Source organism: Streptomyces sp. NPDC085460 (genome assembly GCF_044541975.1).
Classification (GTDB): domain Bacteria; phylum Actinomycetota; class Actinomycetes; order Streptomycetales; family Streptomycetaceae; genus Streptomyces.
This window is the reverse complement of the sequence record NZ_JBITTO010000003.1, coordinates 112759-225693: the sequence shown is the minus strand read 5'-3', so window position 1 is coordinate 225693 and position 112935 is coordinate 112759. Positions and strand designations below refer to the sequence as shown.

Sequence of the window (112935 nt, the reverse complement as noted above, 5' to 3'; positions counted from 1 at the left end):
CCAGCGCCTGGAGAAGCTCCGCCGCGACCTCGCCGACCGCGAGGAGGAGCTGCGCGGCCTCACCGCCCGCTGGGAGAAGGAGAAGCAGTCCCTCAACCGGGTCGGCGAGCTGAAGGAGCGGCTCGACGAGACCCGGGGCCGCGCCGAGCGCGCCCAGCGCGACGGCGACTTCGACACCGCCTCCAAGCTGCTCTACGGCGAGATCCCCACCCTGGAGCGCGAGCTCGCCGAGGCCACCGAGGCCGAGCGCGAGGTCCAGAAGGACACCATGGTCAAGGAGGAGGTCGGACCCGACGACATCGCCGACGTCGTCGGCGCCTGGACCGGCATCCCCGCCGGCCGCCTCCTGGAGGGCGAGACGCAGAAGCTGCTCCGCATGGAGGACGAGCTGGGCCGCCGCCTCATCGGCCAGACCGAGGCCGTCCGGGCCGTCTCCGACGCCGTGCGCCGCACCCGCGCCGGGATCGCCGACCCCGACCGGCCCACCGGCTCCTTCCTCTTCCTCGGCCCCACCGGCGTCGGCAAGACCGAGCTGGCGAAGGCCCTCGCCGACTTCCTCTTCGACGACGAGCGGGCCATGGTCCGCATCGACATGTCGGAGTACAGCGAGAAGCACTCGGTGGCCCGCCTGGTCGGCGCGCCCCCCGGCTACGTCGGCTACGAGGAGGGCGGCCAGCTCACCGAGGCCGTCCGCCGCCGCCCGTACAGCGTGGTGCTGCTCGACGAGGTCGAGAAGGCGCACCCCGAGGTCTTCGACATCCTGCTCCAGGTCCTCGACGACGGCCGGCTCACCGACGGCCAGGGCCGGACCGTGGACTTCCGCAACACCATCCTGATCCTCACCTCGAACCTCGGCAGCCAGTACCTCGTCGACCCCCTGACCGGCGACGAGGAGAAGAAGCGGCAGGTCCTGGAGGTCGTCCGGGCCAGTTTCAAGCCGGAATTCCTGAACCGCCTCGACGACCTGGTGGTCTTCTCCGCGCTCGACCGCGCCGAGCTGGGCCGCATCGCGCGGCTCCAGATCGACCGGCTCGCCAAGCGGCTCGCCGACCGCCGGCTCACCCTGGACGTCACTCCGGAGGCCCTGGAGTGGCTGGCCGAGGAGGGCAACGACCCCGCGTACGGCGCCCGTCCGCTGCGCCGCCTCATCCAGACGGCCATCGGCGACCGGCTCGCCAAGGAGATCCTGGCCGGCGAGGTCCGCGACGGAGACACCGTCCGCGTGGACCGGTTCGAGGACGGCCTGATCGTCGGGGCGGCGTCGTAGGCGTGTCAGCCCGCAGCGGATCCCGCCGGTTCCCACCCGGCGGGGCTTGCCACGGACGGGCCGGGATGGGGGAGGATGGCAACATCCGTACGAAGGGAAACACCCGGTGAGCATCGACCCGTCCTCGATTCCGAATTTCGGGGGACAGCCCCAGCCCCAGGCGGGACCGGCGGGCCCCGTCGTCCCCGACCAGGACCTCGTGAAGCAGCTCCTGGAGCAGATGGAGCTGAAGTACGTCGTCGACGACGAGGGTGACCTCGCGGCGCCGTGGGAGGAATTCCGCACGTACTTCATGTTCCGCGGCGAGAACGAGCAGCAGGTGTTCTCGGTGCGCACGTTCTACGACCGTCCGCACTCCGCCGACGACCGGTCCAAGATCCTCGACGCGATCGACGACTGGAACCGCCGCACCCTGTGGCCCAAGGTCTACACCCACCTGCACGAGGAGGAGGACGGCTCCGCCACCCTCCGCCTCATCGGTGAGGCGCAGATGCTGATCGGCACCGGCGTCGCCCTGGAGCACTTCGTGTCCTCCACGGTGAGCTGGGTCCGCGCCTCCATCGAGTTCGACAAGTGGATCGTCGAGCAGTTCGGCCTCGCCTCCCCGGAGGAGAAGGCCGAGGGCGGCGAAGAGGGCTGAGTCCCCGCCGCCGGCCGACCGCACAGGAGCCGGGTCCCCCGAGGGGGCCCGGCTCCCGTGCGTCCCGGACCGGCGTCAGGACGTCAGGCGCCGCAGACGGTCGGTGGCCTCGGTGAGGACGTCGTCCTTCTTGCAGAAGGCGAAGCGGACCTGGGTGCGGCCCGCGTCGGGGTCGTCGTAGAAGACGGAGTTGGGGATCGCGACGACGCCGCAGCGCTCGGGGAGGGCGCGGCAGAAGGCGTAGGCGTCCTTCTCGCCGAAGGGGGTGATGTCGGTCGTGACGAAGTACGTGCCCTGGGGCCGGTAGACCTCGAACCCGGCCGCCCGCAGGCCGTCGCCGAGCAGGTCGCGCTTGCGCCGCAGGTCGTCGCGGAAGCCGTCGAAGTACGAGTCCGGCAGACGCAGGGCCTCGGCGACCGCGTACTGGAAGGGGCCCGCGCTGACGTACGTGAGGTACTGCTTGGCGGTCCGGACGGCGGCGATGAGCGGGCCGTCCGCCATGGCCCAGCCGACCTTCCAGCCGGTGAAGGAGAAGGTCTTGCCGGCGGAGGAGAGGGAGACGGTGCGCTCGCGCATGCCGGGGAACGTCGCGATCGGGACGTGGGTCGCGCCGTCGAAGGTCAGGTGCTCGTACACCTCGTCCGTGACGACGAGCAGGTCGTGCTCGACGGCGAGCGCGGCGATGGCGCTCAGCTCCTCGGTGGTGAGGACCGTCCCCGTCGGGTTGTGCGGGGTGTTGAGGAGCAGGAGGCGGGTCCTCGGGGTGATCTTGGAGCGCAGCTCGTCCAGGTCCGGGCGGAAGGACGGGGCCCGCAGGGTGAGCGGTACCCGCCGCGCGCCGGCCATGGCGATGCAGGCGGCGTAGGAGTCGTAGAAGGGCTCGAAGGCGATGACCTCGTCGCCGGGCTCCAGCAGTGCGAGCATGGTCGCCGCGATGGCCTCCGTCGCGCCCGCGGTGACCAGGACCTCCGTGTCCGGGTCGAGGCTCAGGCCGTAGAAGCGGTCCTGGTGGTCGGCGATCGCCCGGCGCAGCTCGGGGATGCCGGGGCCGGGCGGGTACTGGTTGCCGCGGCCGTCCCGGAGCGCTCGTACGGCGGCCTCGCGTACGGACTCCGGGCCGTCCGTGTCCGGAAAGCCCTGGCCCAGGTTGATCGCTCCCGTCGCCGTGGCCAGTGCCGACATCTCCGCGAAGATCGTCGTCCCGAGCCCGTCCAGCCTGCGGTTCAGCAGCGGCCTGCCGCTCATGTCTCCACCGTCCTCACTCGGATGTCCGCCGGTCCTTCGAGCGCCATCCTGGCGGATGCCCGGTGGGGCGGTCACGCGGCGCACCTGGTGTGCCGGTCGTCCCGGGCCGAAGCTCTGGACTTGCTCAAGTGCGCTTTGGGGGGTGCGCGGGGCGGGGATCCCCGGTGCAGAGGCGGCAGCGAGCCGCCGGACTCGGGGGGAGACGGCGATGGAATTCTTCTTCGTCATGTTCGTGATCGTGCTGTTCCTGGCCCTGGCCAACGTGGGCGGCCGAGGGGGCGGCGGCCGGAAGAAGCGGCGCGGCGGCTGGTCCGACGGCGGGAGCTCCTGCGGCGGGTCGAGCTCGTGCGGCGGGTCGAGCTGCGGCGGCGGTGGTGGCGGCTGTGGTGGGGGTAACTGACGGGGCTGAGGGGGCTGAGGGGGCCGACGGGGCCCGTGGGGCAGGGGCCCGCGCGCGGGGCGGGAGGGGCGTCCTGCGCGCCTCCGTCGCCCGCCCGGCGATCGATCCCGTTTGAACAAGTGAACTGTGGGGTCCCCGAAGGGGATGGAAAACACGGCAAGTTGGGTAATAACGCTGCGAGTCGTCCGGCCCACGTGGTTCTCTCGCTCCTGTCAGAGACAGCCCTCGGACCTGTGTGGACCCCGAGCCGGCGATCCCCCCACTCCCGTTGAAACCCTCTCCGGGGCGCCCCCGGCCCACCCGTCAAACCGTGTTTGCGGAGCCGACCCATGCTCACCACCCTGAAGACCTCCTACACCGACACGCGCGCGGCCGACCTGGCCTGGGCACTGGGCCGCGAACCGCTGCCCGCGCTCGCCGTGCTCGACCTCGAACTCACCGGCGCCAAGCTCCAGTTGCGGCTGCTCGGCGCCTCCCATCAGGTCCTTCTGGAGGAGGAGGGCCGCAGCTGCTCCGAGACCGTCGCCTGCATGCCGGGCAGCAGCACCCCGCTGCCGCTCGGCGTCTCCAAGCGGATCGGCGAATGGGAGTACGAATTCGCGGCCCGCGTCGAGACGCTCACGCAGGGCTCCTTCGCGGGCCGGGCGCAGGAGCTGCTCGCACTGGTCGCCGACCATCCCCACGGTCTCGCCGGGACGTTCCCCGGCTCGCCGCACGCCTTCACCGCGATGCTGGCACAGCGTCACGAGGGCCAGGTGCGCTGGCGGACCTGGCACGCCTACCCGCAGGAGGGGCAGCTCGTGGTCACCCGCACCCGGATCGGCGCTCGTATGCCCGCCACGCTCTGAATACACCCGAGCGGCCGCAGATGCACTCGTGTGGGTGACAAAAGGTGAGAGGGTCGTGACGTAGCGTTACGAGCATGATCGAGCCGACCGTGACCCTGCCACCCACGAGGGTGAGCCGCCGGCCGCCGCCGCGGCCGCGCGCCCCGGTGCGGTGGCCGGTCCTCGTCGTCGTCTTCGTCTGCGCCGCCTGCGGCCTCGTCTACGAGCTGGAACTCGTCGCCCTCGCCTCGTACTTGATCGGCGACTCGGTCACCCAGGCGTCCGTCGTGCTCTCCGTGATGGTCTTCGCGATGGGCCTGGGCTCGCTCCTCGCCAAGCGGCTGCGCTGCCGTGCCGCCGTCGGCTTCGGCCTGGTCGAGGGCGCGCTCGCGCTCATCGGCGGCACCTCGGCGCTGGTGCTGTACGCCTGCTTCGCCTGGCTCGGCGAGTCGCGCTGGGTCCTGGTGGCCTTCTCGCTCGCCATCGGGGTGCTCATCGGCGCCGAGATCCCGCTGCTGATGTCGCTCATCCAGAGAGCGCCGGAACGGTCCGTCGGCACCGGCCGGGCGGGTCGGGCCGGGCGGCCCGCACCGGCCGGCGACCCCGACGACGCGGCCGGCACGGTCGCCGACCTCTTCGCCGCCGACTACGTGGGCGCGCTCGTCGGCGGCCTCGCCTTCCCCTTCCTGCTGCTGCCCTGGCTGGGGCAGCTCACCGGCGCGCTCGTCACCGGCGCGGTCAACGCGGTCGCGGGCGCCGCCCTGGTGCTCTGGTTCTTCCGCCGCGACCTCACGGCCCGTACCCGCGCACTCGTCATCGGCGTCAACCTCGCCGTGCTCGGCGTGCTCGCCACCGCGACCGTCCTCGTCGACGACTTCGAGGAGGCCGCCCGCCGGGCCGTGTACGGGGAGCGGGTGCGGGTCGCCGTCCACACCGACCTCCAGGAGGTGGTGGTCACCGGCGGCCCCGAGGACCCGCCCGACCTGTACCTCGACGGCCGGCTGCGGGTCTCCGGCGCGGACGAGTACCGCTTCCACGAGGCGCTGGTCCACCCCGCGATGAACGGCCCGCACGCCCGCGTCCTCATCGTCGGCGGCGGTGACGGCCTCGCCGCCCGCGAGGTGCTCCGCTACCCCGGCGTCCGCTCCGTCACCGTGGTGGAGCTCGACCCCGGCGTCGTCCGGCTCGCCCGCACCGACCCCGCGCTCGCCGCGCTCAACGGACAGGCGTTCCGCGACCCCCGGGTGCGGGTGGTCCACGCCGACGCGTTCAACTGGCTGCGGGACAGCGCCGGGCGTGTGCAGGAACGGTACGACGGGTCGGACACGGCCGTGCGGGAAGGTTCCGGTGGGTCGGACGCGGCCGTGCGGGGAGGTTCCGGCGGGTCGGACGCGGCCGTGCGGGGAGGTTCCGGCGGGTCGGACGCCGCTGTGCGGGAAGGTTCCGGCGGGTCGGATGCGGCTGTGCGGGGGCGTTCCGGTGGGTCGGACGCCGTCGTGCAGGAACGGTACGACGTGGTGATCTCCGATCTGCCCGACCCCGGGATCACCCGCAGCACCAAGCTCTACGCCCAGGAGTTCTACGGCCTCGCCGCCGGCGTCCTCGACGACGGTGGCCGGCTCGTCGTACACGCCGGCCCCGCCACCGACCGGCCCCGCACCTACTGGACCGCCGACGCCACCCTCCGCGCCGCCGGTTACGCCACCCGGCCGTACAGCGCCGAGGGCGGCACCCCCGGCTTCGCCGCGGGACCCGACCGCGCCGACCGGGCCAGCGGCACCCGCCACGAGCCCGACGACTGGGGCTTCCTGCTCGCCGTCCGCGGCGACCGGCCGCCCGCCCTCGGGCTCGCCGCCGACGCGCCCCCGCTCCGCTCCCTCGCCCCCCGCGACCTGGCCGCCGCCGCCCGCAGGGCCGAGCGGACCCGCATCACCGGACTCCCCCCGTCCACCCTCGTCCACCCCCGGTACATCGACTGAACGGCACCCCGGGCGTGGCTCCCGGGACGAACGGGCGACGCGGGACGCCCCGCTGAGTAGGCTCGGATGCCATGGAGCATGAGGTGTTCGTCCCGGTCCCGGCCGAGGCCCTGCGGGCCACCCTCACCGACCCGGCCCGGGTGGCGCGGTGCGTCCCCGGCTTCCAGAGCGACGCCTCCGAGGAGGCCGCCGGAGCGGGCGAGGACCTCGTCGGCCGGCTCCGGCTCCGGGTCGGCGGCCACACCATCACCTACCGGGGCGGACTGCGGATCGTCGAACGGGACGGCGCCATCACCTACGAGGGCGAGGGCGCCGAGGCCCGCGGCAAGGGCGTCGCCGAGATCTCCCTCACCGTCGTCCTCACCCCGGCGGCCGAAGGCACCGGACTCAGCTTCACCGGCGCGCTCACCGCCACCGGCCGGCTCGCCGAGGAACCCGAGGAGGCCCGGGAGGCCGCCCGCGCCCGCCTCCTCGACGCCTTCGTCGAGGCCGCCGCCGCGCTCGCGGCCGAGACCGCCGCCCAGGCCCCCGAGGGGGACACCGCCTTCGGCACCGGCGCCTTCGACGGCGGCCCCGGCTTCGACGAGGACGTCGTCCCCGCGGACTTCCTCGAACCGGCCCCGGCCGCGCCCGTGGAGATCCCCGCCGCGCCCGCCGCCGAGGCCGCCCACGCCCGCCGGACCATGATCGGCCGGAGCGCCGAGGAAGTGGACCACGCGCCGCCGCGCGGCCGATACGCCCCGGTCCCCGCCCCCGAGCCGAGCGGCGCCGGCGCCACCCTCCGCTGGGTCGCCCCCGCCGCCGCGCTCGCCCTCGCCTCCGCGGTCATCGTCGGCCGCGCGCTGCGCCGCCGCCGCTAGGGCGTGCCTGACCATTCCCGTCGGGTCCGGCCCGCCCGGCCCACCGACGCCGCCGCCGCGAAGAGGGCGTTGAAACGGTCCAATGAACCGGGCCCAGGACTTAGGGTTCGGGGCGTGAGCAACCTGACGCGACTGACGGCGGGCGACGCCGAGCTGACCATCAACCCCGAGCACGGCGGCCGGATCGAGAGCCTGCGCATCGCCGGCACCGAGGTCCTCAAGCAGGGCGAGCGCTACGGCAGCTTCCCGATGGTGCCCTGGTGCGGCCGGACCCGGAACGGCCTCTTCCGCGACGGGGCCACCACCCACCGGCTGCCGATCAACGCGGAGCCGCACGCCATCCACGGCACCGTCCGCGACCAGCCCTGGACGGTGGCCCGCGCCACCGCCGACGAGGCCGTCCTCACCTGCGAACTCGGCGACCCCTGGCCGTACAAGGGCCGGGTCACCCAGGTCCTCGAACTGGCCGAGGACCGGCTGACGCTGCGGTTCGGGGTGGAGGCGTACGACGACTCCTTCCCGGCACAGGCCGGCTGGCACCCCTGGTTCCTGCGGAACCTGGGCCGGGGCGGCGAGGACGTGCGCATCGGCTTCACGCCCGACTGGCAGGAGGAGCGCGGCGACGACCACCTCCCCACCGGCCGCCGCATCGGCCCCACCCCCGGCCCCTGGGACGACTGCTTCGGCATGCCCGCCGGCGTCGACGTCACCCTCACCTGGCCGGGCGAGCTGGAGCTCAGCGTGACCAGCCGCGCCGAGTGGGTGGTGATCTACGACCAGCCCGAGGACGCCGTCTGCGTCGAGCCCCAGTCCGGCCCGCCGAACGGCCTCAACACCCACCCGCGCCTGGTCACCCCCATCGACCCCCTGGAAGTCGAGAGCGTCTGGGCCTGGCAGCGGCCCTGAGCCCGGCGCCCTTAAGCTCGGGGCATGACTGACGTACGCGCTGAACTGCTCCAGCAGATCAAGGACAAGGCCGTGGTGCACGGCAAGGTGACCCTCTCCTCGGGTCTGGAAGCCGACTACTACATCGACCTTCGCCGGATCACGCTGGACGGCGAGGCCGCGCCGCTGGTCGGTCAGGTCATGCTCGACCTGACGAAGGACCTCGACTTCGACTGCGTCGGCGGCCTCACCCTGGGCGCCGACCCGGTCGCCACCTCGATGCTGCACGCCTCCGCCGCGCGCGGGCAGCGCCTCGACGCCTTCGTCGTGCGCAAGGCGCAGAAGGCGCACGGCATGCAGCGCCGCATCGAGGGCACCGACGTGAAGGGCCGCCGCTGCCTGGTGGTCGAGGACACCTCGACCACCGGCGGCTCCCCGCTGACGGCCGTCGAGGCCGTCCGCGAGGCCGGCGGCGAGGTCGTCGCCGTCGCCACGATCGTGGACCGGGGCGCGGCCGGCGCGATCTCCGGCGCGGGGCTCTCGTACCTCACCGGCTACCAGCTCTCGGATCTCGGCCTCGCCTGAGGACCGGGTCTGAGTCCCGGCGTAACCGCCGCGAAGTCGTGACTTAGGTCCCGGCTCCCGGCACATACGGTTCTGACCTGCGCTTTTTCCCAAGGGCGGGGTGTTTCACGTGAAACACCCCGCCCTTCGGCATGCGCCGCCCGTGGGAGGCCGGACGAGAGTCTGGAAAGATGGCACCGACGATGACGTCGCCCCTAGGTCAGGGACATAGCAACGCCCACACCCGCACATCACAAGGAGCGGACGAATGCCCATCGCAACCCCCGAGGTCTACGCCGAGATGCTCGACCGGGCGAAGGCTGGCAAGTTCGCCTACCCGGCCATCAACGTGACCTCGTCCCAGACCCTCCACGCGGCGCTGCGCGGGTTCGCCGAGGCCCAGAGCGACGGCATCATCCAGATCTCGACCGGTGGCGCCGAGTTCCTGGGCGGCCAGTACAGCAAGGACATGGTCACGGGCGCCGTCGCCCTGGCCGAGTTCGCGCACATCGTCGCCGCGAAGTACGACATCACCGTCGCGCTGCACACGGACCACTGCCCGAAGGACAAGCTGGACGGCTACGTCCGCCCGCTGCTCGACGTGTCCGCCGAGCGCGTGGCCCGCGGCGAGAACCCGCTCTTCCAGTCGCACATGTGGGACGGCTCAGCCGAGACCCTCGCCGACAACCTGTCCATCGCGCAGGAGCTGCTCGCGAAGGCCCACGCCGCCAAGATCATCCTTGAGGTCGAGATCACCCCGACCGGCGGCGAGGAGGACGGCGTCAGCCACGAGATCAACGACGAGCTCTACACCACGGTCGACGACGCGATCCGCACCGCCGAGGCCCTGGGCCTGGGCGAGAAGGGCCGCTACCTGCTCGCCGCCTCCTTCGGCAACGTGCACGGCGTCTACAAGCCGGGCAACGTCGTCCTGCGCCCCGAGCTCCTCAAGGACCTCCAGGCCGGTGTCGCCGAGAAGTTCGGCCAGGCGTCCCCGTTCGACTTCGTCTTCCACGGCGGCTCCGGCTCGACCGCCGAGGAGATCGCCACCGCCATCGAGAACGGCGTGGTGAAGATGAACCTCGACACCGACACCCAGTACGCCTTCACCCGCCCGGTCGTGGACCACATGTTCCGCAACTACGACGGCGTCCTGAAGGTCGACGGCGAGGTCGGCACCAAGTCCACCTACGACCCGCGCACCTGGGGCAAGCTCGCCGAGGCGGGCATGGCCAAGCGCGTCACCGAGGCGTGCGAGGCGCTGCGCTCGGCCGGCAAGAAGCTGAAGTAACAGCCGTGACCGAAGGGCCCGGCACCCACGGGGTGCCGGGCCCTTCGCGTACCTGGAGGAGGGATCGATGTACGACTTCGACGAGGCGAGGGACCGGACGGGCACCTGGTCGGTCCAGTGGGACGGGATCGCGGACCGCTTCGGCGTCTCCGGGCTCCTCCCCTTCACCATCTCCGACATGGACTTCGCCTCCCCGCCGGAGGTCCTGGACGCGCTCCGGGACCGCGTCGGCCACGGCGTCTTCGGCTACACCGACTGGCGGCTCGGCGGCACCGACGGCTTCCGGGAGGCGATACGCCACTGGTACGCGACCCGGTACGGCACCGCCGTCGACACCGAGGCGCTGGTGTACGCGCCCTCCGTGCTCAACCAGGTCTCCCAGCTGCTGCGGATGTGGACGCGCCCCGGAGACGGGATCGTCACCCACACCCCCACCTACGACGGCTTCCGCAAGGTCGTCACCGGCCTCGGGCGGGAGCTGCGCGGCGTGCCGGTCGGCGACCCCGCCGCCCTGGAGCGGGAGCTGGCCCGCCCGGACAGCACGATGCTGCTGCTCTGCTCCCCGCACAACCCCACCGGACGGGTGTGGACGGAGGCCGAGCTGACCGAGTTCGGCCGGCTCGCCCGCCGCCACGGGGTGCCCGTCGTCAGCGACGAGATCCACGCCGACCTCACCACCGAAGGGCACCGGCACATCCCCTGGGTCCGGATCGCCGAGGCCGGCGGCGACCGGCGCTGGGCGCTCGTCACCTCCGGCACCAAGGCGTTCAACTTCCCCGCGCTCTCCGGCTCGTACGGCTTCCTCGGCGACCCGGAGGAGCGGGCGGCGTTCGTCCGGCGGATGGAGACCGGCGAGGGCCTCGCCTCCCCGGCCGTCCTCTCGCTCACCGCGCACATCGCCGCCTACCGGCACGGCGCCCCCTGGCTGGACGCGCTGCGCGGCTACGTCGCCGGCACCATGGCGATGATCGGGGAACGGCTCGCCGGCGGCCTGCCCGGCGTCGACTGGCGGCCGCCGCAGGCCGGCTACCTCGCCTGGATCGACCTCCGGCCGCTCGGCATCGACGACGACCGGCTCCAGGAGGAACTGGTCGCCACCGAGAAGGTCGCGATCATGCCCGGCGCCACGTACGGCACCCCCGGCTTCGTCCGCCTCAACGTCGGCTGCCCCCGCGCCAAGGCCGAACAGGGCGTGGACGCCCTGGTCCGGGCCGCCGCCCGGCTCCGCACCCGCTGACCGCCGGGGAGGCGGCGAGCCCGCGTCCGGGGGACCATGCAGGCATGAGTATGGCTGGGCCCGAGGTGCGGATGGCCTCCCGGACCGGGCGGTGGATCGTCCTCACCACCGTGCTCGGCTCCGGGATGGCCCTGCTCGACTCCACCGTCGTCAACGTCGCTCTGCCGCACATCGGCGAGGACCTCGGCGCCGACCTCGCCGTGCTCCAGTGGACCGTCAACGCGTACATGCTGACGCTCGCCGGGCTGATCCTCCTCGGCGGCTCGCTCGGCGACCGCTACGGGCGGCGGCGGGTCTTCGTCGTCGGCGTGGTGTGGTTCGCCCTCGCCTCGCTGCTCTGCGGGCTCGCCCCGAACGCCGGGGTCCTCATCGCCGCCCGCGCCCTCCAGGGCGTCGGCGGCGCGCTGCTCACCCCCGGGTCGCTCGCGCTGATCCAGGCGAGCTTCCACCCGGACGACCGGGCCAGGGCGGTCGGCCTGTGGTCCGGCTTCGGCGGCGTCGGGGCCGCGATCGGGCCGTTCGTCGGCGGCTGGCTCGTCGACGGGCCCGGCTGGCGGTGGGTCTTCCTGCTGAACGTGCCGCTCGCCGCGCTCTGCGTGCCGGTCGCGCTGCGGCACGTGCCCGAATCCCGCGACGAGACCGCGCACGGGCGGTTCGACGTGCTCGGGGCGGTGCTCGGCGCGGCGGCGCTCGCCCTCGTCACCTACGCGCTGATCGACGCCGTGTGGTGGGCCGGGGCGGCGGGCGTGCTCGTCGGTGCCGGGTTCGTGGGGGTGGAGCGGCGGCGGGGCGAGCGGGCGATGGTGCCGCCGTCGATCTTCCGCTCCCGGCTCTTCACCGCCGTCAACCTGGTGACGCTCTGCGTGTACGCGGCCTTCGGCGGCTTCTTCTTCCTCGCCGTGATCCAGCTCCAGGTCGTCTCCGGCTACTCCGCCCTCGCCGCCGGCACCGCCCTGCTGCCCACCACCGTCCTGATGCTGCTGCTCTCCGCGAAGTCCGGCGAGCTGGGGGAGCGGATCGGGCCCCGCGTGCCGCTGACCGTCGGGCCGCTGCTGTGCGCGGCGGGGATGCTGCTGACGCTGCGGGTCGGGGAGGACGCCTCGTACGTCCGTGACGTCCTGCCCGCCATGCTGGTCCTCGGCGTCGGCATGACCGCGCTGGTCGCGCCGCTGACCGCGACCGTCCTGGCCTCCGTCGACGTCTCCCGCGCCGGCCTGGCCAGCGGCATCAACAACGCGGCGGCGCGGGCGGCCGGGCTCGTCGCGGTCGCGGCGCTGCCGCTCCTGACGGGGATGGGGCCGGAGGCGTACCGGTCGGCGGCGGAGTTCGACGCGACGTTCGGGAAGGCGATGCCGATCTGCGCGGGGGTGCTGGTGCTGGGCGCGGCGCTCGCCTGGTTCACGATGCGGACCCCGCAGGCCCCCGCCTGCCACCCCGGCTGCCGTCACCACTGCGCCGTGACCTCCCCATCCCTGGACCCGGGAACGGCCGACGCGGGGTGACCCCGCCACGCGGCGGCGGGGGTGCGGCAGACTGGGGGGATGGTCACTCATGAGAACTTGCTGGGTGGGCCCGCGCCCACGCTGCTGCCCGACGAGCCCGAGCCGCGCGAGCTCCTCGCGCAGGGCACCGCCCCCGCGGACGTCGCCGCGAAGTACCCGACCTCCTCGCTCGCGTGGGCGCAGCTCGCGGACGACGCCTTCGAGGCCGGCCGCGTGGTGGAGTCGTACGCCTACGCCCGTACCGGCTACCACCGCGCGCTCGACGCGCTGCGCCGCAACGGGTGGAAGGGCCACGGCCCGGTGCCGTGGGAGCACGAGCCGAACCGCGGCTTCCTGCGGGCCCTGCACGCGCTGGCGCGGGCCGCGGGGGAGATCGGCGAGCAGGCCGAGTACGAGCGCTGCACGACCTTCCTGCGGGACTCCTCGGAGACCGCCGCCGACACGCTCGGCTGAGTGGGGGACCCCCCGGCCGGTACGATCCCCGGACCGGCCTGAACAGGGGGGAACTGTCATGGGCACACGGGGGGCGTCTCATCAGCGCCGACAGAAGCGACATACCGGGAGGAGCCGCCGCCGCGCGGGGACGCGTGTCACGCGCCGCGGCCGGCTCGTCCTCTCGACCCTGGTCCTGATGGGCGTGTCGCTCGGCGCGGGCGTGGCGCTCGCGCACTTCGGCGGCGAGAGGGACGGCGGGGACACCGCCTCCGCACCGGTCGCCGGGGCGCCGGCGGCGCCCGAGCCGGCGACGGCCGCCCCGACCCCGTCCCGCAAGGCCACTCCGGGCCCGAAGCCCACCGTCAAGCCGAAGCCGAAACCGAAGCCCAAGCCCAAGCCGCGCCCGACCGCGACGAAGAAGAAGGCCGCGACGGTGCCGCAGTCCGGCCCCGGCACCTTCACCACCGCCTCCGCCTCCGGAAGGGTCACCGGCACGAGCGGCCCGCTCCGCCGCTACCGGGTGCAGATCGAGGACGGCGTCGAGCTGTCGGCCCGGGGGACGGCCGAGGAGATCGAGGCGATCCTCGCCCATCCGCGCGGCTGGGCCGCGCACGGCCGGGGCCGCTTCCAGCTGGTCCGCTCGGACGCCGACTTCGTGATCCGGATCGCCACCCCCGACACCGCCGACGAGCTCTGCGCCCGGCAGGGGCTCGACACCCACGGCGAGCTGAACTGCGAGACCACCGACGGCGTCGTGGTGAACCTCAAGCGCTGGATGCTCGGCTCGCCGACCTTCGCGGGGCCCCCGGAGGAGTACCGCCACCTGATCATCAACCACGAGGTCGGGCACGAGATCGGCATCCGGCAGCACATGGACTGCGGCGGCCCCGGCAAGCTCGCGCCCGCGATGATGCAGCAGATCAAGGGCCTCAACGGCTGCCGTTCGAACGCATTTCCGTACGACGAAGACGGGGTCTACATCACCGGTCCGATCGTGTCATGATGCGTCTGGGACGGCGCGCGACGGAGCACGCCTCCTGAGGGGACCGGGGCTCCCGTGGCGCCGCCTTCCGTACGCAGCGGAGGGGCGCACGCGGTGGAGCGGACCGCTACCCGGTAGTTCGTATCGAGGAGACAGAAATGTCGACCTACCAGGGTTCTCCCGATGCCTCCGGAGCCGACGCGGTCACCGACGCGCCGAACCTCGACTTCGCGGGCACCACGCCGTACGAGGACTACGTCCAGGCGGACGTCCTCACCCACCTCCAGCACCTCCGCTCGGACGACCCCGGCGAGATGGTCTTCCTGGTCACCACCCAGGTCATGGAGCTGTGGTTCACCGTCATCGTCCACGAGTGGGAGACCGCGAGCCGCGCCCTGCGCGAGGACCGCATGCCGGTCGCGATCGACGCGCTGAAGCGCTCGGTCCGCGAGCTGGAGGCGCTCAACCACTCCTGGCGGCCGCTCTCCCAGCTCACCCCCGCCCAGTTCAACTCCTACCGGGGCGCGCTCGGCGAGGGCTCCGGCTTCCAGTCGGCGATGTACCGCCGCATGGAGTTCCTGCTCGGCGAGAAGTCGGCGTCCATGCTCGTCCCGCACCGGGGCGCCCCCCGCGTCCACGCCGAGCTGGAGAAGGCACTGCACGAGCCGAGCCTGTACGACGAGGTGCTCGCGCTCCTCGCCCGGCGCGGCCTGCCCGTCCCGCCGTCCGTCCTCGCCCGCGATCTCACGCAGCGGTACGAGCCCTCGGCGCAGGTCGAGGCCGTGTGGGCGGCGCTCTACGCGGAGCCCGAGGCCGAGGCCCACCGCGAGCTGGTCCGGCTCGGCGAGGCGCTCAGCGACGTCGCCGAACTGGTGTGGCGCTGGCGCAACGACCACCTGGTGGCGACCCGCCGCGCGATGGGCTCCAAGACCGGCACCGGCGGCTCCGCGGGCGTGGCCTGGCTGGAGAAGCGCGCCCAGAAGAACGTGTTCCCGGAGCTCTGGACGGCCCGCAGCCATGTCTGACCTTCAGCAGGAGGCCCAGCGCCTCGACGCCGCGTCCGGCCTCCGCGCGGAGGCCCAGCGCCTCGACGCCGCCGACCCGCTCGCCGGCCACCGCGCCAAGTTCGCGCTCGACGACGCCACCGTCTACCTCGACGGCAACTCGCTCGGCGCGCTCCCCGCCCACGTCCCCGCCCGGCTGGCCGACGTCATCGGCCGCGAGTGGGGCGAGCTGCGGATCCGGTCCTGGGACGAGTCGGGCTGGTGGACCGCCCCGGAGCGGATCGGCGACCGGATCGCCCCGCTCGTCGGCGCCGCCCCCGGGCAGATCGTCGTCGGCGACTCGACCAGCGTGAACGTCTTCAAGGCCGTCGTCGCGGCGGCCCGCCTCGCGGAGGAGGGACGCGACGAGATCCTGGTGGACGGGACGACCTTTCCCACGGACGGGTACATCGCCGAGTCCGCCGCGCGGATGACCGGTCACCGGATCGTGCCCCTCGACCCGGCCGACATCCCCGCCGCGGCCGGGCCGCGCACCGCCCTCGCGCTCGTCAATCACGTCGACTACCGGTCCGGCCGCCTCCACGACCTGCCCGGCACCACCGCCGCCCTCCACGCGGCGGGCGCGCTGGCCGTCTGGGACCTGTGCCACAGCGCCGGCGCCCTGCCCGTCGGCCTCGACGCGCACGGCGTGGACCTGGCCCTCGGCTGCACGTACAAGTACCTCAACGGCGGCCCCGGTTCGCCCGCGTACCTGTACGTCGCCGAGCGCCACCAGGGCCGCTTCGACTCGCCGCTGCCCGGCTGGACCTCGCACGCCGACCCCTTCGCCATGACCCCCGGCTACCGGGCCGCCGAAGGCGCCGTCCGGGGCCGCGTCGGCACCCCGGACATCCTGTCCATGCTGGCCCTGGAGGCGGCGCTCGACGTGTGGGACGGGGTCGCGATCGACGCCGTCCGCGCCAAGTCCCTCGCCCTCACGGACTTCTTCCTGGAGTGCGTGCGGGCGTACGTCCCCGAGGGCCGGGTCACCCCGGTCACCCCGGAGGCGCACGGCGAACGCGGCAGCCAGGTCGCGCTGCGCTGCGCGGACGCGCCCGCCGTCATGCCCGAGCTGGTCAAGCGCGGGGTCGTCGGCGACCTGCGCCGCCCGGACATCCTGCGGTTCGGATTCACCCCGCTCTACGTCGGCTTCGCCGACGCCGAGCGCGCGGCCGGGATCCTCGCGGACGTGCTCGCCGGGACACCCGGCCGGCTCTAGGTCCGCCGACTCACCGACGGTGGACGGCCGGTGACCGGTCGTCAGGTCTGATCTTCAGCTGATCCGCGGGGGCCGTGACCCTGATACGGTCCCCGCAGGTCAGGCCGATTCGGCCCCGTCACCGAGAGGGTGGAACCCCCCATGCCGGACCCCGCCGCGCGCGACGCCGCCGAAGAGGCATCGGCCTTCTCGCACCCGGCCGTCCCTCCCGACGCCACCGCCGTGTACGGCGAACACCCCGACCAGATCGTCGACTTCCACGCCCCCCGGGACGGCGGCGACGGGCGCGTCCCGCTCGTCGTCGTCCTGCACGGCGGCGCCTGGCGGGCCCCCTACGACCGGCTCCACATCAGCCCCTTCGCGGACTTCCTGGCCCGCCGCGGCTTCGCCGTCGCCAGCGTCGAGTACCGGCGCGGCCCCGGCCTGCCCCACCAGGGCGGTACGGCACCGGTCGCCGGCCGCTGGCCGGAGACCTTCGACGACGTGGCCGCCGCCCTCGACGCGCTGCCGGAACTCGCCGCCCTCCACCTGCCGCGGGCCGACCCCCGCCGCACCGTCCTCACCGGCCACTCGGCCGGCGGTCAGCTCGCCCTGTGGGCCGCCGCCCGGCACGTCCTGCCGGCCGGCTCCCCCTGGCGGCTGCCCGCCCCGCCCGCCCTGCGCGGGGTCGTCGCCCTCGCCCCGATCGGGCACTTCGAGCGGGCCCGCGAGCTGGACGTGTGCGGCGGCGCGGTGACCCAGCTGCTCGGCGGCGAGGAGGCGTACGGCGAGCGGGCCGCCGCCACCGACCCGGCCCGGCTGCTGCCCACCGGCATCGCCACCGCCCTCGTCCAGGGCCGCGCGGACCTCACCGTCCCCGCCGAGGTCGCCGACGCCTTCGTCGAGGCGGCGGCGAAGGCTGGCGAGACGGTGGGCCTGACGCTCCTGGAGGACGTCGGCCACTTCCCGCTGATCGACCCCGCGGCCGACGCCTGCGCGGTCGTCGCGGAAGAGATCGCCCAGCTCGCGTACTAGGCGGGCCACGGAACGTAGTACTCAAGGGGGACGGCCCGGGATCCGCACCCAGCCGGACGCGGGCCGCCCCCGGGTTTCCGTACCGTGGTCGGCGTGAACCCGACACAGACCCCCGACACGGGCAGCCGCAGCCCCGAGCTCCGCATGACGCTGGACGCGCTCGGAGGTCTGCGCGCGGACCTCACCGGCGACGCCCTCTCCTACCGCCCGCTGCCCCGGCTCGCCCCGGACAGCCCCGTCCTGCGCTTCCTGCCCGGGCGGCTGCGCCCGCACGCCGGGCTGCTGCCGCACGCGGCGATCTGTTTCGTCGCCCTGGTGACCTTCGTCCTCGGCATCGACCGCATCACCGACTCCCTCGGACCGGTCGCCCTCGTCACCTGCCTGGTGCCGACGGCCGCCGTACTCCTCACCCTGAGCCGCCCGGCCACGGCCTTCTGGCTCTCGATAGTCTCCACGCCCTTCATCGCCTACCTCAGCGGGTACGACGGCTGGCCCTGGACGCCCAGCTCCTTCGGCGCACACCTCTCCATCCTGGTGATCGTCGCCCTGCGGACCGGCCCCAGGACCGCCGCGTGGATATGGGTGATCACCGCGGCGTACGCCACCCTCACCTCCTTCTTCCTGAGCGTGGGCTCCTGGTACGGCTTCAACGGCGTCGAGATGGTGTTCTTCTCCGCGTTCTTCCTGCTGGTCATCGCCGTCGTCCAGATTCGCCGCCAGGCGGCCCGCGAGGTCACCGCCCAGCAGACCGTCACCGCCGTCGAGCGCTCCAAGCGGACCCTCCTGGAGGAGCGGACCACCATCGCGCGGGAGCTGCACGACGTCGTCGCGCACCACATGTCGGTGGTCGCCATCCAGGCCGAGGCCGCGCCCTACCGGGTGGAGAACCCGCCGCCGGAGCTGGAGCAGGCGTTCCGGACCATCCGGGAGAACGCCGTCGCCGCCCTCACCGAGCTGCGCCGCATCCTCGGTGTCGTCCGCGCCGAGGACTACGAGGCCCCCGACGCCCCGCAGCCGACCCTCGCCGACCTGCACGGTCTGGTCGCCAACGTCCGGGAGGCCGGGCTCGACGTGTCCATGGCGGTGACCGGCGCGGTCCGCGAGCTGCCGCAGGGCGTGGAGCTGTCCGCGTACCGGATCGTCCAGGAGGCCCTGTCGAACGTGCTCCGGCACGCGCCAGGGGCAGACGCGAAGGTGGAGGTCAGCCATGTGCTCGGCGGCCTCGGACTGCGGATCGCCAACGGCCCGGCGCGCGGGCTCGTGAAGCCCTCTCCCGGCGCCGGCCACGGCATCACCGGCATGCGGGAGCGTGTCACGATGCTCGGCGGGGAGATGACCGACGGGCCGACGGAGGACGGCGGCTACGAGGTCGCGGTCTTCGTCCCCGTGGCGCGCGAAGAGATCGAGCGGGAAGGGGCCGACCAGTGATCAAGGTGCTGATCGTCGACGACCAGATCATGGTCCGCGAGGGCTTCTCCGTGCTGCTCGGCGCGATGCCGGACATCGAGGTCGTCGGCGAGGCCGTCAACGGCCGGGAGGCGATCGCCCAGGTCGCCGCGCTCCGCCCGGACGTCGTCCTCATGGACATCCGGATGCCCGAGCTCAACGGCATCGACGCCACCCGCGAGATCGTCGCCGCCGACGCGGACGCCAAGGTGCTCGTCCTGACCACCTTCGACCTCGACGAGTACGTGTACCAGGCGCTGCGCGCCGGCGCCTCCGGCTTCCTCCTCAAGGACGCCTCGGCCCGGCAGCTCGCGGAGGGCGTCCGGGTCGTCGCGGCGGGGGAGGCGCTGCTCGCGCCGACCGTGACGAAGCGGCTGATCACCGAGTTCGCGCGGTCCGCCGACACGGCGCCGAAGGCGCCCGCCGTCGCCCAGATCGGTGAACTGACCGAGCGCGAGACGGAGGTCCTGGTGCTGATCGCCCAGGGCCTGTCCAACCAGGAGATCGCCGGCCACCTCGTCGTCGCCGAGTCGACGATCAAGACCCACGTCAGCCGGATCCTGGTGAAGCTGGGGCTGCGCGACCGGACGCAGGCGGCGGTCTTCGCGTACGAGGCGCGGCTGGTGCAGGTCGGGCGCTGACCCGGGCCCGGGCGGTAGCGTCCGGGCATGGACACCGCCGCCGTCTTCGACCCCTGGTCCCCGGCGTTCGTCGCCGACCCGTATCCGGCGTACGCGGAGCTGCGCGCCGCCGGCCGGGCCCACTGGTACGGCCCCACCCGGCAGTGGCTGGTCCCGCACCACGAGGACGTGTCGGCGCTCCTGCGGGACCGGCGCCTGGGGCGCACGTACACCCACCGCTTCACCCACGAGGAGTTCGGGCGCGAGGCGCCCGACCCTCGGCACGAGCCCTTCCACACCCTCAACGACCACGGGCTGCTCGACCTGGAGGGCGCCGACCACGGCCGCATCCGGCGGCTGGTGTCGAAGGCGTTCACGCCGAGGACGGTGGAGCGGCTGGCGCCGACGGTACGCGAGCTGGCCGCGCGACTGGTCGGCGAGCTGGTCGCGGCGGGCGGCGGCGACCTCCAGGCGGCGGTCGCCGAACCCCTGCCGGTCGCGGTGATCGCCGCGATGCTGGGCGTGCCGGAGGAGGACGAGGAGCGGGCGATGCTGCGGCCCTGGTCGGCGGCGATCTGCGGGATGTTCGAGCTGAACCCGTCGGAGGAGACGGCCCGGCGGGCGGTCGATGCCTCGCTCGCCTTCTCCGGCTATCTGCGGGAGCTGATCGCGCGCCGCCGGGCGGACCCCGGCGAGGACCTGATCTCGGCGCTCATCGGGGTCGAGGAGCTGACCGAGCAGGAGATGATCTCCACCTGCGTCCTGCTCCTGAACGCGGGGCACGAGGCGACCGTGAACACCACGGTGGGCGGGGTGTGGACGCTGCTGCGCCACGGGGCGTGGCAGTCCCCCGCGCTCGCGCCGGAGAACTTGTCCACAGCTGTGGACGAACTTCTCCGTTACGACACACCGCTCCAGATGTTCGAGCGGTGGGTCCTCGACGACATCGAGCTCGGCGGGACGGTCATCCCCCGGGGCGCGGAGGTCGCGCTCCTCTTCGGCTCCGCCAACCGCGACCCGGCCCGGTTCGGCCCGACCGCCGACACCCTCGACCTCACCCGCGCGGACAACCCCCACGTCACCTTCGGCGCCGGCGTCCACTACTGCCTGGGCGCCCCGCTGGCCCGCCTCGAACTCGCGGCGGTGTTCGGTGAGTTGCTGCGCCGGGCGCCCGGTCTGCGGCTCGTGGCGGAGCCCGTCCGGACGCCCGGTTACGTGATCCGGGGCTTCGAGTCCCTGCTCGTGGAGGTCTGAGCCGCCCGCGTCAGACCCGGAGGTCGCGGCGGCGCAGCGCCGCGAGCCCCGCGCCGGTGAGGGCGGCCGCCAGGGCGGTGAGGGCGAGCGCAGGGCCCCAGGCCATGTCCTGGCCCGGGAGCTTCGCCAGATGGGCGTACGGGGAGAGGTCGAGCACCGCCCGGGGGAGGTCGAGGGCCGGGCCGACCCAGCCGAGCGCCAGGCACAGCCCCGCCGCGCCCCAGCCGGCGGCGGCCGCCCCCGGGACGGCGCCCCACAGCAGGACCGCCACCCCGGCGAGGGTCCAGACGGCGGGGAGCTGGGCGAGCGAGGCGCCGACGACGGCCCAGCCGTCGCGGCCGTGCCCGAGGGCGAGGCCGAGGCCGCTCGCGAGCAGGATCCCGGCGGAGCCCGCGAAGGCCGGCGCCAGATGGCCGGCGGCCCACCGCAGCCGTCCGAGGGAGGCGGCGAGGAGGGGTTCGGCGCGGCCCGAGGTCTCCTCGCCGTGGGCGCGGAGCACCGCGCCCACCGCGTACAGCGCGGCGAGCATCCCGAAGAGGGAGACCATGGTGGCGAGGAACGCGTCGGCGAGCGCCGTCTGGCCGCCCATCCGCTCGAAGATCTCGCGGGCCTTCTCGTTGTCGCCGACCAGCTCCGCCGCCCCCTCGGCCATGGAGCCGAAGACGGCCCCGCCGAGGAGGAAGCCGAGCCCCCAGCCGATCAGCGCGCCGCGCTGGAGCCGCAGGGCGAGCGCGCCGGCGCCGGAGAGCCGGCCGGAGGCGGGGCCGGGGCGGGTGGCGAGGAAGGACGCGCCGACGTCGCGGCGGGCGGCGAGCCCGTACGCGAGGACCGTCTGGACCAGCACGGCGGCGGCGATCAGCAGCAGCACCCACCAGCGTTCGCCGCCGTAGGCGCGGACGTTCGAGGCCCAGCCGACGGGCGAGAGCCAGGTGAGGGCGGAGCCCCCGGAGGCGTCGCCGGAGTCGCCCGCCGCGCGCAGCGCGAACGCGAGGCCGAGGACGCCGCCGGCGATCCCCCGGGCGAGCCGGGCGCTCTCGGTGAGCTGCGCGGCGAGCGCGGCGACGGTCGCGAAGACCATGCCGGTGCCGCCGACGGCGAGGGCGAGCGCGACCGCTCCGGCGAGGCCCTGGCCCGCGAGCCCGGCGACGATCAGGAGGGCGGTGGCGGTGTTGACCGCGAGGGCGGCCAGGAGCGCGGAGGTGAGGGGCGCGCGGCGGCCCACCGCTCCGGCGGAGAGCAGTTCCTGACGGCCCGTCTCCTCCTCCTCGCGGGTGTGCCGGATCACGGTCATGATGCCGGCGACGGCCGCGAGGACGGCGGCGAAGGTGCCGAAGCGCCAGGCGACGAGCCCGCCGAGGGAGTCGGAGAAGACCGGCCCGTAGAGGGAGCGCAGGGAGCTGTTGGCGGTCATGGACGCGGCGAGTTCGGCGCGCGCCTGGGCCGTGCCGTAGAGCCCTTCGAGGGAGCCGGGGCCGGAGGCGACGAGGCCGCCGGTGACCAGGGCCCAGAGGGGGACGGCCAGCCGATCGCGGCGGAGCGCGAGCCGGGTGAGGGTGCCGGTGCCGGCGAGCGCGGTCATGAGGCCACCTCGGTGTCCGCTTCCTGGGCGTAGTGGCGGAGAAAGAGCTCCTCCAGGGTGGGCGGGGTGCTGGTGAGCGAGCGGACGCCGGAGGCGAGGAGGGCGGCGAGGACCGGGTCGAGCTTGTCGGTGTCCACCTGGAGCCGCACGGTGCGGCCCTCGACGCGCAGGTCGTGGACGCCGGCGAGCCGGTCCAGGCCCGCCGGGGCGGCGGCGAGTTCGGCGGTGACGCTGGTGCGGGTCAGGTGGCGCAGCTGGGCGAGCGACCCGGACTCCACGGTGCGGCCCTTGCGGACGATGCTGACCCGGTCGCAGAGGGTCTCGACCTCGCTGAGGATGTGGCTGGACAGCAGGACGGTCCGGCCCCGGTCGCGGGCCTCGCGGACGCACTCCTGGAAGACCTCCTCCATGAGGGGGTCGAGGCCGCTGGTGGGTTCGTCGAGGACGAGGAGTTCGGCGTCGGAGGCGAAGGCGGCGACGAGGGCGACCTTCTGCCGGTTGCCCTTGGAGTAGGTGCGGCCCTTCTTGGTGGGGTCGAGCTCGAAGCGCTCGATCAGGGCGGCGCGGCGGGCCGGGTCGAGGCGGGTGCCGCGCAGCCGCCCGTACAGGTCGATCACCTCGCCGCCGGAGAGGTTGCGCCAGAGGGTGACGTCGCCGGGGACGTACGCGAGCCGCCGGTGGAGGGCGACGGCGTCGGCCCAGGGGTCGCCGCCGAGCAGCCGGACGGTGCCGGAGTCGGCGCGCAGCAGCCCGAGGAGGACGCGGATGGTGGTGGACTTGCCGGCGCCGTTGGGGCCGAGGAAGCCGTGGACCTCGCCGGCGGCGACGGTGAGGTCGAGTCCGTCGAGGGCGTGCGTGCGGCCGAAGGACTTGTGGAGTCCGGCGACGCTGAGCGCGTTCGTCATGCCGTTCGTCATGCTTCGGAACGTACGCTCATTTCACAAATTTGTGAAGTTAAGGAAACGTAAAAAGAGACGGTATAGAGTCGGAGCCATGACCACCACCGAGGACACCGCCGGCGACACCGGCCACGAGGACGCGGTCTCCCGCTTCGTGGAACGCTTCGCCGCCGAGATGACCGAGGCCGGCATGCAGCGGATGGCCTCCCGCGTCTTCGCCGCGCTGCTCGCCTCCGAGACCGCCTCGCTCAGCTCGGCCGACCTCGCCGAACAGCTCAGGATCAGCCCCGCCGCCGTCTCCGGCGCGATCCGCTACCTCACCCAGGTCGGCATGGTCGCCCGCGAGCGCGAACCGGGCACCCGGCGCGAGCGGTACGTGCTCCACAACGAGATCTGGTACGAGACCTTCGCCCGCCGCGACCAGGTCCTCCTCCGCTGGGAGAAGGTCCTGCGCGACGGCTCCGGCACCGTCGGCCCGGACACGGCGGCCGGCGCCCGCATCGCCGAGACCGCCGACTTCTTCGCCTTCCTCCAGGAGGAGATGGTGCTGCTGCTCGACCGCTGGCGGGAGCGGAAGGCGGCACGACCGGCCCAGGAGCCCTCCGCGTCCTGAAGCCCCGCCGGGCCGGCGCGGCGGGCCGGGCGGCGCGGCGGGGCCGGGCGGGCCGGAGCGGTGGAGCGGGTCAGGGCGGCGGTGCGGGTCAGAGCGGCGGCGCGGGGGCCGGTTCGCGCGGCAGCGTCAGGCCCCAGCCGTCCGCCCGGACCGTCCAGGTGCGGCGGCGCACCGGGCCGGCGACCCGGCCGTCCGCGCGGTAGCGGAAGTCGGGGCCCGAGACGGTCAGGACCCCGGCGGCGGCGCGGCGCGGCAGCCCGGCCGCGGCGGCCGGGAGGACGGTGACCTCCGCCGTACCGCCGCCGCCGTCCGCCGGGCGGGCCGTCACCGCCGTCACCGGCGCGTCCACGTCCGCGAGCAGCACCCCGTCCGCCTCCACCCGCAGCCGGTGCACCAGCACCGAGGGCACCGGCGGCGCCGGACGGACCAGAGTGCGGACCAGGGAGCGGCAGGTGCCCCAGACGGACGGGGCGGTCCCGGCGGCGGGGACGGGCACGGCCGGCACCCGCAGATCGCCGAGCACCACCCCGTCGCTGTCGTCCACCAGCAGGTCCAGGCTCCGCACCGCCCCGTCCAGCACCGCCCGGGCCGCCGCCACCGCCGAGCGCGGCACGCCGAAGCCGTACGCGACCTCCAGCGCGTCCGGCGGGCCGATCGGGACCAGGGCGAGCGGCGCCCGGTCCCGGTGCAGCAGGGCCACCGCGCGCAGCAGCGCCCGGTCGTCCCCGAGCACGACGGGACGGCGCGAGCCGCGCCGGGACAGGGCCCGGGAGAATTCCTCGGGGGAGTCCGGCAGGCAGATCTTCGCTTCCGCGCCCGCGGACAGGACATCCTTCGCGATCCGTACGGACTCGCCGTCACTTCGGCGGGCGACCGGGTCGACGATGACCAGCAGCTGGTCGTGATCCGACACCTCGGTCCTTCCTCGGGTAGTCTCTTTGTGCAAGAGCCCCTTGCGCTATTGCGCCAGGGGCTTCGTCTATTCCGGGGCACACCGGTGAGGCGGCGTAGGCCCCCTGACCTTGGAATGCCCCCTCCGGAAGGGGTGTACGCCTGTGCCCGCACTTGTGCTGCTCGGTGCTCAGTGGGGTGACGAGGGCAAGGGAAAGGCCACCGACCTCCTCGGTGGCTCCGTCGACTATGTGGTGCGTTACCAGGGCGGCAACAACGCCGGCCACACGGTCGTCGTCGGCGACCAGAAGTATGCGCTCCACCTCCTCCCCTCCGGAATCCTCTCGCCGGGGTGCACCCCGGTCATCGGCAACGGCGTCGTCGTCGACCCTGCGGTCCTGCTCTCCGAGCTGAGCGGGCTGAACGACCGCGGCGTCGACACGTCGAAGCTGCTGATCAGCGGCAACGCCCACCTGATCACCCCGTACAACGTCACCCTCGACAAGGTGACGGAACGGTTCCTCGGCAAGCGCAAGATCGGCACCACCGGGCGCGGCATCGGCCCCACCTACGCCGACAAGATCAACCGCGTCGGCATCCGGGTCCAGGACCTGTACGACGAGTCGATCCTGGAGCAGAAAGTCGAGGCGGCCCTGGAGCAGAAGAACCAGCTCCTCGCCAAGGTCTTCAACCGCCGCGCGATCGAGTCCGGCCGGATCGTCGAGGAGATGCTCCAGTACGCCGACCAGATCAAGCCGTACGTCGCCGACACCACCCTGATCCTCAACAACGCCATCGACGAGGGCAAGGTCGTCCTCTTCGAGGGCGGCCAGGGCACCCTCCTGGACGTGGACCACGGCACGTACCCCTTCGTCACCTCCTCGAACCCGACCGCCGGCGGTGCCTGCACCGGCGCGGGCGTCGGCCCGACGAAGATCAACCGGGTCATCGGCATCCTCAAGGCGTACACCACCCGCGTCGGCGCCGGCCCGTTCCCGACCGAGCTGTTCGACGAGGACGGCGAGGCGCTGCGCCGCATCGGCGGCGAGCGCGGCGTCACCACCGGCCGTGACCGCCGCTGCGGCTGGTTCGACGCGGTCATCGCCCGCTACGCGACCCGCGTCAACGGCCTGACGGACTTCTTCCTCACCAAGCTGGACGTGCTGACCGGCTGGGAGGAGATCCCGGTCTGCGTCGCGTACGAGATCGACGGCAAGCGCGTCGAGGAGCTCCCCTACTCCCAGAGCGACTTCCACCACGCGAAGCCGATCTACGAGACCCTGCCCGGCTGGTCGGAGGACATCACGAAGGCCAAGACCTTCGCGGACCTCCCGAAGAACGCGCAGAACTACGTGAAGGCGCTGGAGGAGATGTCCGGCGCCCCGATCTCCGCCATCGGCGTCGGCCCCGGCCGCACCGAGACCATCGAGATCAACTCCTTCCTGTAGGCGGTACGCCGGAGGGCCCGCACCCCGGGAAAGGGGTGCGGGCCCTCCGCGCGTCCGCGCCGGTCCGCGTCGGCCGGGCCGTGTCAGTCCGCGCGGTGGTACTCGCCCGGCTCTGTGTCGTACATCGGGTAGACCTGGAGGATCTCCTTGCCCTTGTACGTCGTCAGCGTCAGGTAGCTGCCGGGGTCGTCGCGGACGCACTCCCGGTCGGCGCCGGGTTCCAGGTCCATGGGGCCGAGGACGTACGGCGGCGTGGTGCTCGCCAGGATCGCCGTCCAGGTGCAGTTGACCGCGTCGGCGAGCTGGTTGCCCTCCGCGTCCGTGCGCGGGTAGACGCTCAGCACGCGCAGGACGGCCGCGCCGACCGCGCCCTGGGTGACCGTCACCTCGTCGGTGTAGCGGTCCGCCTCCGGGCCCTCGACCAGCGGCTTCATCTTCCACCGGCCCAGGTACTCCGCGGGCAGGATCTCCGGGCCCGTGCGGGCCTTGCGGAAGGTGGCCTTCGCGGTGCCCGAGCTCCATTCGAGGACCTCGGGGGAGCGCAGGGTGAGCGTCTGGTGCGCGGCGGCCATGCAGCGCCGGGCGGGCACGCTGGTGGTGACGTCGGACTCGCCGAGGACGACCTTGTCCTCGTCGGCGGAGACGAGCCGCGAGCGGCCCATGCACAGCCGGTTGTCGCCGACGTGCGTGTAGACGGCGGTCTTCGTGCCGGGCGCGCCCTGCGCCAGTTCGATCCTGACCGTCTCGCGCGGGTGCTCCTGGGTGCCCCGGAGGACGCCCTCCCACGCGCCGAGGAAGGCGGCCGGCACGGGCCCGGAGGCGCCGGAGGACGAGGACGGGGCAGAGCCGGTGGTGGTGCCCTTGCCGTCGCCGCCGGGAGTGCCGTCCGGGCCGCCGAGCGGCCAGAGGGCGTAGCCGATGCCCGCGGCGGCGGCGACGGCGGCGGCCGTGAGCGCGGCGGTCAGGACCCGGCGCCGGGAGCGGGGCCGGTCCGGTGCGGCGGAGGGGGCGCCGGAGGGGCCGGGCGTCGGATCGCCGGGCGCGGCGCCGCCCGCCGTACGCTCGGGGGCCGCCGCCGTCCCGCCGGAGGCGCCCGTACCCGCTGACGTGCCTGACGTCGTGCCCGCCGCCGTCGCGCCGTGCGCCGCGTGACCGGCGGCCTGCTCCGCCGCGTGCTCCGTCGCGTGTTCCGCCGCGTGTTCCGCCTCCAGCAGGCGGGCCGCGTGCCGGCCGAGGCGGGCCAGGACGCCGGCGGGCAGCCACGGGTCGGCGACCGGCAGCGTCCCGGCGATCTCGGCCGCCGTCGGGCGGGCCGCCGGGTCCTTGGCGAGGCAGGCCCGGATCAGGCCGGTCAGCGCGGGCGCCACATCCGTCAGGTCCGGCTCGTCGTGGGCGATCCGGAACATCAGCGCGTGCACCCCGCTGTCGGAGGTGCCGAAGGGGGAGCGGCCGGTCGCCGCGTAGGCGAGGACGGACCCCAGGCAGAAGACGTCGGACGCCGGCCCGAGCTTCTCGCCGCGCACCTGCTCGGGCGACATGAAGCCGGGGGAGCCGACGACGGCGCCGGTGCTGGTGAGGCCGCCGTCGGTGACGGTGTCCACGGCCCGGGCGATGCCGAAGTCGATGATCCGGGGGCCGTCGACGGTGAGCAGCACGTTGGAGGGCTTGAGGTCGCGGTGGACGAGACCGGCCCGGTGGATGTGGTCGAGGGCCTCGCCGAGCCCGGCGCCGAGGGCGCGGACGGTGGCGGGCGGCAGCGGCCCGTACTCGTCGCCGACGACGGTCCGCAGCGAGGGCCCGGGCACGTACCCGATGGCCACCCACGGGGCGGCGGCGGTGGTGTCGGAGCCGAGGACGGGCGCGGTGCCGGTGCCGCCGACCCGTTCCAGCGCCTCGACCTCGCGGGCGAAGCGGCGCCGGAACTCGTCCTGGGCGGCCAGCTCGGCGTGCACCACCTTCACGGCGACGGTCCGTCCGCCGGCCGAACGCGCGAGGAACACCCGGCCCATGCCGCCGACCCCGAGCCGGCCGACGAGTCGGAACGGGCCGATGGCGACCGGGTCTTCCGCGTTCAATGGCTCCACGTGGCAAGAGGATGCCAGACCGGGCGGAGCGCCCGGGGCACGCTCCGGGTCACGGTCCGGTGTCAGGTCGGGGTCCCGCTCCCAGTCGCGGTCCGGTGTCAGGTCGGGGTGCGCTCCGGGTCAGGCCCGGCTCAGGTCGGGGTCCCGCTCCGGGTATCGGCCCGGCTCAGGTCGGGGTCCCGCTCCGGTGCCGGGTCGGGGTCCCGTTCCGGGGGTGGTCCTCCCGTCAGCCCTCGCCGCAGATCCGCAGCCCCTTCGGGGTCGCGCAGGGCAGATGGCCGCGGGCGCGCACGACGTCCTGGCCGCGCCCGCGCGCGAGGTAGGCGAGGAAGCTCGCGGTGAGGGAGTCGGCGGGCGGATCGCCCCAGGTGTAGGCGTACTCGATCTCCCGGTACGGGTACGGGGACGCGCCGAGCTCCTCCAGGACGGGCGCGCGGCCGTCGAGGTCGACGGGGTGCAGGCCCTTCGCCGCGGCGACGGCGCCGAGTTCGGCGTAGCCGATCGCGCCGGGGAGCCGGGCGACGGTGGCCAGGACCTGGGCGGTGGAGTCGAGTTCGCAGCGGACGACCTCGGCCTCCGGGTCGTCGACGGTGGCGCAGTCGCGGGAGGAGTGCGCGGGCTCGTTGCGGCCGAGGACGCGGCGCTGGAAGACCTCCCGGGTGCCGGAGTTGGCGTCCCGGCTGACGAGGAGGACGGGCAGGTCGGGGAGGTGCGCGGGCAGTCCGGGGCCCTCCAGCTGGTTCCAGCGGGTGACGTCGCCGCGGTAGAGGGCGCGGATCTGCTCCAGGGTGAGGCTCTCGACGGGCACGGCGTCGTGGGCGACGACGGTGAAGAGGGAGACGGCCACCATGTGCTCGCGCAGCCGCGGGTAGCCGGCCGGGCCGTGTCCGTCGGAGAGGGCGAGGACGGCGGGGGAGTCCTCGGCGCCCCCGCGGGCGCCCGCCTCGGCGAGGTCGCGGACGCCGGAGGTGGAGCCGTCGGCGTCGACGGTGACGGTGGCGCCCGCGCAGTCCTTCTCGTACGCCTTCGCGACCTCCCGGACGATGGGGGCGAAGGCGGTGGAGCCGGTGACGGTGAGGCTGCCGCGGGCGCAGCCGATCGGGGGCGGGTTCTGCTCGCGGACGACGAGCGCGGCGAGCGCGACCACGCAGGCGGTGAGGACGACGGTGACGGTGCGGGCGGCGGGGCTGAAGCGGCCGGCCTGGTCGTCGGGGGTGGTGGAGTGGTTGCGGCGGATGGAGCCGCCGACGATGTGCCCGTCCACCTCGATCTTCGCGTCGGTGACGGGGCCGGCGAGCTGGACGAGCAGCTTGAAGTACTGGCCGGTGCCGAGGGCGACCCGGGGGACGAGGACGGCGTTGCCGGCGAGGCCCAGCTCGGGGGCGCGCTTGAGGTCGTCCCGGATGGACTCCCAGCCCTGGGGGACGGTGGCGACGACGCCGCCGACGGGCACGGCGGTCTCGCCCTTGCCGAAGGTGAGGCGGAGGGCGGGCTCGGTGGGGGTGGTGCCGTAGTCGCCGTGGGTGATGTCGAGGTCGCCGTCGTTCTCGATGCGGAGCAGGACGACGGTGGCTCCGGCGGCGGCGTTGCCCAGCACCTCGCCGGCGCGGACGGTCGTCACCCCGCCGTCCTGGTCGGCGTCCTCCTTGTGGAGGGGGGTGTTGAGCTGGACGCGGTAGCCCAGGCGTTTGCGCTGGGGTCTGAGGCGGTCGAGCCAGATGGCGACGACCGAGACGAGGACGCCGGCCAGGGCGGTCGCCACGGCGACCACGTTCTCGGCGGTTATCCACTCCATGGCCGAGACGGTACGGACAGGTGTGCGAATGCGGGGGTGGTGTAGCCGCCCGCCACCTGGAGTTCGCCGTTCGTTCGGCCGGGGCGGGGGAGGGCGGAGGGGCCGGGCGCGGGGCCGGGCGCGGGGGGTCGTCCGGGTGGCCCGGCAGGGGTTGCCCGGGTCACGGGAGCGTGGATGTAATGGCCGTGAGGGGGCCCTTCCGGAGGAGGAACCCCATGCGTGTCGTCGAAGTGACCGCCTACGGCGGACCCGAGGTCCTCAGATCGGCCCGCCGTCCCGAGCCGGACCCCGCGGACGCCCCGGGGCGGGTCCGGGTGCGGCTGAAGGCCGCCGCGGTGAACCAGGCGGACCTCAAGATCCGTTCCGGCCGTTTCGCCGCCGCGCTCGGCGCGCTGGCGCCGCCCTTCGTGCTCGGCTACGACTTCGCCGGGACCCTGGTGGACCCGGCGCCGGGCCTGCCCGAGGGCGCCCGGGTGGCCGGTTTCGTGCCCTGGGTGGCGGAGGGCGTCGGTGTGGGGACGTACGCGGAGACGATCCTGGCGGAGCCGGCGTGGCTGGCGCCGGTCCCGGACGAGGTGGACTTCACGGCGGCGGCCTCGCTCCCGCTCTCGGCGGTGACCGCCGCGCAGGCGCTGGACCTGATGGGGCTGCCGGAGGGCTCGACGCTGCTGGTCACCGGGGCGAGCGGGGTCGTGGGCCGGTTCGCGGTGCAGCTGGCGGCGCGGGCGGGCCACCGGGTGATCGCCCTCGGGGACGCGGACGACCAGCACGAGCTGCGGCTCCTCGGGGCTCACGGCGTGGTGGGGCGCGGGTCGCCGGAGGACGTGATCACCGGGGTGCTGGGCTTCGCGCCGGAGCGGGTGGACGGCGTCTTCGACGCGGCCCTGATCGCCGATCCGCTGCTGCCGGCGCTCAAGGACGGCGGGGTCTTCGTCTCCGCCTCCGCCGAGCGGGTGCCGGTGGCCGAGCGGGACGTCCGGGTCGACGTGGTGGAGGGCCGTCCGGACGCGGCGCTGCTGAAGGAGCTTCTGGAGCTGGTCGGCGCGGGCGGTCTCGCGACCCGGGTGGCCGACGTGATTCCGCTGGAGCAGGCGGCGGAGGCGCACCGGCGCGCGGAGGCGGGGCACCGGCCCGGCCGGATCGTGCTGATGATCTGACGGTCGGGAAGAAGAACGTGCCGACGATCTGACGGTCGGGAAGAAAGGAAAAAAAGCGCTCGGTTTCGGACAACCCTGGGGGGCTTTCGCCGGTCGGAAGGGTGACACCGAAACATCGCAGGGGGGAACCCGATCATGTTCGAACGACGCAGTCCCGGGCTGAGGACGGCGCTCGTCGCCACGGCCGTCGCGGCGGCGACGGTCACCGGCGCCGCCTCCGCCGTCGCCGCTCCGGCCGCAGGTCCCGTGGTGCCGCCCACCTTCAACCTGTACGGGGTCCACCAGCAGACCCACGAGCTGTGGGAGTGGCACCACGACGGGCCCTACCTCATCACCGACGTGCCTCTCATGGACGACCATTCGGACGTCGCCGACATCATCACGGTCGACAACAACAACAACGGTCACGGCGAGGCCACGTGGACCCTCTACAAGAACGGCCGTCTGGACTTCGGTGGTGTCGTCGGCGGCACCTGGCAGTCGACGAAGACCGTCGGCAAGGGCTGGAACATCTACGCCGAGGTCCTGTCGCCCGGCACCCTCGGCGGCGCCAAGGAGGCCGACCTGATCGGCCGTGACACGGCCGGCGTGCTGTGGAGCTACCTGGCCTACCCGGACGGCCGCCTCACCACCCGGACGCGGGTCGGCGGCGGGTGGAACGCGTACGACCAGCTGGCCGGCCAGGGCGACCTGACCGGCGACGGCCGGGCGGACATCGTCGCCCGCGACAAGACCGGCGTCCTGTGGCTCTACAAGGGCACGGGCGACTACAAGGCGCCGTTCGCGGGCCGTACGAAGGTCGGCGGCGGGTGGAACGCGTACGACCGGCTGCTGTCGCTCGGCGACGACGACAAGGACGGCAAGGTGGACCTGCTGGCCCGGAAGACGACGGGCGAGCTGCTCCGGTACCCGGGCACGGGCGACGCGGCGAAGCCGTTTGCGGCCCCGGTGCCGTTCGCGGGGTCGGGCATGAGGGAATTCAACCTCCTCTAGATCCACGGCACTTCGCGCGAGGCGGCCCCGTACCCGGCATTTCGGGTGCGGGGCCTCTCCGTGCCGGGCCGCCGTCTGTCCCGAGTCTTGGTCTAGACCTTGACAGGTACAGACCAGTCCCGCTTCGCTGGCCTTCCCCCCACCGGAAGGACGACAGCGCATGCGACGACTCCTCGCCCTGATCGCCGCCCTCTGTACGGCACTCGGCCTCGCGGTCCTGCTCCCCGCCACCGCGGGCGCGGCGCCCGCCTGTGTCGCCGCCTGGAACTCGGGCCAGGTGTACACGGGCGGCATGACCGCCTCGCACAACGGCCGCAACTGGTACGCGAAGTGGTGGACGCAGAACGAGCGTCCCGGCTCCAGCGACGTCTGGCGCGACGAGGGCGCCTGCGGCACCGGCGGCGGCGGCAACCCGGATCCGTCCGGATTCGTCGTCACCGAGGCCCAGTTCAACCAGATGTTCCCGAACCGGAACCCCTTCTACACGTACGCCGGTCTGGTCGCCGCCACCAAGAAGTACCCGGCCTTCGCGGGCACCGGCAGCGACACCGTGAAGAAGCAGGAGGCCGCGGCCTTCCTCGCCAACGTCGCCCACGAGACCGGCGGCCTGGTCCACATCGTCGAGCAGAACACCGCCAACTACCCCCACTACTGCGACCGCAACCAGCCCTACGGCTGCCCCGCCGGCCAGGCCGCCTACTACGGCCGCGGCCCGATCCAGCTCTCCTGGAACTTCAACTACAAGGCCGCCGGTGACGCCCTCGGCATCGACCTCCTGAACAACCCCTGGCGGGTCGAGCGCGAGCCGGACGTCGCCATGATGACCGGCCTCTGGTACTGGAACACCCAGAACGGCCCCGGCACGATGACCGCCCACAACGCGATGGTCAACGGCGCCGGCTTCGGCCAGACGATCTGGGCCATCAACGGCTCCCTGGAGTGCAACGGCCGCAACCCGGCCCAGGTCCAGAGCCGCGTCACCAAGTACCAGCAGTTCACCCAGATCCTCGGCGTCCCCGCAGGCGCGAACCTGTCCTGCTAGCCGCCCGCCCCGCACGACCCGGCACCACCCCGCACGGCCCGGCATCACCCCGCACGACCCGGCACCACCCCGCACCACCCTCCTCCGCACGCCCCGGCCCTCCCGGCCGGGGCGTGCGCGCGCGTGCCCGTCAGTCCACCCGCTCCTCCGCCCCGACCGCCCCGACCGCCTCGACCGCCTCCAGCGCCGCCGACAGCCGGTCGAGCACCCGGACCGTCTCCTCGAAGGCGTCCTGGCCCCCGAGGGCGGCGGTCAGCCGGGCGGCCAGCTCCGCGTGACCGGGGTCGATACGGGCGATCGCCGCGCGGCCGGCCTCCGTCGGGGCGAGCAGTTTGGCGCGGCGGTGCGCCGGGTTCGGGGCGTAGGCGGCCAGGCCGTCGCGGACCAGGAGGTCGGCGATCCGCTGGACGCTCTGCCGGGTGATGCCCATGACCCGGGCGATCCCCGCCACCGGCAGCGGCTCCGGGAGCACCGCGCCGAGCACCTGCCACCAGGCGGCGGTCAGCCCGGCCGGCTCGGCCAGCTTCTCCGAGACGGCGAGGAGCTGGCCGTTGAGCCGGAAGACGCCCAGCGCGGTCCGGCTCAGCGCGTCCTGCTGGGTCCGGCTCATCCGTTCAGCTCGGCGAAGGCGGCCGGGTCGGAGTGGTGGAAGAGCCGGTACCAGGCGTCCCGCTTGCCCTCCCAGGCGCCGAGGCGGGCGAAGATCTCGCGGGCGAAGGCGACGGGCTCGGTCGGCCCGGCGGTGACCAGGTCGCCGTCGGTGACCGCGTCGGCCTCGACGTACCGCTCGCCGCCCGCGTACCCGGTCGCGGCGAGGTAGAAGGAGGCGGCGCTGGTGTGCGCCCGGTCGTCGAGCAGGCCCTCGCGGGCCAGTCCGGCGGTCGCGCCGCAGATGGCGGCGACCGGCACCCCGGCGTCCAGGAAGGCGCGGGCGGCGGCGGTGAAGGGGGCGAGTTCGTCGCCCTCGTCGTACTTCTCGGCGCCGGGGAGGATCAGCAGCGCGCTGTCCTCGGGGCGCAGTTCGTCCAGCGCGAGGTCGGGCACGATCCGGATCCCGGCGATCGTGGTGACGGGCTTCCCGGCGTCGATGCCGACGGTCCGCACGGTGAAGCCGGCCCGGGCGAGCCACGCGGTGGCGTGCCCCGTCTCCCAGTCGGCGAGCGTGTCGTACACGGCGAGGTGAACGGTCCTGGAGGTCATGACAAGAGACTGTCATGACGACAGCATGCTGTCAATAAGTCATCGCCGGACCGACGACGAAATCCGCAGCCGCCCGCCCGGCAGAGCACAGTGTCGTGTCCGGCGCGTTCTCGGTGGACAAGATGGTGATGGCCGTCCCACCTGCGGTTCCTTACCCTTCGGTGCATGACCCCTCATGTCATCGAACCCGATCCCCAGGCCGGCGCCGCCGTCAAGGCAGCGGACCGCGCGCACGTCTTCCACTCCTGGTCCGCCCAGGGCCTGATCGACCCGCTCGCCGTGGCCGGCGCGGAGGGTTCGTACTTCTGGGACTACGACGGCAACCGCTACCTCGACTTCACCAGCGGCCTCGTCTACACGAACATCGGCTACCAGCACCCCCGGGTGGTCGCCGCCATCCAGGAGCAGGCCGCGAAGCTCACCACCTTCGCGCCCGCCTTCGCCGTCGACGTCCGCTCCGAGGCCGCACGCCTGATCGCCGAGCGCACCCCCGGCGACCTGAACAAGATCTTCTTCACCAACGGCGGCGCCGAGGCCGTCGAGAACGCCGTCCGGATGGCCCGGCTGCACACCGGCCGCCACAAGGTGCTCTCCGCCTTCCGCTCGTACCACGGCGCCACCTCCACCGCGATCAACCTCACCGGCGACCCCCGCCGCTGGGCCTCCGACACGGGCTCCGCCGGCGTCGTGCGCTTCTGGGCGCCGTTCCTCTACCGCTCGCCGTTCTACGCCGAGACCGAGCAGCAGGAGTGCGAGCGCGCCCTCGCGCACCTGGAGGACACCATCGCCTTCGAGGGTCCGGCGACGATCGCCGCGATCATCCTGGAGACCGTCCCCGGCACCGCCGGCATCATGACCCCGCCGCCCGGCTACCTCACCGGCGTCCGCGAGATCTGCGACAAGTACGGCATCGTCTTCGTCCTCGACGAGGTCATGGCCGGCTTCGGCCGCACCGGCACGTGGTTCGCCGCCGAGCACTTCGGCGTCGTCCCCGACCTGATGACCTTCGCCAAGGGCGTCAACTCCGGCTACGTGCCCCTCGGCGGCGTGGCGATCAGCGAGAAGATCGCCGCCACCTTCGAGACCCGCCCCTACCCGGGCGGCCTCACCTACTCCGGCCACCCGCTGGCCTGCGCCGCCGCCGTCGCCACCATCGAGGTGATGGAGGACGAGAAGGTCGTCGAGCACGCCGCCCGCATCGGCGAGACCGTCCTCGGCCCCGGCCTGCGCGAGCTCGCCGAGCGCCACCCGTCCGTCGGCGAGGTCCGCGGCATGGGCGTCTTCTGGGCGCTCGACCTGGTCAAGAACAAGGAGACGCGCGAGCCGCTCGTCCCGTACAACGCGGCCGGCGAGGCCAACGCCCCGATGGCCGCCTTCGGCGCCGCGGCGAAGAAGCACGGCCTGTGGCCGTTCATCAACATGAACCGCACCCACGCCGTCCCCGCCTGCAACGTCTCCGAGGACGAGGTCAAGGAGGGCCTGGCCGCCCTCGACGCGGCCCTCACGGTCGCCGACGAGCACACGGTCTGACGCCGCGGGCATTCGCGCACGGGGCGCGCCGCCGCCGGCCGTCCGGCCGGCGCCGCCCCGTGTGACGGGGGCCTCCTCCCCGGGACCTGGTCTGGACTAGAGTCTTCCGGAACCTCATGGAGGGGGCCCCATCCGCATGCCCGGCACGTCCGCGAACAGCGCCGTCACCCGCAGCACCCTCAGCCGGCAGATCGCGGACGCTCTCCGTGACGAGGTCCTCGCGGGGCGTCTCCAGCCCGGCCAGGAGTTCACCGTCAAGCAGATCGCCGAGCAGTACGGCGTCTCCGCCACCCCGGTCCGCGAGGCCCTCGTCGAACTCTGCGCCGAGGGCCTGCTCGACTCCGACCAGCACCGGGGCTTCCGCGTCCACCGGTTCTCGGTGGACGACTACCGGGAGATGGTCGAGGCCCGGTTGCTCGTCGCCGACGGCATCTTCCGCCGCCACGCCCCGCACGGGCACACCGCGCTCCTGCGGCCGGACCCCGACGTCGGGGTGGTCCTGGTGTCGATCCGCCGGCGGGGCGAGGCCGCCGTCCGCGCCGCCCGCGCCGGCGATCTGGACGTCCTCATCGGCTACGACATCCGCTACTGGCACGAGCTGGGCCGGCTCGTCGCCCGCAACGAGCACATCGCCGGGTTCCTGCACCGCCTCCGCGTCCAGGCTTGGGCCTTCTCCGTCCCCTACCTGCGGGCCGAGCGGGAACTCCACGGCTGGCTCTGGTCCGGCCACGTCGAGCTGATCGACGCCGTCACCCGCGGCGACGCCGAGGCCGCCGTCGGCGTCGTCCGCGCCTACAACGCGCACGCGCTGGAATGGGCCGACCGCCTGGAGACCCGCCTGCGCCGGTCCGGTTGAGGGCCCGCTTCCCGGGGCAGGGCTCCCACGGGTGGGCGTCGTCGGCCCCGCCGACTACCCTGGCCCTCCCCGGAACTGACGGAGAGCGAGCCTCCCTTGGCCTGTGACCTGTGGCTGGTCCCCCTCGTCGACGTGCTGTGCCACAGCCCCGACAACCCCTTCGCCGAAGACCTCGCCGCCTACGACGCCGTACTCAGCGCCTCCGGCCTGCCGACCGTGCCGGTGTACGCGTACATGCCCGGCCTCTCCGGCGACGTCGCCCCGGTCGCCGGCTTCGACTACGAGGCCCTGCACTTCCTGCGCCGCGCCTACCTGCTGGCGATCTGCGGGCTGCCCGTCGAGCCGGTGGGCGAGCTCGGCGGGGACTACGAGCAGCTCCTGGAGATGTTCGAGGCGACCGCCCAGCAGTCCCACCTGGTCTGGCACTACGACCACGCGGGCGCGTACGTGCCGGTCGACTTCCCCGTCCCGCTCTCCAGCGACGAGCTGCTCGCGGGCGGCGGCCCGCTCGGCTCCTCCTACGGGCTGCTGAGGGAGCTGGAGTTCGTCGCCCCCGCCCTCGGCATCGACCCGGCGAACCCGCCGGCCGCCCCCGCACCGCCCGCGCGCCCCACCGAGCTGGAGGAGCCCGCCGCCCCCCTCCCGTACGACGACGGGCCCTTCGCCCGGGAGCGGCACGTCTGGCTGGGGCTGCACGCGGCGGCCACCCGCAGCCTCGCCCAGGGCTCGATGATCATGCTCAGCTGAGCCCCGCGCGCACCGCCCGGGGCTCTCGGCCGAGCCCCGCGCGCACGCCCGGGACCCCGGGGGCCCTCAGCGGGCCTCCGGGGGCCGCTGGCGCGGCATGTTCGGCCGGGTGCCCGGCGGCAGCGGAAAGCGGCCGGACGGGTGCGCCGCCTCCGGCCGGGCCGGTACGACCCCGACCGACTGGAGCGCCAGCGGCGCGGGGCCCGAGCGGAACTCGACCATCCAGTCCGCGGTCTCCGCCCGTACCAGCTCCGTGATGTCCTCCGAGAAGCGCCGCAGCACCCCCAGACAGCGGTCGGCGGCCTCGCTGGCGGTGCCCTCCGTCGGCCCGAGGACCTCCCGCACGCTCTCCGAGGCCCAGTCGAACTGGAGCGCCTGGAGCCGCCGCTGCACGGCCTGGGCGGTCGCCACGTCCCTTATCCAGCCGGACGTCAGCCCGAAGTACCGGTCGCAGGCCAGACAGGCGGCGCCGAGCAGCAGCGACAGGTAGCCCCAGCCCGCCGTGCCCTCGGCGGCCCCGGTCAGGTCGAGCAGCGGCAGCGCGGCCCCGGCGATCACGCCGAGCGCGGTCCCGACCCGCAGCACCCGGGCGCAGCGGCGCTTCCAGACCCGGTCGGAGAGATACCACTCGGCGGTGCGCAGCGCGCCTGCCTCCACCCACCGGTAGAGCTCGTCGAGGCGCTCCGCGGGCTCGCCCCAGTCGCCCAGGGGGAAGGGCTTCCCCGTCAGATCTCTGTGGACGTCTCCCCCGGGCTGCCCCGGCGGCTGCATCTCCGGCTGGTGGCTCACCGGGGGACTCCTCTGCTCAGCCCAGCGTTCGTGGCGCTCGTGTCCTTCTGTGACGTGCGGTGCACGTGGTGCCTGCCCTTCCTACCGCCGAATGGTGGGCGGTGGGCCCGGAATCCCGGGATTTCCGCCCGCAAGAGGGTGTTGATCAGGTAGAGGAGCCCGCAGTTTCTCACTCGAAAGAGTTGTCACGGCAGGGCGGTCCCCGACCACGTAGGCTCGTTCCACCGGCACCAGACGTGACGGACCGAACCATCAACCACGAGGAGTGACCGTGATCCCCGGTGGCGGCCAGCCCAACATGCAGCAGATCCTCCAGCAGGCGCAGAAGATGCAGCAGGACCTCGCCCGCGCCCAGCAGGAGCTCGCCGCGACCGAGGTCGAGGGCCAGGCGGGCGGCGGCCTCGTCAAGGCCACCGTGACCGGCTCCGGCGAGCTGCGCGGCCTGGTCATCGACCCCAAGGCGGTCGACCCCGAGGACACCGAGACCCTGGCGGACCTGGTGATCGCCGCGGTGCAGGCCGCGAACGACAACGCGCAGCAGCTCCAGCAGGCCAAGCTGGGCCCGCTGGCGCAGGGTCTGGGCGGGATGCCGGGCCTGGGCTTCTAGCGGGCACTTCCAGCCACTACCGTAAGAAGCAAGGCAGCACACCCCGGGAAGGGCGTTCCGTTGTACGAAGGCGTGGTCCAGGACCTGATCGACGAGCTGGGCAGGCTGCCCGGCGTCGGTCCCAAGAGCGCGCAGCGGATCGCCTTCCACGTCCTCCAGGCCGAGCCGACGGACGTGCGCCGGCTCGCCCACGCGCTCCTGGAGGTCAAGGAGAAGGTCCGGTTCTGCGAGGTCTGCGGGAACGTGGCGCAGCAGGAGCGGTGCAACATCTGCCGCGACCAGCGCCGGGACCTGACCGTCATCTGCGTGGTCGAGGAGCCGAAGGACGTCGTCGCGATCGAGCGGACCCGCGAGTTCCGGGGGCGGTACCACGTCCTCGGCGGCGCGATCAGCCCGATCGAGGGCGTCGGCCCGGACGACCTGCGGATCCGGGAGCTGCTCGGGCGCCTCGCGGACGGCACGGTCACCGAGCTGATCCTGGCGACCGACCCCAACCTGGAGGGCGAGGCGACGGCCACGTACCTGGCGCGGATGATCAAGCCCATGGGGCTGAAGGTCACCCGGCTCGCCAGCGGGCTCCCGGTCGGCGGCGACCTGGAGTACGCCGACGAGGTGACGCTCGGCCGTGCCTTCGAGGGGCGGAGGCTGCTAGATGTATGACGACCGGGCGCGGGAGGACCGGGCCGGTGCCGGTGAGCTCTCAGGGAGGCTCCTCGATGTCTGACCCCACGCTCCACTCCATCACGCAGAGCCCCGACGACTTCGCGGTCCAGATCGCGGACTCCGTCGAGAGCTTCATCGTCGCCACGACCGAGGTCGCCAAGGGCGACGAGCCGGACAGCGCGGTGCCCTTCCTGCTCCTGGAGATCTCGCAGCTGCTGCTCGCCGGAGGCCGGCTGGGCGCGCACGAGGACATCGTCCCGGACGAGCGGTACGAGACGGACACGGGCCCGGAGCCGGACGTGGACGACCTGCGGGAGCGGTTCGCCGTGATGCTGGACCCGGTGGACGTCTTCTCCGAGGTCTTCGACCCGTACGAGCCCCGCAAGGCGCCGGTGCCGGCCCGGATCTCGGACAACCTCGCCGACATCGTCACGGACCTGCGGCACGGCCTCGCCCACTACCGGGCGGGACGCACCTCCGAGGCCCTGTGGTGGTGGCAGTTCTCGTACTTCTCCAACTGGGGCCCCACCGCCTCGGCCACCCTCCGCGCCCTCCAGTCGCTGGTCGCGCACGTCCGCCTGGACCAGCCGCTGGCGGCCCTGGACGGGCTCGACACCGACGAGGACCTGACCGAGGACGACCTCGCGGAGGAGGCGGGCCGCGTGATGGTCCAGGAGATCGCCGGGCCGCTGGGGATGAAGGGGCTGTAGGCGGCGCGGGGGCGCGCGGAGGGGCCGTGCCGGTCCCGATGTGATCACTCTCTGGGCACCGCGTCTCAGGATGTGATAGCAGGTCGGCGTTTTTCGGCCGCTCGTTAGACTGAGCCGACCGCAGCGAGAGGCTGCGGCACCGACCGAGCGAGGAGCGCACGTGGGCCTTGTCGTGCAGAAGTACGGAGGCTCCTCCGTTGCCGATGCCGAGGGCATCAAGCGCGTCGCCAAGCGGATCGTGGAAGCCAAGAAGAACGGCCACCAGGTGGTCGTCGTGGTCTCCGCGATGGGCGACACGACGGACGAGCTGATCGATCTCGCCGAGCAGGTGTCTCCGATGCCTGCCGGACGTGAGTTCGACATGCTGCTGACCGCCGGAGAGCGGATCTCCATGGCCCTGCTGGCGATGGCGATCAAAAACCTGGGCCACGAGGCCCAGTCGTTCACCGGCAGCCAGGCGGGTGTCATCACCGACTCGGTCCACAACAAAGCGCGCATCATCGATGTCACGCCGGGCCGGATCCGCACCGCCCTCGACGAGGGCAACATCGCCATCGTCGCGGGCTTCCAGGGCGTGTCCCAGGACGAGAAGGACATCACCACGCTGGGCCGCGGCGGCTCGGACACCACGGCCGTGGCGCTCGCCGCCGCGCTCGACGCCGAGGTCTGCGAGATCTACACCGACGTCGACGGCGTCTTCACCGCCGACCCGCGCGTGGTGAAGAAGGCGAAGAAGATCGACTGGATCTCCTTCGAGGACATGCTGGAGCTCGCCGCCTCCGGCTCCAAGGTGCTGCTGCACCGCTGCGTCGAGTACGCACGCCGCTACAACATCCCGATCCACGTCCGCTCGTCCTTCTCCGGACTCCAGGGCACGTGGGTCAGCAACGAACCGACAGGGGACAAGGTGGAGCAGGCCATCATCTCCGGTGTCGCCCACGACACCTCCGAGGCGAAGATCACCGTGGTCGGCGTGCCGGACAAGCCGGGCGAGGCCGCGGCCATCTTCCGGGCCGTCGCGGACGCCGAGATCAACATCGACATGATCGTGCAGAACGTGTCGGCGGCCTCCACCGGTCTCACCGACATCTCCTTCACCCTCCCCAAGGCCGAGGGCCGCAAGGCCATCGACGCCCTGGAGAAGGCGAAGGCCGCGATCGGCTTCGAATCGCTCCGCTACGACGACCAGATCGGCAAGATCTCCCTCGTCGGCGCCGGCATGAAGACCAACCCGGGCGTGACCGCGGACTTCTTCCGCGCCCTGTCCGACGCCGGCGTGAACATCGAGCTCATCTCGACCTCCGAGATCCGCATCTCGGTCGTCACCCGCGCCGACGACGTGAACGAGGCCGTGCGCGCCGTCCACACCGCCTTCGGCCTGGACAGCGACTCGGACGAGGCCGTCGTCTACGGCGGCACCGGGCGCTGACCCCGCCCCCCGCGTCCCACCGACCGCGCCCGGCCGCTCCCCAGCGGCCGGGCGCGGTCGTCGCATCCGATTGCGGTGACTTCGTGGGATCTGTGAACATCCTGTGAGCAATTCGGCCGAGGAACCCCCTTGAACTGCGGTGATGTGGTGTCGGACGATGCTCTTCCCCCTTGCTGCAACTCGTAGTTGGGCGGGTCGCGTCTCCGCGTTCACCCACGAACGTGGCGCGGAGCATGCGCGGAAACGGGGCAAAGGGGGAGAACGGTTACGCATGAGGATGATCAGCTCACCGCTGAGAACAGCGGTGTCCGCGTACAACCATCCCGGGGGAACACGCGTCCAACAGGCGTGGCAGACGTACTCGACATCCCTGCGATCTCCCCGCTCCGGGCGGTTCGCGCGGCCGTGCTCCCCCTGCGGGCGCCCGGCGCCGTCCCCGCGCCCGGACGCGACGTCGCGGCCCGCCCGCTCGGACGTCCGCGCCCTCTCGACGGGGCCGCGGTGACCACCGTCGTGCCCACCGAGTCCCGCGCGAGCGGAGTCAGCGGCATCCCCGCGCCGCGCAAGGCCGCCGATCCCGCCGTCACCGGCACCACCGTCGACCACCTCACCGAGACGTACCGCGCCCACTACCGGTCGCTGCTCGGCCTCGCGGCCCTCCTCCTCGACGACACCGCCTCCTGCGAGGACGTCGTCCAGGAGGCGTTCATCCGCGTCCACTCGGCCCGCCGGCGCGTCCGCGAGCCCGAGAAGACGCTCGCCTACCTGCGCCAGACCGTGGTCAACCTCTCCCGGTCCGCGCTGCGCCGCCGCATCCTCGGCCTCAAGCTGCTCTCCAAGCCGATGCCCGACATGGCCAGCGCGGAGGAGGGGGCGTACGACCAGCTGGAGCGCGACGCCCTCATCACCGCGATGAAGGGCCTCCAGCGCCGCCAGCGCGAGGTCCTCGTCCTGCGCTACTTCGCCGACATGACGGAGGCCCAGGTCGCCGAGACCCTCGGGATCTCGCTCGGCTCGGTGAAGGCGTACGGCTCCCGGGGCATCGCCGCCCTGCGCGTCGTCATGGAGGCCAAGGCATGAGCGCGGAGCGGGACCAGGGCGGACACCGGGACACGCGGGACGAGCGGGATACGCCGGACGCGCGGGACGAGCGGGATGCGCGGGACGAGCGGAGCGCGCCGGACGAGGGGAGCGAGCCGAACGAGCAGGACGGCCGGGACGAGCCGGACGGCCGGGACGAGTCGGACGGTCAGGACGAGTCGAGCGAGCCGGACGGCCGCGGCGAACTGAACGAGCCGGACGGCCTCGGCGAGCCGAACGAGCAGGACGAGCGGAACGGTCGTGGTGAGGGCGAGGAGCGCCACGACCCCCATGAACGCGGCGGACGCGCCCCCGAGCAGGGCCGCGCCGCCCGTGACGACCTGAGTGGACGACTGATGATGGACTTCGAGCCCGCACCCGGCGAGGACGACGGGGCGGACGAGCTCGCGCTGCGGCGGCTGCTCCACGGCGCCGTCTCGGGGCTCGAACCGTCCACCGAGGCCCTCGACCACCTCCGCCGCGCCGTCCCCGCCCGCCGCGCCCGCAAGCGGCAGGCGCTCGTCGGCGCCGCCGCCGCGGCGGTCCTCATCGGCACCGCCGTCCCGGCCCTCGTCCACGTCGCCGGCTCCCCGGGCGTCACCGCCGCCAACCCCGCCCTCGCCGGCCACGGCGAGCAGGCGCAGGGCGGCACCGGCGCCGAGGCCGAGAGCCCGGCCACCACCAAGGCGCCCTCCGTCAAGGTGTCGCCCACCACCGGCCCCACCAAGGGAGCCACCAAGGGCACCGGGCGCCCCGACCCCAAGGGCACCCCGACCGCCTCGGGCTCCGCCGTCGACCCCGGGACCGCGCCCAGCTGCGGCCGCGGCACGCTCCAGTCGGCCGGCGCGTACAACAGCGGCCCCGACGCCACCGGCGTCGTCTACGGCGGCTTCACGATCGTCAACGCCTCCGACGCGCCCTGCGTCGTCGACGGCGACGGCCTGGTCGGCGTCTCGACGACCGGCTCCGCCGACCCGAGCCGGATCGGCGTCGTCCGGCACAGCGACGGCGACCCGGCGACCGGCCTGCCCGCCCCCTCGGCGGAGTCCGCCTCGGTGCTGCTGCGGCCCGGCGACTCGTACCAGGTGAAGTTCGCCTGGGTGCCGAGCGGGAGCTGCCCGACCCAGGGCCCGGTCGTCCCCTCGACGGAGCCCACGCCCACCGAGCCGACGCCGACCCCGACGGAGCCCACGCCCACGCCCACCGAGCCGACGCCGACCGCGACGGAGCCCTCTCCCACGCCCTCCGACGGCGGCGGGGGCACCACCCCGGGCGGCGCCGACGCCGGCGGCGGCACCGGCACCGGCGGCGGTACCGGCTCCGGCGACGGCTCGGGTTCGGGAACGGGGACCGAGTCCGGCGTCGACTCCGGTGTCACCACCCAGCTCGTGCGCGCCGAGCCGCTGCAGGGCGGCGTCGTCGTCAGCCACACCGCGGAGCCCGGCGACCCCACCGTCACCACGGTGCTCTCCGGCGCCTGCGCGGGCACGGTCTACCGGACCGGGCTGCTCAACGGCTGAGGACGGCGAAGGGGCCGGGGAGAGATCCCCGGCCCCTTCGCCGTGTCGTGTTCGTGCTCGGTCTTGTAGGCGCCGCCCGTGGCCGTCTCCGGGCCCGTGGGGCCGTCGGTCAGGGGCCGGACAGGCCCAGCGCCTCGTCCCGGGCCGCCTCCGCCTCGCGGCGCACCAGCCGGAACCACATGAAGACCACGAAGCCGGCGAAGACGAACCACTCCGCCGTGTAGCCGAGGTTCTGGAACGCCTTCGCGTCCAGGCCCGTGCCCGCCGCCGCGGCGGCCGGCACCGGCGTCAGACCTGCAGGCGAGTCGGTGAGCGTGACCCACGCGTCGTACACGTCGTCGGTCACCACGTTCACCAGCGAGGCCGCGCTGATCATGCCCAGCTGCCCCTCGGGCAGCCCGCCGGCCGCCCGCACGCCCTTCGTGCCCTGGTTCTCCGACGCCTGGAGCGCGCCCACGGCCGTGACCTCGCCGGACGGCGGCGCCGGGGCCTCCGCGCCCGCCGGGAGCCAGCCCCGGACGACGGGCAGCGACCGCCCCTCGTCCGTGCGCAGCAGCGTCAGCACGTACGAGCCCCGCTTGCCGTCCAGCTCGCGCTCCGGCACCAGGAACTGCTTCCCGTACCGGCCGGTGGCCTCGGCGACGCGGCCGGAGGTCTCCTTGTCCACCGGCAGCAGCGCCGCCAGCGGCTCGGCCCGCTGGACGCTCGCGTCGGGCTTCCGCTCCGCCTCCTGGTGGGAGTCGACGCGATCCTCGAACTTGCCCAGCTGCCAGGTCCCCATGAACACGCAGACGGGGATGGCCAGCAGGACGAAGACATTGATCCCCCACCAGCGGGGGGTCCTCAGGAACCGGTACACGCCCCCCACGGTACGGGGACGGTCCCGGCGCCCCGCCAGGAGGGCACCCGAACCCCGCCCCGGCAGGAGGGGCACCCGAATCCCGCCCCGGCAGGAGGGGCATCCGAATCCCGGCCTCGCAAGGAGGGCACCCGAATCCGGCGGCGCGCGCTCCTCAGGACTCCGCGTCCGGCCGTCCCAGCCGGATCACCGCGCGGCCGCCCGCCAGATCCACCGTGGTCCGGCGCGGCGGCGCCCCGTCCTCCTGGTCGTCACGGAGCAGCAGGGCGCTCTGCCGCTCCTTCAGCTCGCTCTGCTTGCCCGGCGAGAAGGTGGCGTGCAGCTGCTCGAAACCGGTCGAGGAGACCGTGCCCCGGCGCTTCCCGCGCCCGGTCATGCGCAGGAACTGGTCGGCGAAGGCGACCGCGGTCAGCAGGATGACCAGACCGGGCAGCGTCACGAACACGGCGAACTCCATGCCCCCAGGACACCACGGCGCACGGACGGCCGGAAGGGCCTGACCCGGGAGGAGCGCGGGGCCCGTGTCCCGGGTCAGGGCTCCGGGCGGACGTGGTGCAGCCGGTGCCCGTCCGCGCCGAGCACCTGCGCCCCGATCTTGTACGTGCGCATGCTGACCGCCGTCCCCGTGATCCGCAGCGCAGGGGCGGCCCGGACCAGCCCCGCCGTGATCTCGTGCAGCTCCTCGACCGAGCCCAGCCACATCGCCACCACCAGGTTGTGCGGCCCGGTCACCGAGGTGATCACCTGGGTGCGGCGCACCCGGGTCAGCGCGGCCACCGTCGCCGGCTCGTCCAGCGGCGCCACCTGCGCCGTCACCATCGCCCACACCGGGCGCCCGGAGAAACGGGGCGCCGGCTGGCAGTGGTGGTGGAGCGCGCCGCCCGCCGCCAGGACGTCCAGCCTGCGCCGTACCGTCGACTCGCTGGTGCCGCACTGCCGGGCCAGCTCGGCGGCGGTCCTGCGGGCGTCCCCGGCCAGCTCCGCGACGAGCCGCCGGTCCAGCTCCGTCACCTGGGGTGCCACGCGCGCGCGTGCCGGGTCCCGCCGCTCCAGGGCGGTGACCTCGGTGAGCAGCCGTGCCTGGGCGGGGGTGAGGTGTTCGACGCGGGAGCGGTAGGGGCGGTTGTGCATCCGGGTGACGACCTGGGTGCGGGCCCGGAGCACGCCCGGCAGCCGGCGTACCCGTCCGGTGACGTAGGCGTCGAGGGCCGGCAGGTCCGGCGCGATCAGCAGGAGCACCAGGTCGGCGCCGCCGGTCACCGCGTGCACGCCGAGGGTGCCGGGGTCGCCGGACAGCTCGATCGCCGTCGCCTCGGTGCTGTCGGCGCTGCACTCCAGCTCGACCCAGGCGTACAGGGCGGACTCGGCGCCGCGCCGGGCGATGAGGAGCGAGGTCCAGGCGTAGCCGCCGGCGGTGAGGTGCTCCCAGCGGCGCGCGAGGGTGTCGGGTCCGGTCCCGAGGACGGTGGAGAGCTGGGTCCAGCTGGCCCGCGGGAGTATCTGGAGCGCGTGGATCAGCGACATGTCCGCCTCTCCCAGGACGGATTCCCCGGTACGCATTTCCCTCCTTGGCCGATCCCCGGAAAACCGTGGTCATGGCTCCGGAGGCACCCCAGGATGTGGACCAGGGCATATGCATTCAAGCCGCCGCGACGCAGGATGGCCATGAATTCGGCCAGAAGTCACCGTCGCGACCAGGGCGGCCGGACCATATCCATCGAAACGGGGCGCACGGGATGGAGAGCATGGGGCGGGTGGCGGGAGAGCCGCCGGAGCACGAGGTGTTGTGGGGCGAGCCGGTCGGCGCCGCCCAGCTCGCCGCCGCCGAGGAGGGCTACGCGGGGGCGGGGCCGGCCGAACGGCTGCTCTGGGAGCGGCTGTCGGTCTTCGAGGGCGCCTTCGACCGGCGGGCGGTCGAGGAGGTGTGCGGGTACGGGGCGCTGGCCGCCGTCGACGTCGGCACCGTCCTGGACCGGCTCGCGCCGCGGGCGCTGCTGCCGGTGGACGACCTGTTCGACGGGGAGGACGGCGGGCCGCGCCACTGGATGCCGCACGCGATGCGGGCGGTCGGCGCCCGCAGGCTCACCGCCCGCGGCGACCGTCCGGTCGTGGTCCTGCACCACCGGAGGTGGTGCGTGAAGGTCGCCCGGCGGGCCGCCGAGTGGTGGCAGCGGGGCCGCCAGCTGGACGCCCGCGACCTGGCGCTGCGCGAACTCCCCGACCTGGCCGCCGCGATGGACCCGACGACGGCGGAGCCGGCCCCCGGCGACGACGCGGGCGCGGCCCTGGAGATCGCCGTCTCGCTGTGGTTCCTGTGGGTCGGCTGCGGGCGGGCCGCCGAGGGGCGGACCCGGCTGCGGCACGTCCTCTCGCTGCACCCGGGCCCGCCGTCGGCCCGGGCGCTGTGGCTCGCCGCCTTCCTGGAGCTGGAGTCGGGCCGTGTGGAGGACGCCGACCCACTGCTGGTGATGGCGTGGGCGAGCGCGGTACGGGACGGCGACGAGCGGTGCCTGGGGCTGCTGGCCCATCTGCGCGGCGCGATCGCCCTGTACCAGGGCCGCACCCGGGCGGCGGCGGACGAGTTCCGGGAGGCGCTGGCGCAGATCGGGGACGTGCCCGAGTTTGGCCCGACCCGGGAGGCGTGCTGGGCGTCGCTGGCGCTCTGCTTCAGCCGCACCGACCCGGAGGCCGCGCAGGAGGCCCTGGACCAGCTGGAGCTGGACGGGGCGGGGCGGCGCACCTGGGCGGGCCGGGACCTCTTCGCCGACGCCTGGGCGGACCACGCCCGCGCCGAACTCCTCGCCTGGGACGGGGAGCGGGTCCGGGCCGCCGAGCACGCCCGCCGGGCCCTGCGCGAGCACCTGCGGCTCGGCTCCGCCGTCGGCGCCGCCTGCGCGGCCGAACTCCTCGCCCGGATCCGGCTGCTCGACGGCCGGCCCGACCGCGCCGCCCATCTCCTCGGCGCCGTCGACCTGTTGCGCACCTCCGTGTTCGACACCTCCTACCGGCCGGCCCGGTACTGCTCGGTGGGGCGGGCCCGCAGCGACGCGGCGCTGAACGCGCTGCTCGACGACCCGGAACTGCGGGAGGCGTACGAAGAGGGCGCCCGCAAGGGCCTGTTCGCGCTCTCCCGGGAGCGCTGACTCACCCGGGAGGGGTGGGGACGGTCCGGCCACCGGGGAGTTGTCCACAGCTTCGTCCGGGAGTCTGCTGCGGCGTCCTGCGGATGCCTACGATGACGCCATGATCGCTTTCGCGGTGTCCGCCCTGTTCCTCCTCCTCTTCGGGGTCGGTGTGCTGCGCGACCGCCGCCGCTTCGGGAACGCGGTGTACCTCGGTCTCGCCGTCACCTTCCTCGGCCTCGGCCTGCTCACGGCCGTCGACGACCTGCCGCACGGCCTCACCGAGACCGTCCTCGTCCTCCTGCTGCTCGTCCTCTGCCTGGGCCCGCTGGTCCTCGCCGGGCTGCTCTGCGCCAACGGCGTGAAGATGGTCCGCAAGGAGGGCAGAAGCCCGGCCAACCTGCTGTCGCTCCTCGCCGGCCTCGGCATATTCGGCGTGCTCGGGCTGACGGCGGTCGCGGTCCTCGCCCGCTCCCGCGTCCTCGGCGTCATCGCCGTCACCCTGCTCCTCGTCCTCGGATACGTCTCCTTCCTCTTCCTCTGCTTCGTGGGATACGCGTTCCTGTACGGCCGGATGCGACTGCGCCGGGACGCCGGCTTCGTGGTGGTGCTGGGCTCCGGGCTGATCGGCGGCCGGCGGGTGCCGCCGCTGCTCGCGAGCCGGCTCGACCGGGGGCGGGAGGTGTACGAGCGGCTGGCCGGGCGCGGCGGGCGGGTGCCGCCGCTCCTGGTCACCTCCGGGGGCCAGGGCCCGGACGAGGAGCTGCCGGAGTCCCACGCCATGGCCGCGTACCTGGTGGAGCGGGGCTTCCCGGAGGACCGGATCGTCCGCGAGGACCGCTCCCGCAACACGGAGGAGAACCTGCTGTTCAGCAAGGAGCTGATGGAGGCGGAGCGGCCGGGCGCCGGCTGCGTGATCGTCACCAACAACTTCCACGCCTTCCGGGCCGCGCTGATGGCGAGGAAGGCGGGGGTGGACGGTCAGGTGGTGGGCTCGCCGACCGCCGCGTACTTCTGGCCGAGCGCCACCATCCGCGAGTTCGCGGCGGTCTTCCTGGAGTACCGGGCGGTCAACCTGACGGTCTGCGCCGTGCTGCTCGGCATCGGCTGTCTGGGGCTCGTCGCGGCGGGGTGACGGCGGGTTCCGGAGGGCGGGCCGGGCCCGGTGTCCCTACCCTGGAGGGACGGAGGTGTCCGAGGGCGTCGGTGGCGGCGCCCGGAGCCGCCGCGGAGGTGACCCCATGAGGCGACGCCACCACTTCCACATCGACTACCGGGGCCATTCGGTCTCGGCGACCGTGGAGACCGGGCTGCGGCCCTTGGTCGAGGTCCTGGTCGACGGCAAGGAGACCGGGCACATGGCGGCCCGGGAGGACCGCCCGGTGGCCGTCCCGATCGAGCTGCCGACGGACCCGCCGACACCGGCGACGGTACGCGCCACCGTCGGCCCCGGCGTACCCCGCTGCCTCCTCCTCGCCGAGGGCGACCCCGACCCGCACGTGATGGCGCCCCGGCTGTACTGACGGGGGTCGGGGCGGCCGGTGTCGGGAGGGGCGGTTCGGTGCCGCGGCGGGCCGGGCGATGCCGGGTCGTGCCGGGGCGGGGCGTGCGGGTTGTGCCGCGGGCCGGGCCGGGCTCAGGAGAGCCAGGCCATGCCGATGAAGAGGAAGACGACGAAGGCGAGCACCCCGGCGACGGCGGCCGTCTTGCGGGGCCGGCGACGGGACAGCTCGGCGAGCGCGCCCCCGGTCGACCCGGCGCTCCCGGCCCGCTCGGGCGCCCGCCGCCGGGCCCCGCCCACCGGCGCGGCCCCGGCCGTCGGCGCCGCCATCGGCCCGGAGGAGGGGAGGGGGGAACGAGGGGAGGGGAAGGCGGAGAGGGAGGGAGGGGTGGGGGAGGGGGAGGGGGCGGGGCCCCGGGAGGCGGGCATGGCGGCCTGCGAGGACACCGGCGCGCTGTGCCCCGCCGTGTGGCCGGGCGGAGTGTGGGCGGGCAGGGCGTGGCCGGGCGGAGTGTGGCCGGGCGAGGTGGGGACGGCCCCGGGCATGGCCGCGGCCGCGGGCCGGGGGGCGTACTCCCGCCAGGCGCCGGAGCCGAACCAGTCGGCGATGGCCTGCGCCGGCGGGCGCTGCTCGGGCTGCTTGGCCAGCAGGCTCAGCAGATACGCCTCGAAGGCGGGGGTGAGGACGACCCCGAGCCGGCTCGGCGGGGTCGGCGCGCTGTCGATGTGCTGGTACAGCAGGGCGGTCGCCGTGTCCGCGCGGAAGGGCGGGTGGCCGGTGAGCAGCTGGTAGAGGACGCAGCCCAGCGAGTACACGTCGGAGGCGGGCGACGCGGGCTTGCCGAGCGCCCGCTCCGGGGCCAGGTAGAGGCCGGTGCCGACGATCTGCCCGGTCGTGGTGAGGCCGGCCGAGGGGTCGTCGACGAAGCGGGCGATGCCGAAGTCGGCCAGTTTGACCGTGCCCTCGGCGTCCATGAGGAGGTTGCCGGGCTTGATGTCGCGGTGGACCACGCCCTGCCGGTGGGCGGCGGCGAGACCGGCGGCGGCGTGCGCGGCGACCACGGCGACCCGCTCGGCGGGCAGGACCAGGGGATGGGAGGGGGAGGAAGCGAGGCTGTCGCCCTCGACCAGCTCCATCACCAGGAAGAGCTTGCCGTCCCAGGTGCCGAAGTCGAAGACGCCGACGACGTGCGGGTGGCTCAGCCGGGCCGCGGTCTGCGCCTCCAGGCGGAAGCGGTCGGCCCCCGAGGGGTCGGTGGACTGCGCCAGCATCAGTTTGACGGCGACGGCCCGGCCCAGGACCTCGTCGGTGGCCTGCCACACCTCACCCATGCCGCCACGGCCGATACACCCGTGAAGCCGATATCGGTCCGCGACCAGCACCAGGAGACGCCCTTTCGACAATCGATCACTTGACGGCAGAGGACCAGGGTAGAGCCGTGGCCCGAGCGTCCTCGCCGCGCTCCCCCCGAACCGGAACCACGGCGGAACCACCGCCGTACGCACGGACGTCCGGAAGGGGCCCGGGGGTTCCGCCGGCGGCGGTTCCTGATCGTTCCGCCCCGCGCGGCGGGGCCCGGACCGCCCCCGGCCGCCCCCGTTTCCCGGCCCCGGTTCTCGCGGGGTTCCTTCCGGGTTCCGTCCGGGTTCCCGGAGGGTGAACAATGGGTGCCGTGGGGCCGGCGGGAGCCGGCCGTACGCGAGACCCGACCCCGATCTGGAACGGAGTGGACCGTGGCGCGACCGCGAGTGGGCGTGGCGGTACTGACGATGGGCACCCGCCCCGCCGAGCTGGGCGCGCTGCTCGACTCGGTGGCGAAGCAGGACGAGCCCGCCGCCCGGATCGTCGTGGTCGGCAACGGCACCGGTTCGCTGCCCGCGCTTCCCGACGGCGTCACCGGTGTGGAGCTGCCCGAGAACCGCGGGGTCACCGGCGGCCGGAACGTGGCCATCGACACCCTCCGTTCCTTCGGCGACGTGGACGTCCTGGTGGACCTGGACGACGACGGCCTGCTGATCGACACGGACGTCTTCCGCCGCCTGGCGGACCTGTACGAGGCCGAGCCGAAGCTCGGCGTCGTCTCGTTCCGGATCGCCGACGAGACGGGCGAGACCCAGCGCCGGCACGTCCCCCGGCTCGGTGCGAAGGACCCGATGCGCGGCGGCGAGGTCACCACCTTCCTCGGCGGCGGCCACGGCCTGTCGATGCCGATGCTCGACCGGATCGGCGGCTGGCCCGAGGACTTCTTCTTCGCGCACGAGGAGACGGACCTGGCCTGGCGGGCGCTCGACGCCGGCTGGCGGATCCGGTACGCGCCCGAGCTGCTGCTCCAGCACCCGAAGACCAGCCCGGCGCGGCACGACGTCTACTACCGGATGACCGCCCGCAACCGCGTGTGGCTGGCGAAGCGGAACCTGCCGGCCCCGCTGGTCCCGCTCTACCTGGTGGTCTGGGTCCTGCTCACGGTCGCCCGCACCCGTTCGGTGCGCGGCCTGCGTTCCTGGTTCGCCGGGTTCGCGGAGGGCCTGCGGGCCCCGGCGGGGCCGCGCCGCCCGATGCGCTGGTCGACCGTGCTGCGCATGACGAAACTGGGCCGCCCGCCGATCATCTGACGCCGCCGATCATCTGACGCCGCAGGTCACCTGGCGCCGCCGGACCGCCGGCCGCCGGTCGGCACGTCCTCCGGCGCCGCCGTCAGGAACCCCTCGACCGCGTCCGCCCAGCCCTCCGGGTCCTCCCAGAACGGCAGGTGTCCGGTGGCGAGTTCGACGGTCCTGGCGTCCGGGACGGCGGCGGCGAGCGCGCGTTGCCGGGCGGGGGAGACGAGCGGGTCCTCGGCGGTGACGACGACGAGCGCGGGCACCGCGAGCCGCCCCAGGTCCTCCCGTACGTCGATCCGCCCGGCGAGCTCCAGATGGGCCGGGGTTCCGGCGGGCGGGGCGGGCGCGAGCATCAGCATGGCCCGCAGCCGGGCCGGGGCGGTCCGCTCCAGAAACGTCTCTCCCAGCCCGGTCAGCGCCAGGTGCTCGGCGAGCAGCCGGTGCCGGCCGCTCTCGTACAGTCCCCGCCAGAGCGAGAGGCCCAGCCGCATCCGGTGGTCGGGGTGGGCGAAGGGCGCGGTCAGGACCAGGCCGTCGACCCGCTCCGGGTGCCGGACCGCGAGCCGTACGGCCAGCGGGGCGCCCATCGAGTACCCGCAGACGGTGAGGGTCCCGGCCCCGGCGGCGTCGGCGGCCACGAACCCGTCGACGACCTCGTCGACCCCGAGCCCCTCCCGCTCCGGCAACTCCCCGCGTACGCAAGGGATTCGATCGCCGATCCGCCGCGTGAGCCCGCCGAAGTGGGTCTCGGCGCTTCCCCCGGCTCCATGGATCAGCAGCAGCCCCGCCACCACGCCGAACCCCCCGTTCCTTCACACGACTTGGCCCCGCCCCTGCCTATCACGGCGGGAGCGGGGCCGGGGCCGGACGGCGGCCCGAAGCAGCCACCGGGGCCGGCGACCGGCGGCGACCCGAACAGCCACCGGGGGCCGACGACCGGCGGCGGCCCGAATCAGCCACCGGGGGCCGGCCGGCCTGGCTAGTCGGTGATTTCGACCTTCCCGTGCGTGCCGTTGACCGGCGCGGAGCCCGCCGCCGTGCCGTTCGCGGGCGCGGCGGGAACCACCTTGGCCGTGAAGCCCTGGAGGAGCGCGGAGAGGTCGACTCCCGTGGTGGAGCTGAGGAGTTCCATGCCCTGGGCGACGTTGTCCGCGACCGCGCGGGGCAGCTTGCCGGCGCCGTCGGTGGAGATGACCGTCATCTTGTCGACGGCGGCGAGCGGCTCCGCCGCCTTGGCGACGACCTGCGGCAGGACCTCGACCAGCATCTGGAGGACGGCCGCGTCGCCGTACCGCTCGAACGCGTCGGCCCGCTTGTGCATGGCCTCCGCCTCGGCGGCGCCCTTGGCCGCGATGGCGCCGGCCTCCGCGTCGCCCTCCAGGCGTACGGCCTCCGCGATGGCGGCGCGCCGGGCCCGCTCGGCCTCGCCGCGCTTGGCGCCCTCGATGGCCTCGGCCTCGGCCAGGGCCTGGCGGCGCTGCTTCTCGCCCTCACCGGTGAGCCGGGACCGCTCGGCCTCGGCCTCGGCCGCCGCGATGGCCGCCATCCGCTCGGCCTCCGCCTGCTTCACGCGGGCGGTGCGCTGCGCCTCGGCCTGCTGCTCGGCCTCGTACCGCTTGGCGTCGGCGGGCTTGCGGACCTGGGTGTCGAGCTGACGGTCGGTCAGGGCGGCCTGCCGGGCGGCGACCTTCTCCTGCTCGGTGAGGATGTCCTGCTGGCGGGCGGCCTCGGCGAGCGGGCCGGCGGCGTTGGCCTGGGCGGCGGCCTCGTCGGTCTGCGCCTTGATCTCGGCCTGCTTCAGGTACAGGGTCCGCTGGGCGACCGCGATCTCCTCCTCGGCCTTCAGCCGGGCCTGTTCGGCGGCGCGCCGGGCCTCGGCCTCGGCGATGTCGGCCTCCTGCTTGGCGCGGGCGGCCTCGGGCCGGCCGAGGTCCTCCAGGTAGGAGCCCTCGGTGGTGATGTCCTGGATCTGGAAGGCGTCGAGGACGAGGCCCTGCCCGGAGAGGCTGGCCTCGGCCTCCTCGGCGACCTGCCCGGCGAAGGCGGCGCGGTCGCGGATGATGTCCTCGACGGACATCCGGCCGACGATGGACCGCAGCGCGCCGGACAGCACCTCCTGGGTGAAGCCGACGATGCCGTCCTGCTGCATCAGGAAGCGCTGGGCGGCGGCGCGGATGGAGTCCTCGGTGCCGCCGACCTTGACGATGGCGACGCCTTCGAGGTTGGCCTTCACGCCGCGCAGGGTGACGGCGCCGCGGACGGCGATGGGGATGTGCCGGCTGGAGAGGTCGAGGGTGAACTTCTGCTGCACGAACGGTACGACGAAGACCCCGCCGCCGACCACGACCTTCTGGCCGCTGTTGTCCGTGTAGACGCGGCCGGTCGCCGGATCGGTGGCCTTCTGGCCGCGCCGGCCGGTGATGATGAACGCCTCGCTGGGGCCCGCGACCTTGTAGCGGGTGACGACGGCGAGGGCGAGCAGGACGACGAGGACGACGATGCCCACCACTGCGGTGAGGACAGGGCTCATGACGAAACCCCCTTCGATCGGGTACGGCGGAGAGGACGGCGGGAGAAGCCACCGGGGAAGGGCGGGAGAGAGCGGAGGGACGGCAGGGGGACCCAGGCGCGCCGACGGTCAGCGTTCGACCGGGCGCACATGGACGGAGGTCGCCGAGAGGATCGACTCGACCCACACCTCGGTGCCGCGCGGCACCGGCTCGGACGCCTTCGCCGCGTACTTCACGGGCTGGCCGCCCAGGTACAGCAGCACCTCGCCGTAGCCGTCCGCCGGGACGGCGGTGACCACCGATCCGGAGCTGCCGGCCAGGTCCTCGCCACGCGGCGCGGGCGCGGTCGTGTCGCGGAGCAGTGCCCGGCTGAACCGCCAGGTCACCCACCCCACGCCCACCCCCGCGACCACGCCCGCGCCGGTGGCGATCCCGGCCCCCGTTCCGGTCGTGCCGAGCACGACCGCCCCCGTGAGGCCGAGCGCCGAGAGGAACCCGGCGACCACCGGCAGCGACAGGAGCCCGTCCAGCCCCCCGAGGCCGTCGAAGAGTCCTTCCAGGACCCCGTCGAAGACCAGGCTCAGGACGAGCAGGAGCAGACCGCCGATGCCGAGACCGAGAAACCAGACCATGTCCCCGCTCCTTCGGTCGCCGTGTCCTGCCGCCGTCCAGAGGATCGTTTCACCGCGAGGGCCGCACGCGCATTGCCGGGATCCGGCAATCTTTACGCGTTCTTGATGCCGTAAGGAAACGGACGGCTCACAGCTGCTCGTCCGGCCAGCCGAGCAGCCGGGCGCCGATCGCGGCGGTCTGCAGCGTGTACCGCTGGGTGGGGTCCCCGGGATCGGCGCCGGTGAGCCGGTGGATCCGGTCGAGCCGGTACGTGACGGCCCGCACGCTCAGCGCCAGCCGGCGGGCCGTCTCCGCGGTGACGCACCCGGCGTCGAAGTAGGCGTGCAGGGTGTCGAGCAGCGGGCGCGCGCCGCCCCGGGCGGCGGTGAGCGGCCCGAGCACTGTCCTGACGAGGTCGGCCATGGCCTGCCGGTCCCGCCCGAGGACGGGATAGACCAGCAGGTCGGCGGCGTACAGCACCGGGCCTTCGAGCCCGACGCGGTCGGCGAGGTCGAGGGCGCCGAGCGCCTCCTCGTACGAGTGGACGACCCCGCCGGCGCCCGGGTGCGGTCGCCCGACGGCGACCAGACTGCCCTCGGCCGCGGCGTACGCCTGCTTGGCGAAGTGCGCGAGGACCTCGGGTTCGTCGGCCGGGGCGACGCAGATCAGCCGCCCGTCCTTGGTGGTGAGCAGGATCCGCCGGGTGGGGAAGCGGGCCAGCAGCGAGGACTCGATGCTCCGCGAGACGGGATAGCCGTCCCCGAACGGCTCCGGCGCCTGCGCCACCGCCACCGCGTGCGCGTGCGAGAGCAGCAGCCCGAACCGCTCGGCCCGCTCCGCCAGCCGCCCCAGATCGCTCCGCCCGTACAGCAGGTCGTCGATGAACTCCCGCCGTGCTGCCTCCTCCTGACGAACCGCCAGAGCCTGGGCCCGCTCGTGGCCTTCGGCGAACGCGTCGACGGCCTGCTCGACGGCGCCGAGCAGCAGGTCCGGATCGACCCCGCGCACCTCGCGGGCGGCGGCCAGATGCGCCCGTACGAGCACCCGCAGCCCGATCCCCGCCTCGGCGGCCCGCTCCCCCCGCTCCCGCAGCCCCTCCAGCTCCTCCCGCCTCAGCCGCCGCCCGGTCGCGCAGACCCCGGCCAGGATCCCGGCGTACCCGTCGAGATACGCCCCGTACCCCTCGTACGCGCTCTGCTCCGTCACGGCCCCCCGCCTCCCTCGACTCCTCCTCGCCCCCAAGCCTCCCACCCCGCCCCACCCCCACGGCACACCGGACCGGGCCCCTGGACCGGGGCCCGCCGCGCACCGGATCGGGTCCGGTACGGAACTCGCGGCGGCGTCCGGGGCGTTGAGCCGTTCGGCGGCACCGGTCGCCGGGGCGGACGCAGAGCGTGGGGGACGGGGGCGAGGGCGTGCTGGGACGAAGAGCCGACGAGAACGGGTCCGGGTCGGGTGCGCCGATACGGGTGCTGCTGGCCGAGGACGCCCCCCTGATCCTCCAGGCGCTGACGGCGCTGCTCTCCCAGGAACCCGACATCGACATCGTGGAGGCCGTGGACCACGGCGACCTCATCGTGCCCGCCGCGCTGCGCACCCAGCCGGACGTGGCCGTCCTCGACATCGACCTGCCCGGCACGGACGGGATCACCGCCGCGCTGGACCTCCAGACCAGGCTGCCCGCCTGCCGGACCCTGCTGCTGACCAGCGTGGCGCGGCCGGAGCACGTGCGCCGGGCGCTGGCGGCCAAGGTGTTCGGGTTCATCCGCAAGGACGCGCCGACCTCACGGCTCGCCGAGGACATCCGGCAGGTGGCCCAGGGCCGGCGGGTGCTCGACCCCGAGCTGGCGATCACCGCCGCCTCGGCGGGGGACAACCCGCTGACCCCGCGGGAGGTCGCGGTGCTGCGGCTGACCGCGCGGGGCGAGTCGACCAGGGACGTGGCGGCGCAGCTCTACATCTCGGTCGGGACGGTCCGCAACCACCTGGCGTCCGTGGTGGCCAAGACGCAGGCGCGCAGCCGGGTCGACGCGGTCAGGATCGCGACCGAGGCGGGGTGGCTCTGACCGCTTCGCCGGCCTCCGTCCCGTCGTCGTGGGCAGGGGGCTCGTCCTCGCTCCAGTGGCCCACCAGGTCGCGGTAGAGCGGGGAGCGCTCCAGGACCTCCCGGTGGGTGCCGCTCACCACCCGGCCGCCGTCCATGACCAGGACGCGCCGGGCGCGGAGCGCGGAGCTGATCCGGTGGGCGATCACGACCAGCGTCCCGGGGCGGTGGGTGAACGCCTCCTCGGCCCGCGCCTCGGCCTCCGGGTCGAGGTGGCAGGTTGCCTCGTCGAGCAGGACCAGCGGTGCCGGGGAGAGGAACGCGCGCGCGAGCGCGATCTGCTGTCGTTCGCCGGCGGAGAGGGCGGCGGGATCGAGGTCCGCGCCGATCCCGCCGAGCCGCCCGACCAGCGGTCCCGCCCCGACCGCGTCGACGGCCGCTATCACCTCCCGCGGGGAGGCGTCGGGCCGCAGATAGCGCAGGTTCTCCATGAGCGCGCCCGAGAACACGTACGCCTCCTGCGGGACGAGCACCCGCGCGGCGGCCAGTCCGGCCGGGGAGAGGCCGGCGGGCGCGGCGCCGCCGACGCGGACCCGGCCCGCGTCCGGCGCGAGGACACCGCCGATCAGGGCGGACAGCGTCGACTTCCCGATGCCGCTCGGGCCGACCACGGCGAGATGGTCCCCTTCCTCCAGCACCAGGTCGAGTCCCTGGACGACCGGCTCCGCCCGGGCGCCGTACCGGAAGGACACCCCGCTCAGCTCGACGGCGCGGGCGGCGGCCGTCCCGGGCCCTGGGCACGGCGCGCCCGGCACGGGACCGTCCGGTGTCCCCGCGCTTCGTCCGGCCGCGCCAGGCACGGGACCGTCCTGCGTTCCCGCCCCTCGTCCGGCCGCGCCCGGCAGCGCCTCCGGTGCCTCGGGCGCGGGCGATGTCTCCCGGATGCGGCGCAGGGCGACGGCCAGTCGCAGGCCGCTGCCGCCGAGGCCCTGGACGAGCGAGCGGACGGCGGGCTGGAGGCCGGCGGTCACGTAGGTCGCCGCTCCCAGCACCGCGCCGGTCGTCAGTCCGCCCGCGCGCAGGCCGGGCGCGGCGGCGAGGAGCAGCAGCAGGGGGAGCCAGCCCGCCACGGCGAGGCACAGGACGCGGACCGGCAGGAGGGCGGCGAGGCGGTGGGCGGCGGCCTCCTGGGCGTCGACGTGCGCCATCAGCTCCGCCCGTACGCCGTCCTCCGCGCCGCACGCCACGATGTCCCGGGCGGCCGCGTGGGCGGTGGCCGCCGCCTCCGCGACGCGTTCGTCCGCGACGATGACGTCTCGTTGAGCCGAGGCCATCCGGCGGAGCAGCAGGAGGAACAGCCCGAGCCCGGCCAGGAACGGGGGCACGACGAGGAGCAGGGCCGCCGGTGCGAGGAACACCATGCCGAACAGCGCCCCGCCCACGGTGAGGAGGAATCCGCGCACGACCATCAGCACGCCCGCGTACGCCTCGCGCACCATCTCGACCTGGAGGGTGAGCCGGGCGATCCCCGAGGCGTCGACGGACCGGCCCGACACGGCCCGGTGCAGGGAGCTCTCGGTGACCTGGCGCACCAGGTCGTCCCGGAAGGGTTCGACCGCGTCGGCGAGGAGCGGGTACGCCTGCCGTGTCCCCCACGCGCCGACGAAGACGCCGGCCCCCAGCACGGCGAGCCAGCCCAGGCCGCCCACGGGGTTTCCGGCGGCGAAGCCGTGATCGACCGCCCGCGCCACCAGGTGTCCGGAGAGCAGGGCGGGGACCGCCTCCACCAGGGACCACAGGATCAGCCCGGCCACCAGCCCGGGGCGCGCGGTGAGCGGGGCGACGAGGAGCGGGAGCAGCGCCTCCCGGGGCGTCCCGGGGCGCGCTCCGCGAGGACGCTTCCTCATGACCGCACCTCGCTCGCGGGGGCGCCGAACACCCGCCGGTACTCCGGTTCCGTGCGCCAGAGTTCGCGGTGCGGGCCGACGCGGCGCACCCGGCCGCCGTCGAGCCACGCGACGGTGTCCGCGCGGGCCGCGGTCGTCGCGCGATGGGCGACGACGATCCGGGTACGGTCCTTCAGGCCCTCGGTGATCACCGTCGCGACGCGGTGCTCGGTCACCGTGTCCAGGCTGGAGGTGGCGTCGTCGAGGACGAGCAGTCGCCCGGAGTGCGCGAACGCCCTGGCGAGGCCGAGGCGCTGCACCTCGCCCCCGGACAGGGCGGCGGTCGGCAGCGGGGTCAGGTAGCCGTCGGGGAGGCGGCGGACGAAGCCGTCCGCGTCGGCGGCGCGCGCCGCGAGCACGGTCCCGGTGTCCGGCGCCCCGGGCGCCGCCGCTCCGGTGCCGCGGGCGATCGCGTCGCCCAGTGTCCCGCCGAAGAGCACCGGGCGGGCGAAGGCGTGGCCGACAGCGCCCCGCAGGCCGGGGCGGTCGAGCTGCCGGAGCGGTACGCCGTCGAGGAGGACCGTTCCGGCGTCGGGGTCCGTCAGCCGGCCGGCGACGGCGGCGAGCAGGGTCTTGCCGGAGCCCGACCGGCCCACGACCGCCAGGCACGTCCCTCCGGGAACGGTCAGGTCGACGCCGTCCAGGACCGTCCGGCCCCCGACGGCCACCCGCACGCCCCGCAGCTCCAGCCGCCCGGGACCCGGCTCCGGCGCCCGGTCGCCGTACGCCATCACGGGCTGCTCCAGGAAGCCGCGGACCCGTTCGGCCGCGGCCCGGGCCCGCGCCAGCCTCCCCAGGAGCATGGTCGTCATGCCGAGACCGCTCCCGATGGCCACGTACTGCGCGGCGGCCAGCATCTCGCCGACGGTGATCCGTCCGGCGGCGAGGGCGAAGCCCGCCACCGACAGGACCGCGAGCTCCAGGAGCGGGGTGATCACGGCGGATCGTCCGGCCACCTGCGTCTGGGCCTGCCAGGTGGCGCGGCCCAGCCGGCCGAGCTCGGGCAGGGCGCGCAGCACCCTGCGTACCTCGTGCTCGGCCGTGCCGGCGGCGGCGATGGTACGGCGGCCCGCGAGGGCCTCCAGGAGGCCCGTCGCCAGCCGTCCCTGCGTCTCCAGGTAGCGGCCGGACACGTCGGAGATGCGCCGGGTGAAGGCCCGCAGGAGGAGGACGACGGCGGGGAAGCCGAGGAGGAAGGTGCCGGCGAGCCGGGGGTCGATGAGCCACAGGGCGACGACGCTGCCGACGGCCGGCACGGCCGCCAGCGCGGCCCGTACGAGCACCGCGGCGACACCGCCCGCCTCGCCCGTCGCGCCGACCAGCCGGCTCACCGAGTCCCCTGTGGCCGTACGGGCGTGCCGTCCGGCGGCGGTCCAGGAGAGGAGCGGGGGGAGCATCGAACGGCGCAGCCGGGCCGTGCCGCGCGCGGCGGCGATCCCGCCGGCCCGCTCGAACAGCGCGTCGGCGAGGACCATCGCACCGACGGCGGCGGCGCAGCCGGCCGTCCAGCCGCCGACGCCGCCCTCGGTGAGGGCGGCGTCCAGGGTCTTGCCGAGGAGGGCGGGGAAGAGGATCTGTCCGGCGGTGGAGACAAGTGCCGCGACGAGCAGTACAACAGTCCAGACACCGCCGTCCCGGGTGGTCCGCAGCAGCAGTCGGTTCGTGGTCAAGGCTCTGCTCCGCTCCCTGGACGCGGTCCGGTGGGCAGCCGGACGGAACACGGCCCGGCCGGCGGGTGATTGGGACACCCGCCGACCGGAACCGTTCACGGCCCGCAGGCCGCGCGTGACGTGCTCAGGCCGCTGTGCGGACCTGTGGACGCTCGGATCAGCAGAAGACCCAGCTGGCGTCGGAGCAGTGGGTGCTCGCGCCGCTGCCGAGCAGCTCCGCCTCGGGGGTCTCGACGGGCAGTTCCATCTCCTGGAGGTCGAGCACGGACATGATGTGTCCTTTCGTCGATGGTTCGGATCCTTGGGATTTCACGTGCGGCCGCCGGTTCGGCGGGTCGGTCAGCAGAAGACCCAGCTGGCGTCGGAGCAGTGGTTGCTGTTACCGCTGCCGAGCAGCTCCTCCTCCGCGGACTCGGTCGGGAGTTCCATCTCCTGAAGGTCGAGCAGGGACATCGTGGGATCACCTCCTTCCGGCGCGGACGCGCGTGCCCGCGTCGCGGGCGCCCTCCGTCATCGGCGGGCAGGTCTGTGGGCCTGGTCCGAGGGGCGGACCAGGGGGATCAGAGGAGCGGCAGGCGTACCGGGGCGGTGTGCAGCGCGGCCCCGAGGGCCAGCAGCACGCCGGCGGAGCCCGTGGCGAGGTCCATCGACAGCCTCAGCAACTGTTCGCCGGGGAAGGCGAGATGGCCCTGGTACTCCAGCGCGTGCCAGTTCAGCGCGTCGATGTGCGCGGCCACGAGCGGGTCGTCGGACGGGACGCGTTCCGCCGTGACGGCGGCGACGTGGGCGAGGATGCCGGCCCGGCCGTTGAAGAGCCCGGACTGGACGTAGAAGCGGGAGCCGGAGGAGATCAGCGCGCCGGCCGCCGCCGCCCTGAACCGCTCGTCGTCCCGGTGGGCGAGGTAGCGGTCGAGGACCATGGCCACCCCGGCGCTGCCCTCGGCCAGGTACGGCAGCGAACGCCAGCCCTCGTTGACGTGCAGGGCGCCGTTCTCCCGGACCGTGCAGCGGCGCAGGTCCTGGCGGAGCGCGGTGGCCGCGAGGTCGAGGAAGGCCGTGTCGCCGGTGGCCTCGTAGCAGCGGAGGAACAGCAGGGCCGGGCCCGACGAGCCGTGCAGGAGGCCGGCGCGCGGGTGGGGCCCGCCGCTCACCTCGGGGACGTCCGTCTCGGAGCCGAGCCGTTCCGCCACGACGCCCGCGACGGCGAGGGCGTCCTCCCGGAGGGCCGTGTCATCGGTGGTGCCGGCGAAGTGCAGCAGGTTGAGGCCGACGCCCGCCAGCCCGCTGGAGAGGTCCGTGCCGAGACGCCGCCACTGCTCCGCCCGGCACCGGTCGACGATCTGCCGGGCCGCGTCGTGGTGCCCCAGGTGCCCGAGGGCGAAGGCCACGCCGTGCAGCCCGTCGTAGAAGCCGATCCTGGCCCGCTGCTCCTGGCGCAGCGCCCTTTCGAGGAGCCATTCCTCGTGGGCGGGGTGGCGGCCGGCGCCCGTGACGTCCAGGGCGTACAGCACGCCCGCCGCGCCGTGGGCCAGGTTGATCCCGCCGGTGGTGAACTGCGCGATGTCACCGGGGAACAGCCGGTCGTCCCGGGCCGGGGTGGCGCTCGCGAGGATCCCCTCCGCCAGTGAGGCGCGCACGGCGGGCCAGTTCTCCCGGCCGGTGCGGGGGCGGGTCGGCCGGGTTCCGGCGCTGCCGCCCCCGGCGGGAGCGTCCCCGCCGAGCCGGGTTCCCTCGCCGCGGCCTCCGGCGGGAGCGTCCCCGCCGAGGATCTTGCGGACGGCGGAGTCCAGGAACGCGCGCGGCACCGGGAACCGTTCCGCGATCTCGTCGGCCAGCTCCACCGCCTTGTGCGGATCGAACCGGAGCAGGGCGGTCAGCGGCAGGAAGACGGCGAGCTCGATGCACCCCAGCGCGTACGTGTCCGCCGCGTACCCCTTGCGGTCGGGCGGTGCGGCGTAGGCGGGGTGTCCCAGCATCCGGGCCGCCCCGGCCTCGGCCGGGGCCGCGACCTCGAAGTCGATCAGACCGACGCGGCCGTCGTCCCCGACGATGATGTTGTACGGGTGCAGGTCGCCGAAGACGATGCCGCGGTCGTGCACCGAGGCGACCGCGCGCTCCACGGCCCCGCAGACGTCCATCGCCCACGCGGTGTACTCGGCGATCTCCGCGGGATCGGCCCGTGGCCCGGTCTCCGGGTATTTGAGGCCGAAGAACTTGCTCAACGGGCGTCCCTCGACGAGCTCCTGGGCCAGGAAGTGGTGATCGCCGACGGTGAAGTACCCGAGCAGCTCCGGCACCGCGTCGAGGCCGGCCAGCCGCTCCAGGACGTCCCGCTCCTGCCGGAGCCGGCTGACCGCGTCCCGTCCGTCGGCCGTCAGCCCCGCGTGGGGGCGGGCCTCCTTGAGGATGACCTCGCGGCCCGTGCGGGTGTCCTCGGCCACGTACACGCCGCCGCCGTTGGAGAAGTGCAGCGGCCTGCGGACGGTGTAGGGCAGTTCGGCCAGCGAGGATTCGCGCCGGGCGGCGGCGTGCGGCTCCAGGAACCCGGGCAGCGTCACCCACTCCGGGACGTGGAAGCCGGGGCGGCGGCGGTCCGGGACGAGGGTGCCGTCGGGCCGCGCGATCGCGGGCTCCAGGATCCCCTTCTCGGAGACGGCGTGCCGCTCGACGAACCCGCCGTAGCGCACGTACAACGGCCCCTGGTTCCAGCGGAGATCGCTGAGGATGTACGGCCCGGGCTCGCCGCCGACGACGGCGTCGACGCCCTCCAGCACCGCGCGCAGCTCCGCCTCGTCCGCCGGGTAGACGGTGACCAGTTTGCCGCTGGAGCCCCGGGAGGCGTACTTCAGGTTCCGCAGCCGCAGGATGTGCTGTCCGCGCAGGAACTTGAAGGGGATCCCCCGGGGGACGCAGAAGTCCCAGACGGCGTCGAGGATCTTCTCGGCGTTGTCCTGGCATCCGGAGGCGTGGATCTTCCAGCCCTGCTCCGGCCGGCGCACGGCCGGCGGCGTACAGACGAGCCAGTCGTCCTGGCCGACCCGCCGCCACCCGTCGGGGAGCGGGCGGTCGGCGGCGGCGAAGGCGTATCCGTCGTCCCGCGCCGCGGAGGGCGAGTCGAAGAACGTCCGGTCCGCCATGCAATACGCCTCATACCGCATTTCCGCGTTCCCCCTCGCCCCGTCGCCGGCTCGCATTCGATCTGCTCGAACAACTCGAAATCTTTCATGAGGGAATTGCTTGCACCAGTACGCAATGCACAACTTGAACCGTGAAGAACACATGGGTCGGCGTGGTGGATTCGGCCAAAGTGCCTGGCCCGCCTGCGATTTGACGTTTGCCGTCGAGAGTTTCGATAGGCTTCCGAAGCCCGGAGAGGGAGAAGTCCACCGCCTTGAGAGGTGTCTGTGTTACGACTCGCGTGGCGGACCTTTTCGGGACGCAGGACACGTTGGGCGGCCAGTTTTCTCGCCCTGGTCCTCGCGCTGATCATGACGACCGCGTGTGCCGTGCTGCTGGAATCGAGCACGCGCGGCGAACCCGCCACCGAGCGGTACGCCACCGCGGACGTGGTCGTCTCCGGGTACCCCTTCGTGCCCCGGGCCGAGGCGCTGGGCGAGGCGCTGGAGAAGCTGCCCGCCGTCGCGCGGGTGGTGTCCGAGCTGTCGTTCCCGGCCACGGCGGTGGACGGATCGGGCGAGCCGGTCGAGGCGCCGTGGGGCGGCCCGTCCCTCGGGCACGCGTGGGACAGCGCGGTCCTCGGCGCCTTCGCGCTGACGCGGGGGCGGGCTCCGGACCGGGGCGACGAGGTCGTCCTCGACGGCGCCCTCGCCGCCCGCCTCGGCAAGGGCCCCGGCGACTCCGTGCGGCTGGCGGGACCCGACGGGCCGCGCGCCTACCGGGTCGTCGGCGTCGCCGACCCGCCGCGCCGGCTCGCGCGCCAGTACGCGGTCTTCCACGCTCCCGCCGAGGCGGCGCGGCTCACGGCAGGCTCCGCCGCGCCGGTCCGCGCCGTCGGGGTCGTCGCCGAGGCGTCCGCGGACGCCGGGACGCTCCGGCGGCAGGTGGAGCGGGAGGTCCGGCGCGTCCACGGGGACGGCGCCGCGCCGGTCGTCGTCAGCTCCGGGGCCGCGAGGGCCGAGGCCGAGTTCTGGAACGTGCCGGATCCCGGCTCGGTGCTCTCCTCGCTCGTAGGCACCTTCGGGGTGCTCGCGCTGTTCGTGGCGGGCTTCGTCGTCTCCGGCACCCTGTCGCTCGCCGTCTCCGGACGGCTGACCGAGATCGGACTCCTGCGGGCCGTCGCGGCCACCACGGGCCAGATCCGCCGGATGATCGCCGCCGAGGCCCTGCTGGTCACGGTGGCGGCCGCGCTCGTCGGCGTACCGGGCGGCATCGGCCTCGCCTTCCTCCTCCACGGATTCCTGGTGGACGGGGAGGTGCTGCCCCCGTCGTTCACGCTCTCCGTGGGGCCGGCCGCGCCGTGGGTGACCGTCGGACTGACCCTCCTCACCGCCCAGCTCGCCTCGCTCGCCGCCGCCCGGCGCGCCTCCCGGGTCCGCCCGGTGGAGGTGCTGCGCGAGTCGGCCGCGCCCACCCGGCGGCTCGGCCTGCCGCGGGTGGTGGCGGGTGTCGTGGTGCTCGCGGCGGCGGGCGGCGTGCTCGGCGCGATCGCCTCGGGCCGGCTGGACGGGGCCGGCGGCACGGCCGAAGGTATGGTCCTCGTCCTGATGGCCGGGGTCGCCCTGCTGGCGCCGCCGCTGTTCCGCGCGGCCGGGGCGGTGGTGCTGACCCCCGTCCGGCCGCTCCTCCCGAAGGAGGGCCGGTGGGCGGTACGTAACCTGCGGCGGCAGAACGCCCGTTCGGCGGCGACCGGGGCGCCGCTGGTGCTCGCCCTCTCCCTCACCACCACCCTGCTCTGCGCCCCGCTGATCGCCGCGGAGGGCACGGAGCGGGCCGACCGCCGGCGCCTCCTCGCGGACCACGTCGTGACCTCCGCGCGGCCGGTCCTCGCACCCGGGTTCGCGGAGCGCGCCGCCCAGATCCCCGGGGTGGCGGCCGTCTCGGGCCGGCTCCCCGTCAGCGGTGAGCTGCGGCGCGCGGACGACGGGGACGACGGGGACGGCGGGGACGGCGAGGCGCGCTCGGTCTCGGGCGGCCGGCTGGTCGCGATGCGCGCCGACGCGGTGGGGCGGCTGCTCGACCTCGGTGTCCACGCCGGCTCGCTCGACGGCCTGGGCGGTACGTCGCTGGCGCTCGGCGACGGCGCGGCCCGGGACCTCGGCGCCGGCGTCGGGGACGAGATCCACGTCGACTGGGACGACGGCACCCGTTCCACCTTCCGGGTGGCCGCCGTCTACTCCCGCGACCGAGGCTTCGCCGACGCGCTCCTCCCGCGCACCGCCGCGGCCCGGCACGCCGCCGACCCCCTGGAGGACACCGTCCTGGTCCGGACCGCCCCGGGCGCCGACCGGGCCGGTGTCGGGCGGCGGCTGGCGGCCCTCGCGGCGGAGTACCCCGGGGCCCGCGTCGAGGGCGCGGAGGGCGGGGCCCCGGCCCGGAGCGAGGGGTCCCGGGGCGCTGCCGGCGTCTTCGTCCTCCTGCTCCTCCTCCTGATCAACGCGTTCACGGCGATCGCCGTCGTCAACACCCTGGGGATGGCGACGGCGGACCGCCGCCGCGAGTTCGCCCTCCTGAGGCTGGCGGGCGCGCAGCCCGCGCAGGTGCTGCGCATGCTCGCCTGGGAGGCGGTCCTCGTGTCCGCCGTCGCGCTGTCGCTGGCCGCCGTGGTCGGCCTGGCGGTCCTGGTCCCGCTCAGCCTCTCCCTCACCGGCTCCCCGGTACCGCCCCTGCCCGCCGGCCCCCTGGCGGCCCTGGCCCTCGCCGCCCCCGCCCTGGCCGCGGCGACGACCACGCTCGTCGCCGCGACCTCCATGCGCCGCACGGCCGCGACCCCCGGCGGCCTGGCCGCGGCCGTCTCCTGACGGCCGCGTGTCACCGCCGCACCGGGGCCGTACCGGGACGGGGAGCCGGGACGACGGTGCGCAGCGGCCAGGGCAGCGTCACCGACAGCCGGTACAGGTCCTTCCCCTCGGTCTCGACGGTGAGCAGCCCTCCCTGCTCCGCGGCCCGCTCGCGCAGGTTGCGCAGTCCGCTGCCGCCGCCCGCCCTCGGGCGGACGGCGTCGCGCTCCTCCCACCGCTCCGCCTCGGCGGCCCCGTCGTTGGAGACCTCCAGGCGGACCCAGCCGTGTCCGGTCCTGCGGTCGCCGGCGGTGAGCCGGATCTCGCAGCGGCGGGCCTTGCTGTGGCGGAGCACGTTGGTGACGGCCTCCCGGACCACGATGGCCAGCGTCTCGTCGATCTGCCCGGGCAGCAGGACCTCGGCCAGTTCGAGGTCGGCGGTCACCCCGAGGGCCCTCAGCAGCTCGGCCGCCGACTGCGCCTCCCGGGTGAGGGAGAGCATGCGGTAGCCGGAGGAGACCGCCCGCATCTCGGAGAGCGCCTGCCGTGCGAGGGCCTGCGTCCGGACGAGCTCCTGCTCGGCGCGCCTCCCGTCGCTGCGGACGAACCGCTGGATCCCCTCGCACTGCAGGGTGATGGCGGTGAGAGAGTAGCCGCACAGGTCGTGCAGGTCGCGGGCGAAGCGCAGCCGCTCGTGGTCGACGGCCCGCTGGGTCAACTCGGCCCGTGCCGCCTGGAGTTCCTCGGTCAGGTCGGCGAGTCGGGCCACGCCGAAGAGGGCCAGTCCGCCGACCGCGTGGGAGACCGCCGAATTGAGCGCCTGGCCCGTGGTCTCGCCGAGGGCGAGGACCAGCGGGACCTGGAGGACGGCGAGGGTGCCGAACGCGGTCCACGCGTGCGGCAGGGGGGTGGTCAGGAGGACCGCGGCGGCGAAGGAGCCGGGGATGCCGACCCAGGTGTCCTGGAAGAAGAGGTACGGGCCGTAGGTCACGATCCCGTGCGCGACGAGTGACCAGGGCCACCAGGGTCTGCGGCGGCGCACGGTGACCCGCGCCGAGTGCCGCAGGTGGAGCCCGAGGGTCGTCACCAGGATGGCCGAGGCCGCCGCCAGCGGCCCGACCCCCTCCCGGTTGGCCGAGGTCGCCACCACCGCCGCGATGCAGAATCCGATGGCGACCAGGCGCACGATCACCCGGGCGAGCCGTGGACTGTCCCCGTCCTCTCGCACGATTCCGGCCAGGGTCGATAAAGCCAGCCGATCCAATGTCTTTCCTCCCCGTGTTCAGGCGAGGTTCACGGTATGAGGGGGATCGCTGTGGATGACAGGCGCCAAACCGGTCGAGGGCCTGTTGGCCGAAGCAGGGCCGTTGACAACACCCGGGACACCCCCGGGCACGTACGAGCCGGACCACCGCTCGCCAGGTGAATACAGGTGAAGACAGATGAGGCCGGTACTGGAATCAGTACCGGCCTCACCTGCTGTTTCGGCTGTCGGGGTGGCGGGATTTGAACCCACGACCTCTTCGTCCCGAACGAAGCGCGCTGCCAAGCTGCGCTACACCCCGATGTCGCTGCTCTGTTCTTCACGTCGCGGCGACATCGATTACTTTAGCCCACCCGCGCCCAGAGACGAAATCCGGTTTCGGCGGCCCGCCACCGCAGGTCGGAAGCGGTCCGCCGCGACGAGCAGGAGGCCGAGGGCGCAGAAGGCGAGGCCGAGGACGAGGGCGTTGAGCAGGACGCCGGCGTAGCCGTGGGCGGTGACGTCGAGGAAGGGGTACGTGTAGCGGGTCCGGGCGCCGGAGGGAAGCAGGGCGCCGCGGGCGAGGGCGAAGAGCAGGTACGTGCCGGGCGCGGCGAGCCAGAGCACGGCGTACCGGGGGCGGAGCGCGCCGGGCGGGGTGAGGAGCAGCCACTCCAGGGCGACGCCGAGCGGGGTGACGGTGTGCAGGAGCTGGTTGGCGACGGCGCGGGCGCCGGTGAGCCGGGCGATGTCGGCGGCCTGGTTGAAGGAGCTCGCCGGGTTGTCGAGGACCAGGTGGAAGACGAGCCCGACGATCGAGATGCACAGCAGCACCCCGCCGGTCCACACCGCGGGCACCGGCGGGCGGCCGGTCCAGGCGCGGGCGGCGCCCAGGCCGAGGACGACGGCGACGGCGGTGTTCGACCAGATCGTGAAGAAGCTGAAGACGACGAGGGGGTTCCCCTCGACGCACTCGATCACGATGCCGGTCGCCGCGGCCAGGGCGATCAGGCCGCGGACGAGGGCGGTGAATCGGTTCGGCATGGCCCTCACCGTACGGGGGCGGGTGCGCCCCCGTAGGGAGTTCAGGCCCGTGCCGTCAGGGTGAGCAGCGTCGCCTCGGGCGGGCAGGCGAAGCGGACCGGGGTGAACCGGTTGGTGCCGCAGCCCGCGGAGACGTGCAGGTAGGAGGTGTGGCCGCCGGCGGTGTGGGTGGAGAGGCCCTTCACCCGGTCGGTGTCGAGGTCGCAGTTGGTGACGAGCGCGCCGTAGAAGGGGACGCACAGCTGCCCGCCGTGGGTGTGCCCGGCGAGCACCAGCTCGTAGCCGTCGGCGGTGAAGGCGTCGAGGGCGCGCAGGTACGGGGCGTGCACGATGCCGAGCGAGAAGTCCGCGGACGCCTCGGGGCCGCCGGCCACCCGCTCGTACCGGTCCCGCTTGATGTGCGGGTCGTCGAGGCCGGTGAAGGCCAGGTCGCCCTGGGGCAGCTTGAGCCGGCCGCGGGTGTTGGTGAGGTCCACCCAGCCGGCCGCGTCGAAGGCGTCCTTCATGCCCTCCCACGGGTTGTGCACGGCGCCGACGACCGGCTTGTTGCCGTTGAGGCCGTGCCGGCCCTGCAGCTTCTCCACGAGGTAGAGGGCGGGGTTGCGGAGCCGGGGGCCGTAGTAGTCGTTGGAGCCGAAGACGTACACGCCGGGGAACTCCATGAGCGGCCCCAGCGCGTCGAGGAGCTCCGGGACGGCCTCGGTGTCGGAGAGGTTGTCGCCGGTGTTCACGACGAAGTCGGGGCGCAGCCCGGCGAGCTTCTGCAGCCAGGCCCGCTTCTTGTTCTGGCCGCACACCATGTGGACGTCGGAGACCTGGAGGACCCGCAGGTCGTCCATGCCCGGTGGCAGGACGGGGACGGTGATCCGGCGGAGCCGGAAGGAGCGGGCCTCGAAGCCCGCCGCGTAGACGAGTCCGGCCGCGGCCGTCGCCGCGACGCCTGCCGTGACCTTCAGGGGGATCCCGTACCGTGCGCGCATCCCCCCATCGTTCCAGACCCGCGCGGCGGAAACGGACGGGCGGTACCCGGAAACGACGGGCGGTGCGCGGAAATGGGCGGGCGGTACGCGGGAGGCACCTGCCACACTTGACGTCATGACCACGCTCAAGGCACGACTGAAGGACGACCTCAACGCCGCGATCAAGGACCGCGACGAACTGCGCTCCTCGACCCTGCGGCTCACCATCGCCGCGATCACCAAGGAGGAGGTCGCGGGCAAGACCAAGCGCGAGCTCTCCGAGGACGAGGTGCAGAAGGTGATCGCCAAGGAGGCGAAGAAGCGGCGCGAGGCCGCCGACGCCTTCGAGCAGGGCGGTCGCCACGAGTCGGCCGAGCGCGAGCGGGCGGAGGGCGTCCTCCTGGACGCGTACCTCCCGAAGCAGCTCTCCGACGACGAGCTGGACGGCATCGTCGCCGCCGCCGTCGAGGAGGCGAAGGCCGCGGGCGCCGAGGGCCCCCGGGCCATGGGCGCCGTGATGAAGATCGTGAACCCGAAGGTCGCCGGCCAGGCCGAGGGCGGCCGCGTGGCCGCCGCCGTGAAGAAGCTCCTCGCGGGCTGAGCCACCCCTGCCGCGCGCGAAGGCCGCACCCGTCACATGCGAAGGGCGCCGCCCACCGGATCGATCCGGTGGGCGGCGCCCTTTTCTCTGTGCTGCGCGTCAGTCGTTGTCGCCGCGGTCGCCGGTCAGGTCCGGGAGCGTGATGCCCGGGAGCGGGTTCTTCCGCCGGTCGGCCGGCTTGTCGTCCCGGTCCCGCTTCTTGTCGTCGCGCGGCTTGTCGTCCTTCTTCGGGTCCTTCGGCTTCTCGGCCCGGGGGACCTTGATGCCGACGAAGGAGGGCTTCTGGTCGTCCAGCGCGCCGGTCATCGCGATCCGCCAGATCGGGCCGGGCAGGCAGCCACCGCAGACCTTCTCGTAGTAGACGCCGCCGATGGTGAGGTCGAACATCTCGTCGCGCTTGCCGACGTCGTCGCCGACCCAGACCGCGGTGGACAGGTTCGGGGTGTAGCCGACGAACCAGGCGTCCTTGCGGCCCTCGGTGGTACCGGTCTTGCCCGCGTTGTCCCGGTCGCTCAGACCCGCCCGGGTACCGGTGCCGTCCTCGACCACGCCCTTCAGCATCTGGTTGATCATGTCGGCGGTGCGGTCGGACATCGCCCGCGTGCACTTGGTCTGCGGCACGTTCAGCTTGTCGCCGTTGGCGGCCTTGATCGAGTCGATGACCACCGGGACGCAGTAGATGCCGCGGTTGGCGAAGGTCGCGTAGACGTTCGCCATGTCGAGCGGGGTGCTCTCCAGGGAGCCGAGGGTCGCGGACGGGCTCTGCCGGATCGGCTTGCCCAGCTCGCGCTCGTAGCCGACCTTCTTCGCCATCGTCAGCGTCTCGCAGAGGCCCGCCGCCTGCTCCAGCTTGGCGAAGTAGGTGTTGATGGACTTGCCGAGGGCGCTGGTCATGTCGTACGCCCCCTTCTCCGACTTGAGCTCGTTCTGGACCGACCAGTCCGCGTAGCCCGACGGCTTGCCGTCGCAGCGCGTGTAGTCGCTCTCCTTCATCGAGATCTTCCACGGCGTGTCGTAGCTCGTCGCGGGGGAGAGGCCCTTCTCCAGGGCGGCGGCGGCCGTGATCGGCTTGAAGGTCGAGCCGACCGGGAAGCCGTACGTGGTGCCGCCCATCTTGCTGCCGACGGCGAGGTTGAGCGTGGTCTGGTGCTGCTTCTGGTCCAGGCCGTACGGGCGGGACTGGCTCATCGACAGGATCTTGCCGGTGCCGGGCTGAACCTGGACGACGGCGGTCGCGACCCCGTCGTCCTTGTTGACCTTGGCCACGGCCGCCTCGTTCGCCGCCGCCTGCGCCTTCGGGTCCAGCGTGGTGCGGACGGTCAGGCCGCCCAGGTTCCACAGCTTCTGGCGCTCCTCGGCGGTCTTGCCGAAGACCGGGTCGGTCAGGATCGTCTTGCGGACGTAGTCGCAGAAGAAGCCGGCGCCGTCGACGGCGGTGATGCAGCCGTTCCTCGGCGTCTTCACCTTCAGCTTGATCGGCGCGGCCTTGGCCTTCTCGAACTCGGCCTGGCTGATGTCGCCGACGTCCGCCATCCGCTGGAGGACGATGTTCCGCCGCTTGGTGGCTTCCTGGAGGTCGTTGATCGGGTCGAAGCGGCTCGGCGACTGCACCAGGCCGGCCATCATCGCGGCCTCGCCCAGGTCCAGCTTGGCCGCGGGCTTGGAGAAGTAGCGCTGCGAGGCGGCCTCGATGCCGTACGCCTGCTGCCCGAAGAACGTGATGTTGAGGTAGTTCTCCAGGATCTTCTTCTTGCCCAGCTCCTCCTCGACCTGGATCGCGTACTTCAGCTCGCGGACCTTGCGGCCGATCGTCTGCTGGGTGGCCTGGGCGACCTTCTCCGGGTCGTCACCCGCCTCCTCGACGAAGACGTTCTTCACGTACTGCTGGGTGAGGGTGGACGCGCCCTCGGAGACCCCGCCCGACTGCGCGTTCTTGTTGATCGCGCGCAGCACGCCCTTGAGGTCGATGGCCCCGTGCTCGTAGAAGCGCGAGTCCTCGATCGCGACGATCGCCTTCTGCATGTACGGGGAGATCTTCTCCAGCGGCACCACCTTGCGGTCCCGCGAGTAGACCGTGGCGATCAGCCCGCCCTTGGAGTCCAGGATGGTGGTGCGCTGGCTGAGCGGCGGGGTCTTCAGATTGGAGGGGATCTCGTCGAACCCCTCCACCGTGCCCTTCGCCGCCAGACCCAGTGCGCCGGCCGCGGGCAGGGCGATGCCCGCCAGCACGGCTCCGGAGAGCACACTGACACCGAGGAACTTGGCGGCCTGCTGGGTCCCGGTCAGACCACCGCCCGAGCGCTTCTTTGCCATGGGGGCAGCCTACGTTCTCAATCGCCGGACACACGTATATGCCTTGGCCTAAGCTGCTCCCAACTGTCACAGGAGTGCGGTCTCGTATCAACCTCTGTGCGTGACAATCGCCTGATTTCCGGCACGAGTTCCCGCGTCCCCGAATCCGCGGGAGGACCGTGTCCGATTCCGGGGCGTGTGTCGCGGGGTGCCCCATAACACACGCATGTCCTTCGATCACTCCCCTGGGTGATCTGACGCGTACGCATAGTCCGTTCGGACCATTCAAGATTGGGCCCGAAGGGGGTGTTGCGCTGTCCCCGCCTTCCGTAACGTCCCAACTGGCAGCGGTGAATATGCCGCTGCCGCCGTGGGGGAGCCTCGATTCGGGAGAGGACGGCGCCGGTATGGGCTGGGTAGCTGACTGGAGTGCGCAGGCGGCCTGCCGCACTACCGATCCGGATGAACTTTTCGTGCAGGGAGCGGCACAGAACAGGGCAAAGGCGGTGTGCACCGGCTGCCCGGTACGCACCGAGTGCCTCGCCGACGCCCTCGACAACCGTGTGGAGTTCGGTGTGTGGGGCGGCATGACGGAGCGCGAGCGCCGTGCCCTGCTGCGCCGGCGCCCCACCGTGACCTCGTGGCGGCGGCTCCTGGAGACCGCGCGCACCGAGTACGAGCGCGGCGCGGGCCTGCTGCCCGTGGCCATGGACGACGACGCGACGTACGAGGAGTACGCCGCGGTCGGATAGTCCCGCTCGCCCCGTGAGGTCCTGTCAGGACCGGTCGCGCGGGGACGAGAGGCGCTCACCGATGGCCCGCAGCCCGGCGAGGTCGTGCACATCGCCGGGCAGGGCGGCCACCTCGGTCACCGCCACCTCGGGGTGGAGGGACGTGAAGCGGTCCCGCGTGCGCTGCTCGCGCGCGAGCACCCGCATCCGCTCAGCATGGAGCCGGAGCAGGCCCGCGGTGAGCCGCGCGATGTCCGGATCGGCCTCGGAACCGGTCTCCGTACTGCTCTGCTCTTCGGGCGCGTCGGCCGTGGGGGCAGCCTCGGGCGCGGCGGAGGGACGTGCGGCGGCGAAACGTGCGGCGGAGGGATGCGCGGGGGAGTCGGCGGCGGTGGCGTGCGACGGCTCGGACGGCGTGGCTCGGACGCCACGCACTCCAGTCTTCCCGGCCCCCTGATCCACCATGCGGCCCTCGTCAAGATTTTCCGCGGCCGCCCGCGCCCGCTCGGCCGAGAGCCGCCCCGCCCCGCTGCCGTGCACCCGGTTGAGGACCAGACCGGCCAGCGGCATGCCCTCGGCGGCCAGCCGCTCCACGAAGTACGCCGCCTCCCGCAGCGCGTCCCGCTCGGGCGCCGCGACGACGAGGAAGGCCGTGCCCGGCGCCTGGAGCAGCCGGTACGTGGCGTCCGCCCGGGTCCGGAAGCCGCCGAACATCGTGTCCATCGCCGCCACGAAGGTCTGTACGTCCCCCAGGAACTGACCCCCCAGCAGCTTCCCCAGCGTCCCCGTCATCATCGACATGCCGACGTTGAGGAACTTCATCCCGGCCCGGCCGCCCACCTTCGCCGGGGCCATCAGCAGCTTGATGAACTTCCCGTCGAGGAAGGACCCCAGCCGCTTCGGCGCGTCCAGGAAGTCCAGCGCCGAGCGCGACGGCGGCGTGTCGACGACGATCAGGTCCCACTCGTCCCGGGCCCGCAGCTGGCCCAGCTTCTCCATCGCCATGTACTCCTGCGTACCGGCGAACCCGGCCGACAGGGACTTGTAGAAGGGGTTCTCCAGGATCGCCCGCGCCCGGGCCGGCTCCGCGTGCGCCTCGACGATCTCGTCGAAGGTCCGCTTCATGTCCAGCATCATCGCGTGCAGCTCCCCGCCGTCGGAGCCCTTGATGCCGTCCACCTTGCGCGGGGTGTTGTCCAGCGCGTCGATCCCCATCGACTGGGCCAGCCGGCGCGCCGGGTCGATGGTGAGGACCACGACCCGCCGGCCCCGCTCCGCCGCCCGCACGCCCAGAGCCGCCGCCGTGGTCGTCTTCCCGACCCCGCCCGCCCCGCAGCAGACGATGATCCGGGTGCCCCGGTCGTCGAGGATCGGATCGACGTCAAGGAAGGGCACCGCGTCGAGCCCGCCGCCCGCAGAGGGCTTCCCGTCCGGGCCGCTGCCCGCAGGGGGCTTCCCGCCCGGGCCGCTGCCCACAGGGGGCGCCGTGTCGAGGCGGCCGCCGTCCGAAGCGGGCTTCCCGTCCGGGCCGCTGCCCGAAGCACGCTTCCCGTCCGGGCTCCTGCCCGAAGCGCGCACCGGCACGGCGGGCTCGGTCGGAAGGGGCCCGCCGTCCGCCGGGCCCGGGGTCTTCACCGTCACGCCGCACCCACCCCTTGCTTCCGCAGTTCCTTCGCGAGGCGGTAGAGGCCCGCGATGTCCGCCCCGTCGCCCAGGTACGGCAGCTCGTACGCGGGCACGCCGACGTCGTCCAGGACCGCCCGCTGGGTCCGCTCCAGCTCCACCCGGTGGGCGTGCTCGGCCGCCTGGTCCAGCAGCGGCTCCACGAGCCCGACACCGCCCGTGACCCCGGCGGCCGCCAGCGTCCGCGCGATCGCCTCGCGGTGGTCGCCGGAGGCGGCCCGTACCGCCGCCTCGTCCAGGACGTGCGGGCGGACCATGTTCACCACCACCCTGCCCACCGGCAGCCCCGCCGCGCGCAGCTCGGCGACGCCGTCCGCCGTCTCCTGGACCGGCATCTCCTCCAGGAGGGTCACCAAGTGCACCGCGGTGTCGGAGGACTTGAGGACCTTCATCACCGCCTGCGCCTGGTTGTGTATCGGGCCGATCCTGGCCAGCCCGGCCACCTCGTCGTTCACGTTGAGGAAGCGGGTGATGCGGCCGGTCGGCGGCGCGTCCATCACCACGTGGTCGTAGACCGGGCGGCCGTCCTTCTCCCGCCGGCGGACCGCCTCGCACGCCTTGCCGGTGAGCAGGACGTCCCGCACCCCCGGCGCTATCGTCGTCGCGAAGTCGATCGCGCCGAGCTTCTTCAGCGCCCGGCCCGCGCCGCCCAGTTTGTAGAACATCTGGAGGTAGTCGAGGAGCGCGCGCTCGGCGTCGATCGCCAGCGCGTACACCTCGCCGCCGCCCGGAGCCACGGCGATCTTGCGCTCCTCGTAGGGAAGCGCCTCCGTCTCGAAGAGCTGTGCGATGCCCTGTCTGCCTTCGACCTCGACGAGGAGCGTGCGCTTCCCCTCCGTCGCGAGGGCGAGGGCGAGGGCGGCGGCGACCGTCGTCTTACCGGTACCGCCCTTGCCGCTGACGACCTGGAGCCTGCTCACGTTGTCGAGCCTAACCACTGGCGGGCCCGCGCAATCAGCGGACCGCCCCGGAGAAGTCCCCGAGCCCGGGCCCTAGGGGCAGAGCCTCGCCGGAGCACCCCTCCGCAGCGGCTACAGTCGGCTCCATGACCAAGTGGGAGTACGTCACGGTGCCGCTTCTGGTGCACGCGACCAAGCAGATTCTCGACAACTGGGGCCAGGACGGCTGGGAGCTCGTCCAGGTCGTGCCCGGACCCAACCCGGAGCAGCTGGTGGCCTACATGAAGCGGCCGCAGTCGTGAGCGGGGCCGTCGAGGCGCGGATCGCCGAGCTGGGCCTGAAGCTGCCCGAGGTCGTCCCGCCGCTCGCCGCCTACCAGCCGGCCGTGCAGTCCGGCGTGTACGTCTACACCTCGGGCCAGCTCCCGATGGTGGAGGGCAAGCTTCCGGTGACCGGCAAGGTCGGCGCCGAGGTGACCGCCGAGGAGGCCAAGGCGCTCGCCGCCACCTGCGCGCTGAACGCGCTCGCGGCCGTGAAGTCCGTCGCTGGTGACCTCGACCGGATCAAGCGCGTCGTGAAGGTCGTCGGCTTCGTCGCCTCCGCCGCCGACTTCACCGGCCAGCCCGGCGTCATCAACGGCGCCAGCGAGCTGCTCGGCGAGATCCTCGGCGACAAGGGCGTGCACGCCCGCAGCGCCGTCGGCGTCACCGTCCTGCCGCTCGACGCCCCCGTCGAGGTCGAGGTCCAGGTCGAGCTCACCGAAGCCTGACGGAAGCCGCCCGTACGCCTGACGGAAGCCGTCGCTACGCCTGACGGAAGCCATCCGTACGAGAGCCGGCCGCACGGAGCCGGCGCACGGGAGCCGGCGTACCAGAGCCGGCGTGCGAGAGCCGTCCGTACCGAGCCGTCCTACGAGAGCCGGCCGCCCCTGTCCCGGGGCGGCCGGCTCTCGTGCATTCGGTTCGTTGCGCATAGCATCCGCCCATGTCGAATGGTCAGTGGTACCCGCCGGAATGGCCCGACCGCATCCGCGCCCTCGCCGCCGGCGAGCTGGTGCCGGTGACGCCCCGGCGCGCCGCCACCGTGCTCCTGCTGCGCGACGCCGCCGCCGGTCCCGAGGTCCACATGCTGCGCCGCCGCACCTCCATGGCCTTCGCCGGCGGCGCGTACGCCTATCCCGGCGGCGGCGTCGACCCGAGGGACGAGCAGCCGGTGCGCTGGGCCGGGCCCGCCCTTGAGGAGTGGGCGGAGCGGCTGGGGCTCGACGACCCCGCCCAGGCCCAGGCGGTGGTCTGCGCGGCCGTCCGGGAGACCTTCGAGGAGGCGGGCGTGCTGCTCGCCGGCGAGACCCCGGACACCGTGGTCGGCGACACCACCGGCGAGGACTGGGAGCGCGACCGGGCGGCGCTCGTCGCCCGCGAGCTGTCCTTCGCGGACTTCCTCGACCGGCGCGGTCTCGCGCTCCGCTCCGACCTGCTCGGCGCGTGGGCCCGCTGGATCACCCCCGAGTTCGAGCAGCGCCGGTACGACACCTGGTTCTTCGTCGCCGTCCTCCCGGCCGGCCAGCGGACCCGCGACGTCTCCGGGGAGGCCGACCGGACCGTCTGGACCCGCCCGGCCGACGCCGCGGACGGCTACGACCGGGGCGAGCTGACGATGATGCCGCCGACCATCGCGACCCTGCGCTCCCTCCAGCCCTGCGGCACGGCCGCGGAGGCCCTGGCGGCGGCCGGGAAGCAGTCCATGACGCCGGTGCTGGCCCACGCGCGCGTGGAGGGCGATCAGGTGGTGCTGACCTGGCCGGGACACGACGAGTTCACCAAGCGGGTCGGGGGTGGCCCCGCATGACCGACGCCGCCGCCCTGCCCGGCCAGCCGCGCGGGCTCGTCACCTCGGGGCCCGCGACCGCGCGGGCCGTGAACGTGCTCGCGCCCAACCCGTCCGCGATGACCCTGGACGGCACCAACACCTGGCTGCTCTCCGAGCCGGACTCCGCGCTGGCCGTCATCGTGGACCCGGGCCCGCTCGACGAGGGCCACCTCCGGCACGTGATCGACACCGCGGAGAAGCTGGGCAAGCGGGTCGCGCTGACCCTGCTGACCCACGGGCACCCGGACCACGCCGAGGGCGCGGGCCGCTTCGCCGAGCTGACCGGCACGTCCGTCCGCGCGCTCGACCCGGCGCTCCGCCTCGGCGACGAGGGCCTGGGGGAGGGCGACGTGGTCACCGTGGGCGGTCTGGAGCTGCGGGTGGTGCCGACGCCCGGCCACACCTCCGACTCGCTCTCCTTCCACCTCCCCGCCGACCGCGCGGTGCTCACCGGCGACACGATCCTCGGGCGGGGCACCACGATGGTGGCGCACCCGGACGGGCGGCTCGGCGACTACCTGGACTCGCTGCGGCGGCTGCGCTCGCTGACCGTGGACGACGGCGTGCACACGGTGCTGCCGGGCCACGGGCCGGTCCTGGAGGACGCCCAGGGCGCCGTGGACTTCTACCTGGCCCACCGGGCGGGCCGGCTGGCCCAGGTGGAGGCGGCGGTCGAGGCCGGGCACCGGACGGCGGCGGAGGTCGTGGCGCACGTCTACGCGGACGTGCACCGCTCGCTCTGGCCGGCGGCGGAGCTCTCCGTACGGGCGCAGCTGGAGTACCTGCGGGAGCGCGGCGGCAGCGCCTGAGGGCGCGCCGCGGCCCGCGGTGTCCGGGGGGACGCGGTCGGAGCGTCCGAGGGGGCCCGCGGCCGGAGTTTTCGGGGGTGCCCGAGGGCGGGGCGGGAGCGTCCGAAGGGGCGGGGCCGGAGCCGGTTCGGTCGGCCCGGGAACCCGAGAGCTTCCGCTGATGTCCTATGACTTACGCTCCGCTTACATCAGGCCGTAGCTCTCGGGGGAATGCCCATGTTCGTCATAGCCATCCTGCTGGTCATCGCCGCGGTGGTGCTCTGGTTCGTCGGCCGGTCGCAGGACTCGACCGGCTGGAAGCTGGGCGCCGGCGGCGCTCTGGTGGCCGGCGTCTTCTCGCTGATCGTGAGCATGACGTACGTGATCAGCGCGTACGAGGTCGGCGTGCCGGTCGCCTTCGGCAAGGTCGGTACGCCGATGACCTCCGGCATGCACGTGAAGTCGCCGTTCACCGACGTCACGACCTTCTCCACCCGCCCGGTCGACCTCAACCTCTCCGACAAGGACGTGGTCGAGGTCCGCTCCTCACAGGGCGGAGTCATGTACGCCGAGGTCACGGTGAAGTGGGCCGTGGTCCCGTCGAAGGCGGTCGAGCTGTACAAGCTCGCCGGCAGCGAGGACGCCATCCAGCAGCGTCTCGTCTACCCGGACAGCCGTGAGATCGTCCGGAACGTCTTCGCCCGCTACAGCAGCGAGCAGGCGTACGCCTCCGACCGCGAGAAGATCAACGCCGAGATCGGCGCCCTGATCAAGGAGCGGCTGTCCCCGCGCGGCATCGACGTCACGACGGTCAACCTGCGCAACGTGAAGCCCTCGGACGCGCTCCAGGACCAGATCGACCGCAAGATCCAGCAGCAGCAGGCCACCGAGCGGGCCCTGGAGGCGGCCCGTACCGCGAAGGCCGAGTCCGACCGGCGCCGGATCGAGGCGGAGGGCATCGCCCGCGCCAACAAGATCCTCAACGACTCGCTGACCGACAAGGTCCTGACGAACCAGTGCATCGACGCCTTCAAGGAGGCGGCGGCGAAGAACCCGGTCTACGCGGTGCCCTGCGGCAGCGGCGGCTCCGCCCCGGTGATCGTGGACGGCTCCAAGCGCTGATCCGTCCGCACCCCACGCGGAAGGGGGCCGCCCGGTTCGACCGGGCGGCCCCCTTGTCCGTACGTACGCGCGCGTGGTTACCGCGAACGCTTCGCGAGGCGCTCCACGTCCAGCAGGATCACGGCGCGGGCCTCCAGGCGCAGCCACCCGCGCTGGGCGAAGTCGGCGAGCGCCTTGTTCACGGTCTCGCGGGAGGCGCCGACCAGCTGGGCCAGCTCCTCCTGGGTGAGGTCGTGGACGACGTGGATGCCCTCCTCCGACTGCACGCCGAAGCGGCGCGACAGGTCGAGGAGCGCGCGGGCGACCCGGCCCGGGACGTCGGAGAAGACCAGGTCGGACATCTGGTCGTTGGTCTTGCGCAGCCGGCGGGCGACGGCCCGGAGCAGCGCGCCGGCCACCTCGGGACGGGCGTTCAGCCAGGGCTGGAGGTCGCCGTGGCCCAGACCGAGCAGCTTGACCTCGGTCAGCGCCGTCGCGGTCGCGGTGCGCGGGCCCGGGTCGAAGAGGGACAGCTCGCCGATCAGCTCGCCGGGGCCGAGGACGGCCAGCATGTTCTCCCGCCCGTCGGGGGAGGTGCGGTGCAGCTTCACCTTGCCCTCGGTGACCACGTACAGGCGGTCGCCGGGGTCGCCCTCGTGGAAGAGCGCGTCGCCACGGGCGAGCGTCACCTCACTCATCGAGGCGCGCAGCTCGGCGGCCTGCTCGTCATCGAGCGCCGCGAAGAGCGGGGCGCGCCGCAGAACGTCGTCCACGAGTTCACTCCTACTGTCGACCTGCTCACGGGACCTGGCTCCCATGATGCCGGACGTGCCAAACAGTGCGATCAATCACAACAAGTTTGACGCACGGGACGCCATTGCCGAACGTCAGGGGCCCGATCGGGGGCCGATCGGCGGCGGGCGGGGCGGATGTCGGCCCCGGCCCCTAGGCTGGCCGGGTGTCCAACTCGCCGGTGAGAACGCAGGCCAAGGGGGCTGGAAGAGTGTCGGCCGAAGGTAATTCCGCCGTGGGCGAACACGGCGTGTCGAAGCGGTCGAAAGCCGCGAATCGGGAGGATTCGCGCCCGGGGGAGACTGCGCCGAGGAAGGCGGCCGCGAGGAAGGCGGCCGCGAGGAAGGCGGCCGCGAAGAAGGCGGCCGCGAAGAAGGCGGCGGCGAAGAAGGCCGCGCCGAAGAAGGCGGCCGTGCGCGGGGCCGCGCCGGAGACGGCCGCGTCGGCGCCGACGGGGAAGCCGGCCGCGAAGAAGGCCGCGCCGACGGAGAAGTCCGTGGCGCGGAAGGCCGCACCCGCGAAGAAGTCGGCGGCGAAGAAGGCGGCGGCGAAGAAGGCCGCGCCCGCGAAGAAGGCCGCGCCCGCGAAGCCCACGGCGGGCGGCGGGGCCACCAAGCCCGCCAAGCCCGCCGCGACCGTCCGCCCCGCCAAGCCCGCCAAGCCCGAGTCGCGGCTCGCCATGATCCGGCGTGCCCGGAGGATCAACCGGGAGCTCGCCGAGGTCTTCCCGTACGCCCATCCGGAGCTCGACTTCCGGAACCCCTTCGAGCTGCTGGTCGCCACCGTGCTCTCCGCGCAGACCACTGACCTGCGGGTGAACCAGACGACCCCCGCGCTCTTCGCCCAGTACCCGACCCCCGAGGACCTGGCCGCCGCCGTCCCCGAGGAGGTCGAGGAGCTGATCCGCCCGACCGGGTTCTTCCGCGCCAAGACCAAGTCGATCATGGGTCTCGCCGCGGCCCTGAGGGACGACCACGGCGGCGAGGTCCCCGGCCGCCTGGAGGACCTGGTCAAGCTGCCCGGCGTCGGCCGCAAGACCGCCTTCGTCGTCCTGGGCAACGCCTTCGGCGTCCCCGGGATCACCGTCGACACCCACTTCATGCGGCTCGCCCGCCGCTGGCGGTGGACCGAGTCCGACGACCCGGTGAAGATCGAGGCCGAGGTCGCCGAGATCTTCCCGAAGAGCGACTGGACCATGCTCTCGCACCGGGTGATCTTCCACGGCCGCCGCATCTGTCACGCCCGCAAACCCGCCTGCGGCGCCTGCCCCATCACCGCCCTCTGCCCCGCCTACGGCGAGGGCGAGACGGACCCGGAGAAGGCACGGAAGCTGCTCAAGTACGAGAAGGGCGGCTACCCGGGCCAGCGGCTCAACCCGCCCGCCGACTACCCGGGCCGCCCCGCCCCGCCCGCGCCCGGCGTGGCCCCCGGCGCCGTCCAGACCCCCTCAGGGGCCGAGTGAGCACGGCACAGGGCACCACGACCACGGCACGGACCAGCACCAGCACCAGCACGAGCACAGCAACGAGCACGGCACGGAGCCGAGCCGCCACGGCAGCGGCCTCTGGCGCGTTCGGAGGTCCCGGGGCCTCCGGCGCGTTCGGAGGTCCCGGGAACGAAGGGGCACGGCGACGGCGTTGGACGACACGGGGGTGCCCATGACGCGCACGGACGAAGAGATCCACGGCCCCGGCACCGGCGGCCTGCTGGACCGGGACGGACTGCCCGACTGGCTCGCGCCGGTCGACCGGGCCGCGCGCACCGTCGCGCCCGAGCAGCTGAGCCGGTTCCTGCCGCCCGCGAGCGGCGCCGGCCGCCAGTCCGCCGTGCTCGTGCTCTTCGGCGACGGCGAGCGCGGCCCCGAGCTGCTCCTCATGGAGCGGGCCGGCAGCCTCCGCTCCCACGCGGGCCAGCCGTCCTTCCCCGGCGGCGCCCTCGATCCCGAGGACGGCGACCCGGCCGAGGGCGGGCTGCTGCGGGCCGCCCTGCGCGAGGCCGAGGAGGAGACCGGCCTCGACCCGGCCGGCGTCCAGCTCTTCGGCGTCCTGCCCCGGCTCTACATCCCGGTCAGCGGCTTCGTCGTCACGCCCGTCCTCGGCTGGTGGCGCGAGCCCAGCCCGGTCGGGGTCGTGGACCCCGCCGAGACCGCCCGCGTCTTCACGGTGCCCGTGGCGGATCTCACGGACCCGGCCAACCGCGCCACCGCCGTCCACCCGGCCGGCCACGCCGGGCCCGCCTTCCTCGTCGCATCCGCCCTGGTCTGGGGTTTCACCGCCGGAGTGATCGACCGGATCCTGCACTTCGCCGGCTGGGAGCGCCCCTGGGACTCCTCCCGTAAGGTCCCGCTCGACTGGCGGTCATGACAGGCTGGGCCCCCGGGCGACCGGAGAAGAAGCGGCGACCGGAAACGACACTGCGAGGCTGACGACCGTGAACGTGCTGGACATCCTGCTGCTGCTCGCGGCCGTGTGGTTCGCGATCATCGGCTACCGCCAGGGCTTCGTGGTCGGCATCCTCTCGGTGACCGGTTTCCTCGGCGGCGGACTCGCCGCCATGTGGCTGCTCCCGATCCTGTGGGACCAGCTCACCGACCAGAGCGAGGTCACCACCACCGTCACCGTGATCTTCGTGATGGCGGTCATCGTCAGCGCCTCCGTCGGCCAGGCGTTCACCACCCACCTCGGGAACAAGCTCCGCCGCCACATCACCTGGTCCCCGGCCCGCGCCCTCGACGCCACCGGCGGCGCGCTGGTCAACGTCGTGGCCATGCTGCTCGTCGCCTGGCTCATCGGCTCGGCACTGGCCGGCACGTCGCTGCCCACCCTGGGCAAGGAGGTGCGCGGCTCCAAGGTGCTCCAGGGCGTCTCCCGGGTGATGCCCGATCAGGTCGGCGTCTGGTTCGCCGACTTCAGCTCCACCCTGGCCCGCAGCGGCTTCCCCCAGGTCTTCGGCCCCTTCGCCAACGAGCCGATCACCGAGGTCCTCCCCCCGGACCCGGCGCTCGCCGGCAGCCCCGTCGCGACCCTCGCCCAGCGCTCCATCGTCAAGGTCGTCGGTACGGCCCCGAGTTGCGGCAAGGTCCTGGAGGGCACCGGCTTCGTCTTCTCCGACCGCCGGGTGATGACCAACGCGCACGTGGTCGGCGGGGTCGACGAGCCCACCGTGCAGATCGGCGGCGAGGGACGCCTGTACGACGCCAAGGTCGTGCTCTACGACTGGCGCCGCGACATCGCGGTCCTCGACGTGCCCGACCTCGACGTCACCCCGCTGCGCTTCACCGAGCGGGAGGCCCGCAGCGGCGACGACGCCATCGTCGCCGGCTTCCCCGAGAACGGCTCGTACGACGTCCGCTCGGCCCGCGTCCGCGGCCGGATCAGCGCCGACGGCCCCGACATCTACCACCGGGGACAGGTGCGCAGGGAGGTCTACTCGCTGTACACGACGGTCCGTCAGGGCAATTCCGGCGGTCCGCTGCTCACCGAGGACGGCACGGTCTCGGGCGTGATCTTCGCCCGCTCCCGCGACGACGCCGACACCGGTTACGCGCTGACGGTCGAGGAGATCCGCGAGGACATCGAACGCGGCCGCACCGCCAACCAGCAGGTGGACACCGAGGGCTGCGCCCTCTGACGCCGGGGGGCGCCCCTAGGGGGTGTCGCGGGGGTGGCGGAGCCGGGCGGAGACCCAGCGGGCCCGCCGCCTGAGGATGCGTGAGATCCCGACCTGCCCGCCGGGAGCGCGTGCCTGATCCGGCGGGCCTCCCCGCTCGCGGGAGCCCGGCCCGGAGGCGGAGCGGCGGTCGCGTGCCGTGTCACCGTAGTCGTGAGTCCAGCCCATACCCGGACGTCTGCCCGGGGGTCGGGCTCGGTAACCGTTCCGGGGCCCGCCAATCGGAGTATGCGCGAGGCACATGGCCGTTCGACGCAAACCCGTGCGGGCGGGACCCGAATGGCGGCCCCGGGGGCCCGTACGGCGGCCCGGGGTGGCCCGCACGGCGGCCCGGGGTGGCCCGTACGGGCCTCAGCGGTCGGGCTCGGGGTCCTTCAGCCAGTTCACGAGCTCCGTCGTGAAGGCGACCGGGTCCTCCTCGTGCGGGAAGTGCCCGAGGCCGTCGAAGAGCCGCCAGCGGTACGGGGCCTCCACGTACTCGCCCGATCCCGCCGCGCTGCGGGTGCGCATCACCGGGTCCAGCGAACCGTGCAGGTGCAGCGTCGGCACCCGCACCGGCCGCTTCATCCGCCGGTTGAACTGGATGCCGTCGGGGCGGGCCAGCGAGCGGACCAGCCAGCGGTACGGCTCGATCGAGCAGTGCGCGGTCGAGGGGACGAGCATCGCCCGCCGGTACGCCTCGACCGCCTCCTCGTCCGCCGCGCGCGGGCCCGACCACTCCTGGATCAGACGGCCCACCAGCTCGGCGTCGTCGGCGACCAGCTGACGCTCCGGCAGCCACGGCCGCTGGAAGCCCCAGATGTGCGAGCCGGCCCGCGACTGGGCGAAGTCGGAGAGCATCGCCGAGCGCCAGCGGCGGGGGTGCGGCATCGAGGAGACCACGAGCCGGCGGACCAGCTTGGGCCGCATCACCGCGGCCGTCCAGGCCAGATAGCCGCCCAGGTCGTGGCCGACGAGGGCGGCGTCCGGCTCGCCGAGCGAGCGGACCACGCCGGTGATGTCGAGGGCCAGGTTGGCGGGGTCGTAACCCCGGGGGGTGCGGTCGCTGCCGCCGACCCCGCGCAGGTCCATCGCGACCGCCCGGAAGCCGGCCTCGGCGAGCGCCGGCAGCTGGTGGCGCCAGGTCCACCAGAACTGCGGGAAGCCGTGCAGCAGCAGCACCAGGGGGCCGTCGCCCATCTCGGCGATGTGGAAACGGGCGCCGTTGGCCGCGACGTCACGGTGGGTCCACGGACCGTCGAGGCGTACGGGCCCGCCGCCGGGGGTGCTGCTCTCGGGGAGGGTCATACGGACGAGCGTGCCACAGTCTTGGCCTTGGCCAGCGTCACCTCGGCGGCCGGAACACCCTCCGGACGGGGGTGCGGCTTCACGTTCTGCATGATCGCGGCGGTCTGCTTGGCGGAGGCGATGGACTTCTCCGGCGGCTTGACCTTCTTGAACTTCGACACGGCGATCGCGCCCAGCAGACCCGCGACGATCACGTTGAAGGCGAAGGACAGCAGGAAGCACCAGACGAGGTTCCAGCCGCCGTTGCCGTTGTGCCCGCCGGTCCAGGTGTTGATGGCGTAGGCGAGCGCGAAGCTCAGCATCGGCAGCGAGAACAGCAGCACCACGGCGGCGGCGATGGCCGCGCCGCTGCCGATCGCGCCGCGCTTCACGTCCTGCCGGAGCTCGGCCTTGGCCAGCGCGATCTCGTCGTGCACCAGTGCGGACATCTCGGCGGTCGCCGAGGCGACCAGCTGGCCGAGGCTGCGCTCGGTTCCGTCGAACGGGTCGCTCATCGCTCTCCCTCTCCTCTTGTCCGGTCCGAGTCTCTTTGCCGGTCCGACTCAGATCATGCCGGACGGTCGGCCCCGTCGCGCGATGCCCCCGCCAGTCGGGCGCGCTCCCGGTGCTCCGCGGCCTTCCGCTCCAGGATCTCCGCCATCCGGAGGTGGTACGCCTCGGTGCCCTCCTCGTACACGTCCGGGATGCCGTCCTGGTCCTCGTCGCGCTCCTCCTCGGCGACCAGGAGCTGGTACTTCCGGACGCGCAGCTTGAGCAGGAGGGTGGCGCACGCGGCGGCGATGAGCGAGCCCATGAGGACGGCGGCCTTCACCTCGTCGGTGAGGGCCGCGTCGCCCTCGAAGGCGAGTTCGCCGATGAGGAGGGAGACGGTGAAACCGATGCCGGCGAGGGAGGCGACGGCGAAGACGTCCGGCCACGCCAGTTCGGGGTTGAGCTCCGCCCTGGTGAAGCGGGCGGCGAGCCAGGTGCCGCCGAAGATGCCGAGCGCCTTGCCGACGACCAGGCCGAGGACGACGCCGAGGGTGACGGGCTGGGTGAAGACGTCGCGCAGCGCCTCGCTGGACAGCACAACTCCGGCCGAGAAGAGCGCGAAGAGCGGGACGGCGAAGCCGGCGGAGAGCGGGCGGACCAGGTGCTCGATGTGCTCGCCGGGGGAGTGGTCCTCGCCCTCGCGGGTGGTGCAGCGGAGCATCAAGCCCATGGCGACGCCGGCGATGGTGGCGTGGATGCCGCTGTTGTACATCAGGCCCCAGACGACCAGGGCGAGCGGCACGTACACGTACCAGCCGCGGACCTCCTTGCGGAGCAGGAACCAGAAGAGGGCGAGTCCGGCGAAGGCGCCGCCGAGGGCGGCGAAGTTCAGGTCGCTGGTGAAGAAGACCGCGATGATCAGGATCGCGAAGAGGTCGTCGACGACGGCGAGGGTGAGGAGGAAGGCGCGGAGGGCCGAGGGGAGCGAGGTCCCGATGACGGCGAGGACGGCGAGCGCGAAGGCGATGTCGGTGGCGGTGGGCACGGCCCAGCCGTCCATGGAGCCGCCGCCGACGGCGTTGACCAGGACGTAGACCAGGGCCGGGACGGCCATGCCGCAGATCGCCGCGATGACGGGGAGGGCGGCCGCCTTGGGATCGCGCAGGTCGCCGGCGACCAGTTCGCGCTTGAGCTCGATGCCGGCGACGAAGAAGAAGATCGCCAGCAGGCCGTCGGCGGCCCAGTGGGCTATCGAGAGGTCGAGGCCGAGCGCGGCGGGGCCCAGGTGGAAGTCGGAGACGGCCTCGTAGCTGTCATGGAAGGTGTTGGCCCAGACGAGCGCGGCGACGGCCGCGACGAGCAGGAGGACACCGCCGACCGTCTCGGTGCGCAGGGCGTCGGTGAGGTAGCGGCGCTCCGGAAGGGAGAGCCGGCCGAGGAACTTGCGGTCGGTGGACACGGGGAGCCTCCGGTCGGGTGGGCAGCACAGAGCACATGCCGACCAGACTTCCCGGCGCACCTAGGTCTTTCTGTCGCGTTCCTGACGCGTTCTTTACTTTACCTAACGAGCCCGAGGTGTGTCCGGCGAGGATCACTTTAGGGAGATACGAGGCTTTCGTCGCGTCGGAACCAGCACGCGGAAAGGCCCGCCCCGAAGCCTCGGGACGGGCCTTTCCGGCGCGGTCGGGCGCTGTCAGTCCTCGCTGGACGCGGCGGGCAGCTGCGTCTGGATGAGCGACATCACGGACGAATCGGTCAGGGTGGTGACGTCACCCAGCTCCCGGTTCTCCGCCACGTCGCGCAGCAGCCGGCGCATGATCTTGCCGGAGCGGGTCTTCGGCAGCTCGGCCACCGGGAGGATCCGCTTCGGCTTGGCGATCGGGCCGAGGGTGGCGCCCACGTGGTTGCGCAGCTCGGCGACGAGGGTGTCGTCCTCGCTGGCGGTGCCGCGCAGGATGACGAAGGCGACGATCGCCTGTCCGGTGGTCTCGTCGGCGGCGCCGACGACGGCAGCCTCGGCCACGGCGGGGTGCGAGACGAGCGCCGACTCGACCTCCGTGGTCGAGATGTTGTGGCCGGAGACGAGCATGACGTCGTCGACGCGGCCGAGCAGCCAGATGTCGCCGTCGTCGTCCTTCTTGGCGCCGTCGCCGGCGAAGTACTTGCCCTCGAAGCGGGACCAGTAGGTGTCGATGAAGCGCTGGTCGTCGCCCCAGATGGTGCGGAGCATCGACGGCCACGGCTCGGTGAGCACCAGGTAGCCGCCGCCGCCGTTCGGCACCTCGCGGGCCTCGTCGTCGACGACGGTGGCGGAGATGCCGGGCAGCGGGCGCTGCGCGGAGCCCGGCTTGGTCTCGGTCACGCCGGGGAGCGGGCTGATCATCATGGCGCCGGTCTCGGTCTGCCACCAGGTGTCCACGATGGGACACCGGTCGCCGCCGATGTGCTTCCGGTACCAGATCCACGCCTCGGGGTTGATCGGCTCGCCGACCGAGCCCAGCACGCGGAGGCTGGACAGGTCGAACTTGGCGGGGATGTCGTCGCCCCACTTCATGAACGTGCGGATCGCGGTCGGCGCCGTGTAGAGGATGGTGACGCCGTACTTCTGCACGATCTCCCAGAACCGGCCCTGGTGCGGGGTGTCCGGGGTGCCCTCGTACATGACCTGCGTGGCGCCGTTGGCCAGCGGGCCGTAGACGATGTACGAGTGGCCGGTGACCCAGCCGATGTCGGCGGTGCACCAGTAGACGTCGGTCTCCGGCTTCAGGTCGAAGACGGCGTGGTGGGTGTACGCGGCCTGGGTGAGGTAGCCGCCGGAGGTGTGCAGGATGCCCTTCGGCTTCCCGGTGGTGCCCGAGGTGTAGAGGATGAAGAGCGGGTGCTCCGCCGGGAACGCCTCCGGGGTGTGCTCGGCGGACTGGCGCTCGACGAGCTCGTGCCACCAGACGTCGCGGCCCTCGGTGAAGGCGGTGTCCTGGCCGGTGCGGCGGACCACCAGGACGTGCTCGACCGTCGGGCACTTGGCGACGGCCTCGTCGATGGCCGGCTTGAGGGCGGACGGCTTGCCGCGGCGGTAGCCGCCGTCGGCGGTCACGACCAGCTTGGCGTCCGCGTCCTGGATGCGGGAGGCCACCGCGTCGGCGGAGAAGCCGCCGAAGACGACCGAGTGGGCGGCGCCGACGCGGGCGCAGGCCAGCATCGTGATCGCGGCCTCGGGGATCATCGGCAGGTAGACCGCGACCCGGTCGCCCTTGCGGACGCCCAGCTCGGTCAGGGCGTTGGCGGCCTTGGAGACCTCGTCCTTGAGCTCGGCGTAGGTGATCGCGCGGCTGTCGCCCGGCTCGCCCTCGAAGTGGATCGCGACCCGGTCGCCGTGGCCGGCCTCGACGTGCCGGTCGACGCAGTTGTACGCCACGTTGAGCTCGCCGTCGGCGAACCACTTGGCGAACGGCGGGTTCGACCAGTCGAGGGTCTCGGTGGGCTGGGTGGCCCAGCTCAGCCGCTCGGCCTGCTCGGCCCAGAAGCCCAGCCTGTCCGCCTCGGCCTGCTCGTACGCCTCCGCCGTCACGTTGGCGTGCGCGGCCAGCTCGGCGGGCGGCGCGAAGCGGCGCTCTTCCCGGAGCAGATTGGCCAGGCTTTCGTTGCTCACGACATCTCCCTTTCCCAGGGCGTCCTCTGTGCGTATGTGTCCCGCGTCATAGCTCATCAGCCCAATGCCCCGGGTGACAAGAGTCTCCGGGGAATTGGTTTAGACCTGTGAGTGTCTTGACGGACGGTGGCCCCTTCGTCCCGAGCGGAGGGAGAAGGGGCCACACAGTCTCACGGACGCGCACCGCGAAAGGTTCAGGACGCGCGGGGCGGGGTGGGCGCGGGGCGGCCGCGGTCAGGAGGCCCGGGCCGCCAGGACCGCCGGCGGGACGCTGTCGAAGACGTCGTCGTACCCGCGCACCTCGTCCCCGGAGAGCAGGTACGCCTGCGCCTCGCCCACGTGGAAGTACATCCCGTGCAGGGTGAGACTGCCGTCCGCGAGCCGCCGGGCCACCGGCTCGTACGCCCGCAGGTGCTCCAGCTGCTGCACCACGTTGGTGAGGCAGAGCTGCTCCACCGCGTCCGCCGGCAGCCGCCCGGAGATCCGCGCCCACGCGTGGCGACGGCTCGCCATCCGCTCCAGGCTCGGCCGGCCGTGCCGCAGCCAGCGGCGCAGCGGGGTCGCCGGCTCGTCCGGCCCCGCGCCGAGCAGGGCCTGCATGGCGCCGCAGCCGGAGTGCCCGCAGACGGTGATCGACTGCACCCGCAGCACCTCCACCGCGTACTCGATCGCCGCCGCCACCGAGTCGTCGCCGCTCTCCTCGCCGGGCAGCGGGACGAGGTTGCCGACATTGCGCACGGTGAAGAGGTCGCCGGGACCGCTGGAGGTGATCATGCTGGTGACCAGCCGGGAGTCGGCGCAGGTGAGGAAGAGCTGCGAGGGGGTCTGGCCCTCCCGGGCCAGCCGGGCCAGCTCGTCCCGGACCAGCGGCGCCGTGTTCCGCTGGAACTTGCCGATGCCGTGCGCCAGCTGATGGCCCGTCGGCCGGGATCGCTCCTCCTCGACGGCGGGCTCGGGCGGCGGCGCGGGCCGCTCGGCGCACTGGTGGTTGTGCCAGGGGGTCCAGGGGCGGCAGCAGGCGTGGGGGGACGGCGCCGGGTCCGCGGGGGGAGCCGCCTCGGAGGTCCGGGCGCCGGGGGAGGGGGTGATACGGCCTCCGGCCGGGCCCCTCGTCTCGACCGTGCCGCCGTGCGCCAGATGACCGGCCGTCCAGTCGCTCAGCGTCTCGTACGCGGCGTGGTCCATGAACGAGCCGTCCAGCTCCACGGTCACCGCCGAGCCCGCCGGGATCTGGTGCAGCGCCCGGGTCAGCCGCGGCACGGCGAGAAAGGTCAACTGGCCGCGTACGCGTACCAGGCGGCGTCCCTCGTGGTCCTCCAGGGTGATCCGGGTCCGGGCCAGCCGGTGCATCGCGACGGCGACCGCGACGGCGATGCCGAGGGCGACGCCCTCCAGGACGCCGACCAGGACGACGCCGGTCAGCGTGACCGCGTACACCACGACCTCGCGGTGGCGGGTGACCGTACGGATGTGGGTGATGCTCACCATCTGGATGCCGACGACCATGACGAGCGCGGCCAGCGCGGCCAGCGGGATCAGGTCGATGGCGGGCACCAGCAGCAGCGCGGCCAGCACGATCCACAGCCCGTGCAGCATGGTCGAGGCGCGGCTGACCGCGCCCGCCGAGACGTTGGCGACGCTGCGGACGGCGACCCCGGCGACCGGGAGGCCGCCGAGCGCCCCGGACACCATGTTGGCCGCGCCCTGTCCGGCGAGCTCGCGGTCGAGCGCGGTGCGCGGGATGCCCCGGCCCCGGTCCGGGCGGGCGGCGACGAGCTTGTCGACGGCGACGGCGGACAGCAGCGACTGCACGCTGGTGACCAGGGTGATCGTGAGCACGCCGGCGGCGATGCCGAGCACCGGCCCGTCGGGCAGCCCGGGCAGCGCGTGGCTGCTCCAGGACGGGAGGTCGACGCGGGGCACGGTGAGCCCGGCGGCCACCGCGAGCAGGGTCGCGCCGCCGACACCGACCAGCGCGGCGGGCGCCTTGCGCGCCCAGGCGCCGGCGCGGCCCGGCAGCCGGGGCCAGCAGAGCAGCACGGCGACGGTCAGCCCGCTGATGGCCAGCGAGGCGGGCCCGGCGTCCGCCAACTGGGCGGGAAGACCGAGGACGTTGGCCACGGCGGAGCTCTGCGGGGTGCCGCCGAGGACGATGTGGAGCTGGGCCAGGGCGATGGTGACGCCGATGCCGGCCACCATGCCATGCACGATGGCGGGCGAGACCATGAGCGCCGAGCGGGCCACCCGCAGGGCGGACAGGGCGAGTTGGGCGAGTCCGGCGAGGACCGTGATGGCGCAGGTGGTGCGCCAGCCGTACCGCTGGATCAGCTCGGCGGTGACGACGGTGAGGCCGGCGGCGGGCCCGCTCACCTGGAGCGGGGAGCCGCCGAGCCGGCCGGCGACCAGACCGCCCACGGCGGCGGCGACCAGTCCGGCCTGGAGCGGGGCTCCGGTGGCGAGGGCGATGCCGAGCGAGAGCGGCAGCGCGATCAGGAAGACGGCGATCGACGCGGAGACGTCCGCGCCGGCGGGGCGGAAGCGCCGGCCGCCGCCGGGTGGGCTGTGGGGCCGCTGGACGCGGGGGCGGTTGGTGGTGCGGGCGGGGGTGCAGAGGGTCATCCGGTCTCCTCCGGGGCCGAACGGGTACCTCAACTCTGGGTAAATGAATCGTAACGAAGAGTAAAGTCTCCGGCATTATTTTCAGGGCAAACGGGGCAACGGTTCACTGATTCCGGTGATTGGAGGATGAAAGACCGCTTGTCGTTTCATCTCCCCGACGGGTGCGGTGCGACGTTGACGCCGCTCGTGGTCGTAGCTCGCGGGCCGTGGCCCGTGGCTCTTGGCCCGTGGCCGGTGGTACCGGCGCGTCGTCGGTACCGGTCCGTCGTCGGAGGAGAGAGGTGGGCGGATGTCAGCCGCAGCGCGAGGAAGTACGTTCCGGAGGAAGGCGCTGGCCGCCGGCGCCCTGGCCGTCGCCCTGATCGGCGGTCTCGCCGGCTGCTCGGAGCCGGCCGGCCCTGCCAAGGGCGCTCCCGGAGCCGGGACCGGGGCAGGGGCCGAGGCCGGTGCCGGTGCCGGGAAGAAGGGTCCCGCCGCCGCGCCGGAGAACCAGGTCCGGCTCATCGGCGACGGCTCCACCGCCTACACCGGCGCCCAGCCCCATCAGCCGCAGTGGAAGCGGCTCAAGCCGGGCGAGGCCCCGCCGCAGTTCGTGGTCTTCTCCTGGGACGGCGCCGGCGAGGACAGCCAGAAGCTCTTCTCCCACTTCCGGACCGTCGGCAAGAAGTACGACGCCACCATGACGTACTTCCTCAGCGGCGTGTACCTCCTGCCGGAGGAGAAGCGGGAGATGTACGACCCGCCGCAGCACAACGCGGGCCGCTCCGACATCGGCTTCAACGACACCGAGGGCATCCGAGCCACCGTGCGCGAGCTGCGCGGCGCGTGGCTGGAGGGCAACGAGATCGGCACCCACTTCAACGGCCACTTCTGCGGCGCCGAGGGCGGCGTCGGCACCTGGTCCGTGGAGGAGTGGAAGAGCGAGATCCGGCAGGCGAAGTCCTTCGTCAAGAACTGGAAGACCAACTCGGGGCTGCGCGCCGAACAGCCGCTCCCCTTCGACTACGACAAGGAGCTCGTCGGCGCCCGCACGCCCTGCCTGGAGGGGCGCGAGAACTTCGTGAAGGCCGCCGCCGAGCTGGGCTTCCGCTATGACACCAGCGGTGTCAACGACCAGATCTGGCCGGAGAAGGACGGGGGCATCTGGGACCTGTCCATGCACCTCGTCCCGGTCCCGGGCCGCGCCTTCCAGACCCTGTCCATGGACTACAACTTCATGGTCAACCAGTCACCGGGGACGACCCAGGGCGACCCCGGCATGCACCGGTACTGGGGCGACCAGATGCGCGACGGCCTCGTCCAGGCGTTCCAGCGCTCCTACCAGGGCAACCGGGCGCCGGTCGTCATCGGCAACCACTTCGAGTCCTGGAACGGCGGCACCTACATGCGCGCCATCGAGGAGACCATCGCCACGGTCTGCGTCCAGAAGGACGTCGAGTGCGTCTCCTTCCGCCAGCTCGCGGACTGGCTCGACGCCCAGGACCCGTCCGTCATCGCCAAGATGCGCACCCTGAAGGTGGGCGAGGCCCCGCCCGGCGGCTGGTCCGCCTTCCTCGCCCCCCAGCCCCTGCCGCAGGCACCCCAGGCACCCCAGGCACCGCCGGCGTCTCAGGCTCCTCAGGCGCCGCAGGCACCGCAGGAGAAGAAGCCGGTCGCCGGGGCGTGACGGTTCGGCGGGCTGCCGACGCGGCGCCGACGGAGGGCTGCTGACGCGGCGCCGACGGGGCGGCTGCTGACGCATCGCCGTGGCGGGTCGCCGTCGTACCGCCGTCAGCGGGCGGCGGCGGTGGGTTCGCCGAGGACGAAGCCGGGGTCGACCTGCGCCGCCAGGTCGGCCCCCGTCTTGGCGTTGCCCCAGCTCTCCGCGTTGCGGAGGTGGAAGTGGACCATCTGGCTGGTGTAGCGGCTCCAGTCGCGGCGCGCGTACGCGTCGTCCGCCGCCTCCCGCAGGGCGCCCAGCGCGCGCTGGTTCTCCGGCTCCAGCCGGTCGAAGCGCGGCGGCCGGCCCTTCTCCATGGCGCGCACCCAGTCCGAGTGGCCGACCGTGACGAGCAGGTCCTCGCCGACCTCCTGGCGCAGGAAGTCAAGGTCGTCCGGGCCCTGCACCTTGTTGCCGACGACCTTCAGGGCGACGCCGAAGTCCCGCGCGTACTCCTTGTACTGGCGGTACACCGACACGCCCTTGCGGGTCGGCTCGGCGACCAGGAAGGTCATGTCGAAGCGGGTGAACATGCCGGACGCGAACGAGTCCGAGCCCGCCGTCATGTCGACGACCACGTACTCGCCCGCCCCGTCCACCAGGTGGTTCAGGCAGAGCTCCACCGCGCCGACCTTCGAGTGGTAGCAGGCCACGCCGAGGTCCGCCTCGGTGAACGGCCCGGTCGCCATGAGCCGCACCTCGCCGGGGTCCAGCCGTACCGGCCGGGCGCACGCTTCGTACACCGGGTTCTCCTCGCGGACCCGCAGCAGCCGCGAACCCTCCCCGGGAGGCGTCGTCTTGATCATCGTCTCGGCGGAGACGATCCGCGGGTTGCTGCCGCGCAGGTACTCCTTGATGAGCGGCAGATGCGCCCCCATCGCGGGCAGCGCGGCCGCCTCCTCCTCGGAGAGACCGAGCGCGGCCCCCAGGTGCTGGTTGATGTCCGCGTCGACGGCGACGACGGGCGATTCGGTGGCGGCGAGGTGGCGGACGAAGAGCGAGGACAGCGTCGTCTTGCCGCTGCCGCCCTTCCCGACGAAAGCGATCTTCATGTTCACCTAGCGTAGCGGTATGACTGCGTCGAGTGGTCAAGCTCTATGAAGAAGACCACTCCTTCGTGGGGCGGGCCCCCGAGGCGCGTAGCCTCCCTACCTATGAGTACGCACGCCTCTGACCCCTTGGCCGCCCTCGGCACCCTGCCGGGCGTCGCCGACGCGGTGGACTCCGTACGCAAGGCCGTCGACCGGGTCTACGGCCACCGTGTGATGCGCCGCCGCAGCAACGAGATCGCCCACGAGGCTGCGCTGCGCGGCGCCCGCGGCTCGGCCGCGCTCGCCGGGGCCGACTGGGCCCTTGAGGAGGTCCGCCGCCGGACCGACTTCAGCGCCGACCCCGAGGCCCGCACCGTCGGCGCCGCCCTCCGGCTGAGCGCCGAGGCGGGCGAACTGCTCTCCATCTGGCGCCAGTCGCCGCTCCGCGTACTGGCCCGTCTGCACCTGGTCGCCGCGGGCGAGCACGAGGACTCGACGGGCCGCCCCCGCCAGGCCGGCGAGGCCGTCGTCGAACCGCTGATCGAGGCCCCCCTGCCGAGCCCCGACGAGGTCGCCGCCCGGCTGGACGGACTCGCCGGGCTCGTCGTCGCCGGCAGCGAGGCCCCGGCACTCGTCGTGTCCGCCGTGGTCCACGGCGAACTGCTCGCCCTGCGCCCCTTCACCTCGCACAACGGCCTGGTCGCCCGGACCGCCGAGCGGATCGTCCTGGAGGGCAGCGGCCTCGACCCCAAGGGCATCTGCCCCGCCGAGGTCGGCCACGCCGAACAGGGCCGGGCCGCCTACGCGGCGGCCTTCGAGGGGTACCTGACCGGCACCCCGGAGGGCGTCGGCGGGTGGATCGCGCACTGCGGGCGCGCGGTGGAACTCGGCGTCCGCGAGTCGACGGCGGTCTGCGAGGCGCTCCAGCGCGGCGCCGCCTGAGAAAACCCCCGGACATGGGTTGCGGCGGTACCAGAAATCAGTACCGCCGCTGGCACGTCCACCCAGTTACCAAGCGTCCTCGATATGTGCCCATCAGGCGGGGTTGCTTTGCCCTTCGCCTGGTGCGGCTGGCCCGTAATCGACGGGTCGACGTCGCGTGGGTGCCAGGTTTTTGTGCGTCAGGTCCGTGGGGCCTTGATGCTCAACAGGTGATCCTCTCGGATGTCCCAGGTCTCGCGGGCCTGATTCCTTTCTACTCCTGTCCGCCGATAAGCGAAAGTGGTGGATCCGCTTCTTTGCGCTCTTTCCGGACGCCCGGGAAGCCCACAGGCGCCACAGGGCGGCGAGGCCGGGCGAGCTGGGCCTCACCGGGGGCCGGGGGCCGGGTCCGACCGGGTCGGGTGGGGCGGGCCCGGCGGGGGCTGGTCCGGCCACGTGGAGCGCGCGGGGACGGGAGGCCGGGCGGGATGGGTCGGCCATGGGCCGGGGGGCCGGGGCCGGGTCTGTCCGGGCGGCCCGGTGGGGCGGGTCTGTCCGGACGGGTCCGGGTCCGGGTCTGTCCGGGCGGCCCGGCGGGGCGGGTCTGTCCGGGCGGGTCCGTCCAGGTGGGGCTGGCGGGCGGTCCGGCCACGTGGAGCCCGGGGAGGCGCGGCCGGGTGGGGTGGGTCCGACCGCGTGCCGCCCGGCGTGGCGCGAGGCCGGGTCGGGCGGGGCGGGGCGGGCGGGTCCGGCCGTGTGGAGCGCGGGGAGCGGTCAGTGTCCCGCGAGGGCCGTCGCCGTCGTCGTGGCGGTCCGGTGCCGCCGGCGGGTGGCGTACCAGACGAGCCCGGCGGTGGCCGCCGCCGCGCCCACGGCCGCCGCGGCCATCAGCGCGGGACGGGGCGGCATCCGGAACTCCAGCCGCTGCTTGAGCCGCACCGGCCGGTTGAACACCAGCACCGGCCACTCCCGGGCGACCGCCTCGCGGCGCAGCGTCCGGTCCGGGTTGACCGCGTACGGGTGTCCGACGGCCTCCAGCATGGGCAGGTCGGTCGCCGAGTCGCTGTAGGCGTAGCAGCGGGAGAGGTCGTACCCCTCCGACTTCGCCAGCTCGCGGACCGCCTCGGCCTTCGTCGGGCCGTAGGCGTAGTACTCCACCTCGCCGGTGAAGCACCCGTCCTCGCCGACCACCATCCGGGTGGCGACGACCCGGTCCGCCCCGAGCATCTCCCCGATCGGCTCGACCACCTCGGCACCGGAGGTGGACACGATCACGACGTCGCGGCCGGCGGCGTGGTGCTCCTCGATCAGCGAGGCGGCCTCGTCGTAGATGATCGGGTCGATCAGGTCGTGCAGGGTCTCGGCGACGAGTTCCCTGACCTGGGCCACGTTCCAGCCTTTGCAGAGCGCGGAAAGGTATTCGCGCATCCGCTCCATCTGGTCGTGATCGGCCCCGCCGACCAGGAACACGAACTGGATGTAGGCCGTCCGCAGGGCGGCGCGGCGGCTGATCAGTCCGCCCCGGTAGAAGGACTTGCTGAAGGTCAGCGTCGATGACTTCGCAATGACCGTCTTGTCCAGGTCGAAGAAGGCCGCTGCGCGCGGCAAGGAGTGGTTTTCCACAACGCTGAGCATAGGTGCCCGCCATTCGGCGTACGCTGGGGCGCGTGGGTTTGCCTGAGAAGGCTCTCGGGTACACCATGGAAGTCACGGATCGTTCGCGACCGTGCTAACCCGGACCGGCTCCTCCCCCCCCCCGAGTCGGCCGGAGAGACGACCCCCGCTCTCCCCCCCGGCGGGGGTCGTCGCATGTCCGGACCCGTTTTCACTCGCTGAGCCATCGCTCGCTCCCCTCTCTCGTGTCGCCGTGTGGCCGGCCGCCCCCGGCCTGGCGATCCCTCGATTCGTCACTCAGAGTAACCGGCAGGGTGCGTTCCGGGGCATCCCCCGGCCGGGTGATCGAGTTATTCACAGGCGGTGGATTGTCCACAGTTTTTCGGTGGGCTCCGCACGATTTCCCCGGCGGCCTCACCGTGATTCCCGTCGCGAAGTTCGCGGCCGGCAGGAATCACGAGAGGGGTGGGCGCGATGCAGGAGCCGACGGCTTCCCGCACGGGCGGAGCGGAACGCGAGGACGCGAGGCGGGGTGTGCGCGTCTCGCGGGCGGAGCGCGGCGGGGGCGGGATCAGGGACGGCGAAGGGGTGCGGGACCGCGAGGGAGCGTGGCGTGGGGACGGCGCCCGGGTCGGAGGAGCCCGGGACGGAGAAGGGGCGCCGGACGGGGAAGGGGTGCGCGGGCCCGGCCCGCTGATCGTCACCGAGGACGTCGTCCTCCTCGACGACCTGCTGCGGCTGTGCGCCGCGGCCGGCGTCGAGCCCGAGGTGCACCACCGGGTGCCCGAGCGACGGACGAGCTGGACCGATCCCCCGCTCGTCCTGGTCGGCGAGGACGTGGCGGCCCGCTGCCGGGGAGCCACCCGGAGGCCCGGGGTCGTCCTCGTCGGGCGCGCCCAGGACGATCCGGCGGTGTGGCGGCTCGCCGTCGAGATCGGCGCCGACAGCGTTCTGCGGCTGCCGGGCGCCGAGTCCCTCCTGGTCGACCGGATCGCGGACGCCGCCGAAGACGGCGGCAGGACCGCGCTGACCGTCGGCGTCGTCGGCGGGCGGGGCGGGGCCGGTGCCTCCACCCTCGCCTGCGGGCTCGCGCTCGCCGCCGCCCGCACCGGCCGGCCGACCCTGCTCGTCGACGGCGACCCGCTCGGCGGAGGGCTCGACGTGCTCCTCGGGGCCGAGCGGGAGAAGGGCAGGCGCTGGGGCGACTTCGCCGCCTCCAAGGGCCGCCTGGCCGGTGGCGCCCTCGCCGAGTCGCTGCCCGCCGCCCGGGGCGTGCGGGTGCTCAGCTGGGGCCGCGAGCCCACCGCCGCCGTACCGCCCGAAGCGGTGCGGTCCGTGCTCGCGGCGGCCCGCCGCCGGGGCGGGGTCGTCGTGGTCGATCTGCCGCGCGCCGTCGACGAGGCCGGGGCCGAGGCCCTCGCCCAGCTCGACCTCGGCCTCCTCGTCGTCCCCGGCGAGCTGCGGGCGGTCGCCGCCGCCCACCGGATCACCGACACCCTCTCCCTGCTCGTGCGCGACCTGCGGGCCGTGGTCCGGGGGCCGTACGCGGCGGGGCTCGACGAGCGCTGGGTCGCCGACGCGCTCCGGCTGCCGCTCGCCGGCGAACTCCCCTACGACCCCGGCATCGGGACCGACCAGGACACGGGCGCACCGCCGGGCGCCGAGCCCCGGGGGCCGCTCGGCCGCTTCTGCGCCGCTTTCTGGGAGCGCGCGCTGCCCGCCGGAGGTGCGGCATGACGGCGACCGGGACGGGAGCCACCGGGACGGCGGCCGTCCCGCGCGGGGGCACCCCGGCCGTGCGGCCCGGTAGTGCCGGACTGCTCGACGCCGTGCGGCAGCGGCTCGCGGCGAGCGGCGCCGAGCCCACCCCGGCGCGGGTGGCCGCCGCGCTGCGGGCCCAAGGCCGGCTGCTCGGGCACGCCGAGGTGCTGGGCGCCGCCGAGGAACTGCGGTGCGAGCTCACCGGCGCGGGGCCGCTGGAGGCCCTGCTGGCCGACCCCGACGTGACCGACGTGCTCGTCTCGGCGCCGGACCGGGTCTGGGTCGACCGGGGCGCCGGCCTGGAGCGGGCGCCCGTCGTCTTCGCCGACGCCGCCGCCGTCCGCAGGCTCGCCCAGCGGCTCGCGGCCGTGGCCGGACGCCGCCTCGACGACGCCCGGCCCTGGGTGGACGCGCGACTGCCCGACGGCACCCGCATGCACGCGGTCCTCCCGCCGGTCGCCGTCGGCTCCACCTGCCTCTCGCTGCGGGTGATGCGCCCCCGCGCCTTCACCCTGGACGAGCTGACCGCGGCGGGCACCGTGCCGCCGGGCGGCGACCGGGTTCTGCGCGCGCTGATCGAGGCCCGGGTGTCGTACCTGGTCAGCGGCGGTACGGGGACCGGCAAGACGACGCTCCTCGCGGCCCTGCTCGGTCTGGTGGGCGAGCGGGAGCGGATCGTCCTCGCCGAGGACTCGGCCGAGCTGCGACCGGACCACCCCCATGTGGTCCGGCTGGAGGCCCGGCCGCCGAACCAGGAGGGCGCCGGACTGGTCACCCTCCGGGACCTGGTGCGCCAGGCCCTGCGGATGCGGCCCGACCGACTGGTGGTCGGCGAGGTCCGCGGCGGCGAGGCCGTCGACCTCCTGGCGGCCCTCAACACGGGCCACGAGGGCGGTTCGGGGACGCTGCACGCCAACACGGCAGCCGACGTGCCCGCGCGGCTCGAAGCGCTCGGCACGGCCGCCGGGCTCGACCGGGCCGCCCTGCACAGCCAGCTCGCCGCCGGCCTGTCCGCCGTGCTGCACCTGGTGCGGGACCGCGACGGGCGGCGCCGGATCGCCGAGGTCCATGTGCTGGAGCGGGACCGGGCCGGTCTGGTACGGACGGTGCCCGCGCTCCGCTGGGACCCGGCCGGGTTCGAGCGGGAGCGGGGCTGGCCACGGCTGCGCGCGCTCGTCGGAGGTGCCCTGTGACGGACACGGAGTTCGCCGTGATCTGCGTCTGGGCGTGCGCCCTCCTCGCCCTCTGGCGGGCGGCGGGGCGTCGCCGGGCGGTTCGACGGCTGGCGGCCCTGCTCCTCGGGCCGGACACGGCCCACGGGAGCGGTGTGGCCGGCTGGGCGGCCGCGGTGCGCTGGTGGGCGGCGGTCCGGGCGCGGCCCGAGTGGCTGTGTCTGCCCGCCGCCGGGCTGATCGCGCTCGCGGGGGAGTCGCCGCTGCCGCTCGTCGCGGGGGCGCCGGCGGTTCCGCTGGTGCGGGCCCGGCTCAGGGCGAGTGCCCGGCGCGGGGAGCGCGAGGCGCTGGCCGGGCGGGTGGTGGCCCTGTGCGAGGCCGCGGGGGGTGAGCTGAGGGCCGGCCGGCAGCCCGGCCCCGCCCTCGCCTACGCGGCCCGCCGCACCGGCGCCCTCGGTCCCGAGGAGGCGCGGGTGCTCGCCGCGGTCGGCTTCGGCGGCGACGTGCCGGAGGCGTTGCGGGCGGCGGCCCGCCGGGAGGGCGCCGAAGGGCTCGCCGGCCTTGCGGCCTGCTGGCAGGTGGCCGTCGACAGCGGGGCGGGGCTCGCGGCCGGGCTCGACCGGCTGGAGTCGGCACTCCGCGAGCGGCAGGAGCGGCGTGAGGGACTGCGGGCCGAACTGGCCGGGGCCTGGGCCACGGTGGCCGTGCTCGCGGCCCTCCCGGTGGCCGGGATCGGCATGGGCGCGGCCATGGGCGCGGAACCGCTGCGGGTCCTGCTCCACACGCCCGCCGGAGCGATCTGCCTCCTCGTGGGCTGCGGGCTCGAGGCGGCGGGGCTGTGGTGGGCCGCGCGGATCGTGCGGGGAGGCGGCGTCGATGCGGAGTGAACTGATCCGGGTGGCCGCGCTGTCGCTCCTGTTCTGCTGGCTCCTCGGCCGTGCCTGGCTGCGGCTGGGGCGGGCGGGGCGGGAGCGTGGCACCCGGCGGCGGCTCGCCGCTCTGGCGGCGCGTCCCGAAGCGCGGCCCGCCGTGCGAGGGGTGCCGGCGCGGCTGGCGGCAGGGCTGCGGGAGGTGCCGGTCCGGGTGCGGGTCGCGGTCGTCGGGGGCGTCCTGGGAGCCGGCGTCGTCCTCGGCTGGCCGGCGGCGCTCGCGGCCGGTGCGGGCGGTGCCCTCGGCGCCCGCTGGTGGCTGCGGCGGACCGGGGCCTCCCGGGTGCCGGCCGTCGACCGGGAGGCGGCACGGCAACTGCCGCAGGCGGCCGATCTGCTGGCGGCCTGTGCCTCGGCGGGGGCAGGGCCGGGGGAGGCGGCGGAAGCCGTGGGGCGGTCGATGGGCGGGCCGCTCGGCGAGCGGCTGCTGCGGACCGCCGCCGAACTGCGGCTCGGCGGCGAACCGGCCGAGGTGTGGGGGAGGTTCGGCGCGATACCGGGCGCCGAGGGGCTGGCCCGCTGCATGGAGCGGGCGGGCGTCTCCGGGGCACCCGCCGCGGACGCCGTCGCCCGGCACGCGGCGGGGCTGCGAGCGGCGAGCGCCCGCACCGCCACCGCGCGGGCCCGCAGGGCCCAGGTGCTGATCAGCGCGCCGGTGGGGCTGTGCTTCCTGCCCGCCTTCCTCGCGGTCGGGGTGGCCCCGGTGGTGATCGGCCTGGCGTCGGGCCTGCTCGGCCACTGAGCACGCACATGCAGGACGAAGAAACGGAACGGAACGGAAGGAATGAGGAGCGAGATGGGAAAGACGTACGCGTGGGCGCGGAAGGCGCTGGGGAACTTCTGGGAGAGCCGGCGGGCCGCACTGCGGACCGACACCGGGATGAGCACCGTCGAGTACGCGCTCGGGCTGCTCACGGTGGCCGGCGTGGCCGTGATGTTCTCCAAGGTCATGACGGGCGGGAGCGTCGCCGGCGCCCTGGAGTCGATGGTCATGAAGGCCCTCGATGCGCCGTTCTGAGGGCGACCGGGGCTCCGTGACGGTGGAGGCGGCGATCGTGCTGCCGGTGCTGGCGCTCTTCGCGATGGCGCTGCTGTGGGCGCTGGTGGCGTCCGCCGCGCAGATCCGGTGCGTGGACGCGGCCAGGGCCGGGGCACGGGCCGCTGCCCGGTCGGAGCCCGCGGCGGCGGTCACCGCCGCCGCCCGGGCCGCCGCGCCCGAGGGCGCCAGGGTGGCGGTCGTACGGGAGGGGGAGCTGTGGCGGGTCACGGTGGAGGCGGCCGCGCCGGGACCGGGCGGGCTGGGCGTGACCCTGCGCGCCGGGGCCGCGGCAATGGCCGAGGACGGCATCAGGGGCGGGGGCGGGGGCGGGAGCGGTGGGGATGTCAGTCCTGGGGCCGGAGGAGGTGGAGCGGTGTGAGGCGCGGAACCGGTGACCGGGGGGCCGCGACGGTGTGGACGGCCTTCACGGCGTGTGCCCTCTGCGTGGTCTTCGGCGCGGTGCTGGCGCTCGGGCAGGCGGTGGCCGTACGGCACCGGGCCGGCGGTGCGGCGGATCTCGCGGCCCTGGCCGCCGCCGACCGGGCCCTGTGGGGCGAGCCGCAGGCGTGTGCGGCGGCCGCCCGGGTGGCCGCCGCCCAGGGCGCCGAGCTGGTGCGGTGCGCCGTGGCCGGGGCGGAGGCGGAGGTGACGGCGCGGGTGGTCCGCGGCCCCTGGGCCCCGGCGGTCAGGGCGCGGGCGGGCCCTGACCGGCCGCCGCCTCTCCCGCCGCCGACGGTTCCTCGTTCGACGGATTCGCCCCCGCCGCCGACCGGTGCTCGGCTCGCGGATCCGCCTCCGCTTCCGGTGTCGTCAACGCTTCCGGTGTCGTCGACGCTTCCGGGGGCTCGGGGGCTGTCCGGAGGAGTTGGGTGAGGAGGCGGACGGCGCCTCGCTTGTGGAGGGGGTCGTTGCCGTTGCCGCACTTGGGGGACTGGATGCAGGAGGGGCAGCCCGCCTCGCACTCGCAGGAGGCGATCGCCTCGCGGGTGGCGGTGAGCCAGGCCCGGGCGGTGTGGAAGGCGCGCTCGGCGAACCCGGCGCCGCCCGGGTGGCCGTCGTACACGAAGACGGTCGGCAGCAGGGTGTCCGGGTGGAGCGGGACGGAGACGCCGCCGATGTCCCAGCGGTCGCAGGTGGCGAAGAGCGGCAGCATGCCGATGGAGGCGTGCTCGGCGGCGTGCAGGGCGCCGCCGAGGATCTCCGGGGTGATCCGGGCGGCGTCGAGCTGGTCCTCGGTGACTGTCCACCACACGGCCCGGGTGCGCAGGGTGCGGGGCGGCAGGTCGAGCTTGGTCTCGCCCAGCACCTCGCCCGTGATCAGCCGGCGGCGCAGGAAGGAGACGACCTGGTTGGTGACCTCGACGGAGCCGTAGCAGAGGCGGCCCGAGCCCCAGGGGATCTCGGTGTCGGTCTCCAGGACGCGGATGGAGGTGGTGTCGCGGGCGGTGGTCGAGTAGGGCGGGACGGCCTCCTCGACGAGGGCGACGGAGTCCTCCAGGTCCAGCTTCCTGACCAGGTAGGTGCGGCCCTGGTGGAGGTGGACGGCGCCCTCGTGGACGGTGGTGTGGGAGGCGGCCTCGTCGACCGTCCCGAGGAGCCGGCCGGTGCCCTCCTCGACGATCCGGACCGGGTTGCCGCCGCCGCCCCGGATGTCGGCGAGGTCGGCGGCCCGCTCGCGGCGGGTCCAGTACCAGCCGCCGGCGCGGCGGCGGAGCAGCCCGGCGGCCTCCAGCTGGGGCATGAGGCCGGGCGTCGCGGGGCCGAACAGGGCCAGGTCGGCCTCGGTGAGCGGGAGCTCGGAGGCGGCGGCGCAGAGATGGGGGGTGAGGACGTAGGGGTTGTCGGGATCCAGGACGGTCGACTCGACCGGCTGGTCGAAGATCGCCTCGGGGTGGTGGACGAGGAAGGTGTCCAGCGGGTCGTCACGGGCGATCATGACGGCGAGGGCGCCCTCGCCGGAGCGGCCCGCCCGGCCGGCCTGCTGCCACAGCGAGGCCCGGGTGCCGGGGTAGCCGGCGATGAGGACGGCATCGAGGCCGGAGACGTCCACGCCGAGTTCCAGGGCGGTGGTGGCGGCGAGGCCGAGGAGTTCCCCGGAGTGCAGGGCCCGCTCCAGGGCGCGCCGCTCCTCGGGCAGGTAGCCGCCCCGGTAGGCGGCGACCCGCCGGGCGAGCGCCCGGTCGGTCTCGGCGAGCCGTTCCTGGGCGATGACCGAGATGAGCTCGGCGCCGCGCCGGGAGCGGACGAAGGCGACCGAGCGGACGCCCTGCCGGGTGAGGTCGGTGAGCAGGTCGGCGGTCTCGGCGGTGGCGGTGCGGCGGACCGGGGCGCCGCGCTCGCCGTGCAGGTCGGTGAGGGGCGGCTCCCACAGGGCGAAGACCAGCTCGCCGCGTGGGGAGGCGTCGTCGGAGACCTCGGTGACGGGCAGGCCGGTGAGCCGTCCGGCGGCGCGTGCCGGGTCGGCGGAGGTGGCGGAGGCGAGGAGGAAGACCGGCTCGGAGCCGTACCGGGCGCAGACCCGGCGCAGCCGGCGCAGGACCTGGGCGACGTGGGAGCCGAAGACGCCCCGGTAGGTGTGGCACTCGTCGATGACGACGTAGCGCAGGGAGCGCAGGAAGGAGGACCACCTGGGGTGGGAGGGAAGGATGCCCCGGTGCAGCATGTCGGGGTTGGTGAGCACGTAGTTCGCGTACTGGCGGACCCACTCGCGTTCCTCGACCGGGGTGTCGCCGTCGTAGACGGCGGGCCGGATCCGGTTGCCGAGCGGGGCGGCGAGCTCCCGGACGGCGCGGCGCTGGTCGGCGGCGAGGGCCTTGGTGGGGGAGAGGTAGAGGGCGGTCGCGCCGCGGCCGTTCGCGGCCTCCGCGCCGTCGAGGAGCGTGGAGAGGACGGGGGTGAGGTAGGCGAGCGACTTGCCCGAGGCGGTTCCTGTGGCGATCACCACGGACTCGCCGTCGAGGGCGTGCTCGGCGGCCTCCGCCTGGTGGGCCCAGGGGTGCTCGATGCCGGCGTCCTGGATCGCGGCGATCACCTCGGAGCGGATGCGGTCCGGCCAGACGGCATGGCGGCCCGTTCGAGCGGGCATGTGCTCCATATGAGTGATGCGCGCGGCGCGGCTCTCGCCGGACGTGAGCCGTTCGAGGACCCGGTGCGGGGAGGGGCGGCTGCCCGTGTCCCCGGCGGGTCGAGCGGTGCGCTGATTCTTGGCCATCGGCACCGAGTGTGTCACCGGCGTGACGGACAATGCTTCCAAGGCGTCGTGCATGGCTGCTGGTAAGTGATTGAATGCCATCGCGGCTGGTGATTCGTTCTTCGACTCCGCCCGGGAGATCCGAGGGGGCGAACGCCCGATAGCAAGGTGCTGGAGGATCCGTGGACCTGTCCCTGTCGACTCGCACTGTGCCCGGAGCTGGCGGCGACCGTACGGTCGTCGAGGTCGGTGGCGAGATTGATGTTTATACCGCGCCCAAGCTGCGCGAGCAGTTGGTCGAGTTGGTGAACGACGGCAGTTACCACCTGGTCGTCGACATGGAGGGAGTGGACTTCCTCGACTCCACCGGACTCGGCGTGCTCGTGGGCGGCCTGAAGCGGGTGCGCGCGCACGAGGGCTCGCTGCGCCTGGTCTGCAACCAGGAGCGCATTCTCAAGATCTTCCGGATCACGGGCCTGACCAAGGTCTTCCCGATCCACACGTCGGTCGACGAGGCCGTCAACGCGGTCGACTGACCGGGGGATCCCATGGCCACCGTTGAACTCCGCTTCAGTGCCCAGCCCGAGCACGTCCGTACGGCCCGCCTGGTGGCGGCCGCGGTCGCCCGCCGGGCCGGGGTGGACGAGGCGGTTCTCGACGAGGTGCGGCTCGCCGTCGGCGAGGCGTGTTCCCGCGCGGTCGGGCTGCACCGCAGCAACGGCGTCACCACGCCCATCCGGGTCGTGCTGACCGAGGAGGAGAAGACGTTCTCCATCGAGGTCGGCGACGAGGTGCCCGGAGCGGGTGCGGCCGGTGCCGGCGGTGTGCCCGGCGCGCGCGCCGGTGACCCGGCGGAGGCCGCCGACGAGGCGGACGCCGACGGGGAGGACGAGATGGGTCTCGCGGTGATCCGCGGGCTCGTCGACGACGTCGAGGTGCTCGCCGGCGAGGACGGCGGCACCATCCGGATGAACTGGCCCACCACCCCGGCGGAGGCGGACGCGGACATCATGTCCTGACCCCGCGCCCCCGTGGGCGAGACGTACGCGAAGAGGCCCCGCCCCACCCGGCGGGGCCTCTTCGCGTACCGCGCCGTACGGGGCGCGTGGGCTTCGTCGCGCATCTCCCCGTCCGGGGCGGGAACCTCTTCGCGTATCCCCCCGTCCGGGGCGCGCGGGGCCTCAACGGGAAGGTCCTTGCCCGGGCGGGCGGGGCCGCGGTGCGTGCGTCTCTGTCCGGAGGTGGGAGCCTCTCGTAGCGCCGTGGTCGGGGCAATCGATGGATTCCGGCGGGGTGGGGGGGTCTGGGACGGGGTTTGTCATGGTTCGGCTGCCTATGATCCGTGCCCATGCACCCGGAAATGGTCCAGGCCCCCGCCGCCCTCGCCGCGGCGGTGCTCACCAGCGGGAACCGGACGATCGTCTACGTCATCGCCGGGGTCGCCCTCGCCGCACTGGTCACCGCGCGGCTCTTCGGCCGCCAGGTGCTCAAGGCCGACGAGGGCACCCCGGCGATGCGGCGGATCGCCGCCGCCGTGCAGGAGGGCGCCAACGCCTACCTCGCCCGCCAGCTGCGCACCATCGCGCTCTTCGCCGTCGTCGTCTTCCTCCTGCTCCTCGCGCTCCCCGCCGACTCCTGGTCGCAGCGGGCCGGCCGCTCGCTGTTCTTCCTGGTCGGGGCGTTGTTCTCGGCGGTCACCGGTTACGTCGGGATGCGGCTCGCCGTGCGCGCCAACGTCCGGGTCGCCGCCGCCGCCCGGGAGGCCGCCCCCGCCCCCGGCGAACCCGGCCGCGATCCCGCCGAGGCCGCCCACCGGGCCATGCGGATCGCCTTCCGCACCGGCGGGGTGGTGGGCATGTCCACGGTCGGTCTCGGGCTGCTCGGCGCCGCCTGCGTCGTCCTCGTCTACGCCGCCGACGCGCCCAAGGTCCTGGAGGGCTTCGGCCTCGGCGCCGCCCTCATCGCCATGTTCATGCGGGTCGGCGGCGGCATCTTCACCAAGGCCGCCGACGTCGGCGCCGACCTGGTCGGCAAGGTCGAGCAGGGCATCCCCGAGGACGACCCCCGCAACGCCGCCACCATCGCCGACAACGTGGGTGACAACGTCGGCGACTGCGCGGGCATGGCCGCCGACCTCTTCGAGTCGTACGCCGTCACCCTCGTCGCCGCCCTCATCCTCGGCAAGGCCGCCTTCGGCGACCACGGCCTGGTCTTCCCGCTGATCGTGCCCGCGATCGGCGTGCTCACCGCCGTCGTCGGCATCCTCGCCGTCGCGCCCCGCCGCTCCGACCGGGGCGGGATGCGCGCCGTCGACCGCGGCTTCTTCGTCTCCGCGGTCGTCTCCCTCGTCCTCGTCGCCGTCGCCGCCTTCGTCTATCTGCCGTCGTCCTACGCCGAGCTGGCCGGCGTCACCGAACCGGGGCTGACCGGGCACGACGGCGACCCCCGGGTCCTCGCGCTCGTCGCCGTCGCCATCGGCATCGTCCTCGCCGCGCTGATCCAGCGGCTCACCGGCTACTTCACCGAGACCGGCCGCCGGCCCGTCCAGGACATCGGCCGCTCCGCGCTCACCGGCCCCGCCACCGTCGTCCTCGCCGGCGTCGCCATCGGCCTGGAGTCCGCCGTCTACGCGGCGCTGCTCATCGCCCTCGCCGTCTACGGCGCCTTCCTGCTCGCCGGCGCCTCCGTGATGCTGGCGCTCTTCGCGGTCGCGCTCGCCGGAACCGGGCTGCTCACCACCGTCGGCGTGATCGTCGCCATGGACACCTTCGGTCCGGTCGCCGACAACGCGCAGGGCATCGCGGAGATGTCCGGGGACGTGCGGGGCGCCGGCGCGCAGGTCCTCACCGAGCTGGACGCCGTCGGCAACACCACCAAGGCGATCACCAAGGGCATCGCGATCGCGACCGCCGTCCTCGCCGCCGCCGCGCTCTTCGGCTCGTACCGGGACGCCATCGCCGGCTCGGTCGCCGAGGTCGGCGCCAGGGCCGGGGAGCTGAGCCTCTCCATGGACATCTCCCAGCCCAACAACCTCGTCGGGCTGATCCTCGGCGCCGCCGTCGTCTTCCTCTTCTCCGGACTGGCCGTCAACGCGGTCTCACGGTCCGCGGGTTCGGTGGTGTACGAGGTGCGGCGGCAGTTCCGCGAGCACCCCGGGATCATGGACGGCAGCGAGACCCCCGAGTACGGGCGGGTCGTCGACATCTGCACCAAGGACGCGCTGCGCGAACTCGCCACGCCCGGGCTGCTCGCCGTCACCGCCCCGGTCGCCGTCGGCTTCGCGCTCGGCGTCGGCCCGCTCGGCGCGTACCTCGCCGGGGCGATCGGCACCGGCGCGCTGATGGCCGTCTTCCTCGCCAACTCCGGCGGCGCCTGGGACAACGCGAAGAAGCTGGTCGAGGACGGCAACCACGGAGGCAAGGGCAGCCCCGCGCACGAGGCGACGGTGATCGGCGACACCGTCGGCGACCCGTTCAAGGACACCGCGGGGCCCGCGATCAACCCGCTCCTGAAGGTGATGAACCTGGTGGCGCTGCTGATCGCCCCAGCGGTGGTGCGCTTCGGCCACGGCGAGGACGCGAACCCCTGGGTGCGGGCCGGGATCGCCGTCCTGGCCCTGCTCGTCGTGGTGGTCGCCGTCCGCGTCTCGAAGCGGCGTCCGGTGGCCGTCGCCTGACGTGGCGTCCGTCTCATTTCGGGAGCGCGCGGGGTGTCCCGAAGCCCCGCGCCGCTTGGTTCAAAAGGATTCAACACGGGAGGAATCCATCGTACGAAAGGTGGAAGTCACCCGCGCGGCGTGTATGTTCCGGGGCCGAGAGTCTTGGAAGGGACCGATCCGGTGAACAAGAAGCTTGCGGCAGCGCTGTCCGGCGGTGCGGTACTGGTGCTCGTGCTGTCCGGCTGCAGCGACGACGAGGGCGACAAGGTCAACGACTGGGCCAAGTCGTTCTGCGACCAGGCGAAGCCGCAGATCCAGAAGCGGGCCGACGCCCACCAGATCATCATCTCGACCGCGGCGGACAGCCGTCCGGCGGAGATCCAGGCCGCCGACTCCAAGGCGTTCAAGGACATCGCGGACGCGGACCGGGCGCTGGCCAAGGCCGTGGAGACCGCGGGCGTCCCGCCGGTCGCCAACGGCGAGCAGACCCAGAAGGACGTCATCGCGGAGCTCAACGAGACCGCCGTCGCCTACGACGCGCTGAAGAAGCAGGTCGACGCGCTCGACCCGTCGAACCAGCAGAAGTTCGCGGAAGGTCTGAAGGACGTCGCCGACGGCCTCACCAAGATCGAGAAGATGGACCAGAACGCGCTGGCCACCCTGGAGAACGGCGAGCTGGGCCAGGCCATGGCCAAGCAGCCGGGCTGCCAGAAGCCGACGCCGTCGGCGCCGAAGACGCCGACCGGCTCCGCGTCCCCGAAGGCGGGCTCCACGGCCACGGCTACGCCCAGCGGTTCCGCCTCGCCGAAGCCGAAGACCTCCGCGTCCGCCGAGTAGGCGGAACGGGCAGGGCAGGCGGAACGGGCGGGGCAGGCGAGGCAGGCGGGCCAGGCGGGGCAAGCGGGCCAGGCGGGGCTGGCGGGGCAGCGACGCGGAGCGGCGCGCGGCCGGCGGCGGGTGGCCCGGTGGCCGGCCGCCGCGCCGTCGGGCTGTCGGGCTGCCGGCCCCCAGCGGCCGCGTCCGTTGGCGCCACGCCGTCGGCGTCCGGCGTCCCATAGCCGGCCGCCATGCCGTCGGCATACCGTCGCCCGTCGCCCGTCGCCCGTCGCCCGTCGCCCGTCGCCCGTCGCCCCTCGCCCGTCGCCCCTCGCCCCTCGCCGGGCTGTCGGTGCCCGGGTTGTCGGTGGTGGCCGTCACAATGGAGCGCGTGAGTACGACCAGCCTGACCACCAGCCTCCCGGTGCCCGCGCACGCCGCCCGACTGCGCGAGGCCCTGCTCGCCGCGGACTTCACCGCCGACGGTCTGCTCGACCTGCTCGGCGCCCCCGCCTACGCGGCGCTCGCCCGCAGCGAGACCGTGCCCGCCCTGCGCGCCACCCGCGGCGACTCCCCGCTGGAGACCCTCGTCCGGCTCTTCCTGCTCCAGCAGGCCGTCGAGCCCGCGCGGGCCGCCGCCGCGCTCCCGCTGGCGGAGGCCCTGGCCGACGGCTGGGTGACCGAGGCGGACGGCGCCGTGCGCGCGACCGTCGACGTGCGGCCGTACGGCGGCCCGGACGGCGAGGACTGGTTCATCGTCTCCGACCTGGGCTGCGCCGTCGGCGGCGCCGGCGGCATCGGCAGCAAGGAGGAAGGCGTCGTCCTCGGCGTCGGCGGCGCCTCCACCACGCTCGCCGGCCTCACCGTCCGCACCCCGGTCGCCGCCGCGCTCGACCTCGGCACCGGCTCCGGCATCCAGGCCCTCCACGCCGCCCAGCACAGCACCCTGGTCACCGCCACCGACCTCAACCCGCGGGCGCTGGACTTCACCCGGCTGACGCTCGCCCTCTCCGGGGCCCGCGAGGCCGAGCTCTTGACCGGCTCGCTCTACGAGCCGGTCGACGGCGACACGTACGACCTGATCGTCTCCAACCCGCCGTTCGTGATCTCCCCCGGCACCGGACTCACCTACCGGGACGGCGGGATGAGCGGCGACGACCTGTGCCGCACCCTCGTCCAGCAGGCCGGCGAGCGGCTGAACGACGGGGGGTACGCCCAGTTCCTCGCCAACTGGCAGCACGTCGACGGCGAGGAGTGGCAGGACCGGCTCCGCTCCTGGGTGCCGCGCGGCTGCGACGCCTGGATCGTGCAGCGCGAGGTCCAGGACGTCACCCAGTACACCGAGCTGTGGCTGCGCGACAGCGGCGACCACCGCGGCGACCCGGAGGCGTACCGGGCGGCGTACGACCGCTGGATGGACGCCTTCGACGCGAGCGGGACCCGGTCGATCGGCTTCGGCTGGATCACCCTGCGGCGCGACCCGGCGGTGGCCGCGGGCGAGGCCGAGCCGTCGATCGTGATCGAGGAGTGGCCCCACCCGGTCGAGCAGCCGCTCGGCCCCACGGTCCGCGCCCACTTCGAGCGCCAGGAGTACCTCCGCACCCGCGACGACGCCGCCCTCCTCGAGGACAGCTTCACCCTCGCCCCCGAGGTGGTGCAGGAGCAGGTCGGGCTGCCCGGAGCCGAGGACCCCGAGCACGTCGTCCTGCGCCAGAACCGGGGCATGCGCCGCGCCACCCGGGTCGACCACGTCGGCGCCGGCTTCGCGGGCGTCTGCGACGGCACCCTCAGCGCCGGCCGGATCCTCGACGCGATCGCCCAGCTCATGGGCGAGGACCCGGTGCTGCTGCGGGACCGCACCCCGCAGGCCATCCGCCTCCTCGTCGAAGAGGGCTTCCTCACGCCGGAATCCCTGCTTCCGGAGGAGAAGCCGGCCTCGGAGTAGTGGGGCACTACCGGCCATCTTCGTGAAACCGGACGGCCCGGCCCGCGTCGTTCACCCGGAATTCGCGTCCCTGACGCCGGAAGCTGTCAGCCTCCCTTCCAGGACACCCCCGGGGAGACACAGACCGCGCGGGTACGACGCCGGGACGGGAAGCGGGTACGGGCATGGAGAGCGGGCCGGCGATCTTCGCGGGAACGGCGTTCGCGCTGTTCGGAGGCGCGCTGCTGCTGTGGACCACGGTCCGCGTCCGGCACGGCGAGCCCGTCGCGCTCGGGGTCGCCCCGCGGGCCGCCGCCGTC

Annotated in this window: 101 protein-coding genes, 1 tRNA gene and 1 pseudogene (2 of these 103 cut by a window edge); 64 read left to right on the top strand and 39 right to left on the bottom strand. The window is 73.9% G+C overall.

The features are described 5' to 3' along the window. Positions 1-1267: the final stretch of an ATP-dependent chaperone ClpB gene (clpB, locus tag ACIGHB_RS08820; RefSeq protein ID WP_399910812.1), read on the top strand. 1319 nt of this gene lie to the left of the window's left edge; the window shows 1267 of its 2586 coding nt (coding positions 1320-2586); the start codon falls outside the window, past its left edge; the stop codon is at positions 1265-1267. Between the two features lie 106 nt (positions 1268-1373). Beyond that, entirely contained in the window at positions 1374-1907 is a 534-nt protein-coding gene (locus tag ACIGHB_RS08815) for a YbjN domain-containing protein (protein ID WP_360307066.1), read from the top strand. 75 nt (positions 1908-1982) lie between these two features. Here the strand turns inward: ACIGHB_RS08815 and ACIGHB_RS08810 are convergent, their stop codons facing one another. Continuing rightward, on the bottom strand, positions 1983-3152 hold the full coding sequence (locus tag ACIGHB_RS08810) for a pyridoxal phosphate-dependent aminotransferase (RefSeq protein WP_399910809.1): 1170 nt from the start codon (positions 3150-3152) through the stop codon (positions 1983-1985). Between the two features lie 208 nt (positions 3153-3360). On the opposite strand from ACIGHB_RS08810, the gene ACIGHB_RS08805 reads away from it, so the two are divergent. The 17 genes from ACIGHB_RS08805 (at position 3361) to ACIGHB_RS08725 (ending at position 20710) form a co-directional block, all read left to right on the top strand. Further along, positions 3361-3552, top strand: coding sequence for a hypothetical protein (locus ACIGHB_RS08805; RefSeq protein WP_360307060.1), 192 nt, complete (start codon positions 3361-3363; stop codon positions 3550-3552). 329 nt (positions 3553-3881) lie between these two features. Next, positions 3882-4400 (top strand): DUF2617 family protein, encoded by a 519-nt coding sequence (locus tag ACIGHB_RS08800; protein ID WP_360307057.1) that lies wholly within the window; start codon positions 3882-3884, stop codon positions 4398-4400. A 74-nt stretch (positions 4401-4474) separates the two neighbouring features. Then, positions 4475-6358: a spermidine synthase gene (locus tag ACIGHB_RS08795; protein ID WP_399910804.1), complete on the top strand. Its 1884-nt coding sequence runs from the start codon at positions 4475-4477 to the stop codon at positions 6356-6358. A 71-nt stretch (positions 6359-6429) separates the two neighbouring features. Continuing rightward, complete coding sequence (locus ACIGHB_RS08790) at positions 6430-7218, top strand: SRPBCC family protein (protein WP_399910801.1); 789 nt, start codon at positions 6430-6432, stop codon at positions 7216-7218. A 114-nt stretch (positions 7219-7332) separates the two neighbouring features. After that, a complete protein-coding gene (locus tag ACIGHB_RS08785; protein ID WP_360307048.1) occupies positions 7333-8124 on the top strand; it encodes an aldose 1-epimerase in 792 nt (263 codons plus the stop codon). Positions 8125-8148: 24 nt separating this feature from the next. Beyond that, positions 8149-8688 (top strand): orotate phosphoribosyltransferase, encoded by a 540-nt coding sequence (pyrE, locus tag ACIGHB_RS08780; RefSeq protein ID WP_360307045.1) that lies wholly within the window; start codon positions 8149-8151, stop codon positions 8686-8688. 247 nt (positions 8689-8935) lie between these two features. Next, positions 8936-9958 carry a class II fructose-bisphosphate aldolase gene (gene fbaA, locus ACIGHB_RS08775; protein ID WP_360307042.1) on the top strand — a complete coding sequence of 341 codons (1023 nt, stop codon included), beginning with the start codon at positions 8936-8938 and terminating at the stop codon, positions 9956-9958. A 67-nt stretch (positions 9959-10025) separates the two neighbouring features. After that, on the top strand, positions 10026-11195 hold the full coding sequence (locus ACIGHB_RS08770) for a MalY/PatB family protein (RefSeq protein WP_399910796.1): 1170 nt from the start codon (positions 10026-10028) through the stop codon (positions 11193-11195). 50 nt (positions 11196-11245) lie between these two features. Then, a complete protein-coding gene (locus ACIGHB_RS08765) occupies positions 11246-12697 on the top strand; it encodes an MFS transporter (RefSeq protein WP_399911626.1) in 1452 nt (483 codons plus the stop codon). 39 nt (positions 12698-12736) lie between these two features. Beyond that, positions 12737-13150, top strand: coding sequence for a DUF3151 domain-containing protein (locus ACIGHB_RS08760; RefSeq protein WP_360307036.1), 414 nt, complete (start codon positions 12737-12739; stop codon positions 13148-13150). 178 nt (positions 13151-13328) lie between these two features. Beyond that, on the top strand, positions 13329-14135 hold the full coding sequence (locus ACIGHB_RS08755) for a DUF3152 domain-containing protein (RefSeq protein ID WP_399910792.1): 807 nt from the start codon (positions 13329-13331) through the stop codon (positions 14133-14135). A gap of 137 nt (positions 14136-14272) precedes the next feature. Continuing rightward, positions 14273-15139, top strand: coding sequence for a tryptophan 2,3-dioxygenase family protein (locus ACIGHB_RS08750; RefSeq protein ID WP_360307030.1), 867 nt, complete (start codon positions 14273-14275; stop codon positions 15137-15139). Then, positions 15132-16376, top strand: a complete 1245-nt coding sequence (gene kynU, locus ACIGHB_RS08745) for a kynureninase (RefSeq protein WP_399910789.1) — start codon at positions 15132-15134, stop codon at positions 16374-16376. Before ACIGHB_RS08750 ends, kynU begins: the two co-directional genes overlap by 8 nt. Before the next feature lie 141 nt (positions 16377-16517). Then, the gene (locus ACIGHB_RS08740; RefSeq protein ID WP_399910786.1) at positions 16518-17390 is read left to right on the top strand and encodes an alpha/beta hydrolase family protein; all 873 of its coding nucleotides are present in this window, start codon (positions 16518-16520) and stop codon (positions 17388-17390) included. Between the two features lie 84 nt (positions 17391-17474). Further along, on the top strand, positions 17475-18818 hold the full coding sequence (locus tag ACIGHB_RS08735; RefSeq protein WP_399910783.1) for a sensor histidine kinase: 1344 nt from the start codon (positions 17475-17477) through the stop codon (positions 18816-18818). After that, on the top strand, positions 18815-19477 hold the full coding sequence (locus ACIGHB_RS08730) for a response regulator transcription factor (RefSeq protein WP_360307021.1): 663 nt from the start codon (positions 18815-18817) through the stop codon (positions 19475-19477). Before ACIGHB_RS08735 ends, ACIGHB_RS08730 begins: the two co-directional genes overlap by 4 nt. Positions 19478-19504: 27 nt before the next feature. Further along, on the top strand, positions 19505-20710 hold the full coding sequence (locus tag ACIGHB_RS08725; RefSeq protein WP_399910780.1) for a cytochrome P450: 1206 nt from the start codon (positions 19505-19507) through the stop codon (positions 20708-20710). 10 nt (positions 20711-20720) lie between these two features. Here ACIGHB_RS08725 and ACIGHB_RS08720 read toward each other — a convergent pair whose 3' ends face one another. Together ACIGHB_RS08720 and ACIGHB_RS08715 are read right to left on the bottom strand one after the other, a co-directional pair. Continuing rightward, a complete protein-coding gene (locus ACIGHB_RS08720; RefSeq protein WP_399910777.1) occupies positions 20721-22289 on the bottom strand; it encodes an ABC transporter permease in 1569 nt (522 codons plus the stop codon). Further along, a complete protein-coding gene (locus ACIGHB_RS08715; RefSeq protein WP_399911622.1) occupies positions 22286-23194 on the bottom strand; it encodes an ATP-binding cassette domain-containing protein in 909 nt (302 codons plus the stop codon). Before ACIGHB_RS08715 ends, ACIGHB_RS08720 begins: the two co-directional genes overlap by 4 nt. A gap of 88 nt (positions 23195-23282) precedes the next feature. On the opposite strand from ACIGHB_RS08715, the gene ACIGHB_RS08710 reads away from it, so the two are divergent. Then, positions 23283-23801 (top strand): GbsR/MarR family transcriptional regulator, encoded by a 519-nt coding sequence (locus tag ACIGHB_RS08710; protein ID WP_399910774.1) that lies wholly within the window; start codon positions 23283-23285, stop codon positions 23799-23801. Between the two features lie 88 nt (positions 23802-23889). Here ACIGHB_RS08710 and ACIGHB_RS08705 read toward each other — a convergent pair whose 3' ends face one another. Continuing rightward, positions 23890-24714 carry a diacylglycerol kinase gene (locus ACIGHB_RS08705; RefSeq protein WP_360307009.1) on the bottom strand — a complete coding sequence of 275 codons (825 nt, stop codon included), beginning with the start codon at positions 24712-24714 and terminating at the stop codon, positions 23890-23892. A 142-nt stretch (positions 24715-24856) separates the two neighbouring features. On the opposite strand from ACIGHB_RS08705, the gene ACIGHB_RS08700 reads away from it, so the two are divergent. Further along, positions 24857-26140, top strand: coding sequence for an adenylosuccinate synthase (locus tag ACIGHB_RS08700; RefSeq protein ID WP_360307006.1), 1284 nt, complete (start codon positions 24857-24859; stop codon positions 26138-26140). An 83-nt stretch (positions 26141-26223) separates the two neighbouring features. Here the strand turns inward: ACIGHB_RS08700 and ACIGHB_RS08695 are convergent, their stop codons facing one another. Both ACIGHB_RS08695 and ACIGHB_RS08690 read right to left on the bottom strand, forming a co-directional pair. Beyond that, entirely contained in the window at positions 26224-28224 is a 2001-nt protein-coding gene (locus ACIGHB_RS08695; protein ID WP_399910771.1) for a serine/threonine-protein kinase, read from the bottom strand. Positions 28225-28450: 226 nt separating this feature from the next. Beyond that, positions 28451-30019, bottom strand: coding sequence for a PstS family phosphate ABC transporter substrate-binding protein (locus ACIGHB_RS08690; RefSeq protein WP_399910768.1), 1569 nt, complete (start codon positions 30017-30019; stop codon positions 28451-28453). A gap of 215 nt (positions 30020-30234) precedes the next feature. Here ACIGHB_RS08690 and ACIGHB_RS08685 point away from each other — a divergent pair, with 215 nt between their 5' ends. From ACIGHB_RS08685 to ACIGHB_RS08675, 3 genes are all read left to right on the top strand, one after another. Further along, complete coding sequence (locus tag ACIGHB_RS08685) at positions 30235-31176, top strand: NADP-dependent oxidoreductase (RefSeq protein WP_360306997.1); 942 nt, start codon at positions 30235-30237, stop codon at positions 31174-31176. A 135-nt stretch (positions 31177-31311) separates the two neighbouring features. Then, a complete protein-coding gene (locus tag ACIGHB_RS08680; protein ID WP_399910764.1) occupies positions 31312-32169 on the top strand; it encodes an FG-GAP-like repeat-containing protein in 858 nt (285 codons plus the stop codon). A 160-nt stretch (positions 32170-32329) separates the two neighbouring features. Next, complete coding sequence (locus ACIGHB_RS08675) at positions 32330-33211, top strand: glycoside hydrolase family 19 protein (protein WP_399910761.1); 882 nt, start codon at positions 32330-32332, stop codon at positions 33209-33211. Between the two features lie 130 nt (positions 33212-33341). Here the strand turns inward: ACIGHB_RS08675 and ACIGHB_RS08670 are convergent, their stop codons facing one another. Together ACIGHB_RS08670 and ACIGHB_RS08665 are read right to left on the bottom strand one after the other, a co-directional pair. Then, a complete protein-coding gene (locus ACIGHB_RS08670) occupies positions 33342-33821 on the bottom strand; it encodes a MarR family winged helix-turn-helix transcriptional regulator (protein WP_399910759.1) in 480 nt (159 codons plus the stop codon). Further along, on the bottom strand, positions 33818-34411 hold the full coding sequence (locus tag ACIGHB_RS08665; RefSeq protein WP_360306985.1) for a DJ-1/PfpI family protein: 594 nt from the start codon (positions 34409-34411) through the stop codon (positions 33818-33820). The genes ACIGHB_RS08670 and ACIGHB_RS08665 overlap by 4 nt, the downstream gene beginning before the upstream one ends. A 165-nt stretch (positions 34412-34576) precedes the next feature. On the opposite strand from ACIGHB_RS08665, the gene ACIGHB_RS08660 reads away from it, so the two are divergent. The 3 genes from ACIGHB_RS08660 to ACIGHB_RS08650 all read left to right on the top strand — a co-directional run bounded on the left by ACIGHB_RS08660 (position 34577) and on the right by ACIGHB_RS08650 (position 37544). Next, entirely contained in the window at positions 34577-35941 is a 1365-nt protein-coding gene (locus ACIGHB_RS08660) for an aspartate aminotransferase family protein (RefSeq protein WP_360306982.1), read from the top strand. A gap of 136 nt (positions 35942-36077) precedes the next feature. Then, on the top strand, positions 36078-36797 hold the full coding sequence (locus ACIGHB_RS08655) for a GntR family transcriptional regulator (RefSeq protein WP_360306979.1): 720 nt from the start codon (positions 36078-36080) through the stop codon (positions 36795-36797). Between the two features lie 96 nt (positions 36798-36893). After that, positions 36894-37544: a hypothetical protein gene (locus ACIGHB_RS08650; protein ID WP_360306976.1), complete on the top strand. Its 651-nt coding sequence runs from the start codon at positions 36894-36896 to the stop codon at positions 37542-37544. A gap of 66 nt (positions 37545-37610) precedes the next feature. On the opposite strand, the gene ACIGHB_RS08645 is transcribed toward ACIGHB_RS08650, so the two are convergent. Continuing rightward, positions 37611-38315 carry an SLATT domain-containing protein gene (locus tag ACIGHB_RS08645; RefSeq protein ID WP_360307311.1) on the bottom strand — a complete coding sequence of 235 codons (705 nt, stop codon included), beginning with the start codon at positions 38313-38315 and terminating at the stop codon, positions 37611-37613. Positions 38316-38604: 289 nt separating this feature from the next. Here ACIGHB_RS08645 and ACIGHB_RS08640 point away from each other — a divergent pair, with 289 nt between their 5' ends. The 6 genes from ACIGHB_RS08640 to ACIGHB_RS08615 all read left to right on the top strand — a co-directional run bounded on the left by ACIGHB_RS08640 (position 38605) and on the right by ACIGHB_RS08615 (position 44342). Next, complete coding sequence (locus tag ACIGHB_RS08640) at positions 38605-38940, top strand: YbaB/EbfC family nucleoid-associated protein (RefSeq protein WP_189849084.1); 336 nt, start codon at positions 38605-38607, stop codon at positions 38938-38940. Positions 38941-39000: 60 nt separating this feature from the next. Beyond that, the gene (recR, locus tag ACIGHB_RS08635; protein ID WP_360306972.1) at positions 39001-39600 is read left to right on the top strand and encodes a recombination mediator RecR; all 600 of its coding nucleotides are present in this window, start codon (positions 39001-39003) and stop codon (positions 39598-39600) included. 56 nt (positions 39601-39656) lie between these two features. Continuing rightward, the gene (locus ACIGHB_RS08630; RefSeq protein ID WP_399910753.1) at positions 39657-40313 is read left to right on the top strand and encodes a DUF5063 domain-containing protein; all 657 of its coding nucleotides are present in this window, start codon (positions 39657-39659) and stop codon (positions 40311-40313) included. 160 nt (positions 40314-40473) lie between these two features. After that, positions 40474-41742 (top strand): aspartate kinase, encoded by a 1269-nt coding sequence (locus ACIGHB_RS08625; RefSeq protein WP_388876985.1) that lies wholly within the window; start codon positions 40474-40476, stop codon positions 41740-41742. Positions 41743-42090: 348 nt separating this feature from the next. Then, positions 42091-42822, top strand: a complete 732-nt coding sequence (locus ACIGHB_RS08620) for a SigE family RNA polymerase sigma factor (RefSeq protein WP_399910750.1) — start codon at positions 42091-42093, stop codon at positions 42820-42822. Then, positions 42819-44342: a hypothetical protein gene (locus ACIGHB_RS08615; protein WP_399910748.1), complete on the top strand. Its 1524-nt coding sequence runs from the start codon at positions 42819-42821 to the stop codon at positions 44340-44342. The genes ACIGHB_RS08620 and ACIGHB_RS08615 overlap by 4 nt, the downstream gene beginning before the upstream one ends. Before the next feature lie 109 nt (positions 44343-44451). On the opposite strand, the gene ACIGHB_RS08610 is transcribed toward ACIGHB_RS08615, so the two are convergent. The 3 genes from ACIGHB_RS08610 to ACIGHB_RS08600 all read right to left on the bottom strand — a co-directional run bounded on the left by ACIGHB_RS08610 (position 44452) and on the right by ACIGHB_RS08600 (position 46761). Further along, positions 44452-45201 (bottom strand): SURF1 family protein, encoded by a 750-nt coding sequence (locus ACIGHB_RS08610; RefSeq protein ID WP_360306957.1) that lies wholly within the window; start codon positions 45199-45201, stop codon positions 44452-44454. A gap of 154 nt (positions 45202-45355) precedes the next feature. Continuing rightward, the gene (locus ACIGHB_RS08605; RefSeq protein WP_399910744.1) at positions 45356-45658 is read right to left on the bottom strand and encodes a DUF6191 domain-containing protein; all 303 of its coding nucleotides are present in this window, start codon (positions 45656-45658) and stop codon (positions 45356-45358) included. Between the two features lie 74 nt (positions 45659-45732). After that, positions 45733-46761: an Lrp/AsnC family transcriptional regulator gene (locus ACIGHB_RS08600; RefSeq protein WP_360306951.1), complete on the bottom strand. Its 1029-nt coding sequence runs from the start codon at positions 46759-46761 to the stop codon at positions 45733-45735. Between the two features lie 194 nt (positions 46762-46955). On the opposite strand from ACIGHB_RS08600, the gene ACIGHB_RS08595 reads away from it, so the two are divergent. From ACIGHB_RS08595 to ACIGHB_RS08585, 3 genes are all read left to right on the top strand, one after another. Beyond that, positions 46956-48344 (top strand): tetratricopeptide repeat protein, encoded by a 1389-nt coding sequence (locus ACIGHB_RS08595; RefSeq protein ID WP_399910741.1) that lies wholly within the window; start codon positions 46956-46958, stop codon positions 48342-48344. A gap of 100 nt (positions 48345-48444) precedes the next feature. Then, complete coding sequence (locus ACIGHB_RS08590) at positions 48445-49458, top strand: YdcF family protein (RefSeq protein ID WP_360306945.1); 1014 nt, start codon at positions 48445-48447, stop codon at positions 49456-49458. A gap of 106 nt (positions 49459-49564) precedes the next feature. Next, positions 49565-49846 carry a hypothetical protein gene (locus ACIGHB_RS08585; RefSeq protein ID WP_399910738.1) on the top strand — a complete coding sequence of 94 codons (282 nt, stop codon included), beginning with the start codon at positions 49565-49567 and terminating at the stop codon, positions 49844-49846. 113 nt (positions 49847-49959) lie between these two features. Here the strand turns inward: ACIGHB_RS08585 and ACIGHB_RS08580 are convergent, their stop codons facing one another. Then, positions 49960-51156 carry a serine/threonine-protein kinase gene (locus ACIGHB_RS08580; protein ID WP_399910735.1) on the bottom strand — a complete coding sequence of 399 codons (1197 nt, stop codon included), beginning with the start codon at positions 51154-51156 and terminating at the stop codon, positions 49960-49962. Between the two features lie 402 nt (positions 51157-51558). On the opposite strand from ACIGHB_RS08580, the gene ACIGHB_RS08575 reads away from it, so the two are divergent. After that, positions 51559-52437, top strand: coding sequence for a glycosyltransferase family 2 protein (locus tag ACIGHB_RS08575; RefSeq protein ID WP_360306936.1), 879 nt, complete (start codon positions 51559-51561; stop codon positions 52435-52437). A gap of 26 nt (positions 52438-52463) precedes the next feature. On the opposite strand, the gene ACIGHB_RS08570 is transcribed toward ACIGHB_RS08575, so the two are convergent. The 4 genes from ACIGHB_RS08570 to ACIGHB_RS08555 form a co-directional block, all read right to left on the bottom strand. After that, positions 52464-53216, bottom strand: coding sequence for an alpha/beta fold hydrolase (locus ACIGHB_RS08570; protein ID WP_399911619.1), 753 nt, complete (start codon positions 53214-53216; stop codon positions 52464-52466). Between the two features lie 188 nt (positions 53217-53404). Next, the gene (locus ACIGHB_RS08565) at positions 53405-54955 is read right to left on the bottom strand and encodes an SPFH domain-containing protein (protein ID WP_360306930.1); all 1551 of its coding nucleotides are present in this window, start codon (positions 54953-54955) and stop codon (positions 53405-53407) included. Positions 54956-55063: 108 nt separating this feature from the next. After that, positions 55064-55567, bottom strand: a complete 504-nt coding sequence (locus tag ACIGHB_RS08560; protein ID WP_360306927.1) for a hypothetical protein — start codon at positions 55565-55567, stop codon at positions 55064-55066. 127 nt (positions 55568-55694) lie between these two features. Then, the gene (locus ACIGHB_RS08555) at positions 55695-56753 is read right to left on the bottom strand and encodes a PucR family transcriptional regulator (protein ID WP_399910730.1); all 1059 of its coding nucleotides are present in this window, start codon (positions 56751-56753) and stop codon (positions 55695-55697) included. A gap of 209 nt (positions 56754-56962) precedes the next feature. Here ACIGHB_RS08555 and ACIGHB_RS08550 point away from each other — a divergent pair, with 209 nt between their 5' ends. After that, positions 56963-57613: a response regulator transcription factor gene (locus ACIGHB_RS08550; RefSeq protein WP_360306921.1), complete on the top strand. Its 651-nt coding sequence runs from the start codon at positions 56963-56965 to the stop codon at positions 57611-57613. Here the strand turns inward: ACIGHB_RS08550 and ACIGHB_RS08545 are convergent. The 5 genes from ACIGHB_RS08545 to lanKC form a co-directional block, all read right to left on the bottom strand. Then, positions 57582-59498 carry an ATP-binding cassette domain-containing protein gene (locus ACIGHB_RS08545; RefSeq protein ID WP_399910727.1) on the bottom strand — a complete coding sequence of 639 codons (1917 nt, stop codon included), beginning with the start codon at positions 59496-59498 and terminating at the stop codon, positions 57582-57584. The genes ACIGHB_RS08550 and ACIGHB_RS08545 overlap by 32 nt on opposite strands. Then, positions 59495-61207: an ABC transporter ATP-binding protein gene (locus tag ACIGHB_RS08540; protein WP_399910724.1), complete on the bottom strand. Its 1713-nt coding sequence runs from the start codon at positions 61205-61207 to the stop codon at positions 59495-59497. The genes ACIGHB_RS08545 and ACIGHB_RS08540 overlap by 4 nt, the downstream gene beginning before the upstream one ends. Before the next feature lie 157 nt (positions 61208-61364). Continuing rightward, positions 61365-61478 carry a SapB/AmfS family lanthipeptide gene (locus tag ACIGHB_RS08535; protein WP_360306912.1) on the bottom strand — a complete coding sequence of 38 codons (114 nt, stop codon included), beginning with the start codon at positions 61476-61478 and terminating at the stop codon, positions 61365-61367. A 68-nt stretch (positions 61479-61546) separates the two neighbouring features. Next, positions 61547-61660 carry a SapB/AmfS family lanthipeptide gene (locus ACIGHB_RS08530; protein WP_360306909.1) on the bottom strand — a complete coding sequence of 38 codons (114 nt, stop codon included), beginning with the start codon at positions 61658-61660 and terminating at the stop codon, positions 61547-61549. Positions 61661-61767: 107 nt separating this feature from the next. Then, positions 61768-64344 carry a class III lanthionine synthetase LanKC gene (gene lanKC / locus ACIGHB_RS08525; protein WP_399910719.1) on the bottom strand — a complete coding sequence of 859 codons (2577 nt, stop codon included), beginning with the start codon at positions 64342-64344 and terminating at the stop codon, positions 61768-61770. Positions 64345-64695: 351 nt separating this feature from the next. Here lanKC and ACIGHB_RS08520 point away from each other — a divergent pair, with 351 nt between their 5' ends. Beyond that, on the top strand, positions 64696-67185 hold the full coding sequence (locus tag ACIGHB_RS08520; protein ID WP_399910716.1) for an ABC transporter permease: 2490 nt from the start codon (positions 64696-64698) through the stop codon (positions 67183-67185). A 10-nt stretch (positions 67186-67195) separates the two neighbouring features. On the opposite strand, the gene ACIGHB_RS08515 is transcribed toward ACIGHB_RS08520, so the two are convergent. The 4 genes from ACIGHB_RS08515 to ACIGHB_RS08500 all read right to left on the bottom strand — a co-directional run bounded on the left by ACIGHB_RS08515 (position 67196) and on the right by ACIGHB_RS08500 (position 70431). Then, positions 67196-68392, bottom strand: a complete 1197-nt coding sequence (locus ACIGHB_RS08515) for a sensor histidine kinase (RefSeq protein ID WP_399910713.1) — start codon at positions 68390-68392, stop codon at positions 67196-67198. A gap of 263 nt (positions 68393-68655) precedes the next feature. Then, positions 68656-68729, bottom strand: a tRNA-Pro gene (locus ACIGHB_RS08510). A gap of 38 nt (positions 68730-68767) precedes the next feature. After that, positions 68768-69451: a Pr6Pr family membrane protein gene (locus tag ACIGHB_RS08505; RefSeq protein WP_399910711.1), complete on the bottom strand. Its 684-nt coding sequence runs from the start codon at positions 69449-69451 to the stop codon at positions 68768-68770. A gap of 41 nt (positions 69452-69492) precedes the next feature. Then, positions 69493-70431, bottom strand: a complete 939-nt coding sequence (locus ACIGHB_RS08500) for a metallophosphoesterase (RefSeq protein WP_360306894.1) — start codon at positions 70429-70431, stop codon at positions 69493-69495. Between the two features lie 115 nt (positions 70432-70546). Between ACIGHB_RS08500 and ACIGHB_RS08495 the strand changes: the two genes are divergently transcribed. Then, positions 70547-71011, top strand: coding sequence for a GatB/YqeY domain-containing protein (locus ACIGHB_RS08495; protein WP_360306891.1), 465 nt, complete (start codon positions 70547-70549; stop codon positions 71009-71011). A 99-nt stretch (positions 71012-71110) separates the two neighbouring features. On the opposite strand, the gene ACIGHB_RS08490 is transcribed toward ACIGHB_RS08495, so the two are convergent. Then, entirely contained in the window at positions 71111-73324 is a 2214-nt protein-coding gene (locus tag ACIGHB_RS08490; protein ID WP_360306888.1) for a transglycosylase domain-containing protein, read from the bottom strand. Positions 73325-73710: 386 nt separating this feature from the next. Here ACIGHB_RS08490 and ACIGHB_RS08485 point away from each other — a divergent pair, with 386 nt between their 5' ends. Then, positions 73711-74055 (top strand): WhiB family transcriptional regulator, encoded by a 345-nt coding sequence (locus ACIGHB_RS08485; protein WP_062754170.1) that lies wholly within the window; start codon positions 73711-73713, stop codon positions 74053-74055. Positions 74056-74079: 24 nt separating this feature from the next. Here ACIGHB_RS08485 and ACIGHB_RS08480 read toward each other — a convergent pair whose 3' ends face one another. Further along, positions 74080-75429, bottom strand: coding sequence for an ArsA-related P-loop ATPase (locus ACIGHB_RS08480; protein WP_399911616.1), 1350 nt, complete (start codon positions 75427-75429; stop codon positions 74080-74082). Between the two features lie 242 nt (positions 75430-75671). Then, the gene (locus ACIGHB_RS08475) at positions 75672-76637 is read right to left on the bottom strand and encodes an ArsA-related P-loop ATPase (RefSeq protein WP_360306885.1); all 966 of its coding nucleotides are present in this window, start codon (positions 76635-76637) and stop codon (positions 75672-75674) included. 125 nt (positions 76638-76762) lie between these two features. On the opposite strand from ACIGHB_RS08475, the gene ACIGHB_RS08470 reads away from it, so the two are divergent. The 5 genes from ACIGHB_RS08470 to ACIGHB_RS08450 all read left to right on the top strand — a co-directional run bounded on the left by ACIGHB_RS08470 (position 76763) and on the right by ACIGHB_RS08450 (position 80395). Next, on the top strand, positions 76763-76918 hold the full coding sequence (locus tag ACIGHB_RS08470) for a DUF4177 domain-containing protein (RefSeq protein WP_158821993.1): 156 nt from the start codon (positions 76763-76765) through the stop codon (positions 76916-76918). Further along, entirely contained in the window at positions 76915-77385 is a 471-nt protein-coding gene (locus tag ACIGHB_RS08465; RefSeq protein WP_346170327.1) for a RidA family protein, read from the top strand. The genes ACIGHB_RS08470 and ACIGHB_RS08465 overlap by 4 nt, the downstream gene beginning before the upstream one ends. Before the next feature lie 215 nt (positions 77386-77600). Then, a complete protein-coding gene (locus tag ACIGHB_RS08460; protein ID WP_399910705.1) occupies positions 77601-78464 on the top strand; it encodes an NUDIX hydrolase in 864 nt (287 codons plus the stop codon). Continuing rightward, a complete protein-coding gene (locus ACIGHB_RS08455) occupies positions 78461-79294 on the top strand; it encodes an MBL fold metallo-hydrolase (RefSeq protein ID WP_399910703.1) in 834 nt (277 codons plus the stop codon). Before ACIGHB_RS08460 ends, ACIGHB_RS08455 begins: the two co-directional genes overlap by 4 nt. A 216-nt stretch (positions 79295-79510) precedes the next feature. Next, on the top strand, positions 79511-80395 hold the full coding sequence (locus ACIGHB_RS08450) for a prohibitin family protein (RefSeq protein ID WP_360306852.1): 885 nt from the start codon (positions 79511-79513) through the stop codon (positions 80393-80395). Between the two features lie 77 nt (positions 80396-80472). Here the strand turns inward: ACIGHB_RS08450 and ACIGHB_RS08445 are convergent, their stop codons facing one another. After that, positions 80473-81147, bottom strand: a complete 675-nt coding sequence (locus ACIGHB_RS08445; protein ID WP_030495802.1) for a Crp/Fnr family transcriptional regulator — start codon at positions 81145-81147, stop codon at positions 80473-80475. Between the two features lie 515 nt (positions 81148-81662). Between ACIGHB_RS08445 and nth the strand changes: the two genes are divergently transcribed. The 3 genes from nth to ACIGHB_RS08430 all read left to right on the top strand — a co-directional run bounded on the left by nth (position 81663) and on the right by ACIGHB_RS08430 (position 84796). Next, positions 81663-82628 (top strand): endonuclease III, encoded by a 966-nt coding sequence (gene nth, locus ACIGHB_RS08440; RefSeq protein ID WP_399911613.1) that lies wholly within the window; start codon positions 81663-81665, stop codon positions 82626-82628. A gap of 196 nt (positions 82629-82824) precedes the next feature. Next, positions 82825-83529 carry a CoA pyrophosphatase gene (locus ACIGHB_RS08435; protein WP_360306846.1) on the top strand — a complete coding sequence of 235 codons (705 nt, stop codon included), beginning with the start codon at positions 82825-82827 and terminating at the stop codon, positions 83527-83529. Between the two features lie 67 nt (positions 83530-83596). Beyond that, the gene (locus tag ACIGHB_RS08430; protein ID WP_360306843.1) at positions 83597-84796 is read left to right on the top strand and encodes a MarP family serine protease; all 1200 of its coding nucleotides are present in this window, start codon (positions 83597-83599) and stop codon (positions 84794-84796) included. Positions 84797-84811: 15 nt separating this feature from the next. Here the strand turns inward: ACIGHB_RS08430 and ACIGHB_RS08425 are convergent, their stop codons facing one another. The 6 genes from ACIGHB_RS08425 to ACIGHB_RS08400 all read right to left on the bottom strand — a co-directional run bounded on the left by ACIGHB_RS08425 (position 84812) and on the right by ACIGHB_RS08400 (position 92861). Further along, positions 84812-85003 (bottom strand): hypothetical protein, encoded by a 192-nt coding sequence (locus ACIGHB_RS08425; RefSeq protein ID WP_360306840.1) that lies wholly within the window; start codon positions 85001-85003, stop codon positions 84812-84814. 183 nt (positions 85004-85186) lie between these two features. Beyond that, positions 85187-86122: an alpha/beta fold hydrolase gene (locus ACIGHB_RS08420; protein ID WP_399910696.1), complete on the bottom strand. Its 936-nt coding sequence runs from the start codon at positions 86120-86122 to the stop codon at positions 85187-85189. Continuing rightward, the gene (locus ACIGHB_RS08415; RefSeq protein WP_360306834.1) at positions 86119-86616 is read right to left on the bottom strand and encodes a phage holin family protein; all 498 of its coding nucleotides are present in this window, start codon (positions 86614-86616) and stop codon (positions 86119-86121) included. Before ACIGHB_RS08415 ends, ACIGHB_RS08420 begins: the two co-directional genes overlap by 4 nt. A gap of 53 nt (positions 86617-86669) precedes the next feature. Then, complete coding sequence (nhaA, locus tag ACIGHB_RS08410; RefSeq protein WP_399911610.1) at positions 86670-88082, bottom strand: Na+/H+ antiporter NhaA; 1413 nt, start codon at positions 88080-88082, stop codon at positions 86670-86672. A gap of 204 nt (positions 88083-88286) precedes the next feature. Then, positions 88287-90242, bottom strand: a complete 1956-nt coding sequence (gene acs / locus ACIGHB_RS08405; RefSeq protein WP_360306828.1) for an acetate--CoA ligase — start codon at positions 90240-90242, stop codon at positions 88287-88289. Positions 90243-90476: 234 nt separating this feature from the next. Further along, positions 90477-92861, bottom strand: a complete 2385-nt coding sequence (locus ACIGHB_RS08400) for a SulP family inorganic anion transporter (RefSeq protein ID WP_399910692.1) — start codon at positions 92859-92861, stop codon at positions 90477-90479. A gap of 289 nt (positions 92862-93150) precedes the next feature. Here ACIGHB_RS08400 and ACIGHB_RS08395 point away from each other — a divergent pair, with 289 nt between their 5' ends. Beyond that, the gene (locus ACIGHB_RS08395) at positions 93151-94527 is read left to right on the top strand and encodes a hypothetical protein (RefSeq protein ID WP_399910690.1); all 1377 of its coding nucleotides are present in this window, start codon (positions 93151-93153) and stop codon (positions 94525-94527) included. Positions 94528-94631: 104 nt separating this feature from the next. On the opposite strand, the gene ACIGHB_RS08390 is transcribed toward ACIGHB_RS08395, so the two are convergent. Next, positions 94632-95612: an ATP-binding protein gene (locus ACIGHB_RS08390; protein ID WP_399910687.1), complete on the bottom strand. Its 981-nt coding sequence runs from the start codon at positions 95610-95612 to the stop codon at positions 94632-94634. 102 nt (positions 95613-95714) lie between these two features. Here ACIGHB_RS08390 and ACIGHB_RS08385 point away from each other — a divergent pair, with 102 nt between their 5' ends. Continuing rightward, positions 95715-96533 (top strand): oxidoreductase, encoded by an 819-nt coding sequence (locus ACIGHB_RS08385; protein ID WP_360306816.1) that lies wholly within the window; start codon positions 95715-95717, stop codon positions 96531-96533. Between the two features lie 753 nt (positions 96534-97286). Here ACIGHB_RS08385 and ACIGHB_RS08380 read toward each other — a convergent pair. Continuing rightward, the gene (locus ACIGHB_RS08380; RefSeq protein WP_360306813.1) at positions 97287-98147 is read right to left on the bottom strand and encodes an HAD-IB family hydrolase; all 861 of its coding nucleotides are present in this window, start codon (positions 98145-98147) and stop codon (positions 97287-97289) included. A 654-nt stretch (positions 98148-98801) separates the two neighbouring features. Between ACIGHB_RS08380 and ssd the strand changes: the two genes are divergently transcribed. From ssd to ACIGHB_RS08345, 7 genes and pseudogenes are all read left to right on the top strand, one after another. Further along, on the top strand, positions 98802-99863 hold the full coding sequence (gene ssd / locus ACIGHB_RS08375; protein ID WP_360306810.1) for a septum site-determining protein Ssd: 1062 nt from the start codon (positions 98802-98804) through the stop codon (positions 99861-99863). Then, positions 99860-101080, top strand: coding sequence for a TadA family conjugal transfer-associated ATPase (locus ACIGHB_RS08370; RefSeq protein WP_399910683.1), 1221 nt, complete (start codon positions 99860-99862; stop codon positions 101078-101080). The genes ssd and ACIGHB_RS08370 overlap by 4 nt, the downstream gene beginning before the upstream one ends. Beyond that, positions 101077-101946, top strand: coding sequence for a type II secretion system F family protein (locus ACIGHB_RS08365; protein WP_399910680.1), 870 nt, complete (start codon positions 101077-101079; stop codon positions 101944-101946). The genes ACIGHB_RS08370 and ACIGHB_RS08365 overlap by 4 nt, the downstream gene beginning before the upstream one ends. Then, positions 101936-102730, top strand: coding sequence for a type II secretion system F family protein (locus tag ACIGHB_RS08360; RefSeq protein ID WP_399910677.1), 795 nt, complete (start codon positions 101936-101938; stop codon positions 102728-102730). The genes ACIGHB_RS08365 and ACIGHB_RS08360 overlap by 11 nt, the downstream gene beginning before the upstream one ends. A 54-nt stretch (positions 102731-102784) precedes the next feature. Then, a complete protein-coding gene (locus ACIGHB_RS08355; protein ID WP_360322004.1) occupies positions 102785-103006 on the top strand; it encodes a DUF4244 domain-containing protein in 222 nt (73 codons plus the stop codon). Next, the gene (locus tag ACIGHB_RS08350; RefSeq protein WP_399910674.1) at positions 102993-103406 is read left to right on the top strand and encodes a TadE family type IV pilus minor pilin; all 414 of its coding nucleotides are present in this window, start codon (positions 102993-102995) and stop codon (positions 103404-103406) included. Before ACIGHB_RS08355 ends, ACIGHB_RS08350 begins: the two co-directional genes overlap by 14 nt. Beyond that, positions 103403-103672 (top strand): annotated as a pseudogene (locus tag ACIGHB_RS08345) (Rv3654c family TadE-like protein); the annotation flags it as partial. The gene ACIGHB_RS08350 and the pseudogene ACIGHB_RS08345, both read left to right, overlap by 4 nt. 40 nt (positions 103673-103712) lie before the next feature. On the opposite strand, the gene ACIGHB_RS08340 reads toward ACIGHB_RS08345, so the two are convergent. Continuing rightward, the gene (locus tag ACIGHB_RS08340) at positions 103713-106319 is read right to left on the bottom strand and encodes a DEAD/DEAH box helicase (RefSeq protein WP_399910671.1); all 2607 of its coding nucleotides are present in this window, start codon (positions 106317-106319) and stop codon (positions 103713-103715) included. An 80-nt stretch (positions 106320-106399) separates the two neighbouring features. Here ACIGHB_RS08340 and ACIGHB_RS08335 point away from each other — a divergent pair, with 80 nt between their 5' ends. From ACIGHB_RS08335 to ACIGHB_RS08310, 6 genes are all read left to right on the top strand, one after another. Then, entirely contained in the window at positions 106400-106753 is a 354-nt protein-coding gene (locus tag ACIGHB_RS08335; RefSeq protein ID WP_030749286.1) for an STAS domain-containing protein, read from the top strand. A 12-nt stretch (positions 106754-106765) separates the two neighbouring features. Further along, complete coding sequence (locus ACIGHB_RS08330) at positions 106766-107236, top strand: ATP-binding protein (RefSeq protein WP_360321994.1); 471 nt, start codon at positions 106766-106768, stop codon at positions 107234-107236. Between the two features lie 329 nt (positions 107237-107565). Beyond that, positions 107566-109893 carry a sodium-translocating pyrophosphatase gene (locus ACIGHB_RS08325; RefSeq protein WP_399910666.1) on the top strand — a complete coding sequence of 776 codons (2328 nt, stop codon included), beginning with the start codon at positions 107566-107568 and terminating at the stop codon, positions 109891-109893. A 162-nt stretch (positions 109894-110055) separates the two neighbouring features. After that, the gene (locus tag ACIGHB_RS08320; protein ID WP_399910663.1) at positions 110056-110712 is read left to right on the top strand and encodes a small secreted protein; all 657 of its coding nucleotides are present in this window, start codon (positions 110056-110058) and stop codon (positions 110710-110712) included. 370 nt (positions 110713-111082) lie between these two features. Further along, on the top strand, positions 111083-112636 hold the full coding sequence (locus tag ACIGHB_RS08315) for a methyltransferase (protein ID WP_399910660.1): 1554 nt from the start codon (positions 111083-111085) through the stop codon (positions 112634-112636). Between the two features lie 164 nt (positions 112637-112800). Then, a protein-coding gene (locus tag ACIGHB_RS08310) for a hypothetical protein (protein WP_360314672.1) crosses the window boundary here: on the top strand, positions 112801-112935 show its 5' portion. 63 nt of this gene lie beyond the right edge of the window; only the first 135 of its 198 coding nucleotides appear in the window; the start codon lies at positions 112801-112803; the stop codon falls past the right edge of the window.

Coding starts and splice junctions, on each gene's coding strand:
- ACIGHB_RS08810 (WP_399910809.1), bottom strand. CDS start 3,152: ATGAGCGGCAGGCCGCTGCTGAACCGCAGGCTGGACGGGCTCGGGACG.
- ACIGHB_RS08805 (WP_360307060.1), top strand. CDS start 3,361: ATGGAATTCTTCTTCGTCATGTTCGTGATCGTGCTGTTCCTGGCCCTG.
- ACIGHB_RS08800 (WP_360307057.1), top strand. CDS start 3,882: ATGCTCACCACCCTGAAGACCTCCTACACCGACACGCGCGCGGCCGAC.
- ACIGHB_RS08795 (WP_399910804.1), top strand. CDS start 4,475: ATGATCGAGCCGACCGTGACCCTGCCACCCACGAGGGTGAGCCGCCGG.
- ACIGHB_RS08790 (WP_399910801.1), top strand. CDS start 6,430: ATGGAGCATGAGGTGTTCGTCCCGGTCCCGGCCGAGGCCCTGCGGGCC.
- pyrE (WP_360307045.1), top strand. CDS start 8,149: ATGACTGACGTACGCGCTGAACTGCTCCAGCAGATCAAGGACAAGGCC.
- fbaA (WP_360307042.1), top strand. CDS start 8,936: ATGCCCATCGCAACCCCCGAGGTCTACGCCGAGATGCTCGACCGGGCG.
- ACIGHB_RS08770 (WP_399910796.1), top strand. CDS start 10,026: ATGTACGACTTCGACGAGGCGAGGGACCGGACGGGCACCTGGTCGGTC.
- ACIGHB_RS08765 (WP_399911626.1), top strand. CDS start 11,246: ATGGCTGGGCCCGAGGTGCGGATGGCCTCCCGGACCGGGCGGTGGATC.
- ACIGHB_RS08760 (WP_360307036.1), top strand. CDS start 12,737: ATGGTCACTCATGAGAACTTGCTGGGTGGGCCCGCGCCCACGCTGCTG.
- ACIGHB_RS08755 (WP_399910792.1), top strand. CDS start 13,329: ATGGGCGTGTCGCTCGGCGCGGGCGTGGCGCTCGCGCACTTCGGCGGC.
- ACIGHB_RS08750 (WP_360307030.1), top strand. CDS start 14,273: ATGTCGACCTACCAGGGTTCTCCCGATGCCTCCGGAGCCGACGCGGTC.
- kynU (WP_399910789.1), top strand. CDS start 15,132: ATGTCTGACCTTCAGCAGGAGGCCCAGCGCCTCGACGCCGCGTCCGGC.
- ACIGHB_RS08740 (WP_399910786.1), top strand. CDS start 16,518: ATGCCGGACCCCGCCGCGCGCGACGCCGCCGAAGAGGCATCGGCCTTC.
- ACIGHB_RS08725 (WP_399910780.1), top strand. CDS start 19,505: ATGGACACCGCCGCCGTCTTCGACCCCTGGTCCCCGGCGTTCGTCGCC.
- ACIGHB_RS08720 (WP_399910777.1), bottom strand. CDS start 22,289: ATGACCGCGCTCGCCGGCACCGGCACCCTCACCCGGCTCGCGCTCCGC.
- ACIGHB_RS08715 (WP_399911622.1), bottom strand. CDS start 23,194: ATGACGAACGCGCTCAGCGTCGCCGGACTCCACAAGTCCTTCGGCCGC.
- ACIGHB_RS08710 (WP_399910774.1), top strand. CDS start 23,283: ATGACCACCACCGAGGACACCGCCGGCGACACCGGCCACGAGGACGCG.
- ACIGHB_RS08690 (WP_399910768.1), bottom strand. CDS start 30,019: ATGGAGTGGATAACCGCCGAGAACGTGGTCGCCGTGGCGACCGCCCTG.
- ACIGHB_RS08685 (WP_360306997.1), top strand. CDS start 30,235: ATGCGTGTCGTCGAAGTGACCGCCTACGGCGGACCCGAGGTCCTCAGA.
- ACIGHB_RS08680 (WP_399910764.1), top strand. CDS start 31,312: ATGTTCGAACGACGCAGTCCCGGGCTGAGGACGGCGCTCGTCGCCACG.
- ACIGHB_RS08675 (WP_399910761.1), top strand. CDS start 32,330: ATGCGACGACTCCTCGCCCTGATCGCCGCCCTCTGTACGGCACTCGGC.
- ACIGHB_RS08670 (WP_399910759.1), bottom strand. CDS start 33,821: ATGAGCCGGACCCAGCAGGACGCGCTGAGCCGGACCGCGCTGGGCGTC.
- ACIGHB_RS08665 (WP_360306985.1), bottom strand. CDS start 34,411: ATGACCTCCAGGACCGTTCACCTCGCCGTGTACGACACGCTCGCCGAC.
- ACIGHB_RS08660 (WP_360306982.1), top strand. CDS start 34,577: ATGACCCCTCATGTCATCGAACCCGATCCCCAGGCCGGCGCCGCCGTC.
- ACIGHB_RS08655 (WP_360306979.1), top strand. CDS start 36,078: ATGCCCGGCACGTCCGCGAACAGCGCCGTCACCCGCAGCACCCTCAGC.
- ACIGHB_RS08645 (WP_360307311.1), bottom strand. CDS start 38,315: ATGCAGCCGCCGGGGCAGCCCGGGGGAGACGTCCACAGAGATCTGACG.
- ACIGHB_RS08630 (WP_399910753.1), top strand. CDS start 39,657: ATGTCTGACCCCACGCTCCACTCCATCACGCAGAGCCCCGACGACTTC.
- ACIGHB_RS08615 (WP_399910748.1), top strand. CDS start 42,819: ATGAGCGCGGAGCGGGACCAGGGCGGACACCGGGACACGCGGGACGAG.
- ACIGHB_RS08605 (WP_399910744.1), bottom strand. CDS start 45,658: ATGGAGTTCGCCGTGTTCGTGACGCTGCCCGGTCTGGTCATCCTGCTG.
- ACIGHB_RS08600 (WP_360306951.1), bottom strand. CDS start 46,761: ATGCGTACCGGGGAATCCGTCCTGGGAGAGGCGGACATGTCGCTGATC.
- ACIGHB_RS08590 (WP_360306945.1), top strand. CDS start 48,445: ATGATCGCTTTCGCGGTGTCCGCCCTGTTCCTCCTCCTCTTCGGGGTC.
- ACIGHB_RS08585 (WP_399910738.1), top strand. CDS start 49,565: ATGAGGCGACGCCACCACTTCCACATCGACTACCGGGGCCATTCGGTC.
- ACIGHB_RS08580 (WP_399910735.1), bottom strand. CDS start 51,156: ATGGGTGAGGTGTGGCAGGCCACCGACGAGGTCCTGGGCCGGGCCGTC.
- ACIGHB_RS08565 (WP_360306930.1), bottom strand. CDS start 54,955: ATGAGCCCTGTCCTCACCGCAGTGGTGGGCATCGTCGTCCTCGTCGTC.
- ACIGHB_RS08560 (WP_360306927.1), bottom strand. CDS start 55,567: ATGGTCTGGTTTCTCGGTCTCGGCATCGGCGGTCTGCTCCTGCTCGTC.
- ACIGHB_RS08545 (WP_399910727.1), bottom strand. CDS start 59,498: ATGAGGAAGCGTCCTCGCGGAGCGCGCCCCGGGACGCCCCGGGAGGCG.
- ACIGHB_RS08535 (WP_360306912.1), bottom strand. CDS start 61,478: ATGTCCGTGCTCGACCTCCAGGAGATGGAACTGCCCGTCGAGACCCCC.
- ACIGHB_RS08530 (WP_360306909.1), bottom strand. CDS start 61,660: ATGTCCCTGCTCGACCTTCAGGAGATGGAACTCCCGACCGAGTCCGCG.
- lanKC (WP_399910719.1), bottom strand. CDS start 64,344: ATGGCGGACCGGACGTTCTTCGACTCGCCCTCCGCGGCGCGGGACGAC.
- ACIGHB_RS08520 (WP_399910716.1), top strand. CDS start 64,696: ATGACGACCGCGTGTGCCGTGCTGCTGGAATCGAGCACGCGCGGCGAA.
- ACIGHB_RS08505 (WP_399910711.1), bottom strand. CDS start 69,451: ATGCCGAACCGATTCACCGCCCTCGTCCGCGGCCTGATCGCCCTGGCC.
- ACIGHB_RS08500 (WP_360306894.1), bottom strand. CDS start 70,431: ATGCGCGCACGGTACGGGATCCCCCTGAAGGTCACGGCAGGCGTCGCG.
- ACIGHB_RS08495 (WP_360306891.1), top strand. CDS start 70,547: ATGACCACGCTCAAGGCACGACTGAAGGACGACCTCAACGCCGCGATC.
- ACIGHB_RS08490 (WP_360306888.1), bottom strand. CDS start 73,324: ATGGCAAAGAAGCGCTCGGGCGGTGGTCTGACCGGGACCCAGCAGGCC.
- ACIGHB_RS08485 (WP_062754170.1), top strand. CDS start 73,711: ATGGGCTGGGTAGCTGACTGGAGTGCGCAGGCGGCCTGCCGCACTACC.
- ACIGHB_RS08470 (WP_158821993.1), top strand. CDS start 76,763: ATGACCAAGTGGGAGTACGTCACGGTGCCGCTTCTGGTGCACGCGACC.
- ACIGHB_RS08460 (WP_399910705.1), top strand. CDS start 77,601: ATGTCGAATGGTCAGTGGTACCCGCCGGAATGGCCCGACCGCATCCGC.
- ACIGHB_RS08455 (WP_399910703.1), top strand. CDS start 78,461: ATGACCGACGCCGCCGCCCTGCCCGGCCAGCCGCGCGGGCTCGTCACC.
- ACIGHB_RS08450 (WP_360306852.1), top strand. CDS start 79,511: ATGTTCGTCATAGCCATCCTGCTGGTCATCGCCGCGGTGGTGCTCTGG.
- ACIGHB_RS08435 (WP_360306846.1), top strand. CDS start 82,825: ATGACGCGCACGGACGAAGAGATCCACGGCCCCGGCACCGGCGGCCTG.
- ACIGHB_RS08425 (WP_360306840.1), bottom strand. CDS start 85,003: ATGGGCTGGACTCACGACTACGGTGACACGGCACGCGACCGCCGCTCC.
- ACIGHB_RS08420 (WP_399910696.1), bottom strand. CDS start 86,122: ATGACCCTCCCCGAGAGCAGCACCCCCGGCGGCGGGCCCGTACGCCTC.
- ACIGHB_RS08415 (WP_360306834.1), bottom strand. CDS start 86,616: ATGAGCGACCCGTTCGACGGAACCGAGCGCAGCCTCGGCCAGCTGGTC.
- ACIGHB_RS08400 (WP_399910692.1), bottom strand. CDS start 92,861: ATGACCCTCTGCACCCCCGCCCGCACCACCAACCGCCCCCGCGTCCAG.
- ACIGHB_RS08395 (WP_399910690.1), top strand. CDS start 93,151: ATGTCAGCCGCAGCGCGAGGAAGTACGTTCCGGAGGAAGGCGCTGGCC.
- ACIGHB_RS08390 (WP_399910687.1), bottom strand. CDS start 95,612: ATGAAGATCGCTTTCGTCGGGAAGGGCGGCAGCGGCAAGACGACGCTG.
- ACIGHB_RS08385 (WP_360306816.1), top strand. CDS start 95,715: ATGAGTACGCACGCCTCTGACCCCTTGGCCGCCCTCGGCACCCTGCCG.
- ACIGHB_RS08380 (WP_360306813.1), bottom strand. CDS start 98,147: ATGCTCAGCGTTGTGGAAAACCACTCCTTGCCGCGCGCAGCGGCCTTC.
- ACIGHB_RS08370 (WP_399910683.1), top strand. CDS start 99,860: ATGACGGCGACCGGGACGGGAGCCACCGGGACGGCGGCCGTCCCGCGC.
- ACIGHB_RS08360 (WP_399910677.1), top strand. CDS start 101,936: ATGCGGAGTGAACTGATCCGGGTGGCCGCGCTGTCGCTCCTGTTCTGC.
- ACIGHB_RS08355 (WP_360322004.1), top strand. CDS start 102,785: ATGGGAAAGACGTACGCGTGGGCGCGGAAGGCGCTGGGGAACTTCTGG.
- ACIGHB_RS08350 (WP_399910674.1), top strand. CDS start 102,993: ATGCGCCGTTCTGAGGGCGACCGGGGCTCCGTGACGGTGGAGGCGGCG.
- ACIGHB_RS08340 (WP_399910671.1), bottom strand. CDS start 106,319: ATGGCATTCAATCACTTACCAGCAGCCATGCACGACGCCTTGGAAGCA.
- ACIGHB_RS08330 (WP_360321994.1), top strand. CDS start 106,766: ATGGCCACCGTTGAACTCCGCTTCAGTGCCCAGCCCGAGCACGTCCGT.
- ACIGHB_RS08325 (WP_399910666.1), top strand. CDS start 107,566: ATGCACCCGGAAATGGTCCAGGCCCCCGCCGCCCTCGCCGCGGCGGTG.